This is a genomic window from Vreelandella sp. F11, assembly GCF_042466685.1.
Classification (GTDB): Bacteria; Pseudomonadota; Gammaproteobacteria; order Pseudomonadales; family Halomonadaceae; genus Vreelandella.
Window position 1 is genome coordinate 3,826,902 of sequence record NZ_CP170448.1, and the last position, 115,343, is coordinate 3,942,244.

Consider the following 115,343-nt stretch of genomic DNA (forward strand, 5'->3'; position numbering starts at 1 on the left):
CTTTGATGGTAAGCTGCTGCTCGCCCACACGGGCGAGAAACTCGGCAGCTTTTAAGCTGAGTTGCTGCGGCTCACCCTCAGCACCTTGCGTCGTGCGGGTGGTCAGCGCCATATTTTCAAGGGCGAAAAGCTTATCTGCTAAACCAAGACGCACGCGAGTTTCGAGATTAATCTCACTGGTCAGGTCTGGGGTGCGCTCCAAGACCTCGGCATCGAGCCGGTTATGCTTGGTCAGGGTGAACATGGCCTTCAGCGGAAAGGCGCGCAGTGGATTGACGTTGCTGCCTGAGATATTCAGTTGCTGCATACGCCACAGTGCTTGGGTTTGCGCATCGCGGAAGCGAATATCAGCATTTTTTACTTCAACGCTGGCAATACTTAACACTACCGCCAAGCTACCGGCGTCTGCATTAGGGCCAGCACTGGCGGGTGCCAGCACCGTTTCAGCCGCTCCCTCATTATGCTCGGAGAGACGCTCTAACAGGGGCTCCCAGTTACCTTCGCCTTGGGCATCACGCTCCAGGTTAAGGCGCATACCGTCTAGCGTAAGGCCGTCAACGGCAATTTCCCCGCGTAGCAACGGGCCAAATGCCACGCTCACCTCTGCGCGGTCAATCGCCGCAAAAGCAGCGCTCTCTTCAGCCTGTTCGGGTAACCAGGCGCGGGCCTTCTCTACGCTGACGCCGATACGCGGGTAGAATGACCAGGTAATCGGGCCTTCCAGCGCTAAATTGAGACCGGTTTGCTCCTCAACAACGGCGGTTAAACGGGGCTTGAAGTCTTCTGGATCCAGAAAAGTGGTCACATAGACCACGGCGGCGACCGCAACGATGGCAAGAATACCGACCGCTGCCAGCAAAATACGTAATAGCTGTTTCATTACCCTTTCCCTTGTGGGTCTAACTCAACAAAATCGCTGGTGGCGGGCATGCCCGCTGCCGGCGTTTCTGGATTAGCCATTGGCCGATAACCTAGCTTGGAGAGCAGCACGCGGTCGGCCAGTGGTAACGTGGACGTTTCAATGCGCAGAACGCGGCCTTCTTGCTTGGCTTGCTCGCCAAGTAGGGCCATCAGGCGCGAGCCGACACCCCGGCGGCGGGTGGTTTTGCGCACGCAGAGTTCAGACAGCCACCACGCTCGGTCTTGGCCCTCCTGAACAGCGACCGCCCCCAGCAGCCGATCATTAAAGAGTGCGCAGGCAAAAAAGTGCTGGCCTGCAAAATGTTGTTCAATAAATGGCTCAACCGTTGGGGTGGGCATACGCTCTTGGGGCGCATCCTGGTAGATGCGCACTAGATCAAGGCGCACCTGCTCATCGGCTTCCCAACGGGCCTGGTCGACATGATGCAGTGTCACCGGCATGGTGAAATCCTCTTCGCCAAAGCAGCCTGGCTGCTATTTCTGCCACAATTGATTGCGGCTACATTTCGCGCATTGTAGCGGATGAGGGCGCCGATTCACTATAATGGTCGCTTCGCCACCGGCTGATCAAACAGTGGTAAGTTGATGAGAGCCACCAGCCGTCCCTCAGAGTGCGCTTCAGCGCAGGAGATGCAACATGTCAGCGCGTATTGCCACGGTTAGCCGTGACACCAACGAAACGCAGATCAAGGTCAGCGTCAACCTCGACGGCGAAGGCCGTCTTAGCGGCCAAACCGGTGTTCCGTTTCTGGATCATATGCTTGATCAAGTTGCCCGCCACGGGATGATTGATCTTGATATCAATGCCACTGGCGACCTGCATATCGATGACCACCATACCGTAGAAGACCTGGGAATTACCCTAGGCCAAGCTTTTTTTAAAGCCATTGGCGATAAGCGCGGCATTTACCGCTATGGTCACGCCTATGTGCCCCTTGATGAAGCGCTCTCTCGCGTGGTGATCGATTTTTCCGGTCGGCCGGGCCTTTATATGAATGTCGAATTCACCCGCGACACCATTGGTAGCCTGGACACTCAGCTGTTCTGGGAGTTTTTCCAGGGCTTCGTCAATCACGCTCGGGTAACGCTGCATATCGACAACATTAAAGGCTTTAATGCTCACCACCAGGCGGAAACGATTTTTAAAGCCTTTGGCCGGGCGCTGCGTATGGCCGTAGCGGAAGACCCCCGCATGGAGGGCCAAATGCCCTCCACCAAGGGGAGTTTGTAATGCTGCTCTCCGCTAGCCCGAATGCGAGCACCGTACCAAGTGCTGTCTTAAGCAACATCTTAACAACTATTCCAAGGAGCGCTTCATGACCATTGCTGTGATCGACTACGGAATGGGCAATCTTCATTCTGTAGCCAAAGCGCTGGAGCATGTGACCCATGAGAATGTTGTCATTACCCGCGACCCGCGCCGCATCCTTGGCGCCACGCGTTTAGTGCTGCCGGGCCAGGGGGCCATTCGTGATTGCGTTGGCGAACTTGAACGCACCGAGTTACGCGGGTTGGTGGACGATATTTTAACCCGCCAGGCCAAACCGCTGCTGGGGATTTGCGTGGGCCAACAGATGTTGCTGGAGCGCAGCGAGGAGAACGGCGGTGTGGAGTGCCTGGGGTTCTTTAAAGGCAGCGTGGATCGTTTTCCCGGCGATATGCGCGACGCCCACGAGCAGCGCTTAAAAGTACCCCACATGGGCTGGAACGTGGTCGAACAGCACCATGAACACCCGCTCTGGGCAGGCATAGATAACCAAGAACACTTCTACTTTGTGCACAGCTACTATGTGAATGCCGCGGAAGATGCCCAGGTATTTGGCACGACTCAATACGGCAAGGTAAGCGCCCACGTGGCCATTGGCCGGGATTCGACCTTCGCGGTGCAGTTCCACCCGGAAAAAAGCTCCCGCGCAGGCCTTCGTCTGCTTGAAAATTTTGTCACCTGGACGCCCTGAGAGGATTTTTTATGTTGGTAATTCCCGCTATTGATCTCAAAGATGGCCAGTGTGTCCGGTTGAAGCAGGGCCGCATGGAAGACGCGACCTCCTACGGCGATGACCCAGTCGCTATGGCCGCACGCTGGGTAGAGGCAGGCGCCCGCCGCCTGCACCTGGTTGATTTAAACGGCGCCTTCGAGGGCAAGCCGATGAATGGCGACGCTGTTACGGCGATTGCTCGCGCCTACCCCAACCTGCCGATTCAAATCGGCGGCGGTATCCGCAGTGCGGAAACCATTGAGCACTATTTAAGTGCCGGTGTCTCTTACGTCATTATCGGTACCAAAGCAGTAAAAGAGCCTGAGTTTGTCGGCGAGATGTGCCGCGCCTTCCCTGGCCATGTGATCGTGGGACTCGATGCCAAAGATGGCTATGTTGCCACCGACGGTTGGGCCGAGGTCTCTACGGTCAAGGCCACTGAGCTTGCCAAGCGTTTCGCCAACGATGGCGTCTCCAGCATTGTCTACACCGACATAGCCCGCGACGGCATGATGCAGGGCGTCAACGTCGAAGCCACCGCACAACTGGCCCGTGAAGGCGGCTTACCGGTGATTGCCTCGGGTGGTGTGACCAATCTGGACGATATCAAAGCCCTTTGCGAGGTGGCTGATAGCGGCATCCTGGGCGCTATTACTGGCCGGGCGATTTATGAAGGCAGCCTGGATGTTGCCGAAGCTCAGCGATTGAGCGACCAACTCACGGGAGGCGGCTCATGAGCCTGACTAAACGCATTATCCCCTGCCTGGACGTAGACGCCGGACGCGTTGTTAAAGGCGTTAATTTTGTCGGCATTCGCGATGCCGGTGATCCGGTAGAGATTGCCCAGCGCTATAACCAGCAGGGCGCCGATGAAATCACCTTCCTCGATATTACCGCCAGCCATGAAGACCGCGACACCACGGTGGAGATGGTGGAGCGCATTGCCGGTGAGGTGTTTATCCCGCTGACCGTCGGCGGCGGCATTCGCAGCTGCGACGATATACGCACCATGTTGAATGCTGGAGCGGACAAGGTCTCCATCAATACCGCCGCGGTCACCAACCCTGAGTTTGTACGCGAAGCCGCCGAGCGCTTTGGCAGCCAGTGCATTGTGGTGGCGATTGATGCCAAGCGCGTATCGAAAGAGGGAGAAACACCCCGCTGGGAGATTTTCACCCACGGTGGACGCCGCCCAACGGGCCTGGATGCCGTTGAGTGGGCGCAGAAGATGGTTGAGTTCGGTGCCGGTGAACTGCTGCTCACCAGCATGGATCGCGACGGCACCAAGAGTGGTTTTGACCTGGGCGTGACCCACGCGATTTCCGAAGCGGTGAGCGTACCCGTGATTGCCTCGGGCGGTGTCGGCAATCTGGATCATTTCGTGGAGGGGGTGCTCAAAGGTGGCGCCGATGCAGTGCTGGCCGCGAGCATTTTCCACTTTGGGGAATACACCATCCCCGAAGCTAAGCGCTATATGGCCGAACGCGGTATCGAAATGCGTCTTTAAAATGCCCTTTATCAACCAGGAACTTCGAATGTTTCGCTCACATCCATGGATGGGATGGCTAGCAGGCTTGCTGTTTAGTATGCCTGCTACCGCATTCTCGCTACCTGATTGGTCACCGGAACTGGAGTGGGATCATACCCTGGTGCAAACCAGCCTTTATACCCGCCACTTCAGTCCCGACCCAGAACATACCAATCAGCAAGACCTGATCAGCATTGAACTGCATAATCCCAATAACTGGCTAGCGGGCGCGGCGTGGTTCAAAAACTCCTTTGATCAACCCACTTGGTACTTTTATGCAGGGCGGGAGTTTCCCCTTTGGCAAACCGATCAGGGGTTAAACGTGCGCGCCAAACTCACCGGTGGGCTCCTGCGTGGATATAAAGGCGAGTATCGCGACAAAATTCCGCTCAATCACTTGGAAGTTGCCCCGGCCGCACTCCCCAGTATTGGGGTGCAATGGGGCCGGTTTGAGTCTGATCTGATTGTGTTTGGCGCCGCCGGTATGATGGTAACGGCAGGGGTGCGCTTTTAGCCGCTACTCCTCGACCTCATCCAGCGATAACCCCAGGTTGCTGATACCGCCATTGCGGCCTAATTTTCGCACCTCTTTAAGCACTGCTTTATCCAGCGAGCCGCTAACGGCTTCCAACACGGCGTCCTGGAAGTCGTTCTCATCTGCCATCAGCGGATGATCGCGAATAATCAGTGCCAACGCTTGCGAGTCAACCTCACCTTCAGTGAGCTCTATAAAGGCGCGTACGCCCGCTCGGGAGGTGCGGCTAACATCTAGCACCGCCTCTGGAGAGTCGCCTTGCAAGGTGTCCAGCAGCGCCGAGACAGACACCACCGCATCCAGGGCGCGCCGGGCACCAAAGCTGTCATCCTCCTCAGGCGGTTCACACTCGGCTAACTTTTCCGCTTGGCGGGCAAAGTCGATACTGGCATTGGGCACACTCAGTCGCTCCCAGACCAAACTCAGCACAGTACCTAGTGTATGGCTATCACCCTGGCCGGTGGTTTGCTCATAGAGCACATAGTTAGGCAGCAAGCGCTCGCACAGTGCTGCCATAAAGGCTTGCTGGGCAGGTAGAGGGAGTTCTTGCAACCGTTGGTAAAAGCCCTGAGGTTTCGACACCATACTGATTTCCTGGATCGCTTGACGTGGGTTATTGGTGAAAAGTAGCGGGTACGTTATCGTCTCTCTACGCTTGGGGCGTTCCGCTCCCCCAGCGCCTTGATGATTGTCCGGCCGGCGAGGAGATTACCATGCATATTCATCTGCTACAGCACGGCCCTGACCATGGCCCCGCCCGTTTAACCGATTGGCTGACCAGCATGGGCCATAGTTACACCGTTTTTCATCTCTACGCAGGCGAGCTTAGCCCCCGCCCAAGCGAAGCCGATGCGTTGATTGTCCTTGATGGCCCAGAGGCGCTACTCGACCAACCACCGGCGTGGTTTAAAGCGGAAGATAAACTGATCAACCGCTACTTGGATGGCCAAAAACCGCTGTTGGGCATTGGCCTGGGCGCTCACTGGATAGCCCAGGCGCTGGGCTCAGTGGTGGCGCCTGGTACCTACCCGGAAACAGGCTGGCATACGGTCACGCTGGCGCCGGAAAGCTCGCTCGATTTACCCGAAACCTTCACCGCTTTTATGTGGCATCGCTACGTTTTCAGCCTACCCGACGACGCCTTACCCCTCGGCGGTAGCGAAGCCGCGCCGCTGCAAGGGTTTGCCTGGGACAGAGGGCGCGTTATCGGCCTGCTGTGTCATCTAGAAGCCACCGCGGCGAGTGTCAAACAGTTATTGGGGAGCGCTGAGTGGCCCACCGCAACGCCATCCACCGCCCGCTTTGTTCAGGATGCGGCGCAAATATTAGCAGACCCCAACCGCTTTATTCACCTTGCGCCGCAGCTCGACCGACTGATGACGCAGTGGCTTAAAGCGGCGTAAGCGCAGAAGGATGGAGCGCCGTCAGCGATTCCACTGCCTGGCGGCTTCCAGGCAACTATCCCAATCACCCACATGAACCTCTGGCGGTACGCTGCCACGCTGCTTCTCTAAGTGGTAACGGTAGAGCGGGTCGTAGTACTCGGTAAGCAGCGGCGCAAGCCAGGCTTCGTGGGCTTGGGGATTGCCTTGAGCATGCTCTTTGAAGGCTAGCACCTGCAGCCGCTGTAAGCGCTGCAGGCGAGCGTTGCCCAAGCGTTTGCCTAGCCGGATAAGTGCATTACTTAACTGCGCCTGCATTAATTGCCAGCCTTGATAGTCGCCATGACGAGCGGCATAGGCCTGTTCCAGATCGATAATATAGTCCTGCTGAATCTGCGCAAGACGCCAATCCAGCGGCATTTCGATACGCACCCGCGGCGCTTGCTGCAGTGCTCGCCAGAAAGTCAGCGGAATATTGGCGTTGCCAATCTGACGAGACTCATCTTCGATCACCAGCCCTTCCGTCAGCCCGATTAGCCGCTTGGCCAGCGCATGCTCAAAGTTGATTTGAGTAGCCGGCTCTTCGGGCCTGCGCCCAAAGGCCGAGCCTTTATGGTGCGCATAGGCCTCTAGATCGACGCCATTATCAAGCTGATTTATCAGCGCTGTCTTTGCACAACCGGTGAGCCCTGCAACCACTAGCATCGGCTGACGCGCTGCGGTATCAATGCGCTCACAGAGCACCTGACGCATGGCTTTCCAGCCGCCCTCCAGCCGTGGCCTTGAGATATCGGCTTCTTCCAGCCACTGTTGAGCAATTTGCGAGCGTAGCCCACCACGAAAGCAGTAGATCACTGCATCTGGATGGTCGGCTAAATACGCCTGCCACGCCGCAATTCGCGCCTGCTTGACCTCGCCACTGACCAAGCGCTCGCCCAGTTCAATCGCAGCGGCTTGGCCGTGCTTTTTATAGGCAATCCCCACCTGATGACGCTCATTATCGACCATCAAGGGCAGATTGACGGCCCCAGGCAGTGCGCCCTGGGCAAACTCGACCGGGGCGCGCACATCAATCAGTGGCCACGCTTGGCTGATGACGCTCAATACCGCCGGTGTCGTCGTCAGTGTCACCCAACCACCTCAATGGACGCACTGCCTTGGCGCGCTTTCATGACACCGAATGACTGTAACGACAGGCCGAATTCGCGGCCAATGCGCTCAACATCATCCTCCCAGGCGGGATCAACGCTTAGCAACAAGCCGCCAGAGGTTTGCGGGTCACACAGCCACTGCCAGTGGACATCATCCATAGCGGGCAGACTCTCCCCCAGCGCGTCACGATTGCGCAGCGTACCGCCAGGCACGGCGCCTTGGCGACGATAGGACTCAGCCTCGGCCAAACGAGGTAGCTTACGAAAATCAACCTGAGCCATGACATTGCTGGCTTGGCACATTTCAGTAAGGTGGCCCGCCAATCCAAAACCAGTGACATCGGTCATGGCGTTCACCCCTTTTACATCGGCAAGCTTTACGCCAATACTATTGGGCTTGAGCATGGTTTCCCGGGCAAGACCGTGGTGACCCATTTGCAGCACACCGCTTTTCTCGGCGGTGGTTAACATACCTACACCTAGCGGCTTGGTTAGATACAGCAGATCCCCCGGCTTGGCAGTGCTATTAAGCTTGAGCTTATCCAGGTCGACCAAGCCGTTAACAGCGAGCCCAAAAATCGGCTCGGGCGCATCAATGGAGTGACCACCCGCCAGGGCAACGCCTAATTCACGACACACTGCCTGGGCTCCAGCCATTACATCACCTGCCACTTCAGCGCTAAGCTTATCCAGCGGCCAGCCCAGAATGCCTAACGCCATTACTGGCGTCCCCCCCATGGCGTAAACGTCGCTGATGGCATTGGTCGCCGCGATGCGCCCAAAATCAAAGGGATCATCGACAATGGGCATAAAAAAATCAGTGGTGGCGATCATGCCGCGGCCATCGCCCAGGTCATACACCGCCGCATCCTCGCGCCCCTGGTTGCCGACGATAAGTTTCTTATGACCCGCAGCCGGCCCAGCCTTGGCGAGAATGCCATCCAGTACATCGGGAGCAATTTTGCAGCCACAGCCGGCGCCGTGGCTATATTGAGTCAAGCGAATCGAACTCATCGTGTCTCTCCTTGGCACTTTTTGGGGGATATCATTAGTTTAGCCCACTCTTCAGTCTACAGGGCGTCCAACGCATCGCTGAGTTTATCCACGGCAATCACCTCCATGCCCTTGGGCGCCTGCTTTGGTGCGTTAGCCCGCGGCACAATGGCGCGTAGGAAGCCGTGCTTGGCCGCTTCGGCAATGCGCTCTTGGCCACTCGGCACCGGGCGTATTTCGCCCGATAGCCCAACCTCGCCAAATACCACTAACTCTTTGGGCAGTGCACGGTTTTGCAAGCTAGACACCACGGCCAGCAGAACCGCCAGGTCGGCGCTGGTCTCGAGCACCTTGACACCGCCAACGACATTCAAGAATACATCCTGGTCGCCAGTAAACAATCCGCCATGGCGATTAAGCACCGCAAGCAGCATGGCTAAACGGTTTTGATCCACGCCAACCGCTACTCGGCGCGGATTGCCCAGCGCGGATTCATCCACCAGTGCCTGTACCTCGACCAGAATTGGTCGAGTGCCTTCCCACACCACCATGACTAAGCTACCCGGCGCTTGCTCCTCCTGACGAGAAAGAAAGATGGCGCTTGGGTTTTTAACCTCTTTTAAGCCCTGCTCGAGCATGGCGAAAACACCTAGCTCGTTCACAGCGCCAAAGCGGTTTTTCTGTCCCCGCAGCGTGCGAAAGCGCGAGTCGGCACCGCCCTCTAATAACAGCGAGGCATCGATCATATGCTCAAGGACTTTGGGGCCGGCCAGGGTTCCGTCCTTCGTGACGTGACCTACCAGCAACAACACCGTATTGGTCTTCTTAGCAAAACGCGTTAGCGCTGCAGCTGACTCACGCACCTGGGCAACGCCACCTGGGGCCGAGCTGATATCTTCCAGATGCATGGTCTGGATAGAGTCGATCACGAGAATCTCGGGGTTCTCTCGCTCCGCCACCGCCAAGATAGTCTCCACGCTGGTCTCGGCAAGCATTTTCAATCCACTGGTGGGCAGCTGTAGGCGATGGGCACGCATAGCGACTTGTGAAAGCGACTCTTCACCCGTGACGTAGAGGATACGCCGTTGCTGGGCCAGTTTGCAGGCCGTTTGCAGCAGCAGCGTCGACTTACCCGCCCCAGGATTGCCGCCCAGCAGTACCGCCGAGCCGGGTACCAAACCGCCGCCCAGTACACGATCAAACTCCGCGAACGTGGAGCTCATGCGGGGCACTTCGCTGAGATCCACATTGCCTAGGTCGACCACTTCCCGCGACAGATCCCCTGCATAGCCGGATCTGCCAGGGGTTGTACCACCGCCGGGGCGAGCGCTCGCTAAATGTACTTCACTGAGCGTATTCCACTCCTGGCAACTGCTGCACTGCCCCTGCCATTTACGATATTCGGCGCCGCACTCGGTGCATACAAAAGCGCTTTTGGCTTTGGCCACTGCCATTACACTCCTACGGTTGCTATCACTAAGTGGCAACGTACGCTTAGCTGCCGCTAGCATTCACTGTCATTAATTGCTTTTAATCGTCGCGTACGCTGTCTTCACTACTGTCAGCAAACACAAAAGGCGGCCATTGGCCGCCTTTTGTACTACTGGCTAACGCGTTATTGGCGCTTTAGCTGCAGCATTTCACCATTTTCAAAGCGGCGACGCTCTGGATCAATCAACTCCAACGTGCTCTCATCAATACGCATGAAGTAGTAGATTTGGCCATCACCATCCGGCGTCAGCTCGTAAACCGTAGCGTCTGGATCAGACGGCGTACCGGTCAGCACTTCCCAGTTACCCGCGTAGTTTTCATCCGGGGGTGTTTGAGGATGGTTACGATATGAAGCGTTCAGCGTAAAGGTGCGCTCTTCAGCCGCGCTCGTTTCTTCACCCACCATCGTGACGTCCAGATCAATACCATCACAGTTACGGCAAGGTAGTGAACCTTGATAATTTTGCTGTGCGGTAGCCGCCTCTTCTTGCTGCTGCTCCATGGGGCTGCTTGCACAGCCAGCCAGCAGTGCCAACATGGCCGAACCGGCCAGCAAACTCTTAAGTTGCATAGAGTGTCTCCTTAATCTCGTGTTGGACATCACATTTGTTTATGCGCAGTTGTGACAGCATAACCGTTACAAGGTGCGACGCACACCCCTAGCAATGCGAATGCTTGCGCTTCGTTAACCTTCAAGCGACCATGGTGTACCTTGTTAGGATAATCAGGTTACCCACATGAGCCAATACTGGAGTCCGGCCGTTCGCGAACTTACGCCTTACGTGCCCGGCGAGCAGCCCCGCGAGCAGCTTGTTAAGCTCAATACCAATGAAAACCCTTACCCGCCTGCGCCAGGCGTCGGTGAGGCGCTACGCGACTATGCTACAGACCATCTGCGCCTATACCCTGACCCTACCTCTAAAGCGTTGCGTGAGGCTCTTGCAGAGACGTTTCAGGTATCAAGCAGCCAAGTGTTTGTAGGTAATGGTTCAGACGAAGTTCTCGCGTTTGCCTTTCAAGCTTTCTTTTGCCATCAAGCGCCGCTTGATGTGCCTGAAATAACCTATAGTTTTTACCCTGTTTACGCCAATCTCTATGGCGTAGAGCTGCGCAAACATCCACTCAATAAGCAGTGGGAAGTAGATATTGATGCTCTTGCCAAGGGCGCTGAGCGTAGCGGCGTTATCTTTGCCAACCCCAATGCGCCAACCGGCCATGCACACTCGCTTGCCGCGATAGAGACGCTGCTTAAGCGGGTCACTGATCGTGTCGTACTGGTGGATGAGGCGTATGTCGATTTCGGCGCAGAGAGTGCTGTAACGCTGGTTGATCGCTATCCTAACCTGCTTGTCACCGGTACGTTTTCTAAATCACGCAGCTTGGCAGGCTTGCGCCTGGGCTATGCGGTGGGTTCAGAGGAGTTGATTGATGGCTTACTACGGGTAAAAGACTCCTTTAACTCTTATCCAGTGGATAGCCTGGCAAGCCTAGTAGGCATCGCCGCACTCAAAGATGTCGAGCATTTTGAAGCCTGTCGCGGGCGTGTTATTACCACTCGCGAACGCACTCGCCAGCGCCTTGAAGGGTTGGGATTTGAAGTATTGCCCTCTAAGGCTAACTTTGTGCTTGCCCAGCACCCTGACTACCAAGGCGCGCAGCTATTTGCTGGCCTACGCGAACGGGGCATTCTGGTTCGTCACTTTAACACCCCAGATCTCAACAACTTCCTACGCATCACCATTGGCACCGATGATGAGATGGATAGTCTGATTGAGGCGCTGGAGACGCTTCTCTAGTAAAGGGTGAGGTGTGAGGTGTGAGGTGTGAGGTGTGAGGTGTGAGGTGTGAGGTGTGAGGTGTGAGGTGTGAGGTGTGAGGTGTGAGGTGTGAGGTGTGAGGTGTGAGGTGTGAGGTGTGAGGTGTGAGGTGTGAGGTGTGAGGTGGAGCAGGATATTCGTTAGATACCCTTATACCAACATTTTCTACTCACTATCCCCCTTACTCCTCACTATTTACCCCTCACGACCATGCAAAAAAAATCCCCCAAGGCGCAAGCCCTGGGGGATTTTTCATAATAAGTGCCTGACGATGACCTACTCTCGCATGGGGAGACCCCACACTACCATCGGCGCTAAGCGGTTTCACTTCTGAGTTCGGCAAGGGATCAGGTGGTTCACGCGTGCTATGGTCGTCAGGCGTAACTGTTAATGTACATCATGCTGTTTGTGATCGTCTCATTGCCTGCCGCCTGCTCATGTGAGTCAGGCCACACGCTGCGTATCCGGCGTTCTGTTGATCTCTCAACCTCTACGTTATCATCACGACCAGACCCCTTGGGTGTTATAGGGTCAAGCCTCACGGGCCATTAGTACACGTTAGCTCAACGCCTTGCAGCGCTTCCACACCGTGCCTATCAACCAGCTGGTCTCGCTGGGCCCTTCAGGAGGCTCTAGGCCTCAGGGATGTCTCATCTTGAAGGGGGCTTCCCGCTTAGATGCTTTCAGCGGTTATCCCGTCCGACCATAGCTACCCGGCAATGCCACTGGCGTGACAACCGGAACACCAGAGGGTCGTCCACTCCGGTCCTCTCGTACTAGGAGCAGCCCTTCTCAAACATCCAACGCCCACGGCAGATAGGGACCGAACTGTCTCACGACGTTCTAAACCCAGCTCGCGTACCACTTTAAATGGCGAACAGCCATACCCTTGGGACCGACTTCAGCCCCAGGATGTGATGAGCCGACATCGAGGTGCCAAACACCGCCGTCGATGTGAACTCTTGGGCGGTATCAGCCTGTTATCCCCGGAGTACCTTTTATCCGTTGAGCGATGGCCCTTCCATACAGAACCACCGGATCACTAGAACCTGCTTTCGCACCTGCTCGACGTGTCTGTCTCGCAGTCAAGCACCCTTATGCTCTTGCACTCAATGCACGATGTCCGACCGTGCTGAGGGTACCTTCGTGCTCCTCCGTTACTCTTTAGGAGGAGACCGCCCCAGTCAAACTACCCACCACACACTGTCCTCGATCCGGATAACGGACCTGAGTGAGAACGCCAATGATGCCAGGCTGGTATTTCAAGGTTGGCTCCGCCCGAACTGGCGTCCGAGTTTCAAAGCCTCCCAGCTATCCTACACAGGCAACATCAGCGTCCAGTGTGAAGCTATAGTAAAGGTTCACGGGGTCTTTCCGTCTAGCCGCGGGTACACCGCATCTTCACGGCGATTTCAATTTCACTGAGTCTCGGGTGGAGACAGCGTGGCCATCATTACGCCATTCGTGCAGGTCGGAACTTACCCGACAAGGAATTTCGCTACCTTAGGACCGTTATAGTTACGGCCGCCGTTTACCGGGGCTTCAATCAAGAGCTTCGCCTTACGGCTAACACCATCATTTAACCTTCCGGCACCGGGCAGGCGTCACACCCTATACGTCCGCTTGCGCGTTAGCAGAGTGCTGTGTTTTTAATAAACAGTTGCAGCCACCTGGTATCTTCGACCGGTTCGGGCTAGGAGAGCAAGTCTCTTCACCCTACGCCGGCGTGCCTTCTCCCGAAGTTACGGCACCATTTTGCCTAGTTCCTTCACCCGAGTTCTCTCAAGCGCCTTGGGATTCTCACCCTGACCACCTGTGTCGGTTTGGGGTACGGTCGCACATGATCTGAAGCTTAGAGGCTTTTCCTGGAAGCGTGGCATCAGTGACTTCCTGACCGTGGTCAGTTCATCTCGTGTCTCGGCCTGAAAGGATCCCGGATTTACCTAAGATCCCAGCCTACTCACTTTCACCAGGACTACCAACGCCTGGCTCACCTAGCCTTCTTCGTCCCCCCATCGCAACCATGTCCGGTACGGGAATATTGACCCGTTTCCCATCGACTACGCCTTTCGGCCTCGCCTTAGGGGCCGACTCACTCTGCTCCGATTAGCGTCGAACAGAAACCCTTGGTCTTCCGGCGAGGGAGTTTTTCACTCCCTTTATCGTTACTCATGTCAGCATTCGCACTCGTGATACCTCCAGCAGACTTCTCAATCCACCTTCATCGGCTTACACGACGCTCCTCTACCGCTCACACCTAAGCGTGAACCCGTAGCTTCGGTACCTGGTTTAGCCCCGTTACATCTTCCGCGCAGGCCGACTCGACTAGTGAGCTATTACGCTTTCTTTAAAGGATGGCTGCTTCTAAGCCAACCTCCTAGCTGTCTGAGCCTTCCCACATCGTTTCCCACTTAACCAGGATTTCGGGACCTTAGCTGACGGTCTGGGTTGTTTCCCTTTTCACGACGGACGTTAGCACCCGCCGTGTGTCTCCCACGCGTTACTCACCGGTATTCGGAGTTTGCCTCGGGTTGGTAAGTCGGGATGACCCCCTAGCCGAAACAGTGCTCTACCCCCGGCGGTACTACGTGAGGCGCTACCTAAATAGCTTTCGAGGAGAACCAGCTATCTCCGAGCTTGATTAGCCTTTCACTCCGATCCACAAGTCATCCAAATCTTTTTCAACAGATCCTGGTTCGGGCCTCCAGTTGATGTTACTCAACCTTCACCCTGCTCATGGATAGATCGCTCGGTTTCGGGTCTATATCCAGCGACTGTGTCGCCCAGTTAAGACTCGGTTTCCCTACGGCTCCCCTATACGGTTAACCTCGCCACTGAATATAAGTCGCTGACCCATTATACAAAAGGTACGCAGTCACCCAACTAGTGGGCTCCTACTGCTTGTACGCACACGGTTTCAGGATCTATTTCACTCCCCTCTCCGGGGTTCTTTTCGCCTTTCCCTCACGGTACTGGTTCACTATCGGTCAGCCAGGAGTATTTAGCCTTGGAGGATGGTCCCCCCGTCTTCAGTCAAGGTTTCTCGTGCCCCGACCTACTCGATTTCACATGATCAGATTTTCGACTACGGGGCTATCACCCGCTACGGCCAGACTTCCCAATCTGTTCGCCTAATCAGTCTCATGCTTAAGGGCTGGTCCCCGTTCGCTCGCCGCTACTAGGGGAATCTCGGTTGATTTCTTTTCCTCAGGGTACTTAGATGTTTCAGTTCCCCTGGTTCGCCTCGTACCCCTATGTATTCAGGGCACGATACTCATCTTATGATGAGTGGGTTTCCCCATTCAGAGATGTCCGGGTCACAGGTTGTTGCCACCTCACCGAACCTTATCGCAGGCTACCACGTCTTTCATCGCCTCTGGCTGCCTAGGCATCCACCGTGTGCGCTTCATTGCTTGACCCTATAACCCGAAGGAGTCTGGATTTTCGCAATGATAACGTTTCATTTTGCCGGATACGCTTGAGACGTATCACAATTTAAGAAGCACTTCTTGCGAAGTGTTCTTGTCAGCATGATATACATTGTTAAAGAGCGACTGCTATAAGCAGTGATAAGCGTTTTTTTTCGTATTAAAAAGAAAAAGTCACTTATCACTGCTCATCAACAGCATTCTGATCAGGTAATTCATTGTGGACGCTTACTAACTGTGACGCATCGTTTAAGGAGGTGATCCAGCCGCAGGTTCCCCTACGGCTACCTTGTTACGACTTCACCCCAGTCATGAACCACACCGTGGTGATCGCCCTCTTGCGTTAGGCTAACCACTTCTGGTGCAGTCCACTCCCATGGTGTGACGGGCGGTGTGTACAAGGCCCGGGAACGTATTCACCGTGACATTCTGATTCACGATTACTAGCGATTCCGACTTCACGGAGTCGAGTTGCAGACTCCGATCCGGACTGAGACCGGCTTTAAGGGATTCGCTGACTCTCGCGAGCTCGCAGCCCTTTGTACCGGCCATTGTAGCACGTGTGTAGCCCTACCCGTAAGGGCCATGATGACTTGACGTCGTCCCCACCTTCCTCCGGTTTGTCACCGGCAGTCTCCTTAGAGTTCCCACCATTACGTGCTGGCAAATAAGGACAAGGGTTGCGCTCGTTACGGGACTTAACCCAACATTTCACAACACGAGCTGACGACAGCCATGCAGCACCTGTCTTACAGTTCCCGAAGGCACACCAGAATCTCTTCCGGCTTCTGTAGATGTCAAGGGTAGGTAAGGTTCTTCGCGTTGCATCGAATTAAACCACATGCTCCACCGCTTGTGCGGGCCCCCGTCAATTCATTTGAGTTTTAACCTTGCGGCCGTACTCCCCAGGCGGTCGACTTATCGCGTTAACTTCGCCACAAAGTGCTCTAGGCACCCAACGGCTGGTCGACATCGTTTACGGCGTGGACTACCAGGGTATCTAATCCTGTTTGCTACCCACGCTTTCGCACCTCAGTGTCAGTGTCAGTCCAGAAGGCCGCCTTCGCCACTGGTATTCCTCCCGATCTCTACGCATTTCACCGCTACACCGGGAATTCTACCTTCCTCTCCTGCACTCTAGCCTGACAGTTCCGGATGCCGTTCCCAGGTTGAGCCCGGGGCTTTCACAACCGGCTTATCAAGCCACCTACGCGCGCTTTACGCCCAGTAATTCCGATTAACGCTTGCACCCTCCGTATTACCGCGGCTGCTGGCACGGAGTTAGCCGGTGCTTCTTCTGCGAGTGATGTCTTTCCTACCGGGTATTAACCGATAGGCGTTCTTCCTCGCTGAAAGTGCTTTACAACCCGAGGGCCTTCTTCACACACGCGGCATGGCTGGATCAGGGTTGCCCCCATTGTCCAATATTCCCCACTGCTGCCTCCCGTAGGAGTTCGGGCCGTGTCTCAGTCCCGATGTGGCTGATCATCCTCTCAGACCAGCTACGGATCGTTGCCTTGGTGAGCCTTTACCTCACCAACTAGCTAATCCGACATAGGCTCATCCAATAGCGGGAGCCGGAGCCCCCTTTCTCCCGTAGGACGTATGCGGTATTAGCCTGGGTTTCCCCAGGTTATCCCCCACTACCGGGCAGATTCCTATGCATTACTCACCCGTCCGCCGCTCGTCAGCGGGTAGCAAGCTACCCCTGTTACCGCTCGACTTGCATGTGTTAGGCCTGCCGCCAGCGTTCAATCTGAGCCATGATCAAACTCTTCAGTTTAAAATCATTGTGATCCTTACTCGCTTACTTACGGACTAGCCGAAAGCAGCAAAAGCGAATCAAACTTGGCTCAAGGTTCAAACGAATTCACTGTGATACTCCTAAAAGTATCGTTGTGTTCGCCTGCCTTGATATTTGGTGATTTGTCACCAACATCAGCAAGCGCCCACATGAATTACCTGATCAAATTGTTAAAGAGCTGTTTCGCTGGAAGATTGCTGTGAAAGCAACCGGGCTGCCGTTGAACTGGCTTGCCTCAGCGAGGAAGGCGTATTCTACGCATTTCCTGGCGGTTGTCAAGGGCGTTGTTTTCGATGCAAACCTGACCACATCCAAAACCGCTAACTCGTTGACTAACCAAGGCTTTTACACCTTATACACCGCTGGTAACGCTTGGCGTCCCCGGCAGCGGATGCGTACTTTACGGATTCGCCGCCGGGTTGGCAAGGGCTGTTTTGAAATAACTTTCAAAAAAGTGAAGAAAAGTACTAACTGCTAGTTTTAGCCTTACGCATAACGGCTAATACAGGGCCTGATGCCACGTAGGTACCAAACAGCAATAACAGCATCACCGAAGGCTCGACCGAGATCAACACAAACGCCAGCACTATGGCTAGCAGCACAACAAAGGGTACCGGCTTTTTAAAATCGAGATCCTTGAAGCTGTAGTAACGGATATTACTCACCATCAACACCCCCGCCGCCGCTACAACTACTAGCATCAATAGCTTGAAACCAAAGGCATCCGCATCAAAGCTATGAAAGGTCCATACGCTAGCGGCCACTAGCGCGGCTGCGGAAGGGCTAGGCAAACCGATAAACCACTTTTTATCGACGCTACCAATTTGTACATTAAAGCGCGCAAGGCGCAGTGCCGCACAAGCAACGTAGAGAAAAGCCACCACCCACCCCGTCTTACCAATGTCCTGAAGAATCCAGGTAAAGGCAACTAAAGCGGGCGCCATACCAAAGGAGATCATGTCAGCCAAGCTGTCGTACTCAGCGCCAAATTCACTCTGCGTATTAGTCATACGGGCGACTCGACCATCCAGGCCATCCAGCACCATGGCTATAAAGATCGCAACGGCAGCCGAAGCGAACTCACCATTAATACCCGCCACCACTGCAAAGAAACCGGCGAAAAGTGCCGACGTGGTAAATAGGTTGGGCAGCAAATAGATACCTCGACGACGAATCTTTTTACCGTTCTCTACAGCCTCTTCTACCACTTCGGTTTCACGTAAGAAGGCAGCCGCCAGATCTTCATTGCCGCCTACTTCTGACTGATCAGCACTGTCTGGCTGTTCAGCTTTATCAGGCTGAGTCGAGCCTGACTGGGCGAGGTGTGACTGATCAGAGTTTGAGTGCTCTTGATCGCGAGCGTCCTGTGTCATAGGTTTCATCCATTAAAAGTGAAGTCACGGGAACAGTAGTCGCTTTCATTCTACACGGTGAGTGCCACTCAGCCAGCCAATTGCTGTATTGATGTTCCCTACACCTCAGTCAGTGAGTGACAATTAAGCCGCCATTAAAAAGCGCCACCCCTGGGAGGGGGTGGCGCTCTTATTTGGCATTAAAAGTGTGAAGCTTTTAATGCCTAAAGCGACAACACCTTATCGCCACGAGCAATACCCGAGACGCCAGTACGGGCAACCTCTAGAATACCTACCGGCGCCATGGCCTGAAGGAAGGCATCCAGCTTGCCCGCATCGCCGGTGATCTGCACGGTATACAGGCTTGGCGTTACGTCGACGATCTGCGCGCGGAAGATATCCACTGTGCGCTTCACCTCATCGCGGGCCGCACCTAGCGCTTTCACTTTCACCAGCATCAGTTCGCGCTCGATATGGTTGCCTTCGGTGAGATCCACCAGCTTGACCACATCAATCAGCTTATTGAGGTGCTTGGTGATCTGCTCGATGACCCGGTCATCGCCCACGGTGGTGACCGTTAAGCGCGATAGCGACGGGTCTTCTGTCGGCGCTACGTTAAGCGTTTCAATGTTGAAGTTGCGCTGGGAGAACAGCCCGACTACACGTGACAGCGCACCCGGTTCATTTTCTAACAGAATCGAGATGATATGACGCATCAGGTACGCTCCGTTTTAGACAGCAGCATGTCGCGCATAGCGCCTAACGGCACCTGCATCGGATAGACGTGCTCAAAAGGGTCGACCTTCACGTCAAGGAACACCAGCTCGTGCTTATCCGCAAAGGCACGCTCTAGCGCAGGCTCCAGTTCATCAATGGTATTGACGGTAATCGCAGTAAATCCATACGCCTCAATCAGCATATGAAAGTCCGGCAGCGACTCCATATAGGAGTGCGCGTGACGCGATTTATAGTTCAAGTCCTGCCACTGACGCACCATACCCAGCGACGCATTGTTAAGATTGACGATCTTAACGCCCACCCCGTACTGCTTACAGGTGGAGAGTTCCTGCATCATCATCTGGAAGCTGCCTTCACCGGTGACACACACCACGTCATCATCCGGGTAGTTCTGCTTGATACCCATGGCGGCGGGGAAGCCAAAGCCCATGGTGCCCAAACCACCTGAGGTAATCAGCCGGTTGGGTTTATCAAACTTGTAATACTGAGCGGCAAACATCTGATGCTGACCAACATCGGTGGTCACGTAGGCTTCGCCGCGGGTTACCCGACAAAGCGCTTCGATCACTTCCTGTGGCTTAAGCGCTTCGCCCGCCTTGGAAGGCTCGTATAGCTTGCCCTCTCGGTCGGCGCGCCAGCCATCAATCTTCTCCCACCACTCGGTGAGTGCTTCAGGATGAGCAATTTTGTGCCCCTGCACCAAGCTGATCATCTCGTTGATAACGCTGGAGGCCGGGCCTACGATCGGCACATCGGCACGCACCGTTTTAGAGATCGAGCTTGGATCGACGTCCACATGGATGATCTTGGCGGTGGGGCAGAATTTCGACGTACTGTTTGTCACGCGGTCGTCAAAACGCGCCCCAATGGCAATAATCAGGTCGGCGTGGTGCATGGCCATGTTCGACTCATAAGAGCCATGCATGCCCAGCCAGCCCAAGCACTGTCGGTCACTTTGCGGATACGCGCCAATGCCCATCAGCGTAGTGGTGATCGGGTAGCCCAGCTGTTTGACCAGATCGGTCAGGCCTTCGCTGGCTTTGCCCGTGACCACACCGCCACCGGTATAGAATACCGGGCGCTTGGCTTTGAGTATCATCTCAACGGCTTTTTTGATCTGCCCCGTGTGGCCACGCGTGACCGGGTTGTACGAGCGCATCTTGACCTTTTTCGGGTAGATGTACTCGTAACGCTCAGTGGGCGCCGTCATATCCTTAGGGATATCGACCACCACCGGGCCCGGACGGCCTGTGGCAGCTAAATAGAATGCCTTTTTGAGTACTTCCGGTATTTCTGATGGGTGACGAATCGAGAAGCTATGTTTCACGATTGGGCGCGTCACACCGACGATATCGGTTTCCTGGAAGGCATCTTCACCGATCAGATGACTAGCCACCTGGCCACACAGCACTACCATGGGGATAGAGTCCATGTAGGCGGTGGCAATACCAGTGACGGCGTTGGTGGCACCGGGGCCTGAGGTAACCAACACGCAGCCGGGCTTGCCTGATGCGCGAGCATAACCGTCGGCGGCGTGGGTAGCCGCTTGTTCATGACGCACTAGAATGTGCTTCACTTTGTCCTGGCGGAAGAGTGCATCGTAAATATGCAGCGCTGCACCGCCGGGGTAACCATAAATGTATTCGATGCCCTCATCTTGCAAGAAGCGGGCGATCATATCTGCGCCGGAAAGCAGTTCCACTGTATTTCTCCCCTGGAGGTCTCGAGTGCGATCCGTACCCACATGGGCACGGTGTCGAGTGCGGCGGTATGCCGCTGTCGGCCCTTGCCGACACCTGATGCCAAACCCTGGCAGGAGGCCCGGTTAGGGCCTGCACTCTTATCACAGCAGTTCGCTGTGTCGGGGCGTTGGCCAGGTTGGGCGGTTAGCCCAAGCCCGGAAGTCCTTCGGCGGGTAGAGGCTTTCGCCTACCCTTCGCGCGGGAATTAGGGGTTGCCCGTTGAGTCCGCGCCCGCAAATCAGGAACCGACAAGATTCCATTAGCGCCCTCAGCCTGTCAACCTCCGATCAAGCCAAACGCAACAAAGGTCGCAAGAAGCCATAAAAAAAGCCCCGGTAGCAAAGCTAGCGGGGCTTTTACCCTATTCAATTGCGCGCAAGTGGCGGCCGCAATTATGAGCTAAATACCAACTTGCCCTCTTCTGCAGTGATATGAATAGTATCACCAGGGGCAAATTTACCTCCCAACAGGTCTTGAGCCAGCGGGTTCTCAATACGGCTCTGAATCGCCCGCTTGAGTGGCCGCGCCCCGTATACGGGGTCGAAGCCCACCACCGCCAGTTGTGCCATGGCCTCTGGGCTAACCTCAAGCTTCAGGTCGTGTTCGGCAAGGCGCACTTTTAAGCGCTCAAGCTGAATACCCGCAATCGCCTGAATCTGCTCTTGGCCCAGGGCGTGGAACACCACCACTTCATCGATGCGGTTGATCAGCTCAGGCCGGAAGTGGTTACCCACCACCTCCATGACCATGCTTTTCATTGACTCATAGTCGCTGTCTTTATCAGCGCTAACGTCGCCACCCATGCGCTGGATAATGTCCGACCCCATGTTAGAGGTCATTACAATCACGGTATTGCGGAAGTCCACCGTGCGCCCCTGGCCGTCGGTTAGGCGGCCATCTTCCAATACCTGCAGCAGGATATTGAAGACATCCGGGTGGGCTTTCTCCACCTCATCCAGCAGCAGCACCGAGTAAGGCTTGCGGCGAACTGCTTCGGTTAAGTAGCCGCCCTCTTCGTAGCCTACGTAGCCTGGGGGCGCACCGATCAAGCGAGCCACGGAGTGCTTCTCCATAAACTCGGACATATCGATACGCACCATCGCCTCTTCGGTGTCGAAGAGGAAGTTGGCCAGCGACTTACACAGCTCGGTTTTACCCACCCCGGTGGGGCCGAGGAATAGGAATGAGCCGTTAGGGCGGTTGGGGTCGGCAAGACCGGCCCTGGAGCGGCGTACCGCATTAGCCACTGCCTCGACCGCCTCCTCCTGACCGATTACCCGCTGGTGCAGTGCCTCTTCCATACGCAGCAGTTTATCGCGCTCGCCTTCGAGCATTTTGGAAACCGGAATGCCCGTCCAGCGAGAGACCACCTCGGCGATCTCCTCTTCGGTGACGTTGGAGCGCAGCAACTGATGGCTTGAAGTATCCGCCTCACCTTCGCCGCTTTCGGCAATTTTCTTCTCCAGCTCGGGAATCTTGCCGTACTGAATTTCCGACATGCGGCCCAGGTCGCCCTGACGGCGGGCCTGCTCAAGGTCAATGCGCGCCTGCTCAAGCTCGGCCTTAAACTGCGCGGCCCCCTGGATACTGGCTTTCTCGGCTTTCCAGATCTCATCAAGATCAGCGTATTCGCGCTCTAGCTCGTGAATCTGGGTATTGAGCGCCTCCAAGCGTTTTTTGGTGGCCTCGTCGGTCTCTTTCTTAAGCGCCTCGCGCTCCATTTTGAGCTGAATCAGACGGCGATCAAGGCGATCCATCGCTTCCGGCTTGGAGTCCAGCTCCATACGAATCCTTGATGCTGCCTCATCGATTAAATCAATGGCCTTATCAGGCAACTGCCGATCAGTGATATAGCGGGTAGATAGCTTCGCCGCGGCAATGATGGCGGAGTCGGTAATATCCACCCCGTGGTGCACTTCATAGCGCTCTTTCAGGCCGCGCAGAATGGCCACGGTGTCCTCTTCGGAAGGCTCATCCACCAACACTTTCTGGAAGCGGCGCTCTAACGCAGCGTCTTTCTCGATATACTTGCGGTACTCATCCAGGGTGGTTGCCCCCACGCAGTGCAGCTCACCGCGCGCCAGGGCAGGCTTGAGCATATTGCCCGCGTCCATGGCGCCTTCGGCTTTACCAGCGCCGACCATGGTGTGCAGCTCATCGATAAACAGGATCACCCGACCCTCTTCCTGGGAGAGCTCCTTAAGCACGGCTTTCAAGCGCTCTTCAAACTCGCCACGAAATTTGGCACCTGCAAGCAGCGAGCCCATATCCAGCGAGAGCACACGCTTCTCTTTTAAGCCTTCCGGCACTTCGCCGTTAACGATGCGCTGGGCCAACCCTTCGACAATGGCGGTTTTACCCACCCCAGGCTCGCCGATTAACACCGGGTTGTTCTTGGTGCGCCGCTGTAGTACTTGGATCGTACGACGAATTTCGTCGTCGCGGCCAATCACCGGGTCGAGCTTGCCGTCCAACGCGCGCTGGGTAAGATCCATGGTGTATTTATTCAGCGCTTCACGCTGATCTTCGGCGTTAGCGTCGTCCACCGTGGCACCGCCGCGCAGGCTGTTAATGGCGGCTTCGAGGGATTTGCGATTAATGCCCGCGTCTTTAAGCAGCTTGGTGATCGCCGAATTCATTTCCAGCGCTGCCAATAGAACGAGTTCACTGGCAATAAACTGATCGCCGCGCTTTTGCGCTTCACGATCGGTTAAATTAAACAGCTTGATGAAATCCCGAGATGGCTGCACTTCGCCGTCGAACTGCCCCACCTTGGGTAGGTTATCTAACTGCTGCACCAACCCATCGCGCAGACGCGAAGGGTTGCCCTCGGCTTTTTCGATCAGGGCTTTGATGCCGGTGTCTTTGGTGTCAAGCAGCGCCAGCAGCAAGTGCGCTGGGTCTAGCTGATTATGGCCGCGACCCACGGCCAGCGACTGCGCCTCCGCAATCGCACTTTGAAGCTTGGCGGTAAATTTATCAAAACGCATGGAACTCCTCCTGGGGTAGCCGTGCGTTTGGACGCACCGCGTGACCCGATAACGTTTCATTAGACATGCTAAATCACTATTAGCTTGACAAGTTAAATGGCGTCAGTTCCATGCTTTTCAAGAGGTGGCGGTGCAAACCGCTGATTTATGGAAGCCTTAATTCACATTAATTGATCCAGATCACGCTGGCCATTCTTCCGGTTTTACCGCCATCACGGCGGAAGGAGTAGAAACGCGACTCGCAGGCGGTACAGAAGTGGCCGCCGCTTATGTGATTGACGCCCAGTGCCTCTAAGCGAAAGCGCGCCAGCCTATAGAGATCAGCCATGTAATGGCCGAGTCGATAGGGGCTATGGTCGAAAGCATCAGCGGTATCTGGATGAACGGCAACAAAGGCGCCGTAAACCTCCGGCCCAACCTCAAATTGCGCATTGGAAATAGCGGGGCCTAACCACACCAAGATGTCATCAGGATTCGTATTCATGGCGGCAATGGTTGCCTCAAGCACGCCGCCCGCGAGACCGCGCCAGCCGGCATGAGCCACCGCCACCTGGGTACCCGCGCGATTGCAGAACATCACCGGCAGACAGTCTGCCGTCAGCACTACACAGGCGTACTCATTGGAAGTAGCGATGGATGCATCTGCATCGGCAGCATCAGGCTGATACAACTGCTGCACGCGAGCGCCGTGGGTCTGGTTCAACCATAGCAGAGGGCGCTCATCGCCAAGCTCCTTTTGCAGCAAACGCCGACACAACGCCACATGATCAGCATTATCACCCACATGGGAAGCAGGGTTAAAAGCGGCGAAATCACCCTGGCTAGGCCCCGACTCCCGGGTTGTCACAAAGGCACGCACATTGGATGGCGCAGGCCAGTCGGGCACTAAAAGCGTTGGCCGTAAATTAATGGCATCGCTCATCGCATGGTCTCATTATCTTCCCGTAAGTAATCCAACAACATTAACAAATCATCAGGGAGGTCTGCTTGAAAAGTTAATGTTTCGCCACTCACCGGGTGCTTGAAAATCAACTTACGCGCATGCAGGGCCTGGCGGGGGAATTCGCGCAGGATCTCTTTCAGCGGCTCAGCGGCGCCCGGCGGCAGCTTGGCGCGCCCGCCGTACATGGGGTCACCAATTAATGGATAACGGGCATGGGCCATATGCACACGAATTTGGTGAGTGCGCCCGGTTTCCAACTTGCAACGCACATGGGTGTGGGCACGAAAGCGCTCAACCACGCGAAAATGAGTAATGGCAGGCTTACCCGAAGCGGTAACTGCCTGGCGTTTACGGTCTTTGGGGTGGCGGCCAATGGGCGCATCGATAGTGCTCCCCGACACCGGTTTACCAATCACCACAGCGTCGTACTGGCGTGACACGCTGCGCGCCTGCAGTTGTTCAACCAGGGCCGTTTGGGCGGGCAGCGTTTTCGCCACCATCATCAAGCCTGTGGTGTCTTTATCCAAGCGGTGAACAATGCCAGCCCGAGGCACTTCGGCAAGCGACGGCTGGTGATGCAGCAACGCATTTAACAGCGTGCCGTCCGGGTTACCGGCAGCGGGATGCACCACCATACCGGCCGCTTTGTTGATCACCATCACCGTGTCGTCTTCGTAAACGATATCCAGCGCGATGTCCTGGGCTTCAAAGCGGGTATCGTCCTCGATGGTCGCCTGAAGCGCCAACACTTCATGGCCATGCAGCTTGGCTTTAGGCTTGGCTTGAGCGCCATCCACCGTCAATTCACCCGCGTTAATCCACGCTTTTAAGCGCTCCCGGGAGTAATCACTGAACAACTCAGCCGCCGCTTGGTCTAACCGTGCACCGGCTAACGTCGCGGGCACGCGCTGCGTGTCTTCAACTATTCGAGACATGAAAATCCTCTTTAAGACGCAAAAAACCTTAGCGGCCACCTTTGACGACACCTAACGAAACGTCGCTAAGCCTGCGTTTTGAGCCGAGGTGTTTTATAGTGGGCGGACTGAGACCTATTCTACCATTTCTACTTATGGCCATCGCCGCTTTTTGGTGATCGAGGCTTGTTTGCAACGAGGATGATGATGCGCGTTTTTTCAGCTGCCAACCGCTTTGGTGCTCTAGCCCTAAGCCTTGCCCTTCTAGCGGGCTGTGCGAGCAATAACTCTAGCGAAGAAGAAGACGATGAATTTGCTGGGGTGCAGGAGCGTGAGCTCTATGAGCTGGCCCGCACAGCCCTAGACAGCAACCGTTACCCGATTGCGATAGAGCGTTTGGAAGCACTCGACACCCGCTATCCGTTTGGTGCCCATGCCGAGCAGGCTCAGCTTGAGCTGATCTATGCCTACTATGAAAACAGCGACTGGGAAGAGGCTCGAGCCGCTGCCAGCCGCTTTATTCGCCTACATCCTGACCACCCGCAAGTGGACTACGCCTACTATTTGCGCGGCCTCTCCGCTTGGCAAGCGGGCCGCTTTAGTCTAGAGCGGCTGCGCCTGATCGACATTTCCAAACGCGACTTAGGGGCTTCACGGGATGCTTACAACGACTTCCGCGAACTGATCCAGCGCTACCCCCAGAGCGAATACGCCGCTGACGCCCAGCAGCGAATCGTCTATCTGCGTGAGCTAATGGCTCGCCATGAGCTCCATGTCGCCGATTACTACCTACGCCGTGGCGCTTACTTAGCAGCCGTTGAACGCGGCCGCTGGGTGATCGAAAACTACCCCGAATCCAGCGCCACCCGGGATGCCTTGGCCACCATGGTGGAAGGTTATCAAGGCCTTGACATGGAGGATCGCGCCAATGAAGTCCTCGCCGTGCTGCGAGAAAACGCGCCTGATCACGAGCAGTTGCAGGGTAGTCGCTTCGTTCCTAAACATCTAGGCCAAAATGATTAAACCACTGCGAGCTATCATTCGCTGAAAGCTGTACAACATGTACCTAGAAAACCACGCCACGGCGTGGTTTTTTTATTCAACAATTAACAAACATTTGATTCTAATAGAGAAAACAAAACGTAACTAAAAATACTATACACGTAGTCAGTATTTCCTATACAAAAACTATACACAAATATATGATGAGCCCGTCTAGCATAATAAAGTGCCTTAACGGCACCTAAGGGAGCACTCAATGTCACTTCTTAACGCCCGTTCCAGCAACACCAAAATTAGTACGCGTTTAACGCTCGGTTTTGCTGCCCTGCTTGGGCTGCTGATTCTTTTAACAGCTATAGGTATTTACCAAGTCAATCAAATTGACCGCGACTTAACCACCATCAACGATGTAAACGGTACCAAGCTGGGGTTTGCAGTGGATATGCGTGGCAGCGTGCATGATCGCGCTATTGCCCTGCGCGATGTCGTGCTTACCCAGGACGATAGCAGAGTAGATGCGTTACTCATCGAAATGGAGAGCCTTAGCAGCGATTACGTCATAGCGTCGGAAGGCGAGCACCAAGTGACTAACGAGCACCCTAGCGGTCAAGAAGAGCAAACGATTCTTGCCAGCATCGACGCCCAGGGCGCTACGACCCTCGAACTGACACAGCAAGTCATTGCCGCCCGCCAAGCAGAAAGGTTTGCCGACGCAGAAGCCTTACTACTCGAGCAGGCAGGCCCTGCCTATGCCGAGTGGCTTAACCGCATTAATCAGTTTATCAACCTGCAGCAGCAGTTGAACGATATCACCACCGCCACAGCCCGTGACACCGCTTCCGGCTTCCAAATGCAAATGCTGGGGCTAACACTGTTTGCGTTGCTGGTAGGCGGTTTGATCGCGGTGTTTCTATCCCGCCAGCTGCTACGTGAATTGGGTGCCGAGCCCTACGAAGTCAAAGCCTTCGCAGAAGCCATTGGTCGCGGCGAGTTAACCAGCCAGGGTAAGCTCAAGAAGGGCGATACCCGCAGCATTATGGCGTCACAGGTAGCCATGGCGCAGCAGCTACAAACCATTGTGACTCAGGTGCGCGCCTCGGCAGAAGCGGTGGCCAGCAACAGCGAGCAAATTGCTGAAGGCAATAACGACCTCTCCTCGCGTACTGAGCAGCAGGCCAGCGCGCTAGCCGAAACCGCCTCGGCAATGGAGCAGCTTAACAGCACCGTCAAGCTCAACGCCGATAACTCCGAGCAGGCAAGCAAAGAGGCCTCCAGCGCCTCTAACACAGCCAAACAAGGCGGCGCAGCGGTCAATCAGGTGGTTGCCACCATGAACGATCTTAATAAGAGCTCTCAGGAAATTGCCGGCATTATCTCTACTATTGATGCAATTGCCTTTCAAACCAACATTCTGGCACTTAATGCCTCGGTCGAAGCTGCCCGGGCTGGGGAGCATGGCCGTGGCTTTGCGGTAGTCGCAGAAGAAGTGCGTAAACTTGCCCAGCGCAGTGCCGATGCCGCAAAAGAGATCAACGACCTTATTTCTAGCAACCTCGAACGGGTCACCCATGGCAACGAGCGCGCCGAAGAAGCCAGCAAATCGACCGAGCAGATCGTCGCGGCTATTGAGCGGGTAACCAGCATTATGCAGGAGATCAGCCACGCCAGCGCCGAGCAGAGCACCGGTGTGCAGGAAGTGGGTCGAGCAGTGACCGAGATGGATCAGGTCACCCAGCAGAACGCAGCCCTAGTCCATGAAAGCGCTACCGCAGCTAACAGTCTGCGTCAAAACGCTCACTCGCTGCTGCACTCCATGGAGGTCTTCAAATTACCCAACTCCTCCAAAAACGCCCAGCCGTCGCATGCCCCCTTGGCACCTGCACGCAGTCATTCTACGAACGCACACGCCCTCCCCGCCGTTAAACGTCAGCAGGAAGCTCCCGAGTGGGAAAGCTTCTAAATTAAAACGGCCAGGGTCTGACTGCCGTGGATGCACAATGAAAAAAACTCCCCTTTTCAGGGGAGTTTTTTTATCTGGCCGTCATAGCCGCGTTAAGAGAAATCTCGTTCACTCGCCGGGCTGCCAGCCATTGACGATGGGGTAGCGGCGGTCACGCCCAAAGCCTCGCGGAGTAACCCGTACGCCAATGGGCGCTTGGCGACGCTTATATTCACAGCGGTCAACTAGCTTCACTACTTTATAAACGTCTTCAGCGTCAAAGCCACCGGCAATGATCGCTTCAGCGCTCATGTCGCCCTCGATATAGCTTAATAGAATTGCATCGAGCACATCGTAATCAGGCAGCGAGTCGCTATCCTGCTGATCGGGCGCCAGCTCCGCGCTGGGTGGGCGCTCAATGACCCGCGCAGGGATAGCCGGGGATTGGGTATTGCGCCAGCGAGCCAAGCGGTAGACCCAGGTTTTATACACGTCTTTAATGGCATTAAACCCGCCCACCATATCGCCATACAGCGTGGCGTAGCCCACCGCCATTTCGCTCTTGTTACCGGTGGTGAGTACCATCAAGCCTTTTTTATTGGAGATCGCCATTAGCAGCACGCCGCGACAGCGCGACTGCAGATTCTCTTCGGTAGTATCGCGCTCAGTGCCCGCGAAGCTCTCCGCCAGTGTGCCCATAAAGGCTTCTACCATAGGCTCGATCGGCATAACTTCGTAATGCACACCGAGCATCTTGGCCTGCTCTGCAGCGTCCTGCTTGGAGATATCCGCGGTGTAGTGGTAAGGCATCATCACCGCCTGCACCCGTTGTGGGCCCAGTGCGTCAACCGCAATGGCCAGCGAAAGCGCGGAGTCGATACCGCCGGAAAGCCCCAACACCACGCCCTCAAAACCGCTCTTATTGACGTAATCGCGCAGCCCGGTGACTAATGCACAATACAGGCTCTCTTCCGGTTCTACTTCGGGGTCAATCTCGCCGGGCTGGGGCTCCCAAACCGTGGCGCTGGTTTGGAGTAGCTGAACCGGCATCAGACCCGCCTGCCAGTAGGGCGCCAGCACTTGCAGCTCTCCGCTGGCGTTAACGCAACAGGATCCGCCATCAAACACCAGCTCATCCTGACCACCGATGGTGTTCACATACACAATGGGAAGCTGCGTATCCTGAGCGTGCTCCTCCAACAGGCGCAGCCGTTCCGCGGGCTTGTCCTGATGATAGGGAGAGGCATGCAAGGAGACCAACACCTCAGCCCCCGCTTGCGCGGCGGCCTTAACCGGCGCGCCATCCCACAGGTCTTCGCAGATCACGATACCCAGCTTGGCGCCTTTATGCTCATAAACGAGTGTCTCAGTGCCGGGCGTAAAGTAGCGCTGCTCGTCAAACACTTGATAGTTAGGCAGCGCCTGCTTGGCGTACTCAGCTTCCCACTGGCCGTTGTAGAGCAGGCCCGCCAGGTTGTAGCAACGCCCTTCCCGCACGCCGGGATAGCCAATGATCACCAGCACATCGCTGGCGACCTTCGATGCCATTAGCGCACGGGCTTCGCGCAGGCGGGTTTCCATTGAGGGGCGCAACAGCAGATCTTCAGGCGGGTAGCCCGACAAAAAAAGCTCAGGAAAGACAACAATATCCGCCCCATGCTCAATCCTGGCTTCGCGAACGGCTTCAATCGCACGTGCGGCGTTGCCGGGAATATCCCCGACCAGAGGATCGAGTTGGGCCATTACCAGCGTTAAGTCTTGCATGGGCGTCAAAATCTCTTGAGAATCTTTAAAATCGGATTACACCGTCATAGTCGTATTGTCCCGCAAGGGCCGCCAACTGGCAAAGGCTGCGCGGCACTCAAACGCTTATATCCCTACTTCGGGAGACACAAAAGGATGAACCTCTTGATCATTCGGCTGATTATCTTCGCCGTTGTATTCTATGCCGGTTTAAAACTCTACGGCATCTACCGGCAACGTAAGCTTGAGCATGAAGCGCAGCATAGCAAAGTGAACCGTCACGAGGGTGGCAAAATGGTGCGCTGCCGCTGGTGTGAAGTACACGTTCCTGAAGACGAAGCACTGCGTGACCAGGAGCAGTGGTTCTGCTCCAGCGCCCATCGCGACCGCTTTTTGCAGGAGCAGCAGGACAAGGACGGCACACCTTAAGCGTGTACAGGTCTTAAGCCTGTATTAGCCGCTCTGGGGTAGTTGGTATGGCGCGGGGTCAATCAGTGGCTCACGCCCCAGTAGTTGATCCACCAGCAAATGGGTCGAGGCAGGCGCCAACACCAAGCCGTTGCGATAGTGCCCGGCATTGACGAAGACATTAGGCGACTCAGGCAGCGCGCCAATAAAGGGAATGCCCGCAGGGGATCCAGGTCGCAATCCGGCCCATTGGTGCGCTACCGGGCACGTTGCCAAAGCGGGCAGGATGGTTTCAGCGCTCTGTTTTAGCGACGCCAATGCCGCCTCATCGGTGCGCTTGTCAAAACCCACCTCTTCCAGCGTAGAACCCACCAATAGGAGGCCATCTGCACGCGGAATAATATAGCGCCCATCTTTTAACACCACGCGCTGCACCAACCCTTTGGGTGCTTGGTAAGCGATCATCTGCCCTTTTACGGGCCTTACCGGCAACTGCACATTCAACTGCGACACGAGCTGCGCCGCCCAGGCACCGCCGCAAACAATAATGCGTTCAGCCGTCAACGGCCCTTGAGAGGTCTCTACGCCTTTTACTTGGCCGCCCTGTTGAATAAAACCACTGACCTCGCACTGCTCTTTCAGCGTGACCTGGGGCATCGCGGCTAACCGCGCCTTAAGCGCCTTGGCTAAGCGCGGATTGCGCACGCTACCCAGTGTCGGCATCCACAGTGCGCTGTCGTCAGCCATTGCCACCCCAGGCTCTTTAGTGTGGACGAAATCAGCCCCTACCCGCTCTAAGGGCTTACCCAACTGGCGCGCCCATTGCAGCGCTTTGTCGCCATCGTCCACATTTAGGTAGAGCAGCCCCTTTTGGCGATATTCGGGGTCGATACCGGTCTCTTCCAGCAAGCGCAGAGCCAAAGAGGGGTAAACGCCTTCCGACCAGCGGGAGAGTTGCGAGACTGCGGTGTCGTAGCGCCAGGGATAGAGCGGCGAAACGATACCGCCCCCCGCCCAGGAGGCCTCTTTACCGCACTCACCACGATCGACCAGCGTGACCTGCTGACCGGCATCGGCCAGTTGCAGCGCGGTCATCATACCGATCACGCCGCCGCCAATAATTAAGAAATCTCTCACAACATTGTCCGTTTTGGCTTACATAAAAAAAGCGTAGCGTCGCCTAGGATGACCTATTAACGACACTGTGTTCGCAACTGGTAAAGGGGAGTGAGCATAGCGCGGGCGATAACAAGGTCAAGTGAGGAGAGGCGATGAGCAGTTTTCACGTCAAGACGCACACGACCCTTGCAGGCGGATTTACGCTGCTTGAGCTACTGGTCACCCTGCTACTGCTGGGTATTATGGCCGCCTGGGGAGTGCCCAGTTTTCAAGCATTGGCGGAGCGTACCGCACAGACCAGCGAGGTCAATCGATTCCAGAGCGCGTTTTCGTTAGCGCGTAATACGGCGATTAGTCAGCGCCGCCAATTGACGCTCTGCCCTGCCGCTGAGAACCGCAAGGCCTGTGCTAATGATTGGAGTGGCGAGCTAATGATCGTGGCAGGCGATAAAACCGACAATATCACCAAAGACGATATTTTACGCATCGTGCCCGCGCAACAAGGTATACAAGTGACTTACAACCGGGGCTGGTCGCGCATCCGTTACAGCTCGTTGGGCTATACCAGCGGTTATAACGGCAGTTTTGCTATTTGCTCCAGCAACGGCGCAGAGGGGTCTCAGGGGAAGAGACTTGTACTCAGCCAGTTGGGCCGTTTACGAATAGATGAAGCGCCTATCGATTGTTAGGCGCTTCAAAACAGTTCGCACTTATCCGGCAATACCGTCTAAATAGCGCTCAGCATCCAGCGCTGCCATGCAGCCGCTGCCCGCCGAGGTAATCGCCTGCCGATAGATGTGATCCATCACATCGCCGCAGGCAAAAACGCCGGGGACGCTGGTAGCGGTTGCATTGCCTTCAAGGCCGGAGTGCACTTTGATATAGCCGCCGTTCATGTCCAACTGGCCAGCAAAGATTCCTGTGTTGGGACTATGACCAATGGCAATAAATAGCCCAGGCGCATGGATCTCTTTGCTGGAACCATCTTGAGTGGATTTAACCCGCACGCCCGTAACACCAGAGTTATCGCCAAGCACTTCTTCGACTTCCTGGAACCACTCAAGGGCGATTTTGCCTGCCTCGACTTTCTCGAATAGCTTATCCTGGAGGATTTTTTCCGCCCGCAGCGTGTCACGGCGGTGTACCAGGGTCACTTTGGAAGCGATGTTAGAGAGATAGAGCGCCTCTTCCACGGCGGTATTACCGCCGCCCACTACAATGACTTCCTGATTGCGGTAGAAAAAACCATCGCAGGTAGCGCAGGCCGATACCCCTTGGCCCATAAACTGCTGCTCAGTAGGCAGCCCCAGGTAACGCGCACTGGCGCCGGTAGCCACAATCAGCGCATCGCAGGTATAAACGCCACTATCACCTTTTAACGTAAACGGTTTTTCGCCTAAGCTAACCTCATTGATGTGATCAAACAGCACCTCTGTATTGAAACGTTCGGCGTGCTGCTTCATACGCTCCATCAATTCCGGCCCTTGGACGCCTTCAGCGTCACCCGGCCAGTTATCCACATCGGTTGTGGTGGTCAGTTGGCCACCCGCCTGAATACCGGTAATCAGTAGCGGCTTCAGGTTGGCCCGAGCGGCATATACCGCCGCCGTATAGCCCGCGGGGCCGGAACCAAGAATAATCAAACGCTCATGACGAGTTTCCATGACACCACCTTGTAAATATCTGACTGATAGCTTTATCGATAGCTGTGATTTGGCAAAGAGTCTGCCTGAAATGGCGCCAAGTACAAGCGATTGCAAGGTTTCGTCTACGCTATTAGGCGAAGAAACCTTGAAAGGCTCTAATCAAACACCCATGTGTTATTACTAAATTAACGCCATACTGGGGGTAACTCAGACTAAAGGAAGATCGTGACCGTCACGCTGAGACCAGCGCTCAGCAACCAGAGGAGAGAGACATGAGCAAGACACCCGATACGCTAAGCACCTTAGAGGTTGGCAGTAAAACGTATCACTACTACAGCCTGCCCCAAGCGGCCGAGACCCTGGGCAGCATTGACCGGCTTCCCAAGACGCTCAAAATTCTACTCGAAAACCAGCTGCGTTTCGCCGATGACGAAAGCGTAGATCAAGAAGATATGCAGGCCCTGGTCGACTGGCAGACCGAAGGCAAATCCAGCCGTGAAATCGGCTACCGCCCGGCGCGGGTACTCATGCAGGACTTTACTGGTGTGCCCGGCGTGGTAGATTTAGCCTCCATGCGCGCCGCGGTAGAAAAACTGGGCGAAGACCCTGCGAAGATCAATCCGCTCTCCCCCGTCGACCTGGTCATTGACCACTCGGTAATGGTCGATAAGTTCGGCAACCCGGCAGCGTTCCAAGAGAACGTCGATATTGAAATGCAGCGTAACCGCGAGCGCTACGAGTTTCTGCGCTGGGGTCAGCAGGCGTTTGATAACTTTAGCGTGGTGCCCCCCGGCACCGGCATTTGCCACCAGGTCAACCTGGAGTACCTGGGCAGAACGGTATGGACCAAGGACGAAGACGGTAAGACCTTTGCCTACCCGGATACCCTCGTTGGCACTGACTCCCACACCACCATGATCAACGGTCTGGGCGTACTGGGTTGGGGCGTAGGCGGCATCGAAGCCGAAGCGGCCATGCTCGGGCAGCCGGTGTCGATGCTGATTCCTGAAGTGATTGGCTTCAAGCTAACCGGCAAGCTACGCGAAGGCATTACCGCCACTGACCTGGTACTCACCGTTACCGAGATGCTGCGTAAAAAAGGCGTAGTGGGTAAGTTTGTTGAGTTCTACGGCGACGGTTTAAAAGACCTACCCCTGGCGGATCGTGCCACGATCGCCAATATGGCCCCCGAGTACGGCGCCACTTGTGGCTTCTTCCCGGTGGATGAAGAAACCCTCAACTATATGCGCCTAACCGGGCGTGAAGATGAGCAAGTCGCGCTGGTGGAAGCCTATAGCAAAGCCCAAGGACTGTGGCGTGAACCCAATGATGAGCCGATCTTTACCGACGCTCTGGAACTGGACATGTCCGAAGTAGAGGCCAGCCTGGCCGGGCCTAAACGTCCGCAGGATCGCGTGGCGCTTAAAGACATGGCGGCGGCCTTTGACAAATTTATGCAGGAAGATGTCAACGCGGATGCCAGCGCCAAGGGGAAACTCTCCTCTGAAGGCGGCCAAACCGCCGTGGGCGTGGAGCGCAGCTTCGAGCATGACACCAGCCAAGCCGTTAAGCTGGATGACCAGGACTTCAGCCTTGACCCTGGCGCGGTGGTGATTGCGGCGATTACCTCGTGTACCAATACCTCCAATCCCAGCGTCATGATGGCCGCCGGGCTGCTGGCCCGCAAAGCGCGTGAAAAGGGTTTGACCACCAAGCCCTGGGTGAAAACCTCACTCGCACCGGGTTCTAAAGTAGTCACCGATTACCTGGAAGCCGCTAAATTAAACGATGACTTGGACGCACTGGGCTTCAACCTGGTCGGCTATGGCTGCACCACCTGTATCGGTAACTCCGGCCCACTGCCTGATGAGATCGAAAAAGCGATCAACAGCGGCGACCTTGCCGTGGCTTCAGTGCTCTCCGGTAACCGTAACTTTGAGGGCCGCGTCCATCCGCTGGTCAAAACCAACTGGCTCGCCTCGCCGCCCCTGGTAGTGGCTTACGCCCTGGCCGGTAATGTTCAGCTTGATCTGACCACGGAACCGCTGGGCAAAGATAGCAACGGCGAACCGGTCTACCTGAAAGATATCTGGCCCAGCCAGGCCGAGATTGCCAGCGCCGTCGAGCAGGTCAACACCGCGATGTTCCGTAAAGAGTACGGCGCAGTGTTTGAGGGTGATGATGTCTGGAAGGCCATCGACGTGTCAGAAAGCAAGGTCTATCAGTGGCCTGAATCCACCTACATTCAGCACCCGCCCTTCTTTGAAGGCATGGGCCGGGAGCCGGATGCCATCGAAGATGTGCACAGCGCCCGGGTACTCGCCATGCTGGGCGATTCGGTGACCACCGACCATATCTCTCCCGCCGGTGCTATCAAGCCTGACAGCCCTGCCGGGCGCTATCTGCAAGAGCACGGCGTCAAGCCGGTCGACTTCAACTCCTACGGCTCACGCCGGGGTAACCATGAAGTCATGATGCGCGGCACCTTCGCCAATGTACGGATCAAAAACGAGATGCTCGATGGTGTGGTCGGCGGTGAGACACGCCACGTACCCAGCGGCGAGCAGATGGCTATTTACGATGCGGCCATGAAGTACAAAGAGGAGGGTAAACCGCTGGTGGTGATCGCCGGTAAAGAGTACGGCACCGGCTCCTCACGGGACTGGGCGGCCAAAGGCACCCGTTTGCTAGGGGTTCGCGCAGTCATCGCCGAATCCTTTGAGCGCATTCACCGCTCTAACCTGATCGGTATGGGCGTTGTACCGCTTCAGTTTGCCGAAGGCGAAAGCCGTCAAACGTTGGGATTAACCGGCGACGAAGAGATTTCGATCTCCGGCTTAAGCGACCTGACGCCAGGTGGCACGGTCAATGTCGTGATCAAAAATGCCGACGGGGAACGTAGCGTTGATGCCAAGTGCCGAATTGATACGGTAAACGAGCTGGCTTACTACCGTCACGGTGGTATCCTTCACTACGTGCTGCGCAAGATGATCGGCGCAGCCTAAAGGGTAAAACCTACCAATGCTTGCATGCCCCCACCTCGGTGGGGGCTTTTTTTTTAGCCAATCGCTTAAAAAGCGCGGCGACGATACGTACGGTAATCCGGCGACCAGGACGCTTTTTCGATCAGCTCGCGCAGCGTTGTGCCACTGGTTTTTAACGCCACGCCATTTTGCTGTGCCTGGGCTGCCACTTCAAAGGCAATCGACTTGCTGATATCGCGAATACGCGACAGCGGCGGTAGCAAAGCACCCTTGCCCTCTTTAACCAGCGGCGCTTCACGGGCCAGCGCCCGCGAGGCACTCATCAGCATCTCGTCGGTGACGCGGCTGGCACTAGCGGCAATCACGCCCAAGCCAATGCCTGGGAAGATATAAGCATTGTTGCACTGAGCAATCGGGTAGGTGCGGCCGTTATAAACTACCGGCGCAAAGGGGCTACCTGTGGCGACCAGGGCTTGGCCATCGGTCCAGCGAATAACGTCCTCTGGCACCGCTTCTGCCTGTGAAGTAGGGTTAGAGAGCGGCATGATGACCGGGTGCTCACAGCCTGCGTGCATGGTGCGCACCACCTGTTCGGTAAAGATACCGCGCTGGCCGCAAACGCCGATCAATACCGTCGGTTTGATTTGCGCGATCGTCTCTTCCAGGCCCTGGCCACTCCACCCGGCGACCAGCGAAGGGTCGTGGGCTAAGCGACGCTGGAAGTCGCGCTGCCACGCTTGATCGCTGGTCATCAACCCCTCGCGATCAACAATGTAAATACGCGCCCGAGCTTCGCTTTCGGTCAAGCCCTCTGCTTCCATGGCAACAACCACCTGCTCGGCAATTCCACACCCCGCCGAGCCGCCACCTACAAACACCACCCGCTGCTGGGCAATGGTCTCTTCCCGGGCCTGGCAAGCGGCCATCAAGGTACCGACCACCACAGAGGCGGTGCCCTGCACATCATCATTGAAGCAGCAAAGTTCATTGCGATAGCGCTCTAATAGCGGCACCGCGTTGGCCTGGGCAAAGTCCTCAAATTGCAGCAGCACGTTAGGCCAGCGGCGCTTCACAGCAGCGATAAATTCCGCCATGAACGCATCGTACTCTTCCTGCCCTACTCGCTCGTGGCGCCACCCCATGTACATGGGGTCATCCAGCAATGCTTTGTTGTTAGTGCCTACATCAATCATGATCGGCAGCGTGTAGGCGGGGCTAATACCGCCACAAGCGGTATATAGCGCCAATTTACCAATCGGGATGCCCATACCCCCGATCCCCTGATCACCCAGACCAAGAATACGCTCACCGTCCGTCACCACGATCACTTTGACGTTATCTTTGGTGGCACTGCGCAGGATGTCATCCATATGCTCGCGGTCAGGGTAGCTAATAAACAGGCCGCGGTGATTACGGTAAATGTTGGAGAATTCCTGACACGCCTGCCCCACCGTAGGGGTATAAATAATCGGCAGCATCTCTTCAAGGTGCTGGGAGACCAAGCGGAAATAGAGCGTTTCGTTGTCATCTTGAATGGCGCGAAGATGGATGTGCTTCTCAAGACTGCTATGGCACTGCTGGTACTGGCGATAGGCACGCTCCAACTGATCCTCTATGGTTTCCACCTTTTGCGGTAGCAAACCAATCAGGTTGAACGCCAAGCGTTCCTCCTGAGTAAACGCGCTGCCTTTGTTCAATAGCGGCATTTCGAGCAAAGAAGGACCGGCGTAAGGAAGGTATAGGGGGCGTCTACTCTGAGTAGTCATAAGCACTCTCTTTTTTATGTCAATCACTGCTGCAATGCAGCAACATCGGGCGTTCGCGGCGTTTGAGCGTAATGTAACATGCTCCTGCGACAAAGGTGGAAGAGAGCGACCATGTTGATAAAAAAACACCCCGATTTAGGACGACTAAACCGAGGCGTAATGACGCTATTCGCTATTCCGCAAACAACGCTATTAATGATGTCTTAACTCGTTTTAGCGGTGGGTTTGCGCCCCTCTACGCCAGCGAAGAAGAACGGCCGCAGCTTAACGCCAACCATGTTGCCCGCAAATGCCGCTACCAGCCATACCCAGCCGTGCAGGCTGCCAGAGGCAATACCGCTGAAGTAAGCGCCAATGTTGCAGCCATACGCCAAGCGCGCCCCATAGCCCAGTAGAAGGCCGCCAATGACCGCGGCTAAGATAGATTTCAACGGGATTTTGAAGTTAGGCGCAAAGCGCCCCGCCAAGCTGGCGGCAGCCAGCGCGCCCAGCATAATGCCCACGTTCATGACCGTCGTGATATCGCTCCATACGCTAGCTTCAAGGGCCGCGGCATTGCCCGGCGCCTGCCAATAGCGCCACTGGCTGACATCGCCGCCCACTAGCTCAAAGCCTTTAGCCCCCCACAGCGCAAACGCGGAGGTAATTCCCCACGGGCGGCCTGCCAGCGCCAAGGTGGCGAAGTTGAGCAGCGCCAGCGCTACCGCGCCCGCCACTAACGGCCAAGGCCCCGTCAGCCAACGCTCATAACCCTGTTTATCGACCATGGGCGCCTGCTCTAACTGACCGTGACGACGTTTCTCCATCACCCAGGTAAACGCCGCAATAGCAGCAAACAGCACCAGGCTAATGGCGATCCCCCCACTAACCCCGGCGACGTTAACCAGCGATACCGGATGAAAGGCAGGCAAGCTCTGCCACCAGGCAAAATGCGCGGAGCCAATCACCGAGCCGACGATAAAGAACACCAGCGTAATCAACATACGCGCGTTACCGCCGCCCGCGGTAAACAGCGTGCCCGAAGCACAGCCGCCGCCCAACTGCATGCCCACCCCAAACAGGAATGCCCCCACCAGCACGGAGAGACCAATCGGCGCCACAAAGCCTGACACCTCGTTACCAAACAGTGTGCCCGCCCCCAGGGCAGGGAAAAACAGCACCACGGCGATGGCCAGCATCACCATCTGCGCACGCAGGCCACGCCCCCGCCGCTCAGTAATAAACACCCGCCACGCTGAGGTAAAACCAAACGCCGCGTGATACAGCACCATGCCAAACAGCCCACCGACAATCATCAGCAGACCAATATTGGCGTCAAACACTACACCTATTAATAACGCGCCCAGCACAATCGCCGCTGTGGCGATCAGCGGCACGCGATAGCTCTGCGGCGCAGCAACCGTCGTTGTAGACATATATTCACCTTTAGCAACACCAAAAGCGCCTGTTAACAAACAGGCGCTTTTGGAAGACATGGACAATAGTTATAAGCCTAACGATAGCTGTAGAGTGCGGGAAATTCTTTATTTAAAGGTTCTTATATCCTTATGGAATATCAACTAAACCTCTCAGACACCTACTCTTGGAGTGAATCTGCTGCTTAGCCGTTGGTGCATGCGTCCACATACTTACAGAGCATTTGGACGATATAGCCCGCTTGGATTGAATAAAGCACATATCCTCACCTTTCCAGGGTTATGGCAACCGTCAATGCAAAGCGGGAGGCACGACAGCTCATGAGCGGGCTTGGTATTGGTGGCTGCATGCATGAGGCTACGTATGGATTGTCTTTGTATCTGCCTCGCCCTGGTTAAGTATTTTTTGTAGCTTGGCCCGCCCCAGATAATTGATCATCGGTAATGCCAGCAGGCTCGAAGGGGCAGTGGGTAAGGCACCAATAGCGAGGAGTAGCATAGAGGGGATGAACCACTTCTTCTGGTCAGACTTATAGGCATAAGATATCAACGCTAGTCCAGAGAGAACGAAGATCACGCAGGCCAGGATATAGGGGTAGAGAAACTCGGCATTATTGTGAGTGGTATATAGCAACCCACCGCCGGCGACCAAAACAACATAAAGAAGCACACAGGCGACGCCGATATCCGGACTGACCTCCTGCTGGTGAATGTCCCGCTCCTTCAGAAAGTCAAACAGAGGGGCTTGGAGTGCCCCCGCATGCTTCGTGTGGACAATTCCTTCCTTCGCGCTCATCCCAAACAACTGCTTGTTGCGGGCATTGCGAATTTCTCCAATGCCGGCTTTGCTGGGGTCATCGGTCTGTCGCCCACTCTTTGTTCTGAGTATTAGCTTTACAGAGTCATCATGGCACGCTAATCGTTCATACAGTGATTGAATAAACTCAAGGTCAAAAGACTTTTTAAAACTTAATGGAAACACGCAAACGCCCCTTAAAATGGTGCCAAGCACTCAACTGTCGGTTGAATAGATAGGTTTCAGTTATGTGGCTGATTTCAGGCTTACCGTCAGATCCGGCTGATTATCAAACAGCATTTTCAGTAAAGAAAAAGCCAAAAGTCCGACGGGCACATAAAGCATAAAGCCGAGCCCGCCGAAGCAGAAAAACACGACAAGTCCTATAATAATGCAGGGTACCATAAAAAAACATAACTTTGCCTAACCGCTCTTTTTATAGTGTTGGTTAGTCGCCCCATACCTTCTACTCCGATCAATAGATCGCTCTCACAAAGCGGGCAAATGGCCATATCAGTTTTCAAAAGTTCAGTAGTCCACTGTGACTCATCGCAGAAACATACGGTACATGCGGGGCACTCGAAAGCCAAGTCTTTAAACACAGGCTTCTCTTCTTTACTACTCAATTTTTATTTAACACTACTTTATATATAGCATTTAGGTATTGGTTATCTCGATGTTTTCCATACTGGAAAAGCATCCTATATAACTTGGCATTCCCAGAGTATCCCATCATCAGCGCTGCCGAGATTAGGACTGGCCTCCTACTGTTTCATACGGTCGAGTCGGTTTGCTTCACCGAGATTATTGCAGCATCCTGGTTAGTCGCTTCTACGCTTTTGATGTACTGAAATCCACGCTTGCGAAGATAGCTTCTACGCCAGTCATTCCCCTTCGCTCCAGCGAACAGGAACACGACCAGTTGCATTGCCCACATGAAGTACACACCTCCCATATTCGCGTAGTAATAGAAGAACTCTTCCATACTGACGAATACCACCAATAGACCGAGCAGAACAAACCCTATTCCCCACATCTTTTTCACCATGGCCCAGATCCAACAGAAGAAGAAAGCTGGCCAGTTGATTCCCTGTTTGACTGCCCTTGCACCATGGGCAGAGTGCTCATAAACATCGAATTTTTTCACTAATATATCCTCGCTATCGCATTGAATTTTCTGTTTATACATGAGGACAGAGCCCAACAGACCTCAGCCTTTCATACACTGCCGACGGTAGGCTTCGGCAAACACTTTCTCAATGGGCAAATCAAGGTCTTGTTGGAGAATGTGACTAAGCTCTTCAGAGAGCGTTATAAGCTCTTTACCGGCTTGGCCCACTGCTCTTTGGGCAGCGGTTTCGACCACTCCACCATTTCAGCAGGCAGTAACTTTTTGCCGTAGAGCCTTAGTAGCCATGTCCAAACTCGGCCAGATAACCCGGCAGCGTCCAGAAAGTGAGCAGGTGGTAGAGATACCAACCCAGTGTATACCACCAACCGCCGATGAAGGCGGCGGTTGGCAATGCCGATGGTATATGCCCCTCCCAAGGCGAGTCGCCTTCTTCTTGAATCGCAAGGGGCTGTGAACGTGGCTATAAAAACTTCTCAGAGGCATGCGCGGTGTCAGCGTAGGCAATGGGTGTCAAATCAGTCATTAGTACATCGTTATAATGTGAAGGCAGAGCGGTTAAATAACATCACTCCACCGCCCTACCATTGATGAGTAAAAGAAGCTCAACCGTAATAAAACGCCGAGAGCCGATCCTGCAGCTCCACTATCTTCTGATTGAACGTTTCATCATCCATATCCCGCCAAAAGCGGGGTGGGCGTCCTGTTTCTTTGTCCCACTCCAGGGTGGTCGGGTCTAGCGGACGAAACTGCTCCCACTGGGGGGAGTCTGGCAAGGGCTGAGAAGTATCCATAAAGCGTTGCAGCATGTCCCAGGCAGCCAATTGATCCAGGCGACTGGTTACCCCGAACATACCCACTAGCGCGACATGGGCCTCAACGCTGTAGTGCACCAGGCTTAGGTTGTATTGAGCAATGCCCTGGGAAGTCGGCGAGCTTTGTATATAACAATCAAACTCATGGAAAGGTAATTCATGGGCAACCTTCCAGGCGGTGCTTTTCTTGGCTGAATTGGCATATACTTTCACCATGCCTGTGCGCCGATTTAACTCCCACATAGGGCCTGGCTGGTAGCCAGAAGTATAGTTGGGGAAAAAACGATAAAGTAGGTTTGCCCCTCCCCACATTGATAAACAAAAAGCCAGTATATACATATATACTGGGATCAAATCAGATAGCATTTCATTATAATTAAAATCACTTTGAGGCGATTTTGAAGCAAAGTATATTGCAATTAGACTAACAACAGCTCCAAACAGCACCAAAAAAAAACCAACCATACCTAAACCACGAATAACTCCAATAAAAAAATTAATCTTCGTTTGACTCGTATATCGCAAACACTCTTCATCCCACCGTAGCGGATGTTCGGGGCGATCACTTGGTCGAGGCGAGTGATTGGGCATCTGCTCGAGCTCGCGCAATCGTTTAGGTGGCGTATCCACCAGCTCTCGAGCTGGAAATAAGGCTTCCGTTGGGTGGCGATAGGTCAGCCGCTGTCCCGAAGCTGCGGATAAGCGAAAGCGCTTGCCGTGGTGACAAGTCTCTGAACGCGGCCATAAAAATTTCTCAGAGGTATGTGCGGTGTCAGCGTAGGTGATGGGTGTCAAATCAGTCATTGAGCATCGTTATGATATAAAGGCAAATCAGCATGTAGACAGAGCGGTTATATAACATCAGTTCACCGCCCTGCCACAAATGTATAAAAGAAGCTTAACCGTAATAAAACGCCGAGAGGCGATCTTGCAGCTCCACTATCTTCTGATTGAACGTTTCATCATCCATATCCCGCCAAAAACGGGGGGGGCGTCCTGTCTCTTTGTCCACTTCGACTGTTGTAGGATCCAGAGAGCGATACATTTCAAAAACGGGTATGTCAGGTAAAGGCTGTGATGTATCCATATAGTGCTGAACCATATCCCAGGCAGCCAATTGTTCCATGCGGTTGGTAACCCCAAACATGCCCACTAGCGCAACATGGGCCTCAACGCTGTAGTGCACAAGGCTTAGGTTGTATTGAGCAATGCCCTGGGACGTCGGCGAGCTTTGTATATAACAATCAAACTCATGGAAGGGTAATTCATAGGCTACCTTCCAGGCGGTGCTTTTCTTAGCAGGATTTGCAAAGACTGTGACCATCCCCGTACGTCGATTTAACTCCCACATTGGGCCCGGTTGGTAACCTGCAGAAAAATTAGGAAACATTCGATAAATAAGATTCCCCCCTCCCCACATCAATAAACATACGGGTAGTGCTATAGAAAAAATCTTTATAGACATGAAGAAAAATTCTTTGAAGTCTCTTCCTTGTTCAGCATATGAGACAAAAAAAACTAGAATATTCCCTACAATAGCTACAAATAGAAAAAGAAAAAAACCTACCATTCCAAGGCCACGAACAACCCCGACAATAAAATTTAACTTAGTCTGGCTTGAGTAACGCAAGCACTCTTCATCCATCCTTATCGGATATTGCTGATAGCCTTTTGGGCGAGGTGAGAAATCCGACTGACTTTCAATATTTCGTAACTGTGCAGGAGTAATTAACTCAAGCCCTTTCGCAACAGGAGGTATACTGATAGTAGGATTTCTTGGCGCAAGCCGCTGCCGCGAAGCCGCGGATAAGCGAAAGCGCTTGCCGTGGTGGCAAGGCTCTGAACGCGGCCATAAAAACTTCTCAGAAGTATGCGCGGTGTCAGCATAGGTAATGGGTGTCAAATCAGTCATTCGCACTCTCGTTATCCTGATGGGTCGTTTCATCGGCCCAATAGGGTTGTTCTGTACGGGTAAAGTCTGGGATTAATGGATTCCCGCTGGCCGTTTGGGTCGGTTTGGGCGCGGGTAACATTCGCGGTAACTCGACGCTATTTTGACGTTCGCTTTGGCGCTGCCACTGTACGCGCACTTTTAACTTATGCTGGGTACGGCGCTCTGGGCTCCGCCATGACCCCGGCTGGGTAGTGGTTGCCGGTGTATAGAGATAGTATTCACGGCCATCCGTCGTGCTGCGCTCAAATAACGGCTGCACCACATCGCCCAGTTCTGTACCGTCCTTCATCCACTGAGAGTACCCATCCTTACGGAATTCATGCTTGTATTCGGTGATTTGCTCAAAGCGGAAGAGGGCAATCTGCTCCCAACCGGGCGCCAAACCGGGCAAGTTACTGTTGACGACCACCCGCATGTTGGCGATAGGGCCAGAAAAACGACGGGCGGCCTGCTCGGCAATCAAGTTTTCAGCGTGAGTAGGGGAAGGTGACTGGCTAAGGATGCCAATGGCTGGCCGCTGCTCGCCATCGGCTATTGCCCCGAGAAGCTCTATACACACCTTGGTATAGAGCTTGCCAAGCGCTCCAAGTTGGCATCAATGTGAGCCACCTTAAGTAAACCGATTACAGAGCATTCAATATATTTGTATTACCCAAAATAAAATTCAGAAAGCCGATCCTGCAGCTCCACTATTTTCTGATTGAACGTTTCATTATCCATATCCCGCCAATAACGGGGTGGCCGCCCTGTTTCTTTGTCCCATTCAAGGGTGGTCGGGTCGAGCGGACGGAACTGTTCCCACTGAGGGGAATCTGGCAAGGGCTGAGAAGTATCCATAAAGCGCTGTACCATATCCCAGGAAGCCAATTGATCCAGGCGACTGGTGACCCCGAACATCCCCACCAGCGCGACATGGGCCTCAACACTGTAGTGCACCAGGCTCAAGTTATATTGCGCAATACCTTGCGACGAGGGAGAGCTTTGCAGGTAACAATCAAACTCATGAAAAGGAAGTTCATGCGCCACCTTCCAGGCAGTACTTTTCTTGGCTGAGTTGGTAAATACTTTAACCATGCCTGTGCGGCGATTAAGTTCCCACATGGGGCTAGGCTGATAGCCTGAAGTAAAGCTAGGAAACAAGCGATAAATAATACTCCCCCCCCAGAGAAATAAAAAAATCCTATGATTGCTCCATTAGTTAAAAAATCCAGAATCAACTCTTCTTTTAAATTTATACCTTGAGAAGGAAAAAAAAGAGTTAGAGACAGTGAAGCGCATAAAACAAATAAACCTAAAAAAAAACCAACCATTCCTAAAGCACGTAAAGCACCAATTATAAAATTTATTTTTGTTTGACTCGTATAACGAAGGCATTCCTCATCCCAGCGCAGCGGATGCCCTGGCCGGTCAACTGGCCGGGGCGAGTGTTTAGGCATCTGCTCCAACTCACGCAATCGTTTAGGCGGCATATCCACCAGCTCTCGAGCTGGAAATAAGACTTCCGTTGGGTGACGATAGGTCAGCCGCTGTCCCGAAGCTGCGGATAAGCGAAAGCGCTTGCCGTGGTGGCAAGGCTCTGGGCGCGGCCATAAAAATTTCTCAGAGGTATGTGCGGTGTCAGCGTAGGTAATGGGTGTCAAATCAGTCATTAATACATCGTTATCATGTGAAGGCAGATCACCATGTAAGCAGAGCAGCTTAATAATACTCATCCGCCGCTCTACCATTGATGAATAGAAGCTTAACCGAAATAAAACGCCGAGAGGCGATTCTGCAGCTCCACTATTTTCTGATTGAACGTTTCATCATCCATATCCCGCCAATAACGGGGTGGTCGCCCTGTTTGTTTGTCCCACTTCAGGGTGGTCGGGTCTAGCAGACGAAACTGTTCCCACTGGGGGGAGTCTGGCAAGGGCTGAGAAGTATCCATAAAGCGTTGCAGCATGTCCCAGGCAGCCAATTGATCCAGGCGGCTGGTGACCCCAAACATGCCCACTAGCGCCACATGGGCCTCCACGCTGTAGTGCACAAGGCTTAGGTTGTATTGTGCAATGCCCTGGGAAGTCGGGGAGCTTTGTATATAACAATCGAACTCATGGAAGGGCAAGACATGGGCCACCTTCCAAGCGGTGCTTTTCTTCGCAGAATTGGCAAAGACTGTGACCATACCCGTACGTCGATTTAGCTCCCACATAGGGCCAGGCTGGTAGCCAGAAGTGTAGTTTGGAAACAATCGATACAGTAATTGTGCACCTGCCCATCCTGCCAAGAAGAAAGAAAAAACACTTAGAAAGAAAAACAAATCAAAATTTGTTATAACGTTAAGGATAATATTCCCAGGTTCATATTGCGCAGACAAATATGATGTGTAAATAGAGACAAGAAAAAAAATAGGCATAAAAAGAAGTAGGCCAAACAGACTAAATAGGCGGATTACCCCAATAATAAAATTGACCTTAGTCTGGCTCGTGTAGCGCAAACACTCTTCGTCCCACCGTAGCGGATGTTCAGCGCGATCACTTGGCCGAGGCGAGTGATTTGGCATCTGTTCGAGCTCGCGCAATCGTTTAGGTGGCGTATCCACCAGCTCTCGAGCTGGAAATAAGGCTTCGGTTGGGTGGCGATAGATCAGCCGCTGCCCCGAAGCCGCGGATAAGCGAAAGCGCTTGCCGTGGTGGCAAGGCTCAGAGCGCGGCCATAAAAATTTCTCAGAGGTATGTGCGGTGTCAGCGTAGGTAATGGGTGTCAAATCAGTCATTGAGCATCGTTATGATATAAAGGCAAATCAGCATGTAGACAGAGCGGTTATATAACATCAGTTCACCGCCCTGCCACAAATGTATAAAAGAAGCTTAACCGTAATAAAACGCTGAGAGGCGATCTTGCAGTTCCACTATCTTCTGATTGAACGTTTCATCATCCATATCCCGCCAAAAGCGGGGTGGGCGTCCTGTTTCTTTGTCCCACTCCAGGGTGGTCGGGTCTAGCGGACGAAACTGCTCCCACTGGGGGGAGTCTGGCAAGGGCTGAGAAGTATCCATAAAGCGCTGTAGCATGTCCCAGGCAGCCAATTGATCCAGGCGACTGGTGACCCCGAACATACCCACTAGCGCCACATGGGCCTCAACGCTGTAGTGCACAAGGCTTAGGTTGTATTGTGCAATGCCCTGGGAAGTCGGGGAGCTTTGTATATAACAATCGAACTCATGGAAAGGAAGTTCATGCGCCACCTTCCAGGCGGTGCTTTTCTTGGCAGAATTAGCAAAGACTGTGACCATGCCCGTACGTCGATTTAACTCCCACATAGGGCCTGGTTGATAGCCAGCCGTATATTTAGGAAATAAGCGATAGATTAGGTTAGCCCCACCCCAAGTAAACAAAGAAAAAATAACAAAGAATATAGGAACTCTCCAACTGCTAAACTTCCAAAATTCTGCCTCAAAACTCCCCCTCTCAAAAAAACCATAAAAAACCACAAAAATTGATATAGGAATAAGAGCAAAAAAACTTACCATCCCTAAGCCGCGAACAACTCCGATAAAGAAATCTATTTTAGTTTGACTTGTATAACGCAAACACTCTTCATCCCAGCGTAGCGGATGCTCCGGCCGATCAGTTGGCCGAGGGGAGTGATTAGTCATCGTCTCTAGCTCGCGTAACCGCTCAGGACGCGTATTAACAAGCTCTCGAGCAGGAAACAGCGGCTCTGAAGGATGCCGGTAGGTCAGCAGCTGTCCTGAGGCCGCGGATAAGCGAAAGCGCTTGCCGTGGTGACAAGGCTCTGAACGCGGCCATAAAAATTTCTCAGAGGTATGTGCGGTGTCAGCGTAGGTAATGGGTGTCAAATCAGTCATTGAGCATCGTTATGATGTAAAGGCAGATCAGCATCTAGACAGAGCGGTTAAATAACATCAGGCCGCCGCTCTGCCATTGATGAGTAAAAGAAGCTTAACCGTAATAAAATTCCGAGAGATGATCCTGCAGCTCCACTATTTTCTGGTTGAACGTTTCATCATCCATATCCCGCCAATAACGGGGTGGCCGCCCTGTTTCTTTGTCCCATTCAAGAGTGGCTGGGTCGAGCGGACGAAACTGCTCCCACTGGGGGGAGTCTGGTAAGGGCTGAGAAGTATCCATAAAACGCTGAAGCATGTCCCAGGCAGACAATTGATCCAGGCGGCTGGTGACTCCAAACATACCCACCAGTGCGACATGGGCCTCAACACTGTAGTGCACCAGGCTCAAGTTATATTGCGCAATACCTTGCGACGAGGGAGAGCTTTGCAGGTAACAATCAAACTCATGAAAAGGAAGTTCATGCGCCACCTTCCAGGCAGTACTTTTCTTGGCTGAGTTGGTAAATACTTTAACCATGCCTGTGCGGCGATTAAGTTCCCACATGGGGCTAGGCTGATAGCCTGAAGTAAAGCTAGGAAACAAGCGATAAATAATACTCCCCCCCCAGAGAAATAAAAAAATCCTATGATTGCTCCATTAGTTAAAAAATCCAGAATCAACTCTTCTTTTAAATTTATACCTTGAGAAGGAAAAAAAAGAGTTAGAGACAGTGAAGCGCATAAAACAAATAAACCTAAAAAAAAACCAACCATTCCTAAAGCACGTAAAGCACCAATTATAAAATTTATTTTTGTTTGACTCGTATAACGAAGGCATTCCTCATCCCAGCGTAGCGGATGCTCTGGCCGGTCAACTGGTCGGGGCGAGTGATTAGGCATTTGCTCTAGCTCGCGCAACCGTTTAGGCCGAGTATTAACAAGCTCGCTAGCCGGAAACAACGGCTCAGACGGATGGCGATACGGCAGCTGTTGACCTGAAGCCGCTGATAAGCGAAAGCGTTTGCCGTGGTGGCAAGGCTCTGAACGCGGCCATAAAAACTTCTCAGAAGTATGCGCGGTGTCAGCGTAAGTAATGGGTGTCAAATCAGTCATTGAGCATCGTTATGATGTAAAGGCAGATCAGCATCTAGACAGAGCGGTTAAATAACATCAGGCCACCGCTCTGTCATTGATGAGCAAAAGAAACTTAACCGTAATAAAACGCCGATAGACGATCCTGCAATTCCGTTATTTTCTGGTTGAAGGTTGTATCATCCATATCCCGCCAAAAACGTGGGGGGCGTCCTGTCTCTTTGTCCACTTCGACTGTTGTAGGATCCAGAGAGCGATACATTTCAAAAACGGGTATGTCAGGTAAAGGCTGTGATGTATCCATATAGTGCTGAACCATGTCCCAGGCAGCCAATTGATCCAGGCGGCTGGTAACCCCAAACATGCCCACTAGCGCAACATGGGCCTCAACGCTGTAGTGCACTAGGCTTAGGTTGTATTGAGCAATGCCCTGGGAAGTCGGCGAGCTTTGCAGGTAACAATCAAATTCATGGAAGGGTAATTCATAGGCTACCTTCCAAGCGGTGCTTTTCTTAGCAGAATTAGCAAAGACTGTGACCATGCCCGTTCGCCGATTTAACTCCCACATAGGGCCAGGCTGGAAACCAGCGGCAAAGTTAGGAAACGAGCGGTAGATTAGTCTTACGCCTCCCCACATTAACAAACAAACCCCCAGTATATATATATATACTGGGATCAAATCAGATAGCATTTCATTATAATTAAAATTGCTTTGAGGTGATTGTGATGCAAAAAATATTGCTACCACACTAACAAAAGCAGCAAATAATGCCAAAAAGAAACCAACCATTCCTAATGCACGAACAACTCCAAAAATAAAACCTAACTTAGTTTGACTTGAATAACGCAAGCACTCTTCATCCATCCTTATCGGATATTGTTGATAGCCTTTAGGGCGGGGTGAAAAATCTGGCTGACTTTCAATAGCTCGTAACTGTGCTGGGGGGATTAATTTTAGCCCTTTAGCAACCGGAGGTATACTGATGGTAGGATTTCTTGGCGCAAGCCGCTGCCCAGAAGCCGCGGTTAAGCGAAAGCGCTTGCCGTGGTGGCAAGGCTCTGGGCGCGGCCATAAAAATTTCTCTGAGGTATGCGCGGTTTCAGCGTAGGTAATGGGTGTCAAATCAGTCATTCGCACTCTCGTTATCCTGATGGGTCGTTTCATCGGCCCAATAGGGTTGCTCTGTACGGGTAAAGTCTGGGATTAATGGATTCCCGCTGGCCGTTTGGGTCGGCTTAGGCGCTGGTAACATTCGCGGTAGCTCGACGCTATTTTGATTTTCGTTTTGGCGCTGCCACTGCACACGTACTTTTAGTTTATGTTGGGTACGCTGCTCACGACTCCGCCATGACCCCGGCTGGGTAGTAGTCGCAGGGGTATAAAGATAGTATTCACGGCCATCCGTTGTGCTACGTTCAAATAACGGCTGTACTACATCGCCCAGTTCTTTACCGTCCTCTATCCACTGAGAGTACCCATCCTTACGGAATTCATGTTTGTATTCGGTGGTTTGCTCAAACCTGAAGTGGGCGATCTGCTCCCAACCAGGCGCCAAACCAGGCAGGTTACTGTTGACCACCACCCGCGTGTTGGCGATGGGGCCAGAAAAACGGCTGGCGGCCTGCTCGGCAATCAGGTTTTCAGCGTGGGTAGGGGAAGGCGGCTGACTGAGGATGCCAATGGCAGGCCGCTGCTCGCCATCGGCAGCAACCATTTCGGCGGTCATTGCACCAATAGGCTCTACGCGGATACGAATATTGGCAAACAGGCTCACCAACCGCTCAAACGCATCTGCCGGGTCATTGCGCCAATCGTAGCGGCTATTGGTGCCAAAGGGCCCCAGCCGCAGCCACTCCTCAATATCGTTATCCGTTAACTTGATTGCAATTAAAGTTGCGGCCAGAGAGAGACCTAGCGCAACCCAGCCCACCGGCCCTAGCCCCAACCATAACGGGCTGGTTTTAAATAGCGCGCTGCCGGCGACCACTAAGCTACTTATAGACGCTATGCTTAGTGCGATACCCGCGCCTATGTTGCCATGCTGGAATCGATTCCAGGCATCCCAAGCCAGCAGTGCTGAACTAGCGGCACCAGCAAGTACACCTGCAAAATTGACAATGGCTATAGTGCCTTTTAGCTGTGTGCCTAGAGTCGCTAATACACTAGACTGAGAACGTATAAGCGCCTCTCCTAAGTTAATGTGGCGGCTAATGGCGCGCGAACGGATCCTATGCAGCTTTTGGTGCCTTTCACCATAGAACTCCAAAGCTTTTAAAGAGGCTATTGTAATATCGATAGCGGCACTTCCAAATCCCATTGAACTTCTAAGGTTAGAAGAGCTAATAAGAGACTTATACTCCTGCCTTAAATTAAAAAGTTCAAACGCCGAAATTAAATAGGGCAATCGCAAACTTTCAGTTGCTTTGGAGAAGCTCAGTTGATGCCGTGCTCGTCGCGATAACTGTACTGCTTTCGAATCTGCTTCTGCCACCAGCACGGTGAGGTGTTGCTGCCCGGCAGCTTCTGCCGCGGAGGCCAAACGCCGCGCCTGGCTTGGGGTCAGTGTTTTACCCGACGCATCACGCACCGCGCTTTCAAAACTTTGCCGTGCCTGTGCTTGCGCCCCCTGCTGGGTAGCAGCACGTTCCTGGGCCGTTAAGCCGTTATGTAGCTGGCCCGCATTGTCTTTCACCCCGAGAATCACAATATCTTCACGTATAACGCCGCGGGTAGCTGTCAATTGGCCATACAGCTCTGGAAAACCGACGCGCGCTAATCGTGCAACAGGCAGCATCATGGCCTGTTGAGCACTTTGATCAAACAGCACTTCCACTTGCTCAGCCAACCGCCCGAACAGTAAATCGACTACTCCGCCCCAGCGTTTTAGCTCAGAGCTTAACAAGGTTTCTCCGCCATCACTGGCTAACGCTGCCAGCCATGCAGTTTCCAATAGCTGTACATCATCATCTTCTGTGGGCGGGTCAAGCAGGTGCTGTTCTGATATCGCCTTCAGCCTGATTAGGCCGTCGCCTCGGTTTTCATCCTCTTCCGGCTCTTCTGGTAACGATAGCGGCGCGTTTAAGGGGGTGCTTTCATCGCTAGGGAACAGCATGGCATGCAGCGCGTAATTGCTATTGTCACTTAGAATATTGACCAATAGCTGCTGCGCACGTGATAGTGCGGTGGGCGTTGAGTCATTCAGCGAATCAGCCCGCTCTGCGCTTTCACGCAAGCCTTCCAGCAAGTCAAGGGTAAGCGAATATGCCCCAATGTAATCGTGCCCCTCAAGGCTTAAAAGATCGGCAAGTACCGCTGTGCCTGGGCGGCTGAGTAGAAGAGAAGAAAGCCGTTGCTGGTAAGCATCAAACTGGTAGCGTGCCAGCGCTCTGTGGGAGCCACGTAAAATGCGATGAAGCTCCCCCGTATCACTTAAGTCGGCTTTATCAGCAAATCGGTTGAGGGGGTTGGTTTCTCCTGAACTGTTCTGCTGTTTCAGAATCGTTTGATTGACCAACGCAGCACATTCATAAAGCTCATCTTCTGCCGCTAGTGATGGAATTTGCTGTAGATACCCTAAGCTGGATTGGGTTCCGCGCATGGCATGGCGCAATTCAAACAGCGTGTCTTGAATCACTAATCCAGGAATATTGCGCTCTGCTATATCACTTAAGCAGCTGGAGGTACTCCCCAGCGACTCCTGCCAGATACTGTCAGCTTCTTCATCCTCGCCTTCTTGTTGCAAACGCGCGCTAAGAGCTGCCAACCGTGCGGACGACTGCAGATAGAGCGGAGATGAAGACTGGCCTTGATCACGCGCCATTTCAGCATCAGCCGATGCGCGTGCCTGTTCTCCCCCCGCGTCAAATACCTCCAGCTCTTGAGTCGCTTGATCGCGTAACTGTTGCAGCAAACTGCCTTCAAGGTCACTGGTCAGCTGGCTCGGAAAAGCAATATTTTCTTCTAAGAAAGGTAAACGCAAACGCTGTTCGCTGTCTCCTTCAAGCAGGTAGAGCATACCTAAAGAGGGAAAATTGTTGCTACTCGATAAATTAATTGATTGGCACCGCGTTAAAAGCGCCTGTTGATCTGTTTCTAAGTAATTTAAACGGGCGGCAGACAACTGCACTTCAGAAAAGGCAACGCGCAGTTGACCATCAATGGCCCGCTCTTCCTGGCGGTACGGAAGCCAGACTTCCTCTAGCGGAACACCAACAGCAGGCCGACGATCCTGTTGATATTGTCCCTGCTCATTGCGATGCTCCGCCACATGGATATCACGAAATTCTAATTTGCTCTCCTCATCATTGGCGCTTACCTCCAGCTCACGCCATAACGTCTCTTCAAAGTAAATATAGAGATAGCCAGAGCGTAGAGGTAAAGCATGCCGCGTATCGCCAGTCACCTCTTGAAACAATGCCATAGGCATTACTGGTTGGATGATATTGTCTTGATAACGGGGCTTGCGCTCATTTTTATAAAGCCACTTCAACAGGGGCAGCTTGATTGGCTCGCCTGCTTCAGTGGCAATATGGAGCTGTGCATCCACACGCTGTAGACCTTGCCAACACCATTTGTGCAGGACACTTGTTGGATCGGAAAGCTCTTCTGTTTCTGCCTCGCCAAAATCGTCTAGGGGTTCGCCGCTATGCTGATTGACGATAACGATCTCATGCCCTTCCGGATGATCTTTACCCATTACCTGAATAAATAGCTTTTCACCCTCACAGGCCGGGTTACCCAATACACCACTCATACGGTGAAACTCCTGGTCTTTGACTGGGAATTATTCTCTGCACGCCGCTCGATTTCCTGCAGCCGATTAACCGCTGGCAACTTACTTACGCCTGCTAGCCATTCGCCGGGCGTTAAAGTTAGGAAAATCTCTAGCACTTTTTGCAAATGTTCGGGGGGAGGCTCAAGCCGCATAGCTGCCAACACTCGTTGGGCAAAGTAGGTAATATTTTCTTCTGAAGACTCCCTGGCTCTCTTTTGCTTAGTCCATTTACGCCAGACGGCCTGAACTAATACAAAGTTTTCCATCGCTTTTTCCTGCGATGGTGAAAGCTTGTAAGGTTCCTCATCTTTGCACTGCTCTTCTGTTCGCTGCTGGTGTGGCTGCCCCACACAGCTGTACCAGCGTTTTCCATGCTCTGCTATCTGAACCCAGGTGCCACCGAACCAAACAACCCTTTCCAGCGGGCCGAGCCATCTATCAATCGCCGAATCCACGCTAAAAAACACGCCCGCAATACAAGGATCATAAAAGCGAAATAACGCTTTTCGATGTCCATAGAAGTGAATTTCGAGACGCTGACGAAGATGTTTAAGTACGGCTTGCTCAGTTTCCTCGCTCATTATCAAAACGCCTTGGCTAACAGCGGCATCCTGCTGTTGCGAATAGGCATGCCAAAGCGCACTTCCTCGCTCAATACGAACAACCAGAGGGCTGTATTCCTCTAGGGATGCGTATTTAGTTTCGTGGAATAAATACGCCAGTTGAGGCGATGGCTCTAACTGGTAGATGCGCTCTAACGTTTCTGGATAACGATCTACCACCAGCCAGCAAGGCAATGCGTGGGTAGGTTCAACGTCCTCTATACGTGAAGCAGGCAGCAGCTCACTCATGCTGCTGTTCCTCCTTCGTCACATGGGCAATCTTTACCTAGCGGGCACGGCCCACCATTCGACGGTTTCTGGCAAAGCTCTACTAATGGTTGATGCTCGACCATTGCCTGCTCTAAGCGATGCCCCACAATAGGCCCCATAGTGGCATCTTCATGCACCTCCGCCGTCGCACGCCCTGCTAGTAAAGGGCTTTCCACCGCCTGCCCGCTCCCCGAACCGGGACTCCCCCCAGAGTTAATCTTGACCTGCGGGCCGACGATGGTGACGCCGCTGGGGTCTATTTTCAGGAAGCTGCCGCCTGCTTTTAGGGTGATTTCCGCACCTGCTTCGATCACCACCTTCATGCCCGCTTTGTGATGAATTTCTTGCCCTGCTTCCAGTAACTGCGCCTGGCCGACTTTCTCATGGCGGGTGCCATCGATCATCAGGTGGTCGTCGCCATCTACTTGGGTGTGGCGGTTGTTATGTACGGTGTGGTGATCGTCGTTGTCGATCTCGCTGATGCGGTCGTTGTGCACCTTGAGGTGGCTGTCGTTGCGGATCTCTTCGGTGCGGTCGTTAAGCGTTAATAGCTCCAGGTCTTTCTGGGCGTGGAGCCAGATCTGCTCTTCGCCTGCTTCGTCTTCAAAGCGCAGCTCGTTAAAGCCTTCGGCCTTGTGGCTTTGGGTACGGATGACGGTGCGGGTTTTGTGTTCCGGCAGCGGGTAAGGCGCCGTATTCACCGCGTGGTAGGTGCGCCCGGTGACCAGCGGCTGATCGGGGTCGCCCTCTAAAAACGAGATAATCACTTCATGACCAATACGCGGAATGGCGATACTGCCGTAGCCGCCACCTGCCCAGCCCTGGGCAACCCGCACCCAGCAGCTGGCGGTGTCGTTGGGTTCTGCGTAGCGATCCCAGGGGAACTGTACCTTGACCCGGCCGTGTTCGTCGCAGTGGATCTCTTCGCCTTCGGGGCCGACAACAAAAGCGACCTGGGGACCATCGACCCGGGGTTTGGGATTGGCGGTGGCGCGCCAGGGCGTATCGCCGGGGATAAGAGTGACCTGGTTGTAATAACGCGTCATGCCGCTCGCATCACTGTGCGTCATTCCATCCTCTTCCAGCGCCTGGGGTTGCTCGCCGAAGTGATGCACTTCAATGGCTTGCCAGTCGCGATTCAGGCTATCGCTGTCATGATCCATCAACGTAAAGCGCAGGCCGGGGGCCAGTTCGGGGAGGTCGCTTTCGGCGCTGGCGGTCATCGCTTCGCGGCGTAGCTGCTCCAGGCGAATACGGGTAAACGGTTGGCCGGAGGCGTCCTGCTTATAGCGGCCAGGGTAGTCGTAGTGTTCGTAGTCCGCGTTTTGACCATGGGCTTCTACGTCGCGCCCCAGGTGGTCATGCAACTGCGCATAAGCGGGGTTTTTAAAGCTGTACTCTTTCAGCGTGGCGGACGCGGTCGCCACACGGGCGGTATGGCTGAGTTTGCGCACATGGCGGCTGGGGGCGGTGCCGCCTGCACGGCTGTGGTAAGTGCGTTCGCCGAGGTTGGTCAGTACCTGCGGGTCGTCGGCGAAGATCAGCCGATGGCTACCCTCTGCAAATTCATGGAAGTAAAACAGGCCCTCTTCGGCGGCCAGGCGCTCGATAAAGGTGAGGTCGGTTTCACGGTACTGGACGCAGTACTCACGCTCGGCTAGGTCGCGGTTTACCGAAAATCCCACATCGGTAATCCCCCGCTCATCGCACAGGGTATTAATGATGGTGAGCGGATCGACCTTTTGGAAAATACGCGAGTTCTGACGCAGTGAAAGCCGCCAGAGCGCTGGGCGCAGCACCAGCGAGTAGAAGGTACGGCGATGGCCGCGGTCACCCTGGCCAAACTCGCTGACGATACCGTGCACTCGGCGCAGCGGTTCGCCATCCTGCCAGATAGTCAGTTCCGCCTCACGATCCAGCAGCTCCGCGGCGTCCAGGCTGCCATCACGGCTGGCTAGATTGAGCACCAGCTCAAAGGGTTGGGAGAGCACTTCGCGATGAGTGAAGTCGATCACCGCGATATCCTCAACGCCGGGGAGTGTTAACGTGAATTGTAGCCCCGTGGTCATATCAACTTCCCTCCCCTGAACCAGAGCCAATCACTACACCGCCGCAATCCACCGAGTGGCCCGTGAGGGCAGCCGGTTTGCCGTCGATTAAAATCGTGCTTGAACCCTGCGCGATGGCACGTGGGTGAGGCGGATGTTTGGGTTTATCATGCGGCGCCAGGGGGTCTCCCACGCGGGCAACCGGCTTGCCGTCCATCATCACCGTGCCACTGCCTGCCGTGACCGGTGTCGCTGGAAAGCCATCGTGGTCGGTGCCCATATCACCCACTAATACAAACTTCTGGCCCATTGTTCATACTCCTTTATTGCGGTTCCGCTTACTCATCCCACCTATTCATCCCACTTGGCGGGCGCTTCATAGCTGGCAACATCAAAAGCGTCTACGAATTGTCGGCTAAAACCTGCCGCTTCAAGACTATCAATTGCCGAGTGGCAGGCGAGTGGCAGGCGTGTTTGCAGCGGCACACCATTCAGGCTACGACGCACCGCCATCAGCAGCCGTGTGCCGTGACCACTGCCTTTCCACTCCTGACCGATGTAGAAAAAGCGCAGTTGCCAAGCCGCTTCATCATCTGGCCGACAGGCGAGTACCATGCCGAGCGGCGGCCCTTCCCCATGGCGTAGGGCCAACAAACGCCCCTGCCAGTGGGCTACCTGCCCCTCTTCCCGCTGCAGCCACAGGCCGCGATGAACGGTGAATTCCAGCGCCCGGCGCAGGGTTTCCAGCACGCTGCTGTCACGGAGTACCCAAGGAGAGTGCCCCTTAGCGTCGGCGCGGTAGACGGCCTCGATAAAATTATCGATATCCTCTTCGCGTGCGTCTTCTAATGGACGGGAACGCTTTGCTGCGTGTCGCCTCTGACGCGCAGCAGGCTGGGACGAGTCCGAACTAAATAGACGCTTAAGTTTGGTCAGCATTGCCACCTCGTTCTGCGTAGAGTGCTGACGGCAGTTGGAACCCCGATGCCAGTGGGCGCGTAAAGGGGTTCGGCGCGCCGCTGGCAAACAGGCGATAGCGCATCGTGCCGCCGTCTACATTGAAGCGCAGCTCCAGCTCTCGTTCACTAATACTGGTGATATCGGCTTGTTCCAATAACCGGAACCACGCCCAGGGGCCATCTTGGCTTACGCTGCGTGGAGAGCGGTTAATCTCACTGGGTACCATGGTGACGCGGCTTTCCGTTCCGCCGCGCAGCGTATTCGGCCAAATCATCGAAACACGCTGACTGGCACTGTGGGCGTATTCGATCAGTTGGCCATCCACACTAATGACACTGCGCCGCTTATCGGGGCTTAGGCTAACCGGCTCAAGGGCAAACTCCACATCCAACGCGCCGTCGCGGCTAAAGTAGGCGAGGCGGATCTGTTCGGCCTGCTGTATCGCCATGTACAGGCTATCGCGCAGCAGTGAGTTACCCTCGGCATCCACTAAGTACTCCGGGGCGCCTTCAATAAAGGGTTTTAAGCTCTCCTCATAAAAGGTGTCCAACGTGCCTTCTGGGGCAAAGAAGTCTTCAAAGTCGCTTAACGCCACTTCACGGCTGGCATTGGGAGCGAGCGGATAACGTCCCGCCAAACGCTCCTGATAAGGCCCTACAACGTCGTCTAACCAGCGGTGCTCCAAGTGGCGCGTTGCGCTCGCCATCATCAGTTGCCAGCTCTGATCGGCCAAGTCGTGCAACATGCTGCCTACCGGCTCGGGGGTGTTGTCAGCAATGCGCTGTAGGTTATAGATCGGGTCATCACCGCGTAGCGAGAGCCGGTCTCGCACATTGATGAAAGCAGCACGGCCGGCATCACTCGACTCCTCAATCTCAAGCAAGTAGTCACGCAACGCCGTCACCGCGGTCTTGATCTCCGCCAGTGATGAGGGGTTGTCGTTACGCTCCTGCCTAAGCTGATTAATCGGCGTAAAGGGCTGCTCAATGGCTAGCGCAAGCTGGTAACGCTGGGACTGTTGCAGCGCTTTGCGTGCCTGCTCATCATCAACAGGTAGTTCAGGATAAAGACTGGTATTGCGCTCAACGGCTGCCAATAGCCGATCAAGCGGGCGCTGCGCCCCCACCAGGGCGTCGGCCACCACGATGGCTTGATGGATATCCGGCAGAGGGACGAGTTGGGTATCGCGCAGGGCGTCACGCCAGCTGACATGGTAGTCACTGACATAGTGTTCGCGCAGCGCCGTTTGCAACTGCTCCTTATCAGCCTCACTAAAGTTGATATTATCGCGCTGCCCCAGTACCCACACATCAATCAATGCCAGCTCTGTGGCCCGCTCCAGCTCTTGTAAAAAGTAGTTCTCAAAGCCATCTCGGGTAACCAGGTGGGGCAGACGAACATGCTCAGGGTCATCGTTTCGCGCCATAAACACGGTATCAAACAAGGTGCCCACGCTACGGCGTAAATCCAACGGTTCACCCTGGCGGTCACCGGCGGCTTTTAAGGCAGCGTATACACGCTCATCAATGGGTTGGCGTGAAAGCTCTTCCTGAGCTGCGTTCAAGCTGCCGCGCAGTGGCGCCATCGCCTGAGCGGGTCGCTGTTGCCCTTCTGCAATATGCCCCTCTATATCACTATGCGCCAAGGCATAGTCCAGATGGGTTAAGAGGCGCTCCTGAACCTCGCCCTGCTGAGGGAAGTAGCCTTGCCAGCGCTGGGCCATAAAGCGCTCTACTCGCTCTGGTTGACGACCGCTGGCGTCCGACATCATGCGCAGCACACGCAGCAGCGCCAGTTTCTCGTTGCTACCCTCTTCGGCGCGATTCATATCGTCCATTATGCCGATCATCAAAGCGGGCAGGAATTGATGCTCAAGCATGGCGAGGTAAGCGCGCTCAATCTGAGCACCAATGATATGGCCCTGGTACAACCCCATATCTGCAAGGTAAGGCGTGTGCGAGCGGTATTCGGAGAACGTTTCCAGCGCATAACGCAGCCTATCTAACGGCTCTAAAAACTCATAGCCACTGGGGTCATCACTTTGAAACGCCTCGGGCTGGGTGGCTAAAAACGTTTCTGCACGCTCTTCGACGGCGGCCAGGGACACGCTGTTCTTTTGATAGAAGTGTGCCCAGCCCCCCACCAAGCCTATGCCCATAATCAAGCACGCGGCTAAGCTGATATTGCGGGCACGGCGACGACGCTGGGTAACTCTGGCGTTATCACCCGCCAGCCCTGCTTCGGGGTAAATGACTTTTTCAAATAATTCTTCGGTGAAGTAGAGCGCGCTGCGAGTAGCCCGATGAGCAGGCTGAACGCTGTCATCCATGCCATAACGTCGGGCAGCGGCATCGACAAAGGGATCTTCGGGAACGCCCTGCTGATACACAGACGTAAAGTAAGTACCGCGAACCATCGCAGCGGTCGAGAAGCGGTCACTCGATAAGGCCTCGGTCAAGAAGCCGAACAGCACATCGCGTAGCCCCGCCAATTGACGCACGAAGCGGAACACAGACTCACGCTCTTCACGGTCACGGCATTCCGACAGCATCGTCGGCATCAGCTGATTCAAACGCGCCAGCATGGCGTCATAGTCAGCTTCAAACTCCGATTCCCACTTACCTGGTGTCTCCATCGAGGCCGGGCTAAAAGTAAACCCAAGCGGCGCACGGCGGGCCTCGCGGGAGTAGTGACGAAAGAAGTCATCAAAGCCGTGCAGCAAATCCATTTTGCTAAACGTCACGTAAACCGGCAGCCGGGTACCGTGGCGCTCCATCAGCTCTCGCAAGCGGCTACGTAGCAGCGCAGCATAGCCCTTACGTACCGCCACTTGGGCATGGCTTAAACGGGCGAGATCCAGCACCAGCACCACACCATCCAGCGGGCGCTGGGCGCGATTGCGCTCTAACCAATCAACAAAGTGATCCCACAATCTGCTCTGCAACGCTTGAGGCTCGCCTCCCTCCATAGCGCCTTGTGTCAACAGCTCTCCATCGGGGTCGATCAACACCGCTTTATCGCCAATCCACCAGTCAAAACCTAGCTGTCCTTGCTTGCTGCTTTGGCCGGATGCCTTCATCACATGGGTAAGCGCGAAGTTTTGGCCCGAGCGATTAATCAAGCTGGTTTTGCCCGCGTTCTCTACCCCCATGACCAAGTACCAGGGCAGGCGGTAGCGGCTACTATTACCGCCGCCCAGGCTCTCGGTAATTTCACTCAATACACTGTTAAGCGAGGCTTCCTGACGCTCGACTTGCGACATAATAGGGTCTTGCTGGCGTGCGTCCTCTTGCTGCCGCTCTTCATCCAGCGCTCGAAGGCGCCGTGCCAAGCGTACCCCCCATACCACGGCGATCACGGTGACCACCACCAGCGTGGCTAGCAGGCGATTGGTTAACGGCGCGAGCGGCATGACACCTCGCACCTCCCAGCCGGGCCCCAGCCACCAAATCGCGATCAGTAGCACGATGAGCAGTACTGCCCATAGCAGCGTTGAAAGCCGCAATAGCCCTTTGGCCTTATTACCATGCGCCTGGGCACGATTTTGAACTGATTGTGCCCGCGACATGCCTGGCACCCAGCGGCTTAGCTTTGATTTTAATGTTGACCACATTAGCCTTTGTCCCTCGTCCCTTTAATGATGAACATTATGAGTGCGTCTCTTTAACCGCTGCTTTAAGGCGTGATACCAGCGCCGGCTCCCACTGCTCTAATGCCAGCTCGGTCACGCTCTGATGCAGGGTGTGGTAGTGCTGCTGCGCGAGGCTTTCTAGCCCGGTTTCGTGCAATAGGTCGGCACTGGCTAATCGCCAATAAGTGCTTTCGCGGGGTGAACGGGAGGTGCTTAATCCTTGATCAAGCACTTTTAACGCAGCGCCAATATCACCGTTCTCTAACGCGTCGCGAGCCTCCTCGAGTCCCATCTGCCACGCATCGCTGCCATTACTCGCGGCACCACTGCCCCCTGAAGCGCTGCTATATAGCCAACGTTGGGTTTCATCGTCGACAAACCTTGTGCCGTTGTTGAATGTCAGGGCTTCGATACCAGGAAGCCGTTCGACAAAACGTTGCGCTTCATCGCGAATCGCCTCCGCACAGCGTGGATGGCCAAGCTGTTTGGCAAGGCCCGCGCTTAGTCGGTGTCCTTCCAGCCAGTAAGGGCTTACCGCTAAGCTATTTTCTATCCGCTGCCAGAGCTCGCCGTCGCCACCTCGCGCAAGTGCTTCGCGGTAGTCGGCAATACGGTCTGCCGACACCGGGGCTAATTCTGTTTTACCCTCCCCTTTAGCCGCTGGTAGCGCCTGTATCGCGCTCCAGACAGCGTAGCGACGAAGCCGATAAGCAAGCGGCTCACCCGGTGACTGCTCGCTCAAAAAATCGGCCATTTTGAGTAGTGCTTGCCGGTTAGAGCGTTCATTGCCCGCCTCTAGACGCAGCTCTGGCGCTTTTGCGGGCGCTTGGTTTGAAGTGTATGCAGAGGCCTCTTGAGGAGCTTCATGGCTACCGGCGGCTTGGGGTCGCTCTTGCTGTTGAGCAGCGTTACTACCACTCACTGAAGAGGACGACTGGGTCGGGCGCTTAGCCTCTAATTGACGGCTTAGTTCACTCAACGCGTCTGCGGGTAATGAGTCCTGCTCTACTCGCGCCTGTAGCTCGGTGAGTGCGGTTTGGCAGGCCTCGTACTCATCTTCAGCGTTATGAAAATCAAGCCCGGCGGCGAGCTTCACACTACGCTGGGTAAATTGCTGAAATAGCCGCGGGCGCAGTTTGGCCCCACGCGGGCCATTAAAGGGGTAGGCATGCTCCCACCAGGGCTGCTCCAGCGCGCGCCTTAGTAAGCGCAGTGAAAGCGCAAAGCGCACACCGTTACCATCGTGCTGCAAGCAGTGCAGTAAATGACCTAACACTTTCAAGTCTTTGCCACGCTGACTAAACATTTGAATAGCCAGGGTTTCAGCCGTTTCCCAGGCGACGCTAGCGTGCTGCAACGAACCGACCTTCATCATTTCAGCATCAAGTGCCAGGTAGTCGTTCGACTCTTCAAGCGGTTCACCCACCGGCTGGCCTTTTTCGTTACCAGCCAGTGGTGCCAATAATGGGTCAAGGTGAGCTTCAGCTGTAATGCGCATAGTGTTTTCCCTTACCAACGACATACTTCGCGTAGCGGCTGAATGAGCTGGCGGAGATCGGTAATATCAAAACGCAGCCCATCTAGACTCGGCACATCGCTACTAAGAGAGACGTCATTGGCCCCCAGCAGTTGGCGAAGCGTTTCAATGGCGGGCAACCCCCGGCCGCCATTGATGACATGACCGCCGTCACGAACCCGCCACTGCTGATTGACGTTGGCGCTATTGGTGCGAAGCTGTAAATCAACACGGGCATTGTCGATAGGCTCGGGCAAATGCAGTTGAAAACGGGTGATCTGCTTTTCACACGCCATCACCATAATGGGGCGTGGCGGTGTGGTTCCCAGAGCAGGGACGCTCATCAACACATCATCCCCTTCGTGTTGAACGATGACGCCTAAATCATCGCCATCGCGCCCCCTCTCCTGGCGTTCAATGGCGTACCATAAATCGGACAGCTCTCGCTCATCAGCCGACGAGGTCGCTGTTTTAAATATGTCGTCATAACAGCTCAAACGCTCTAATCGAGAGGGCTCATCAGCACATGCCAAAGCGTTCTCAAGCATTGCTTGGTGCTCGTCTGCTAAAGCATCCGAACTCCCCAGAACAGCGATGATAAGCAGTCCCCAGCATGACCACTGGCGAATTTGTAACGTCACTCTCATTTGGTATCCAGTTCTAGCAGCTGACATTTATGGGCCAGTGTTCGCTTCGGTAAGCCAAGGCTTGCAGCGGCTTGGGCGCGATTGCCACCAAAATGCATTAACCGTTGGCGGATGATGGCGGTTTCAACATCGCGAAGCGCTTGGCGCAGGTCATCGATATCATTGGGTAAAGGGAGCAAGGTGCTACTTACCGGCGAATTGGGTGCCATTTGAGCGTCGCTCTCTTGCTCCCCTGGTATTAGATAAGCATCAATATCCCCACCCTGGGGCGTCATGGCACAGGCATAGTCGATCAGGTTTTTTAACTCACGAACATTACCGGGGTAGTTACGCTGCTGGAGTAAGCGCAGTGCTGCCGGCGTAATGCCCATATCGTCACGCGCTTCACGTGCGCAAAAATCGGCAATGAACGCTTGCGCCAACTGGGCAATGTCGTCGCGTCGCTCTGCAAGCGGTGGCAGGGTGAGCGGAAATTGGCCCAGTCGGTAGTAGAGATCAGCACGAAAGTTCTGCGCACGAATATGCTCGCGTAGCGGCTGATGGGTGGCGGCCACTAATCGTAAATCCGCACAGCGCTCTTCACTAGCGCCTAGCGGACGGTAACGACCACTCTCCAACACTCTGAGCAGCTTGGCTTGCAGCGCTAGCGGCATGTCACCAATTTCATCCAGAAACAGCGTACCGCCGTCAGCTTGACTAATAAGTCCTTCCTGGGGCTGGTCTGCGCCTGAGAATGCCCCTTTGGCATGGCCAAACAGCTCGGACTCAAGTAACGCTTCAGGGATAGCGGCGCAGTTAATCGCCATGAAAGGGCCTTTCGCACGCCCCGAGAGCAGATGGAGCGCACGCGCCACCCGATCCTTCCCGGTTCCCGTTTCCCCTTGTAATAACACCGCCAAGTTGGTTTCCGCCGCTCGCACTACTTGACGCCGCAGTCCTTGCATGGCCTTCGAGTTTCCCAGCAGTTCCTGCGCTAATTGGTCGGCCAACGCTTGCCGACGGGCACCATCGTTAAGCTTGACTAGCGAGTCTCGCAGCGCCCGCGACCGATGCCGTTCGCCCTGCTCCCGCGACAAACGCGCCCATAACCGGCATAGCAATTCCTCAAACGCCGCCATACCGGGATTATCGTTCAGGGTGCTAATGCAGCTTCCTTCACCCACCATCAACAGCACACCCAGCCACTCTTTCTCACCATCCTGGGCACGCAGCGGTCTTATTTGAAGGCGCTTCTTTGTCGCCAATTGAGCAATCTGGTCTTGAAACCCAGCATGATCCAAGCGCGTACGGGCATCACCCACGCTTAATGTGAGCGCTTTACCACTGCGGATGACATGGGCATAAGGATGACTAAAATCGCTACAATCAAACTGTGCCGCATTGCCATCGCGGCCCAACCAACGACCACTTCCATCAACATACAGACACTCAGAGCAATCAAGACCTAATCCATCGCATAACACCTGGGCTGCCCGTTTACGCAGCGTTTCCGTGCTTTCGCTCTCCACCAGGGTTAACGCAATAGGCATCGCGGCAAGCGGGGAGAGTGAACACGCAGTGTTTGCAGCGAAAGTGTCTAGGGCTTGAAGTGTCATGTCGTCACGCAACCTCCGCGGTGAATGAGCCCTGTTCAGCATCCACACCTAACACGACTCGACTCACCTGCTCACGACGTGCCATGCGCTCAAGCAGCGCACGGGAGAGCGGCGGCAGCAGTTCACCATCAATCACCGACTCCAGCATACGGGCGCCGTTTTCACTCCGCGTCGCCCGTTTGCAAATCGCCTCGGCCAGGCTGTCATCAAGCACTACCTCGGCCTGACGATGGCGCTCGCGGATGCGTGTTGCTAGAGCTTCCAACTTGGCCTTGACGATGTCGCGCAGGGTATCGCCGTCCAGCGGCAGGTAAGGCACCACTTCCATACGCGCCAATAGCGCCGGCTTGAAGAATTCAGCCAGCACCGGATAGAGCGCCGCATCGAGCGCCGCTGGGTCATCTCCATAGCTGACGATAGCTTCGTAACCCAAGTTAGAGGTCAGGAAGAACAGTACGTTTTTGCAATCGATAACGCGCCCTTCTCCATCGGCCAATTCGCCTTTATCAAATGCTTGATAGAAGAGGTTCAGCACATCGGGATGGGCTTTTTCGACTTCGTCCAGCAGCACCACCGAATAGGGGCGTTGCCGGATCGCTTCGGTGAGTAGCCCGCCTTCACCAAACCCGACGTACCCCGGTGGTGAACCAATCAGGCGTGAAACCGTATGCTTCTCTTGGTATTCCGACATATTGATCGTGGTGAGGAATTGACGGCCGCCATACAGCTGGTCGGCAATTTGCACCACGGTTTCGGTTTTACCTACGCCGCTGGGGCCTACCAGCAGAAATGCACCCAATGGCCGCCCAGGGCGACGGAGATCCGCACGCGCGGTTAGCAAGTGGCGATGGATGCGCTCAATGGCGCTGCCCTGCCCCTGGATTAGCGCATCCAGATGCGTGGGCAGTTCGGTGAGTCGCGTTAGCTCGTCGCTGGTCATGCGCTCAACCGGCACGCCAGTCCAGTCACCAATCACCTGGGCGATTTGGGCTTCTTCCACGCTGGGATTGACCAGGGCAAATGCCTCTTGCAGTTGAGCCAGCTGCTGCTCCCGTTCGGCGAGCGCTTGATGAACCCCCTCGGGAAGCTGATCCACGGCATCGGCATCCGTTGCTTCCAGCAGTTGGCGATGTAGCGCCACAATGGCATCAACGCATTCCCGCTGCGCTTGCCAGGCGGCTTCCAGGCTTGCCAACTCCTCTTCCAGCTTGGCTAAGCGTTCGGTTAAGTCTTGGTGGAGCTCGCTATCGGGCTCGCGCCCCAATAGTCGTTCACGTTCAACCTGGTCGCGCTCGCGCAGTGCGGCGATATGTTCACTCTGAAGATGACTGAGCTTACGCGGGGGCGTATCTAGAGCTTGCGCCAGCCGGGTACAGGCGGTGTCCAGCACATCAATGGCTTTATCGGGCAACTGCCGACCGGCCAAATAGCGGGCAGAAAGCGCGGCAGCTGCACGCAGGCCGCTATCGCCAATCAGCACACCGTGGGCGCGTTCATACACATCGCGTAGGCCGCGTAGAATCACCAGAGCCTGCTCAACGCTTGGCTCGGAAAGCGCAATCGGCTGGAAGCGCCGCGACAGCGCCGGGTCTTTTTCGAAGTACTTTTTGTACTCCCGCCAGGTGGTGGCGGCGATGGTACGCAGCTCACCCCGTGCCAAGGCGGGCTTGAGCAAGTTGGCCGCGTCACCGCCGCCTTCCTGGTTGCCCGCACCGATCAGCGTGTGCGCTTCATCGATGAACAGCAGCGTAGGGCGCGGGGCGTTTTTGACTTCGTCGATCACGGCTTTCAGGCGTTTTTCAAATTCGCCTTTCACCGCAGCACCGGCTTGCAGAGCGCCCAAATCAAGGGTAAGCAGCTCAACATCTGCCAGCGCCGTGGGCACTTGGCCGGCCACAATACGGGCGGCTAAGCCTTCTACTACGGCACTTTTACCCACCCCCGCATCGCCAATCACGATGGGGTTGTTTTTGCGCCGACGCCCCAGGATATCGAGCATTTGATCGATCTCCGGGTCGCGTCCCAGGACAGGGTCTAGCTCACCATTGCGGGCTTGCTCCGTCAACGAGCTGGCAAAACGTGCCAGCGCACTGTCATCGCCAGCAGGATGGGTAGCCTGGCGCTGGCTAGCGCCCGCACTCTCCCTGGGTGCTTCTGCTGAATCTGCTGTTAAGCGCTCTAAGTGACGGCGTAAATTTTCGCGATTGATATCTTCCAGTAACGCCACGCTCTTCGGCCCCAAGTAGCGAGGGGCATTGTGCAGTAGCGCTGTGAAAAGCACGCCGCTGCGCAGCGCTTGATGACCATACTCGGTGGTTGCCAGCAACCAGGCATCCTGGAGCAGCTCGACTAATAGCGGTGAAAAGCTGGGTGTCGATACCTCAAGATCACGCGGTGGGCGACTCTCTTCAGCTATTTTTGCGCGCAGTTCCTCGGCATCAATATCAAGCGTTTCCAGCAGCAGGCGCACATCACACAGCGGCTGGTCGACCAGCGCCAGCATTAGGTGCCCGGTGGTCACCTCGGGTGCTTGCTGTTCGGCGCACAGTACGGCAGCCTGCTCCAGACCTTGGCGAGCAATTTCATTTAGTCGACTAATAAGCGCCGGTAGCTCTACCCTGAGCATGGGATCTCCTAACGGTAAATTTGGTTAAGAAGCGAGGTAATCTGTTCGGCTTGCTGATCAAGCGACCAGGAAAAGCCCAGATACACAGCCACCATGGCGATCCCAAATAGGGTAAATATTCCCCATATAGGAAATCCGCTACGCATGCCTTGGCGGCCTTTTACGACATTACGCAGCGGTTGGGTGAGCGCGTCCTCAGGTGGCTGATCAAGCGTGGCTAATTGGTCCCCCAACGCCCTGACAATTTGCTCGTACTCATCGCGCCCGTGGGACATCACACGGTAACGGCCCTCAAAACCAAGGCACAGACAGAGATAAATAAATGCCAACATGTCACGGTAGCGCTGGGGCTCTTGCTGTAGACGCGAGAGAATGGAGAACACTTTTTCGCCGCCCCAGGTTTCATTATGAAAACGTGTTAGCAGCGAGTGCTCGGCCCACTTACTCTGTCGACCCCACGGCATCCCCATGACGGCTTCATCAATAAAGGAGCAAAGGACGTATCGGTAAGCGAGAAGAGTGGCCCGGTCATAGCCCTGCTCAGTTAGCTCAATTTCGATAGCAGCGATCTCGTCGACTACCTGCCGATAAAGGCGCTCAACATCGCCTGCGCTATCAAGCTGACGCACACGCACCACCATGCCAAGCAGGCTGCTAGCAGCATCCACCAGTGGGTTAAGATTGTGGCCACGCAGACGAAACCAGTAGTCTTCATCGGCATCCAATTGCTCGGCATGGCTATGGATGAGATGTTCCAGGCCATGCTCATTAATCAGATCTTCATGACGGACTTTGTCGCTTGCGCCACGTGGTCGTACAGAGCGTTGATCTTCGTTTGCAAGATGCTGCATGGCTTAACTCCTAATGGCCCAGAACTGCATTTCCAGCCCTGGAAATTCACCGGCGACATGGAAGGCAAACCCGCTGGCCCCGTTGAGCATTCCCCACGCTTCGCTCTGGCGATCCAACTGGAAGTAGCTGTAGCCGGCGTGGTAAGGCAGCTCGCGAGGTGCGACCGGTAAAGGTTCAAGCGGCACACCGGGGAGCTGTAGGCTGATGAGATCGCGGATACGCTCGACGCTTGCCACTTTGGTTTGTTGCAAAAAGAGTTTGCGCAAGCGCTCGTTAGGCATGTCGGCCCTAACGGCCAGGATGAACTCCGCAGACTCAATCAGGCTAACGTCAGAAAGCGGTGCCACCAGCAGACCAAATCGGCGCGCCTGTAGTTGAATGGCGACAGCGCGTGGTTCAAGTACGGTAGAAAGTGCCTGACGCAACATCTTCATCAGCGGTCGGAAAGCACGCTCGGGGTGGTCATGATCGTAAGCGGGGCATTCGGGCGGCAGCCGCGACTCATCGGTAAAGGTCACCAGTTCACAGGCTACTTCATGCATGGTGTCGTAAAGCCGCTCGGGGTGGAGCTGCCCCAGCCGTGCCAGATGCTGAAAACGGGGCTGGGCACGATTAAGGAGCTGCAGCAACATAAAATCAGAGACGTCGGCCACACCGGCTTGATGCGGCGTAGAGAGGCGCTGAGCGATATTGCGCGCCCGCTCTCGCATTAAACCGGCCATCTCGCCCACAAACCGCTGCAACCCAGGAGCCGCTTGAACGTTAAGCAGCGTGGGCAAGAATTGCTCATCAAGCACTAAGCTGCCATCTGGGCGACGCTCAATAATACGTGCCACAGAAAGGCAGGCGTAACCGCTGCGGTCATCGCTCTCTAACAGTAAGCGTGGAGAAACCCGCGCCACCTCAAGCTCCGCCGTAGCGCCATCGCGGGAGTGAAGGTCACGTACGCTACGTGAGGAGAGGCGATACCTTGCAGGTAGTTCGTCGCCCGGCCAGCGCACCTCGCCCACCCCGTCTGTGGCCAACGGCAGGCCCAGGTAGACCACCTGATTGGTAATGCTGGCGTCGCTAATTTCTAGCGGGCTAGGTTCGATATCATCGGCCGGTAGTTCAAAGGCGACGCCATCCGGCATAACACCGCTGGCACGGCTAATGGCAATACGCCCAAAGCTTAGAAACTCACTATTCAACTCCAGTGTATGGAAGCCATATAAATAGTGGCTAATCCCTTTGAGTCGTGCATCTATCAGTCCTTCAACACTACGCTGCTGCTGCTGGAAGTGCTGAGGCTTAATAAATAGCCCTTCGCTCCACACCACACGATTTCGGCTAGCCATTACTCCTCCTTCCTTAGTTCTACTTCACTATCCCGGAGGTGAACCAGTAAGTGGTAGTGCTCGCCACGACTCTTCACCTTAACGACTTTCTTCCACTCGGCCTCGTTGGGCGTTGCGTAGAAAGCAATCAGCCCGATGTATCGCGTCTCTTCGTCAATGTCGAAAGGCTCATAAAACTTCCACTGCCCAGGCAGCAGGGTAAAGTCATCGTGGGTGAGGTAATTGGTACCCAGCGCTTCCTCTAAATCACTGCTCAGTTGACCTAGATCAGCGGCCATCAACATGGAGTCATCTTTTAACTGCAGTACCTGAAAACGCAGCGGCGTACCTTCACCATCCACATTGGTATTGACGTTTGGCTCAGCAATCATGCTTAAGTCAACTGTGGTGGGCTGATCTTCGGGGTAGCCGACAGGAATAGAGGGGTCGCGCATTACCTGCCATGCTTTGCCCGTGGCTTCACGGGTCGAGGCACAGCCTGCTAGCAGCAGAATGATGCAAAGCAGCCAGGCAAGCCGGGCCATGCTGTGCACGTTCATGCCTCCTCCCGCTGCTGGCGACGTACCGATTGGTCATAGGCTTGTTCAAAGACTTCCCAAAACAGTTTTTGAAAGCCTTGTTGACGACCCGAGTTAAGCTCTCGGTAGTAGTAGTGGTACATTTCCCAAGCCCAGCCACCTTCGTCTTCAATACGATTACCCGCACCACGGTATGCATGGAAACGCTTGAGCAGTGCATCAGGGGAGAACGCATCCAGTATGGCGCCCAATGCATGACCAATGGCTTCCTCCACGGCGGCTTGATGCTGTCCCTGGTGGCGCAAGCACTCTGCTACCGCCTCAGGTGCTGATAAATGTACCGGGCTACGCTGGGCAGAAAAGAGGGTCTCAGCGGTCTCGTTATAAGATTGACCAAGGCGCAGAGGATTATCTTCAATCGGCTGTAAACGGCGGTCTCTAAGTGGGTACTTACTATCGTTCTGCGCCTGCTGAAGTAAGCGCAAGCCATCTATAGTCGCGCGTAGGGTGTGCCCCGCCTCTTCTAGAAATGCTTGCTGCTCCTCGCTATCGCGGAAGGGTAAATCAAGGCCTAACCCTCTTAACAGAGGGTCTGCACCCACATGACCAAGCGATTGCGTAGTTGGCTTTTGCCAGCGATCTTCCAGTTGCTCCCCAACAGAGCGCTCCAAATCGTTTATCTGCCGCTCATCCATACCGTTGCTCCTCTGCGTTGTTGTGCCTTTCGGTGTTCTGATATCGGGGAGGGTTAAGGCTTCCTCATGGCGCTCTTGTTGCTGCCACTGCCCCCGATTATTTGCATATGCTGGCTCTTGGAATTTATGTCCTTGACCAGCATTCCCTTGATACGCTTGCTGGCGATATGAGAGCGACATGGCCTCAAGCGGTTCCATGGTGTCCGACGACTTCTCTTCGTGGTCTAACGCCACCATCGGGTCATGCGCGGTCGAGCCTGGCACTGCTCCTCCTAAGGCTTCCATTGGGTCGCCTTTTTCTGCTTCATGATTGAAGGTATGCCCACCCCCTGCTGACCAAACAGCGCCTTGGGTCGTGACCTCGTCATGCTCTTCGTCAATTAGCGTGGCCAGCGAGTGCACACCTGGCTGCCATGCGTGACGATCACCGAGATGTACCTTCAAGCGATACTCGCCAATCATCAGCTCATCACCATCGCGTAGCGCAACCTTTCGATGCCGCCCAATTGGAAGCGTCGTCCGGTTAATAAAGGTGTGTCCACTTAGATCTACCAGGCAGAACTTGCCATCGATTTTGGTGATTTCGGCATGGCTGGGCCTAATTCGTCCGCTATGATCTTGCAGTAACCAGTTGTCTTGTCGGCCACTTCCCAGCGTGCCCCCTTCGTTATGGAAGACAAAGCTGCTGGTCGAGCGCCCTTCGAGCTGCTCACTGTTGATGACAACCAAGGTGATGGCGTCTAGTTGATTGGAATGCATGGATTAACTCGTCATCTGAATGCGTACACGACGGCGCGTGGTGTTGCCGTCGCTCTCTGGATCAACAAAGGTGGTCCAGCCAAGCTGGCATGACCCGGCATCCCCCAAACGCATGGGCTTTACCTCGCTATCCAGCAATTCAAGTTCGAGGTCATAGGCCAAAGGCTCTCGTAGTACAAAACTCACCAGCGTTTTAAGGGGACTATGCTCTTCACCATCAGGTAGAAAATCTCTAAATCGCGCTAGGCTTAAACCGCGCAGGCACAACGCAAATTTGCCATTCACATCCGCAACACGCTCGCCTGCGACCATGTCGCCGCCAAGTGTCATCCCCGAGACCCCCATACAACTGCGCTGATCCAGAGGAATCTCCACCCAGCGCTGCACCCACTCTTCAATCTGTACCTGGGCTAAGTCGAAACAGTGTCCAACAATGCCGCTAACCACATCAGGCGAGCGCGACCGTCCAGCCAAGAGGCCCGCATAAGCGAGCATTTTGCTCCAGTTGATCGGTGTTTCACCGCGCAGATCGCTGTCTGCGAGCCCAACCAAAGCAAATATCGCAGCAGAAAAACCATCTTTCGCATCGTTTTGATAGCGAACGTAGTGGCGATATTTTCGCCAGCTACGATGCACGAGCGTTAAGAGTCGATGGTTAAAGAAGTCGAGGAAATCACCCGCGGCCCCTTCTTGATGAGCGGCGTTATGCGCCAAGGTTTCCAGGTAATAACCGGGTAATGGCGATTGCGCGCCCTGTAATCCCAGGAAACTGACTTCCATCTCGTACTGGCCGACTTGGGTTTCACTCAGGGCAAGCACATCGCTACCCGGAAAGCCCAACGACGCAGAAGCGGTATAGCGCACGCGCTGAAATGAGGGCACGCTACCGCCATGCCGCTGCTCTAAATCATCGCCATGATGACGGTGCAGAAGCTCTACTAGTTGATAAAATTCGTAACGCCGCGCCCCCCGAATGACCGGTGCCAGCGCTACATCAGGGGCTGCTGCCCCACCTGTAAGGTCCATTGATAGCGCTCTTGGTTATGGCGGTTAATGACATGCAATTCGTGAAAAGAGTTAATGCTTGCGTACAGCGAGAAGAAGCGCGCCAGCACACTGCCAAACAGGTAGAGGCTGCCCTCATCACCAAAAGCTTCTTGATCCAATGTCATTACCGAGCGCAGCCCACGCACGGGCAAGCCTTTGCGCAGGCGATCAACAGACTGAGTATCAATTTCAAGAATGCCGGCTAGCCTTTTTTGCGCAACCCGTTCTGCTTGCCTGTCCACTAATGCTCGGAAATCATAGGCGCGCAGTACCGAGCACAGTGCATCACGCTCGAGCAAGGAGAGGTAGTTAAGCGACAAATTTGAGATTAATATCCATAGCAGCCCATCATCGAGTGCAGGGCGGAGCACCGGGGTCGGCCGTGTAATATTGCGGAAGGTAGCGTAAGCAGGGCTTTCCTCCGTTGCCACGCACAAATCGCCTATCGTTAGCTGCTCTGGTAACTCACGATTACTGCAGGTCAGTTGCAGAGAAACCGTTTCGCGACGACCAAGACAGGCGCGCTCATCCCCCCGAACAAAGGCGATGTCGTGATCAAAACCATCGCTGCGCAGGCTGTCACGCACTCGAACACGGTAGTAGAGGGACTCCCTGCCCCGGTCACGCTCAATTTGATGCTGAAAACTCTCAAAAGGAACATAGCGGCGTGGCTTTTCTTGCCACTCAGTACGCCCACCTTCCAGCGTTCCCAACACCTCATCAACGCTAAAAATTTCAAAGTGCGAAGGGGCGCGGCTATTGGGCCGTATTCGGTACTCGCTGCGCTCACCACTCAAATCAATAGGTTCAGCATCATGCTCGAAAAGGTTGATCGCCGGCGTACAGTAAAGCGCCAGATGCTCATCCTTCACCCGTGCATCGGTTGGCAAGGTACGTGAAAATACAAAGCGCAGCGTGACGTTGCTCGCTGTGTCAGCAGGCAAATAGTGGCCGAGCCCTAAAATATCAAAAAAATGGAAAGCCTCTGGAAAACAGAGGTACTCCTGCAAAATGCGATACCCCTGATGCACATTCTGCGGGTAAGGAAGGAGCGCTTGATCACGCTCATACCCAACAGCCTTTAGCGCATCAGCAGGTAGGCGCTGGCTCTGACCATCAATTTCCAACTCCAGCCGGGAAAGATAGTGGCTCATCCATAAATAGAGTGTACGTGCGGTGTAACCGTCACCGCCCAGATGCAAGCGCAGCGAGTCGATACCCATGGCATTCAGCGGTTGGTCGCTACGCACTTCCATCGCCAGCTCTACGATTGAGGACTCCCGCGTATGGCGCGCGTCCACCCCTATCGGCGCCAATGGATAGAGTGATACATCGTGGCAAGTTCTGAACAGGCACGGCGTGCCCTCTATCGGCTCACTGGCAAGTTCCGTTCCACGCTCAACCCGTTGCTGCTGACTAAGGGAGTACCAGCTAGGCGTAAATTGAACCACCGTCATGCTGGGTACAGGCCGCAAATAATTCGGCCACAGCATGCTGATTAGCGAGTGCGTAAGCTCGGGAAACTCATCCTCGACTTTTTCACGCATACGCCCGGTGAGAAAGGCAAACCCTTCCAATAACCGCTCTACGTCAGGATCCGTGCTGCGCTCGGACAAGAAGCGGCTTAAGCCGGGGTTTGCATCGGCAAACTCCCGCCCTTGGCGCTTTAAAAAATTGAGCTCGTCACGATAGTGGCGATTCAGCATTCGTGCCTCTCAGGCATATCAGTTGAGACACTGATAACGCTTGTTGTTAAGCAACAAATCGATAGTCGCTTGGGTGTTTTCTCTGCCTAAAGCGACGGTGGCATGCACCTGAAAGCGCAGTTGCAACGGGTCACCATGATTAGGCAATGACTCAACGTCCACCCGTTTGACCCGCGGCTCATAGCGCTCAATACACTGACAAATCGCGCGTTGAATATTGCGCTCCAGATCCAGAACACCAATCGTGGCATCGTTGAAGTCGAGCAAGCCGAGCTCAGGCGCACAGGCGCTGTTACCAGGATGGCTGTTCAGCAAGTCAACTAAGTGGCGTTTGATCGACTCAACAACGTCCACCAACTCGTTGGCTTCTTTTCGCAACACGGGTTGGTGGGGAGCGGCAAGCCTTTCAAACAAGCGACCTCCTAGCGGCGCCCCCCCCAATAACCCTCCGCTCTCCGTTGCCATCACTGCTTTCCCTTATTCTTTGTCGAGGCGGCCAACAAGCGAGAGTTCGAAGTTGGCGCCCATGTATTTAAAGTGCGGACGAACCGCCATGGACACCTGATACCAGCCTGGATCACCTTCGACATCAGACACCTGAATAGAAGCTGCGCGTAGCGGGCGGCGGCTTCTGACATCTGCGGGGGGATTTTCTTGATCGGCGACGTACTGACGAATCCAAGCATTAAGTTCACGCTCAAGATCCTGACGCTCTTTCCACGAACCTATTTGTTCGCGCTGAAGCACTTTGACGTAGTGCGCCAAGCGATTAATGATGAACATGTAAGGAAGCTGAGTACCCAGCTTGAAGTTGGTTTCAGCCGCTTTCCCTTCTGCAGTATTTGGAAAAACCTTGGGCTTTTGAACAGAGTTGGCGGAGAAGAAGGCCGCATTATCACTGCCCTTACGCATGGTCAATGAGATGAACCCTTCCTCAGCCATCTCAAATTCACGCCGGTCAGTAATTAATACCTCGGTAGGAATTTTTGCCTGCAGTTGGCCAAATGCTTCGTAGGTATGCACCGGCAAGTTTTCGACTGCACCACCACTCTGTGGGCCAATAATATTGGGGCACCAACGGTACTTGGCAAAGCTGTCCGTAAGACGCTCCGCCAGCAAATAAGAGGTATTACCCCATAAATAATGCTCGTGGTTTTCACTAACGTCTTCGCGGTAGTTAAAGCTTTTGATCGGGTTTTCTATTGGATCATAAGGCGTCCGCAGCAAGAAGCGCGGGGCCGTTAGCCCAAGATATCGCGCGTCTTCAGACTCACGAAGGCTGCGCCAACGAGCATATTTAGGCCCTTCAAAAATAGCCTTGAAATCTTTGATATTCGGCAACTCTTCAAAACTTTCAATACCGAAGAAAGAGGGAGCAACTGAAGACATAAAGGGTGCATGCGCCATAGCACCAACCGCTGCCGTATGCTGAAGCAGCTTCATATCAGGTGTGGAGGGCGAGAAATCGTAGTGGCCAATAATGCCCGCTACCGGCTCTCCGCCAAACTGACCATAGCCTGCGTTGTAGACATGATGGTAAAGCCCGCTCTGGCTAATTTCAGGTGCAAACTCAAAATCTTCCAGCAACTCTTCCTTGGTGGCGTGCAGCACATCAAGCTTAATGTTTTCACGGAAATCAGTCCGATCAACCAGCAGCTTCAAACCACGCCAAGCCGACTCCAACTGCTGAAAATTCGGCTCATGCAAGACCTCATCTACTTGATGGCTAATCTTCCTATCCAGCTCAACAATCATATTATCCACAAGTGACTTGTTGACCTTTGGAGCCGCCTCGCCATCATTGAGTAGCTCTGCTATAAAAGCCGCCACGCCCTGTTTGGCAACATCGTAACCTTCATCGGCTGGCGCCATACGTGTTTGCGCCATCACTTGATCAAGCAACGAAACATCCTTTTCAGTCTCTGTCGCTGTGCTCGATTGCTTTGCTGTCTTACTCATTGCTGTGCCTCGAATTCGCTGATTTGCAATAAAAAAACGCTGCTAACACTGAAGAATTACTGCTCTTTATCTGCATCCAACAATGCCAGCTCATTCAGCAACTGCTGGCGAGCTTCGTCATTTTCTAACAGCTTCTGCAGCCGATCACGGAAAGCGGGCACGTTACCCAGCGGTCCCTTCAAAGCTACCAGTGCTTCGCGCAACTCAACCAACTTGCGTAGCTCGGGCACCTGCTTGGCAACCGCATCAGGAGAGAAATCCTCCAGCGATTTAAAATCAAGATTGACAGCGATGTCTGAGGGCTCATCGCTCTCATCAAGACGATTAGGCACAGCAGTTTGTAGGCTCAACCCCGCCTCGCGCATTACCGACTGAAAGTTGTTCTTATCAACAGAAACGGACTGTCGCTCTTCAATGGGGGTCTCTTCCTCACCGCCTTTAAAGTCGCCTACCACCAACAATTTCAGTGGCAGTTCAGTATCAGCCTGCTGATCGCCAGTCGCTGGCACATACTTGATATTGATGCGCTCCTTGGGAGCAACAGTTCCTTGCTTAGCCATGATAGTTAGCCTTGGAGAGAGAAGTGTATCAATGTAACCGTGAATAGTTCTCAATCCCGGGAAGGTACCGAATTACATAGTGCGACGCCAACTCCAACTTACTTGAACAAAAGACGCCTATTGGTCATCACCCCAAAAGCACGAATTCAACTTAATATCATTTGGCGGCCATTTTGCAGAATTTACTCGGAGATAACGTCATTGCTAATTTAAATTAAATAACTAATTAAAATTTGTAAGATATTTCTTACAAATTCTATCGGCAATCTCTTACATTTTTTGACAGAAATAACGTACAAATGATTTTGACAAAGCTAATCATCGTTAAAAAAACAAAGCGCTCAAATGTATTTTTAAAGGTAAAAAAATAACAACTAGTACATTAACCTTACAAAATAAAACCAAAAACCAGATTTCGTTACCCCCCTCAGACTTATCAAATTTAACATCAAAAAAATCAAGCAACCCATTGCCAAGCAAGCAATGAGTTGCCTAGGCGAGGCCATAAATTGCCTAATAAAAATTAATAATTCAGCGCTATAAAAACTAAGCCTTTGAAAAAAAAGACAAAAAATATAATGGCATAGCCATTGCTTTACTTAGGGAGTCACGTGACAACTCTTAATATTTCAGTCAAGGAGCAGCCCATGCCAACACCATGTTATATCAGCATCGAAGGCCAAACTCAGGGCAACATCACTTCAGGCGCTTTTACCCCTGACTCCGTAGGCAACATCTACGTTGAAGGTCATGAAGACCAAATGCTGGTGCAGGAATTCAAGCATGTCGTTACCGTCCCCACTGACCCGCAGTCTGGTCAGCCGTCCGGTCAACGTGCTCACAAGCCCTTCATCTTCACCGTTGCTCTGAACAAAGCAGTACCGCTGATGTACAACGCACTTGCATCGGGTGAAATGCTGCCCAATGTTGAGCTGAAGTGGTACCGCACGTCTGTAGAAGGTAAGCAGGAGCACTTCTTCACCACCACGCTGACCGATGCCACCATCGTTGACATCAATCTGCGTATGCCCCACGCCCAAGACATCCAAAAATCTGAATTCACCCAGTTGATGGATGTGTCACTGGCTTACCGTAAGATTGATTGGGAACACACTGTTGCCGGCACCTCTGGTTCCGACGACTGGCGCGCCCCGATCGAAGGCTAAGCGATTGCTATTAGCCTAGGCCAAGCCTGAACAGGAAGGCCTAAAACAAACGAAGCCCCTTCCAACCGGAAGGGGCTTCGTCGTTTCTGCTTCTTGTGGCAGATGTTTCGCTACTGGTCGTGCAACGTGGCTCAGGGATTAAACAAACCGACCTAAACCAACGGCTGTCCGTAAACGATCCATTGTTACAGCGGCTTCTTCACGGGCTCGCTCGGCGCCTTTTTGTAGCACCGCCTCAATATGGGCGGGGTCTTCCATTAGGGCATTATAGCGTTCACGCGGCTCGCTCAAGTGGGCGTTCAAGTACTCAAACACCAGATCCTTAGCCGCGCCCCAACCAATACCGTTCTCGTACTGCTCACGCAGGCTGGCGGTCTCTTCCGCTGTCGCAAAGGCTGAATAGATCTGGTACAGCGTGCAGGTGTCAGGATCCTTGGGCTCACCGGGTTCCAGCGAGTTGGTCTTAATCTTACGTACCAGCTTCTGTAGCTTCTTCTCAGTCACAAACAGCGGAATGGTATTGTCGTAGCTTTTGGACATCTTGCGCCCATCCAAGCCATTGAGCAGCTGTATTTTGTCATCTACCACGGCCTCAGGAAGCGTGAAGTGCTGGCCTTTGTACAAATGATTAAAACGTCCGGCGATATCGCGGGCCATCTCGATATGCTGAATCTGGTCACGCCCGACCGGCACTTTATTGGCGTTAAACATTAAAATATCCGCCGCCATCAGCACGGGGTAGCCAAATAGCCCCATGGTGATGCCTTTATCAGGATCCTGGTTTTCCGCCTCTTCGTTTTCAGCCACCGCTGCTTTGTAGGCATGAGCACGATTCATCAACCCCTTGGCGCACACACAAGAAAGCATCCAGGTGAGCTCAGGGATTTCTGAAATATCCGACTGACGATAGAAAATCGCATTATCGGTATCCAGCCCCATCGCCAACCAAGTCGCGGCAATTTCCAGGCGAGACTGCTGCACCCGCTTGGGGTCTGGGCACTTGATGAGCGCGTGATAGTCAGCCATAAAATAGAACGACTGAACATCAGGATTCTGGCTTGCCTCGATGGCGGGCTTGATAGCGCCTATATAGTTGCCCAAATGGGGCGTGCCGGTGGTGGTAATACCAGTAAGGACGCGGGTTTTCGAAGGCTGACTCATGGTTTTCAGGCTCTTAAGCAAATACCGCTATGATAACGTGCTGCATGCCATGTGGCGAATGGCATCCCAGGCATTTACGCGATGCCCCTCACAACTGCTTAGTCTTCTGCCCCACTGGTTTGGCTGGCTCGTTGATACACGGCAACCGATGTGCTCTCAATGCTGCTATTCGTACTCATATCACGCGTTGTAATAGTCACTTCATCACCGATCACATCAAACGTGACGCTCAACTGATCAAAGGATTCGAATCCCTCGACGCGAGTTACATCATTTAAAAAATCACTTTCAGTATAAGTAGCGTTAAAGATGCCTTCTAATAACTGGCGCCGAGAAGCCATGCTTCTAAACACCGACAACATGCTTTCTGCGCTCATTTGAGCCTGTACAGAGGCGCGATAATTACCTGCTAAACGCTCATCAATCAACGCGCTCCGCATCCCTGACATGCCTAGCATCAACGCACCGGCGAGCAGAGCCATAACAATCACTAACGCCACACCTTGCTGCTGTTTCATGAAGCAGGCTCTCGTAATGAGATTACTTTATTCCGCTCACTGATAGTCAAGGTGATTTCATCGCACGTCATATTTACGCTCTCTCGGCAATCGCCAATGAGCAGCGTGATTAAATGAGATACGCCATCGCCATTGGATTCAGCAAGCGTCGGGCAACCGGCCTCATCATCAACTTGAGCAAGATCTAAGACAGGCTGGTTTTGAACCTCATCTTGCAACACACAATAATAGTTCGTCCCGCTGTCAGAGCGACGTCCATCGGACACAATAGCGTAGTCACCAATATTCCCTAGGCGTCCTGCAGCAGTCAGGGTACTCACCGCAAAAATCAATGTCTCTTGTTTGCGACTGACCTTGTCAACGATCTTAAACGTTTGAAAAGAGGTTAAAAAAAGCTGTCCAGCCGCTAAGATAATCACTGTACCTATCGCTATCGCTACCATCAGCTCAACGAGGGTAAAACCCTTTTGCATATCTGGCATCATTAGCCTCCCTCTAGCTCTGGCAGGCGAACCCTATAGGTGAATACATCTGATTCGGTCTCGCCGGCTCGGCTACCCAGGTCTATCTCAATGGTAAATTCACAACCGTTTGATACGATTTTGCTCTCTTGCGCATTCACACTCCGCAAAGGATTCGAATCACTATTGGCAAACCACTGGGTCTTCCAAGCAGTCTCAATAGCAATATCTGCGCAGCTATCCACGCCATCTTTTGCCAGCTCCGCCCAAAGCCGCTCTTGCGCATCTACGGCCGCAACACTTGCTACTGAACGCTGGTAGCCAGTATTCGCACTTTGCAGCGCTTTAAGCTGCATGGCGGCAATGCCGATCAGGCCGATGGAAAGCACCAGCAATGCGATCAAAGCCTCTATTAAGCTAAAGCCTCGCTGCTTTGCCTGTTTACCAGCAAGCATCGGGCAACCCTTCGCCACTTGAATTTAGCGTAATATCATCTTCGCAGCCGTCATTCTGAAGGGTACTGGCGGTCAATAAATAGCCGCTACCGCTAACTTTTACCGCAATCGCATAGTTGTTTTCGGGAGAGGCGTTGCTGATAGGACAATCGCTATAGCTGTAAGAGCGCGTATAACAGCGCTCAAGCTCGGAAGCGGCCTGCATAAGACCCGCATGGGCGTCGGTTCGCACTGATTTCTGCGCATAGCGGGTATAGTTGGGGTAAGCAAAGGCGGCGACGATGCCGATGATCACCAGCACAATCATTAATTCAATGAGGGTAAAGCCACGCTGCCCCTTCAGCAAAGAACGGCCAGAGAAAGAGTGAGAAACATAAGACACGCTGCTTCGCTCCCGTACTAGTTGGCTCATACTGTTTAAGTATGTCGCAAACTAATACGTATTGCATTACAGCGCCCATGATCAACTGCTGGCGATTACCTTTTCACGCAGCTCTTTCGGCATAGAGAAGGTAATGGTCTCTTCACGGCCCTGTAGCTCTTCGGGTAAGTCAGCGCCCATGGTTTGCAGTTTGGCAATCACGCCTTTCACCAACACTTCTGGGGCGCTGGCACCTGCAGTTACCCCCACGCGGGCCACATTTTCAAGCCACTGCGGGTCGATCTGGTCAGCATTATCGATCAAGTGCGCAGGCGTGCCCATTCTTTCCGAAAGCTCTCGCAACCGGTTGGAGTTAGAGCTATTGGGGCTGCCCACCACCAGCAGTAGATCGCTTTGGGCGGCTAGCTCGCGTACCGCATCCTGGCGGTTCTGCGTGGCGTAGCAAATGTCGTCATTGCGCGGCCCCTGGATGTCAGAAAACTTCTCACGCAGCGCATCGATCACCTTGGCGGTGTCATCCATCGACAGCGTGGTTTGGGTTACAAAGGCCAGCTTGGTGGGATCACTCACCTCCAGCTTGGCGACGTCTTTCTCGTCCTCGACCAGATAGATACGCCCGCCGTGAGAGGTGTCGTAACGCCCCATGGTACCTTCCACTTCCGGGTGGCCTTCATGGCCAATGAGAATGCACTCCTGACCACGCTTGGCGTAGCGCAATACTTCCAGGTGCACTTTAGTGACGAGCGGGCAGGTAGCATCGAATACCTTCAACCCACGCCGCTCAGCATCAGCTTGTACCGCACGGGAAACACCGTGGGCGGAGAAGATAACGATGACATCGTCCGGCACTTCATCCAGCTCTTCAACAAACACTGCCCCACGGGCGCGCAACGTTTCGACCACAAAGCGGTTATGCACGACCTCATGGCGCACGTAAATCGGCGGGCCAAACACATCCAGCGCGCGATTAACGATATCGATCGCGCGATCCACACCGGCACAAAAGCCACGCGGATTGGCTAACTTGATCTGAATGGGCTGGGGTTGAGTCGGTTGCGTCGGTTGCATAGTAGCGCCTTGATGCGTAAGCAGCATCGCTTAGTGAATTAATGCGTTGTCACCGGCTTGACGTCGAGCACTTCGACTTCAAACGTCAGGGTACGCCCTGCCAGCGGGTGATTGAAGTCCACTTCAATGCGATCACCGTCAATGGTTTTGACCACACCTGGCAATTCCGTTCCCGCTTTGTCAGCAAATGACATCACCATACCAACTTCTGGCGCTTCATCGCCAAAATCAGCACGTTTCAGGGTCTGAATATTTTGCGGGTTATGCTGTCCGAACGCATGCTCTGGGGTTATCTGAAAAGCCCCCTCCTGCCCCGCGGCCAACCCTTTAATAGGATGCTCAAAACCGGGTGGCAAATTGCCGTCGCCAAACTCAAACGTGGCGGGCGCTTTGTCTTTGGTGGAGTCCACCAAAGTGCCATCCTCCAGCTTTAAGGTGAAGTGCAGCGTCACTTCCATGCCTTCATCGATTAGGTAGTCGCTCATCGCAGTTCTCAATAGTCAGTTGCTCTCAACGTTCGATTAATGGGCAGCGTTAGCTGCTTTTTTGCGCCGCCGCTCACCCATAATGGATTCCCAGATTAACGCGACCGCGCCCAGAGTAATTGCAATATCTGCCACGTTAAACGCGGGGTAGTACCAACCGGCAACGTGAAACGATAAAAAGTCGACCACATAGCCATGCACCAAGCGGTCGTAGAGATTTCCCAACGCACCACCAATAATCAGCGGCAGCGCTATCGCCAACAGCTTTTCATCGTGTTTGATGCGCGAAAGCCACAACGTCAACGCAACACTGGCTCCCACAGCAATCAACGCAAAGAACCAGCGCTGCCAGCCGGGATGAGTGGCTAAAAAGCTGAACGCCGCGCCAGTGTTGTGCAGCAGCGTCAGGTTAAAGAACGGCAACACTTCGACCGGCTGAGCGTAGCCCAACTGACTACTGGCCACATATTTAGTGGCCAAATCTAACACGATCACCGCCACGGCTAGCCATAGCCAGCGTAGCGGCCGCTGCATCGTCGGCCGCACACTTGCGTCAGGCGTGTTTGTATCGTTAGGCGCGTTTTTATCATTAGGCATAGTAGCGAATCTCACCGCTGCCTTCGGGGAGGTTACTGATACAGCGTCCACATAGATCCGGATGATCAGCATGAGTGCCTACGTCAGGGCGATGGTGCCAGCAACGCTCACACTTGGTGTTGGCGCTGTCTTTGACAGCAACTTTTAGGCCTTCTAGCTCAGTCGCTTCTGCATCACTCGCAGCAGCCAGGGGCTTAAGCGTCACTTCACTGGTTAGCATCACAAAACGCAGCTCATCGCCCAGTTTAGCCAGCGTCGCTTGCAGCTCGTCGCTAACATACAGCGTGACCTCGGCTGCCAAGCTGCCTTTAATGACTTTGGCATTACGGGCGTCTTCCAAGCACTTGTTGACCGAGTGCTTGACCTCCAGCACCTGCTCCCAGAAGGCACGACCCAGCTCAGCGTTGTCGTCCAGACTGCCAAGGCCAGTGTAGTAGGTCTCCAGCAACACGCTGTCGCCACGCTTACCGGGGATATTCTCGTGAATCTCCTCAGCGGTAAAGGAGAGGATAGGCGCAATCCAGCGGCTCAGCGCTTCCACCACATGGTAGAGCGCGGTTTGCGCACTGCGCCGCGCCAGGGAGTCGGTTTGCGTGGTGTATTGGCGGTCTTTAATCACATCTAAATAGAAGCCACCCAGCTCCCGGGCGCAGAAGCCGTGCACCTGTTGATAGACATCCAGGAAGCGGTACTCCTCGTAGGCTTTTTCGATCCGCGCTTGTAGTTGGTGAGCACGATCCACCACCCACTGATCCAGCGCCAGCATATCGCCAAACGCTACCTGGTTCTGCTCTGGGTCGAAGCCGTTAAGGTTCGAAAGCAGGAAGCGCGCGGTGTTACGAATCCGCCGATAGACGTCGGAGGTGCGCTTCAAAATTTCGTCGGAGACGGCCATTTCGCCTGAGTAGTCGGTGGAGGCCACCCAGAGACGCAAAATATCGCCACCCAGCTTATCCATCACTTCCTGGGGCGCGACGACGTTCCCCAACGATTTGGACTGCTTGCGGCCCTGGGAGTCGACGGTAAAGCCGTGGGTAAGCAGTTGACGATACGGCGGATGACCGTCAATGGCCGACCCCGTCAGCAGCGAGGAGTGGAACCAGCCGCGGTGTTGGTCAGAGCCTTCCAGGTACAGATCCGCCCGCGGGCCGCTTTCGTGTCCATGAGGGTGTGATCCGCGCAGCACATGGCGATGGGTAGTGCCGGAGTCGAACCAAACATCAAGAGTGTCGGTAACTTTATCGTAATCCGCTGCTTCCGCGCCCAACAGCTCTGCCGGGTCGAGTTTGAACCAAGCGTCGATGCCCTCTTGCTCAACCCGCTTGGCCGCCTCTTCCATTAGCCCAACGGTACGCGGATGCAGCTCGCCGGTTTGCTTATGTAAGAAGAACGGAATCGGCACGCCCCAGTTACGCTGGCGGGAGATACACCAGTCTGGGCGGTTGGCGATCATGCTATGTAGGCGCGCCTGGCCCCAGGCAGGCGTAAACGCCGTGGCCTCGATGCCTTCAAGGGCACGTTCACGCAGCGTTTTGCCATCTTTGCCTTTGATATCCATGCCCACAAACCACTGCGCTGTGGCACGGTAGATCACCGGCGTTTTGTGGCGCCAGCAGTGCATGTAGCTATGTTTGATCGGGATATGCGCCATCAGCGCACCTACTTCGCGCAGTTTTTCGACAATATGGGGATTGGCTTTCCAAATCATCTGACCGCCAAAGAACGGCAGATCGTCAACGTAAACACCATTCCCTTGCACCGGGTTGAGCATGTCGTCGAACTCCATGCCATGCTCGCGGCAGGTGATAAAGTCATCCATGCCATAAGAGGGTGCGGAGTGAACGATACCGGTGCTACCCACTTCTGACTCGACGTACTCTGCCAGATAAACCGGCGAGAGCCGATCATAGAACGGGTGGCGGAAATTGATCAGGTCGAGTTGTTTGCCCTGGGTCGTGGCAATAACATCGCCTTGAAGGCCAAAGCGCTCTAAACAGCTCTCCACCAGCTCTTCTGCCAGCAGTAGTAAACGCTCACCGGTATCAACCAGGGCATAGGTAAACTCTGGATGAACGTTAAGCGCCTGGTTGGCGGGAATAGTCCACGGCGTGGTCGTCCAGATAACCACGGCCGCAGGCTTGGCCAGTTCGCTTAAACCAAACGCAGCGGCAAGCTTCTCAGTATCTTCTACCGGGAAAGCGACATCGATGGCATCGGACTTCTTATCGGCATACTCTACTTCGGCTTCTGCCAGGGCCGAACCACAGTCAAAGCACCAGTTAACGGGCTTCAACCCTTTGAAAACGTAGCCCGCGTCGACCATCTCAGCCAAGGCACGAATCTCGCTCGCTTCGTTGGCGAAATCCATGGTGCGATATGGGTGATCCCAATCGCCAATAATGCCCAAACGAACAAAATCGGCCAGCTGTGTTTCAACCTGGGCACCAGCGTATTCACGGCAAAGCTCACGGGCGTGTTCCGGCGCCAAGTGCTTGCCGTGAGTGGTTTCTACTTTGTGCTCAATAGGCAAGCCGTGGCAGTCCCAACCCGGTACGTAGGGCGCATCGAAACCAGCTAAGTTTTTTGACTTAACGATAATATCTTTAAGAATTTTATTAACGGCGTGACCAATATGGATGCTGCCATTGGCGTAGGGAGGGCCATCGTGCAGCACAAACAGCGGCGCCCCCGCGCGCGCTTCGCGCAGGCGCTGGTAAATGTTCATATCCTGCCACTGGGAAACCCGCCCCGGCTCCTGCTTCGGCAGCATACCGCGCATGGGGAAATCAGTTTCAGGCAAATTCAGCGTGTGCTTGTAATCCATGGTCTGTCAGCCGTTGTCAGTATCGGCGGCGTCATGCGCCGAAGAAGAATCAGAAGAAATCGTATCACGCCCGAGCGGGGCCGAGGCCAGCGGAAGAGAGTAGTCTTGCTTACCCTCCATCGCCGCAAAATAGTGGCGAGCGCGGGCCTGGTCTCGTTCAATTTGCGCTTTCAGCGCTTCAAGACCGTCAAACTTCACTTCGCCCCGTAGACGTGCGCAGGGGAATACCGTCATGCGTTGGCCATAGAGGTCAGCGTTGAAATCCAGCAGGTGCACCTCAAGCGTTGGCCTTGCCGATCCGACAGTGGGACGGAAGCCCACATTTGCCACCGCCGGGTAACGCTGGCCATCTTCTAGCTCAGCCATTACCGCGAAGACCCCCCGCAGCGTTAATGGCTGAGGCATCAGCGGCAAGTTGGCAGTCGGTACGCCAATGGTGCGCCCCAGTTGCTGGTCACGCACCACGCGGCCATCTAACGAATAGGCGCGGCCCAACAATCGCGCAGCGGCCGAAAAGTTACCGCTGGCAAGCAACGTACGCACCCGCGTGCTGGAAACCCGCTCATCATCCACGGTAAAGGTGCGGGTGTGCTCAACGCCGAAGCCCTGCTCTCCCCCGACCTCCGCCAGCAGCGCAAAGTCACCACGGCGATCACAGCCAAAGCGGAAATCATCGCCCACTACCAAGTGCTTAACGCCTAACCCCTCAATCAACACCTGATCAATAAACTCGCGACCAGTGAGGCTGCGTAGCGCATCGTTAAACGGCAAAACCAGCACTTGCTCAGCGCCAAAATCGCGCAGTAACCGCACCTTCTCGCGCAGCCGGGTTAAGCGTGGCGGCGCTTGCTCACCGGCAAAGAACTCCCGCGGCTGGGGCTCGAAAACGACCACCGTCAGCGGCACACTCCAGCGCGCTGCATGCTCACGGCACTGCTGCAGAATGGCTTGATGACCGCGATGCACACCATCGAAATTACCGATGGTGGCAACGCAGCCTCGATGAGCCGCTTTCAAATTGTGCAGACCTCGAATGACGCGCATGGCACCTCAGCCGTTGGAGGGTATAAAGCCTCTGATTATAACGAACACGCCCGGCGGGGTGCAGTTACGATTGCATTTTAAAATGACGAAGGCGCAAACCCAGTGCCGCCAGCCAAGCAAAATAGAGCGAGCCACCCAACATCACCAACCCTGAAACCCAGCCTATCCGCTGCCAAAGCCCAAAGGTCAGCCACGCCTGCCAGTCAGGCGCGACAAAGTAGAGTGCCGCACACATTAGTCCGCTACCGCCTATTAGCTGCACCGCATAGCGCTTCCAGCCTGGCTGAAAGACCAATACTTGTTGCTTATAGAGCAGATAGCCCAGCAAGCCCGCGTTTAAAAACGCAGAAAGCGCGGTGGCTAACGCCAACCCGGCATGGACCAGTGGCCAAATCAGCAGTAGGTTAAACACCATATTAGCGACCATGGCGATAATGCCTACCTTTACAGGCGTCTTGGTGTCTTGGCGAGCAAAAAAGCCCGGCGCCAATACTTTGATCAACATGAAGGCTACCAAACCGAAGGCATAAGCACGCAGGCTCATGGCCGCCATCTGGATGTCGTTATCGGTCATCGCTCCGTAATGGAACAGCGTAATCAATAGCGGCTCAGCCAACACTGCCAGCGCTAGCGCTGCGGGTAAGCCTAACAGCAATACAATGCGGATAGCCCAATCGAGCATCGCCGCAAAGTGCTCTTTGGATTGGTCGGCATGGCGTTTAGAGAGCGCGGGCAGAATCACCGTCCCAATGGCCACCCCGAACACCCCCAAGGGTAGCTCGACCAAACGATCCGAGTAGTAGAGCCACGACACACTGCCCGCCGCCAGCAGTGATGCCAAAACGGTATCCAGCAGTAGGTTAATTTGTGATACCGATACCCCAAACAGCGCAGGCCCCATAAGCTTTAGTATGCGCCGCACACCCTCATGGGCAAAATTAGGCCAGGGTGTGGGCATCAAGCCTAGGCGCAGTAAAAACGGCACCTGAAAAACCAACTGGGCGGCCCCGGCGATCAGAACACCCCAAGCCAGCGCCATGGCGGGCTCTTCCATTAGTGGCATTAAAAATAGCGCCGCACCAATCAGCGAAAGATTCAGCAGCACCGGGGTAAACGCGGGTACCGCAAAGCGGTTCCAGGTATTCAGTACGCTGCCAGAAAAGGCGGTGAGCGAGATCAGCAACAAATAGGGAAACGTTAAGCGCAGCATGTCGGCGGTCAGCGCCAACTTCTCCGGGTCACTGCCAAAACCGGGAGCAAACACCCAAATTAGCCACGGCGCACACAGCATGGCCACGGCAGTCATCAACGCCAGTACCGCTGTTAAGCTACCGGCAGTGGCATTCAGCAGTGCGCGTATCTCCTCCCGGCTGCGCTGGGTAGAGTACTCTGAAAGTACCGGCACAAAGGCTTGATTGAAGGCCCCCTCGGCAAACAGACGGCGCAGAAAATTGGGGATTTTAAACGCCACAAAGAACGCATCGGCGCCATCCCCTGCCCCGAGCAAAGTCGCAACGACAACATCGCGCGCCAGCCCCATCACCCTCGACAGCATGGTCATGGCACTCACCACAAGGCCCGAACGCATTAGCCCACGCCGGGCGATTGCGGTATCAGGAGAGATATTGGGTGCTTTCTTCGCCGTCATAAGCTATCCAGAAAAGGCCATCCAAAGAGAACATCCAGACACAAAAAAACCGGCCGCAGCCGGTTTTTTTATGGCGCCTGCCGGCTTACGCCGCCAGTGCCTTAATACGCTTGTTCAAACGGCTCTTCAGGCGAGCTGCTTTCTTCTTAGACAGCACGTCTTTGTCTGCAATACGGTCAACGACCGGCTGCATCGCCTTGAACTCTTCCATTGCCTTGGCGTGGTCGCCGGTGCTGATCGCTTTCACTACACGCTTGATGTAGGTGCGAACCATGCTGCGCTGGCTGGATTTCAGGACACGACGGTTCTCGGCCTGGCGGGCGCGCTTGCGAGCTTGCTTGCTGTTCGCCACAGGGTATCTCCTTGGAGAATAAAGGTCGCCGATAAGACGGCAACGAAATTAAATATGTATTCGTCGGCTGCGCTGTCACAGCACGACGTTTCCGCAACAACCAATTGATTTGGCAGGCGTAACATCCTACCAAAATGTGCAGCAGGCAGTCTAAATAAGCTGCCCGCCCACGGGACTTGTCTGAGAGGATGGCATAGTCTATCACGCACTAAGCGTGCTTGCTAGCAGTTGTCAATGAGTACAAGACGCTTAATGGCTCTCGGGCTGGCTTAGGGCACCGCATGCCCTGTGGGCGCTAAAATTTTGCGTAAGAAATGACGCGTACGCTCGTCTTTTGGTGCAGTGAACAGCTCCTCGGGCGGGGCCTGCTCGACGATACCGCCTTCATCCATAAACACCACTCGGTCTGCCACATCCCGGGCGAACTGCATTTCGTGGGTGACGACGATCATCGTTTGGCGTTCTACTGCTAACTGCTTCATCAGGCTCAGCACCTCCTCGACCCACTGAGGATCAAGGGATGACGTCGGTTCATCAAACAGAATCACATCGGCATTGGCCGCCATTGCTCGACCGATACCCACCCGCTGCTGCTGACCGCCAGAGAGTGAAGCGGGGTAAGCATCCGCTTTATCCGCCAAGCCGATGCGTTCGAGAATCTCTCTAGCGCGGGCGTGGGCCTTGGCTTTGGGCATTTTGTCCACCACGATCATACCCTCGCTGATATTCTCCAGCGCGGTTTTGTTAGCGAACAAGCCGTAGTTCTGAAACACAAACGCAGTACGCCGGCGCAGCGCGAGAATATCCGCACGGCTGGCATTCTGGGTATCGACACTCAGATCCCCTACCTGCAAACGGCCAGCATCAGGACGCTCAAGGAAGTTAATACAGCGCAGCAGCGTCGATTTACCTGTACCGGAAGGGCCGATGATGACAATGATCTCACCTTGAGAAAGGCTCAAATCGATATCTTTGAATACCGTATGGTCACTGAAACGCTTGGTAATGCCCTGCAGCGAAATCATCGTTGGTAGGCCTTATTCAGGTAAATTTCTAACCGACGCTGCCCCCAAGAGAGCACTTCCACAATCGCCCAATAAATCAGCGCCACCAGCAGGAATGCTTCTAAATAGAGGAAGCTGCCCGCAGCCTCTTTTTGGGTAGCGCCCATCAACTCGGTCACCCCAAGCGTAAAGGCCAGCGAGGTCGCCTTGATCATGTCGATGAAATAGTTCATCAGTGTCGGCGTTGCCACGCGGGTCGCCTGGGGCAGAATGATACGGCGCATCAGTTGCGACTGTGTCATGCCGATGGAGAGTGCGGCTTCCGTCTGGCTACGGTCAATGCCCACAATAGCAGCGCGGATAGACTCGGCCATGTAGGCTGAAAAGTGTAACGTTAGCCCTAACACCGCAGCAGTCACACCGTTAATGGAAATGAGCGCATTAATCAATTGGGGCAAGCCGTAATAAAACAAAAACAGCTGTACCAACAGCGGCGTACCGCGAAAAAAAGAGATAAACAGCAGCGCCACGCCATTCAACACAGGCACTTGCGAGACCCGCACCACGGCCAACAGGCAGGCGATAATCAGCGCAAAGAACATGGCAATTGTCGCCATCTGAATTGTGAGCGGCAGATAGCGCAGCAAAACTGGCAACAGCCCCCACATATACTCAAGGTTAAGCATGGTCATTCAACATGGTCATAAAGCATAGCCAAATTGCAGATAAGCAAACGGCCATGGCAATGCCACGGCCGCCTGAAGCGTATAGACCCAGCGGTTACGGCTGAGTGATATCGGTATCAAACCACTTTTCAGATATCTTTTGCAGTTCACCGCTTTCACGCAGCTCATTAAGGGCTGCATCAACGCGGTCACGCTGCTCACGGCCCGCCTCGTCATCACGAAACGGCAGCGCATTCTCAATGGTTGAGAACGGCTGGCCAGCCAGCTCCAATGGTAAGCCTTTCTCTTTAATCACCTGCGTAGCGCTGACGCGATCCATTACAAATGCCTCAACACGGCCTAGCGCCACATCTTGCTCAATGTTGGACTCGTAGGTGCGAATGTCGATTTCATCTGCGTTCGGTTGTTCACGCAGTAGCTGCTCGTAGTTGGAGCCCAGGTTTACCGCAACGCTTTTGCCGGATAAATCCTCCACACCCTGAACAGAATCATTACCCGCCCGCACCACGACCTGAGCACCGTCGTACACGTAAGGCGAAGTGAACACATACTTCGCTTCACGCTCCGGGGTGATCGTAATCTGGTTAGCAATGGTATCGATACGCCCAGACTCCAGCATCCCCGCCAAGCCTGAGAAGCTCGCGGTGACAAACTCAATGTCATCGCCAGTGATCTCACCCACGGCGCTCATAACATCTACTTCAAAGCCTTTTAGCTCGTCTTGCTCAACGAAAGTAAAGGGAAAGTAACCACCGGACATACCGACTCGGAGCGTGTCGGCTTGCGCGGAGATGGCAAACAGCCCACTGGCAACGCTCAATGAAAGGGCGGCCAGGGTTAGGTTAAGCTTACGGGGTAGTGGCATAAGTCTGTTTCCTCGTTGGTCGGTAGTGCGACGATACGAATAACCACACGAATAGTCATGAGGCATTGATGGCAGCTATTTTACCCCTACGAAAAAAGCATACAAAAGAATATTAAAATTAATTTTTATTCTTTTATTGAATATGTAGCTACAGAGGGGTGTCGGGCTACTTCTGCCGGATGGCTAGGAACGTTTTAGGGGTAGCCATTTGGCGCTCGGCATCTAGCACGCTTCCGCCTAACGCAGCCAACTCCTGTGTAAACGTCACGAGCTTCTCCAACTGCACCTTATCAAACCCGCGCCTGCGCTTGGGCTTTTTGAGGATCACGCTCACGCCCCCAATTAAGTGCTCATCTTGCAGGAAAGCCTCTGGGGAGGGCATTACGCCAGGCGGGTAGGCATTGGCAATCCGCAATGGGTTTTGCGGTGTAACACCTGGCACGCTGTAAACCTGGAATGCGGCATCGTAGTGCGCTTCCCACTTTTGTAGGCTAGAGAGCAGCTTTTTGTTGAGTGCACTATCCGGCTGGTCAAACATCACAAACAGCACATGAGTGCTCTCCTCTACCGGCACAGGTGCCACCTCCTCTACGCTATCTTCGCTCTCGGGTAACGTAGAGGAGGTATTCATCTGTTTAGCAACAGCAGGGGGCTCAGCGGGGATTTCACTGCTCTCATCGGCTGGCACTGCCTGCCCAAGCCTTAGCCACTCTCCGCCACGCCACATTCCCCCTTCAAGTACACCTCTGCCCCCTAATAGAAAATACATGTAAATGACCAAGCTGTTGAAACTCAACCAGCCTGCAGCAATCGCTAAGGTTACCGCTAGTTTTTGCGGATCCATGGGGTGTCTTCCCGCCCAATGATGAACGTAAAATTTGGGCACCCGCAAGGGAGCGAGTGCCGAAGATAACTATTCATTATCGAGCAAACGCTGGGAAGATCAATTTTAGTGAGCTAAGTCATTAGTGGTAGAGGGATAGCAAAAGCAACCTCCCCAGGTAAAGGTATGCAAATCATCACTATGGCAAGCTGTAAACCTTTGAACAGGAACTTTCGAACTCTCTGGTGTACGTACTCACAGTCAGTGATCGCCCTCTGAGGATCTCAATTAAATTAGATCAAAGGAGAATTTAGCAAAGAAAAGAAGCACTTGATGACGAAGAGCAGACCACTCCAGCGGAAAGAACACAATGCATAACCGCCAGAGAACAGCTTACGTCACAAGCTAAGCCTTTCACGTAACGGTGCTACGCGCCTGAGTGGCATTCAACGACAGGTGGTCGCCCTCGCCCTGTATGCTAATGCTCGGCATAGGCCTTAATATAAGGCCTTTTCGCCTATTTGCCATCAAAGCACTTATGGCAACATAACCTTTAACATCACCATTTTTCACATTCCTATTTCACACGAACAGTATGATCAGAGCAGACATCCTTTGATAAGGCATGACATCAAGCATGCTCAGAAACTGCGCTAGGCAAATGCCATGGGTTAAGAAGCCTAGGAAATTGCCGATATACCCATACAGCACCATTGAACAGTATCGGCGCATGATAGACATTAACCAAGCATACCAGGCACGAAGCGGTATTCATGTAGAATTGTTGTGCCTTAATTTTTCCTGACTGGATATAGCAACAACGACATGGTCTTTTGTCCAATCTATTGAAACGATAGGAAGGCGGTAAGCATATAAGACAACCTGATTTTGAAGAGATATCCATTAATCAAGCTCGACAGATCTAAAAGCATAAGCCAAATTTGAAAAATTATTACAAAAATCGGTCATGATAACGACTTACAACATTTACTGGAAGATGTATGAGCGACAAACCAATTTATGTAACAGAACCATATCTTCCACCGTTAGAGGAATTTATTCCCTATTTAGAAGAGATTTGGGACAGTAAACGCCTTACCAATAACGGGCCGATGCACCAACAGCTGGAAGACGCATTGTGTGAATATTTGGGCGTGCCTGAGATCGCGCTTTTCAATAATGGAACGATAGCGCTTCTCACTGCATTACAGGCATTGAGGATTACAGGTGAAGTTATTACAACTCCCTTCTCATTTGTCGCAACAGCACATGCTTTAACGTGGAACGGCATTACACCTGTTTTTGTTGATATTAATCCTAATACTTTCAATATTGATCCTAGCAAAATTGAAGCTGCGATTACTCCTCGTACAACGGCGATTATGCCCGTCCATTGCTACGGCAATCCTTGTGATGTAAAGGCTATACAGGAAATTGCCGACAAATATAACTTAAAAGTTATTTATGACGCGGCCCATGCTTTTGGCGTTCAAGATGCCGGTGGCAGCATACTAAGGCATGGTGATTTAAGTGCAGTCAGCTTCCACGCAACTAAAGTTTTCAACACCTTTGAAGGCGGTGCCATTATCTGTCCTGACAAAAAAACGAAGCAACATATCAACAATCTAAAAAACTTTGGCATAGTTGACGAAGTAACGATTGTTGCGGCTGGCATCAATGGAAAAATGAGCGAGGTCAATGCCGCATTTGGACTACTCCAACTCAAACATATCGATAATGCACTCGACAAACGGAAATCAGTGGATAATTTTTACAGAGACGCGCTTAGCAAAGAGCCAGACATTAGCTTATTGCAACCATCAAATTTAGAGAAGCATAATTTCTCTTACTTTCCTATACTAATTGAGAACAACTACCCTCTAAGCAGGGATCAGCTTTATTTTTTACTAAAAGAAAATAACATACATGCACGGAGGTACTTCTACCCTTTAATTAGCGACACGACTCAATACAATAGCACATCTAAAAGAAATCATCTAAAAATTTCCAAGTCAATCTCTAGTAAGGTCATATGTTTACCTATCTTTCCAGAAATAGAGAAAAAATCTCTATCAAAAATAGTTTCCATAATTCAAAACCCACTAGCTAAATGACATTCAAATGAAAAAAATTACTATTGGAATTTGCTCCATAGGAAGTGGTGTGGGGCAGTCTGTAGTCGACTCTTGCAAATTCTTCAGGGAAAAAGTTAGTCTAATAGGCCTAGGCAACAATCCGTTAGCTTATGGGGCATTTGATTGCGACAAATATGCAATAATCCCTAGTTACTATGACGATCAATACATAATCGAAATTGAAAAAATCATTAAAAAACATGAAATACAAATCCTTATACCCGGGCATGATGACGAAGCACTGCTTCTTGCTAAGAATCATGAAAAACTAACAAATATAGGTGTCAAAGTACTCTCTTCCCCTTATGAGCTAGTATTAATTTGCCGCCATAAATCTACTTACGCCGAAAACTTTCATGAAGCTGCCAACTACTTCGTTAAAACATACAAAGCTATAGATATTAAAGATGAGTTTTTCCCACTGATAGCCAAGCCTGAGCAAGGATTTGCATCTAAAGGCATTGAGATTATTACAACTCGCGATGATCTTGAAAAGATAGAATTTGAGCCTGGTTATATTTACCAAGAAATCGCAGTGCCGCGAGGGCAGGATCCAAGCTATAACGCTTTCATCAAACAGCTTAGAAAAGGAAATAACTTACAGGTATCCGAAATATCATTACAGTTGCTTTTCGACAGAAACTCTGATCTTGTTGAGCACTGTGCCACATATAACACACTTAAAGGTGGCGTACCTATTGAGATACAACCCTATACTACAACAGAACTGTCTGGTTTCATCAAAGCAATAACCTCTTCTCTCAAAAGGCTAAAAGCATTTGGCCCTATCAATATTCAAGGAAGAATAACTGACCACGGATTTAAAGCTTTTGAAATCAACCCTAGATTTACCGGCATTACGGGCTTAAGAGCTAAGCTTGGCTTCAATGAGGTCGAATTTTGCATATTCACATTAATTTACAGCATAAAAATAAAAAAACTAAAGCTTTCTAATAAATATCTAGGAATCAGGCAGGTTGCTAGCAAAAAAGTACTACAGTCTAGAGTAATATCTATAAAAAAAGAAGATTCTGTTCAAAAAAATATTCTTCTGACTGGATCAACTGGGATGATTGGAAGTTACCTACTTAAACAACTATCAGACCAAGGACACAGCGTTTCAAGACTTTACACACAAGAAAAGGAACTCATAGATAACAAAAAGGGTTATTCAATAACCGATTTAAAATCAGGAAAAATCAATCTTTCAAATTTTGACACTATTGTTCATTTAGGCTTTGCTAGGCCCAACAGCACTGACAGCGAAATACACTCTTCCATCGTTAATAGCTTTGAACTAGCCACACAAGCTGCTCAAAGTGCAGTAGATCAGTTTATTTTTATATCGTCACAGAGCGTATATGGATTTACATCAAATGGAAAATTTACTGAAGATTGTAAAACCAACCCTCAGAATAACTACGCACGCGCTAAGGTAACCGTCGAAGATCACATAAAAAGCATCACTAAGCTATCGAACGAAACAAGATTCACCGTACTAAGGCTTGCTTCGGTTATTGCTCCTTTTGACAGCAACCTGAGCCATGAAGCATACTCTTCAATGATAGTAAGCCTATTGAAAAATAAAACTATTACTCTTAGCACACCCAATCGCTTAATCAGTAAAATTGATTTTCATGATGCTGTAGACGCTATAGATCATTTCACCAACTACTCTTCAAGCAGTGTTTACGAAGTAGTAAATATAGCTCCTAATAAAAATTTTAGCTTATTAGAAACAATGAAAACCGTAGCACAGGAACTAGGTAAAACGGAAGACATGATCCTTACAGAATCAATAGAAAATGAAGAACCTAACAACTTGGTAATTTCCGCAGAAAAAGCTGAACAGCAATATGATTGGAAGTCAAAAACAAGTCTAAATAAAACCGCAAAATACTTCAAAAAACATCTTGGATACTAAAAAATGAATTATGTCTACTGCAGTGATTTAAAAAACTATCAGGTTCTAGGTACGTTTTTAGAACTTCTTTACCACCTAAAAGTAACAAAGAATGAAAACCCAACTCCCATAGTACTAGTGGGAGCTCGTGATGCTAAAAAAATCCCAGCCCTGAAAAGCTTTCTTTCAGAAGAACTCGACATAAAAAGTGGTATATACAGAATCAACCAAGAGATTAACCTCAATAGTAAAATAGAAGAAAAATCAGAAGCGATTATTAATAAAATTAACAACATAGAGGAACTTCAAAAAATTGAATACAACGACATCAACATTGGCATTGGAATTGCCTCAAGCTTAATATCAAAATATAGATGCACGGAGCCTGATTTAAAACAAATAAGTAACGAATTAAACTCTTACGCTCAACAAAGCATTCTCTTTCTTGAAAGTTTTCAATTGATTGCTTTAAAAGAAATACAAGTTAACGATACTATATACATATACAATGGAAGACATTATAACACATACCCTCAATCACTCTTTTGTGAGAAAATTGGCTGTAACTTACTCTATTATGAAAGAATGAACAGCTGGAAAAACTTAAGGATACAAAAGCCTAGAATTCACGACTTTCTTGCCACTACACACATTGTCAAAAGCTTATGGGAAGATACGAATGATGCTGAAAAGGAAAACATAGGGCAATCTTTCTTTTACGAAAACAAAAAAAATCAATTTACTCAAAATTTTTCAGAAAAGTTGGACATAAAAAAGCCCATTATCTCCTTTTTTTCTTCGAGTGAAGATGAATTTGCTTCATTGGATCCGAGAATCAATTTGTCTGATATTTTTGAGAACCAACGCAAAGCAATTGAATGGTTAATAACATGGGTAGCAACCCAAAAAAAATACACTTTAGTTATTAGACTTCACCCGAACCAAGGAAATATATGTATAAAAGACTATAATTATTGGCATAACCTTTCTGGTAAAAATGTCGTATTAATCCCAAGCTATTCTAAAATAGATTCATATGATTTAATTAATCAGTCATCGAAGGTGGTTAGCTTTTTATCCACGGTAGGAATTGAGGCAACACGCTCTAGCATACCGAGCATTACTTTAGGAAACCCTATCTATAAAGGACTTGATGCTGTTTATGAGCCAACAAATATTGAGCAGCTAAAACACCTTCTAGAAAACGAAATAAAAACAAAAGACAAAGAAAACACAACACCTTATGGATACTATAACTTAAAACATGGCCCAAGCTTAGACTTTCTTCACCATACAGGGTTGGCTTCTTTTGAAAACTATCCGGATATTCTTAACAGTAAATGCTCTTAGATTAAGTATCTAAATATCAAGTAGCTGTCTTGCCTAATTGACATGACAGCTACTTCAAAGATAATGCCTTATTTTATAATACGAATTAATGTAAATGCCTCTGCTGCTCCAACACCTACCGAAGCTCCACGGCACTCGCTGTGCCTTTTGGAATTCAGGATTGATCTAGCGTGTGGCTCATTTCGCATTTCCAGTTTATAGGCTTCGAGTGCTTTAAGCTTCGTATCAAGATATTCTGAAATATCGACAAAAACATTAGGAATAAAAGGAGCAATACCCGGAGTGTACCATTCAGTAGAAGACAGTACTTCAAAGGCATAAATTTCTTTGACGGAAGCATCTGGTAAGGGTCTACAGGCAGTGAGCACAGCCTGATGAGTAACTCGATGGTCTACATTCAAGTCACCGTTGTGGTGAGTGTAAACTACATGCGGTTCTACTTCGGCAAAAATCGTTTCTAGCTTCTGGACGATATCAAGCAACGGGACACTGTCCAGCCTATTATCGGGAAAACCAAGCATAAAGCTTTTCTTAATACCAAGTATATGAAGAGCTTTGGAGGCTGCCGTATTACGCGCATCCAGATCTTCTTCGGATGCTTCAGTCCGAGAAGTTACACCATCTGCCAAGAACGCAGCGTAGACTATATCGCCTTGTGCAACGTGCTTAGCAATAGTACCGCCACAACCCAGCGCTTCATCGTCGGTGTGGGCAGCTACGACAAGGATGGTTTTATTCATCGAATAATTCCCAGCTTGTAGGCGTTCCACGGTTAACATCTATTTTTAGTGTTTTGCCAACCAATGTATTGAAGTGCTTTGGCTCTAAGCCAATACCGGGGCGAATACGGCGAATGTCCTTATCCTCGACCACTTCGCCAGCTTTCATGTCCCGCATAAAGTAAATCGAACGGCGGAAAATTTTATTCGCTTGTTCCGCCTCTTGGCGATTATAACTAGGCTTACCGACAGCCGCCCAAGCGTCACGAGTATCGGTGCACAATCTTTCGAGCTCTTGTGGTTCAATAGAAAAGCCGCTATCTGGCCCGCCATCATTTCGGTTCAAAATAAAATGCTTTTCTATCAGGCAGGCACCAAGTGATACGGCAGCAACCGAGGCCGTAGTGCCCAACGTATGGTCCGACAAACCTGGTACGGCATTAAATCGACGCCCTAATTCTACCAGTTGGGCGACATTTGCCTGTTCCATAGGGGCCGGATAGCTGCTAATACAATGCAGTAAAACCAGTTCCTTGCAGCCTGCGTTACGAGCGGCTGTAACCGCCTCTCCGATTTCATTTTCTGTAGCCATTCCAGTCGACATAATCATCGGCTTTCCGGTTTTTGCAACATACTCCACTAGCGGGAGATCCGTAAGCTCAAATGAGGCAATTTTATATGCTGGAGCGTTCAGCTCTTCCAACAGATCTACAGCGCTCTCGTCGAATGGTGTCGAGAAAACAGTGATTCCAAGTTCATGAGCATAATCGAACATGGCTTTATGCCATTCGAAAGGGGTTTGTGCCCACCTGTAAAGGTCGTAAAGCTTATAGCCATCCCATGGCCCGCCTTTAATCAGGAACTCTGGGCGGTCGCTGTCGATAGTCATCGTATCCGCTGTATAAGTTTGTAACTTTATCGCTGAAGCACCCCGTCGTTTTGCTTCCTTGATTGTTTCAAAGGCTCTATCCAAGGAACCATTATGGTTGGCCGAGAGTTCGGCAATAATGTAAGGCGGGTGTTCCGGACCAATTGTTACACCATCAATACTTATGTTCATGTTGTCCCCTGCTTTGATTTTTTTGCGAATCCTTACGGTAGCTGTAAGCTCGCCTTCACAAGTATTAGCACCGGAGAACTCAAGTATAAACTCACCATGTTCCAAATAGGCCTTCGGATAAGTTGGAGCATCTAACATGCGGATATGATTATAAAGATTTTTGACGGAGCCAAATACAGGCAGCAAGCTCTGCTCAGGTGTCCGGCGTTTGAATATTACCGATTCGCCTTTCTGGGGCTCTGGCTGTGGCTCATTCTTTATCATCCATCGGATCAAATCGAAACTCAGCTCACCAGCCCGTAGATAAATTTCATGGGCCGTTCCCTCAAGTGAGAAACGGCGCTTGGCGTACACCGGCCCCGCATCCATTTCTTGAACCATACGCAGTGCTGTAAGCGTAGTTTCTGTATGGCCCCGAACTATTAAATTCTGAAGAGGGCTTCCCCCTCGACCATATGGCACATCAGTCATATGGAAACACACGCATTCGTTGCTTTTCCAAATTTTTTCTGGGACTAACCAATTCCAGTGGAGAAAGAAAATATATCTTGGTTTTTCTTGTTGCAGCGCTCCCAATAACTCTTCAGGAGATGACACCCATACCCAATCAACTGATATATCTTTTTCTAAAGATACAAAACAGTGTCTATGCCATTCTTTACAACTAGCGATAATGTAAAATTTTTTCACCATACAATTGCCTGCCAACATGGACTAATGCTATAAAATCTCAGATTTTATATACCTACTTAATCATTAAGAAAAATCATCTAGAGCTGCTTATCCACTACGCACAGTTAATACTAAACTCTCACTTATAAAAAGAATTAATTTTCGATTCCATAATATCGCGGCTGAGTTCCCACTCGTCGCATAGGATGCCGAGCCTATAAACGTTAAGATATTTCTCATCACATCTGAACTGCTGTTTAAATATACCCTCTTGTTTAAAACCAAATTTACCATGAAGCTTAATAACAGGCGAGTTATACTCCAGAACCTCACAATAAAGCTTATGGAGTCCTAGCTTTTTAAAAGCGTAGTCAAGTGCTAAAAACTCCATTTTTGTCCCTGTCCCTCGTGGTGCATTGGGAGCAGCATAAAACCCCCAAGCCGCATTATTACTTGAGCGGTCTATTTTGTTAAAGTAAACAACCCCGGCAGGTAGAGAATTAAGTTCATACATGAGATATAGATTCTCACAACTATTGTTTACTCTTTGCCACCAGGCTAAGTGTTCCTCTTGAGTAATCTCGTGTTGAGTATACATATTGGCACGTACGTTCGGTATATTTCGCCAGGAGCGCATCAGCTCAAGATCATTTTCAACAATAACTCTAAGTTTACCAAACTCACTCATTCGACCCCCTCGACAATAGCTTTTCCATAACTCTAGCCACGCCAACACCATCTGTTACACAAGATGCATTCAATGCTAGGCTGCGCATATAATGGATATCATTCAAAAGATTACCTATGTTCAGCGTCAAATAGTTAGGCAAATCACAACACTCAAGCACTATGGCAGCTTTCATTTGGCCCAGTTGCTTTGCTACCTCCTTTTGGTTGTCGGCAATCACCAAAATTATGGAAGGCAAGCCCAGGCAACTTCGTTCCCATGATGTACTACCAGCCCCACCAATTGAAAAATCAGCGGCACACATCCGTTCTGCCATATCACTAACGCTAACACTTACCGTTGCCTGAAAATGAAGCTTAGAAGCCTGTTTTTTTACAGCTTCAAGATGGGGAGCAGCCCCCCCCATCACGATATCCAGCTCGGTCTTTGGTGAGAGGGTGCTGTTTGAAAGCGCTTCGAGCACTTGACCGGTGACGTTGGCCTGGTCTACACCACCCAACGAAATTAAAATACGTTTGATTTCCGGTGAGTGCCTACGCTCAAGACTGGCTGGCCTTAGCTCTGCAAACTCGGGACGAAGTAGCGCAAACGGTGGCCCGATCAGTTTCATGCAGGTCGAAGGGATCAGCGCTTCGTAATCTATCGGTTCGTGGCCCAGGTTTTGATCCAGTAAAACAGCACACTCATGTTCCCGATCTGCCAAGTCATCAATAACCATAATCTGCCCAACGACTTCAGCTAATTGACGCTCCCAATTAGCATCGAGTGCATAATGGTCAACAATCAACCAATCGGCGTTGTAGCTGGAAAGCACTTCATGGGTTTGGTTTGCGTCGGTCTGCCATGGAACGCTCAGCCAATTGGCATGAGCAGGCACTATTACATTTTTTGACAACGTTTCTAATCGCTCTGGTGACTGCAGCAAGTGAAGCTCAAACCCCTTTTGCGTGATCAGGTCAGCCAGATGACCTTCATGGTTTCTACAAATAAACAGGCACTGATGGCCCTGTCGACGCAGCTCTTCAGCCAGGGTCAGGCAGCGCATAACATGGCCAGTGCCGATCTGGACAGAGGCATCGGCGCGGAATGCAAATTTCATTGAGCCTCTGTTTCTGCCTGCATTGCTTTAAAAAGCCACTCAGCACGAGCCCAGTCTTCAGATGTATCGATATCCTGTACGCGATGGCGAGGTAGCTGTAACGGCACCGAATCTGCGCTAAAGATAGATTTTTCTTCCAACCACGCTTCAGCTTTGCCCCAGTAAAATTGTCCCGCATCGTGCCAGGCGTCTTCCAAGTCTTGAGATCGCGTCTGAAAGTGCTCTGGGTAAAACATAGCAACTCGGCCTTCTTCTGTAATACGAATAGCCCGCTGAACCGGAAAAGCATAGCTGGTTACCGAAAAAACAAAGCTAGCATCGCTTTTTTGAATTAATTCCCACCCACGCAGGAGGTCTTCTGAGGTGACGAAAGGTGCCGTTGCGTAGACGCAACAGGCATAAGCTACCGTTACTTCATGCTCACTGAGCCATTGAACTGCATGGCGAATCACCGGAAGCGTACCAGTATAGTCATCGGCCAGCTCATTTGGACGCAGAAATGGAACTTCTGCTCCCCAATGTTCGGCTGCTTCGGCGATTTCACGGTCGTCTGTGGACACAATGATTTTGTCGAAACAGCCACTGGCTTTTGCAGCTTCAATCGACCAAGCAATCATCGGTTTGCCACAGAATTCTTTAACGTTTTTGCGTGGAATACGTTTACTGCCGCCACGGGCGGGGATGATCGCAACTTGGCTCATGAATCCCTTCCAATTTCCAAAGCTGTTTTCAGTGCCTGCACTACGTCGTCCTGCTCCTGATCCTCCAGTCCCTGGAACATTGGTAGGCTGATGGCTTCACGGTAGTATTGCATTGCTTGCTGGTACGCGTCCGGTTCAAAACCCATCTCCTTGTAATAAGGCTGGGTATGCACAGGGATATAGTGGAGGTTCACACCGATGCCTTGCTCTCTCAGAGACTCAAACACCTGACGGTGTGTTTTTTTAATTGCGTCCAGCTGTAGGCGAATCACATATAGGTGGAGGCCCGAGTAACTGTCTGGGTGCTGCCACGGTGTTATTACCGGCAGATTTCGCAAGAGCTCATCGTATCGCTTGGCCAGCTCATGGCGACGGGCAACAAACGCATCCAGCCGGTTCATCTGGGTGATGCCCAACGCAGCCTGCAGCTCGGTCATGCGATAATTGTAGCCTAGCTCCACCTGCTGGTAATACCAGGGGCCATCCGGCTCATGTGTCATGAGGTTCTGGTCGCGGGTAACGCCATGGCTGCGCAATAAGTTCATACGGCTGGCCAGCTCGTCATCATTAGTCAGCGCCATTCCACCTTCAGCAGTGGTGACAATTTTGACCGGGTGAAAGCTGAAGATGGTAATGTCACTGTAGCACCCACTACCTATAAATTCGCTTTTATACTTCCCACCAATGGCATGAGAAGCGTCTTCAATGATGCTGAAACCAAAGCGTTGGCTCAGATTGTAGATCGCTTCCATATCACAAGGCTGGCCGCAAAGATGGACTGCCACAAGTATTTTCGGCAAGCGGTTTTCCTGCTTGGCCTTTTCTAGTTTTTCTTCAAGGACTTGAGAGCAAAGATTGTAGGTTTTCGGGTTAATATCCACAAAATCAACCCGGGCACCACAGTAAAGGCCACAATTGGCTGAGGCGACAAAAGTGATCGGCGTAGTCCAGAGCCAATCACCTTCTCCCAACCCTAGCGAAAGACACGCAATATGCAACGCCGACGTGGCACTGTTCACTGCTAACGCATGTTTGGCCCCTACGTGCTGTGAAACTATTTGCTCAAATCGTGGTACCTGCGGCCCCTGAGTGAGGAAGTCGGACTGCAATACAGCAACCACCGAATCGATATCATCTTGAGTAATCTCCTGACGACCATAGGGAATCATTAGATGGCTCCAATTTTCTCGCGATTCTGAAGGATCCAGGCTCGCAACTCAGAATCTGTCATCCATTCGCTGTTATTATTACTTGAGTAAACGAAGCCGTCCGGCACACGCTTGCCGTCTTTAATTCGGTTGGCATCCTTATCCCAACTGTTGATCTGCGGAAGAATCTTAAAGTGCTCAGGATATTCGTAAGTATAGTAGGCATCTTCGGCGCTGATCATTTGTTCGTGTAGCTTTTCACCAGGGCGAATGCCCACCACTTCCAGCTTGGCCTCTGGAGCAATCACTCGCGCCAAGTCGGTGACTTTCATCGAAGGAATTTTCTTGACGTAGATCTCGCCTCCTTCCATATCCTCAAAGGCGTGCCATACCAGCTCGACGCCTTCCTCCAAGGAGATCATGAAGCGTGTCATACGTTCGTCGGTAATTGGTAACACTCCTTTGTCCATAATCGACATAAAGAACGGAATTACCGAGCCACGCGACCCCATCACATTGCCATAGCGAACCACAGAAAAACGCGTGGAGTTATGACCGGCATAGTGGTTGCCTGCAACGAAAAGCTTATCAGACGTCAATTTAGTAGCACCATACAGATTAATTGGGCTGCTCGCTTTATCGGTTGAAAGCGCTACCAATTTTTTCACGCCCTTATCGATGCAAGCGTCTACCAGATTCATAGCACCGATAACATTGGTCTTAATACATTCAAACGGGTTGTATTCAGCGGTGGGGACGATCTTGGTCGCGGCTGCATGCACGACATAGTCAACATCATCCAATGCGCGATAAAGACGGTCACGGTCACGCACATCACCTATAAAAAAGCGTACACGTGGATCGCCCTCAAATTTTTTCGCCATTTCCCACTGTTTCATCTCGTCACGGGAGAAAATAATTACTCGACGGGGATCGAAGCGTGCAAGTAGCATGGGTACAAAAGTATGGCCAAATGAACCGGTTCCACCGGTAATCAACACTGATTTATCATTAAACATATTTAACTTTCTCAAATACGTAGAAAACTATGGAACCACTATCCAATAGATCCGTTTTCTTTGCGTTGCGTGCAAATACTTTTTTTATTCTATCACGCACGATTTCATGCTCAGCATCACTAGTAGCTATTGCAACGGAAGCGGATATCCTCATTACTTCACGCGCAAGTTTTTCAGGGTTTCCTAAAAAACCTGAAAAATCACTAATTACAACCATTTTATAATGTCTATCGCGAGCATTTAAACGTATGCCATCTACATCTAGAACAAAGGTGTTTTTATCGCCATTTGCACTCTTAACCGCATTATTACTACCTTTAAAAATCAAATCATTGAGCGAAGAAAACTCTAGAATATCGCAAGGTTTCTCCACCCCTAACCTATCAGGCATACTCGACAATTCATTATATCCAGACTTATTTTTTATATAGCTAATGTCAGCCGTAGCTTTTGCTTTACGATAATAAAAATCAGCCACCTTACTTCTACCTTCTCGCTCATGAAACACGCCGATCCAATTAAGCGAATTACTTAACATAAGCGACTTATCAAGCGAGCTTTTGCTCGACCATGCTGAATTATTATGAAGACGATAAGCTGTTGGCTTAATATTATCCAAGTACTTCCCTTTGCCAGCTAAGCCTAGCCGTGTAATTGTTAAATTATCTCCATTACCTATTCTAGGATTCTCAGGAATAGGTGCTGAAAAATATATTTCCTTCCTCACAAATCTTGTCATAGTTAGCAAGAAACAATTATTTAATAAAAGATCTTCCTGAGAAAAGTCTCTCTTTTCATTTTCCGGTAGCTTAGACCAGCTAACTACCTCACCATCTTTCAAAACAAATGCGTTATGATAACAGACGGAGTACTCTGGGTTTTTCTCCATGAAATCATGCTGCAACTGCAACTGATTTTCATCAACCCAGTAGTCATCCCCCTCACAGTGGGCCATATACTTTCCACGAACCATTTCTTTCAAATCGCTTGCTATTGTTTTATTTTGGGATTTCAAGTTAAATTCATTAAGAATGGGATATATTAATTCTGGGTATTCTTCTGCATATTTTTTGATAATACTTTGCGTACCATCAGTCGATGCGTCATCGATCACGATAACTTCAAACGGAAAATTGGTTTTTTGTGATACAAAACCCTTTAAGGTATCTTCAATATAAGGAGCATGATTATAGGTAGGACACAAAACAGTCACTACTGGTTCGCCTTTGACATGCTCACTTTGTGGGATCAATGGTCCTGCCGGTGGTGGCACCTGTGTTTTTGTTACTGGCGCTTTAGGCAAAAGCTCTTGCGCTTCAAGAAACTCCAGCGCCTTCTCCTGGCTAACATTCGCCAGAAGCTCAAACGCCACATCGTGCGCAGCAAACACGGCACTCAGAATAAATGCCAGTTTGGTTTTATTCTCATCACTCAGAGTCGCCATACGCTCGAGGGAGGGTAGGAATAGCACATCGGCGCTTTCCTGCTCACTAGCACAAGGTGCACGGGCGTTCAACTCTTCTGGCAAATGGCTGTAGTGGCGAATATTGTGGAAGCGATAAAAGCGAAAACCATTTCGGCTGGCCCAGTGCTGCAGTTCAGCAAAGCTAGGCTGTTTCTCATGAGTGAGCTGGAAAGGCACTCGCACCTGAATCAGCATTGTGCTCGCCAGTGCCTTTTTACCACTCTCCAGCACGGCCATAGCATCGCTTAACTCATCAAGAATTAGCCAATCAAGATTGCCTAAGCCCTCAATGCTATCTATGGCTATCGAGCTAATCGGCAATTCAGCTAACGGCTTGGCGCCCAACTGATGGCGTTTGGGTAGCTTGTCAGCCGGTAGCGGAGAAAGCGTACTGGTCATTTCCGGGGATACACAGGCATGAAGTATAGCTGTGCTTCCATCACCGAGCAGGGCATGCTGGAATAACTGAATATATTCGTTGCCTTCATACTGCTTGGCGTTTTTTAATTCGCTAGCGGGGTCAAACGCAACTATACCAAAAGCTTTAGTAGCCGCCATCTGTTCGGCAAGGCCACTTTTAATTAAGCTGCCCCGATTGTCGAGCACCATCACTTTGCCTTTGAACTGCCAAGTAAAGTCATTAATCAAATATAGACGTGGCGCTTGAGATTCTTCACCCGGTTTGGCGTTCGTTACAGTGCCAACTAACTGTTGAATAGATTTATCGACTTTGAACGTTGGCTTGGTTGCTCGACCAGCTAGGCGCTGACGGTGGCGTTTCTTCTGAGTTATAGTGAAATCTTTATTCCCAGCGCGCAAGTTCACCAACGGTGTAAGCGCGGTAACTAGACGCTCTGTAGCGCGATCTAAGTGGTGCTTTTCTTTGCCTACTTGCCAAGCGCGATTTACATAGTCCTGATAAAGGTCTTCGTCATCAAAAAAACTGATGACCGCATTAATAAGCGGTTGAAGCTCTTCTTCGCTGAGGAGGTGTTGATAGGGCTCTTTATAGCACTCATCCGGGAAATCAAAAGCGATGCCTGCATTGCCAACCATTTCGGGCATGCCACCGCGGTTGGTAATTAGAGCAGGGATGCCGTTTAGCATGGCCTCGGCCAGCATACGCCCGGAGCTTTCCCACCAAAGGCTAGGCGCTACCACCACACGAGCACGGCTGTAAGGGCCTCGCATATTACTGGTATTAGGGGTCACTACAACATTACTTAATGAGTTACGATGCTCGCCCATTCGCTTAGTGGTTTCCCGTAGCACGGCGGGCCAGTCTGCACGGGCTTCTACCACTTCAAGCTCAATATCAGGCCTTTCGCGCTCCAGCTTTTCCGCTAACTGTACAAATACGCTAGCCCCCTTTTGCCAGCTGGGGTTAACAAACAGCAATCGATTTCGCTCATGATGATCGGCGACAAAGTTTTCAGGGGCGATGAACTTGCCCACAGGCTTGGCGACATAGCCTACCGTTTGACGGTACATATCTGCCGTGGCCTGACTATCGGTAAGAATCAAATCGATGTCACGGCACCAATTTGATGCTTTATAGTTGCCATTGGCGAGATAGAAAGCGACTGGGATCCCCCGGTCACGCGCTTCAGCGGCAATTAACATATCCAGCGTTTGGCCACCGTAATACCAGACAATGTCTGGCTTAAATGCATCCAGCATATAGAGGTACTGGCTGTACCAGAGCCCTTCTTCATGCGCTGTAAAATGGTTGCGGTTGTGACTATAGCTAACCACCAATTGATGGTTCAGCGGGCCATCTTCGGCTTCAATCAATTGATGGAGGTTCGCATTAAGGTTTGGATATTGCTCCTTGAGCCGCCCCATTCCTTTAGGGTTATCAAAAACAGTTGCCCCCAACACCTGAATCTCATAGCCGCGGGCCGAAAGCTGTAACAGCATTTGGCGCACGGTCATACTGGCACCGCTGGAGGTATCCAATAAACAAGAAGGATTAGCCCAAAGCAGGCGAGGTTTGCGTTTTTGAGTAGCAGGGGTAGAGGAGGTCTTGACCATGAAGCGGCTCACAGAGAAAAATGGCAATTTACTTAGTTTACCGTGCTCGTCCAGTCACCAAAGGCACGAATGCGCCTCTATTTGCGTATGTGTTCACACGATCAGTGCCGCGCAGAGGTTAGAGTAAGCCATAAATTGAGATTTTACTTATAAGGAACTCTCGACTACTAAATCCAAAGCGGGCGCCAGAATCAGAGCATCGCCGAAATTATCAGACTCCCACGCAAGAAAACGGGGCCCGATTGGGCCCCGTCGTTACTTTCTGTTGTGCATTGCTAGCTAAACGATTAGCCCAGCAGAGAAAGTACAGACTGCGGCGTCTGGTTCGCCTGTGCCAGCATGGAAGTACCGGCTTGCTGAAGAATGTTAGCACGTGTCATGTTAGACACTTCAACAGCGTAATCAGCGTCTTCGATACGTGAGCGGGCTTCCGAGAGATTGGTAGACGTCGTCGCCAGGTTATCGATTACAGAGTCGAAACGGTTAAGGGTAGCACCCAAGGTAGCGCGGTTGGTATCCAGAGTCTCGGTAGCAGTATCAACAGCATCAACTAGAGATTGGAAATCGGTATGCGCTGCGCTGCCGCCACTGGATAGAGTGAACTCCATTCCATTAGCACCAGCCGCAATCACACCACCGCTGGCGTCGTCTAATTCAAGCCCAGTCACACTTGCATCAAGCGTAGTGACGGTAATAACGTCTTCAGCTTCGGTATTAGAGCCAACCTGGATGCTCAGCGAACCACCACCGCTGACGTTCAGGAGGTTAGTGCCGTTAAAGTTATTGCTGCCAGCTACGCGATCGATTTCAGCCAGACGCTCGTTGATCTCGGTAACGATCGCATCACGATCTTCTGCGGCGTTGGTGTCGTTGGCGCCCTGTACCGCTAGCTCACGGATACGCTGAAGGTTGTCGTTGATTTGGTCAAGACCGCCTTCCATAGTCTGAACCAGGGAGATACCGTCGCTAGCATTACGGCTAGCTTGATCCATACCGCGGATCTGAGCCGTCATTTTGTTGGCGATGGCTTGACCAGCAGCATCGTCAGAAGCGCTGTTAATACGCAGGCCAGAAGATAGACGCTCTTGCGCCTTGGCCAGCATTGACTGTGAATTGGACAGGTTGTTCTGGCCGATCAGGGCAGTAATGTTAGTGTTGATTACAGACATGTTAGTGCTCCTCGAAATTTAACTGGCCTTATGGCCTGCTTAGCGGCGCTTGCGTCGCCGTTATTATAAGTAACGGCAGCCCCGCCCACTTCTTTAGGAAAAAACCGCTCTTTTTATGTAAATTACTGTAACTTCCTTAATTACTTTTCTGCACACTCTTGAATGTAATGAAACCGCTCCCAACATTTTGCTTCATATACATGTACAACCTTCCCAAATAAAAACGGGGCCTATTGGCCCCGTCGTTACTTTCTGTTGTGCACATCACTAGCTAAACGATTAGCCCAGCAGAGACAATACAGACTGCGGCGTCTGGTTCGCCTGTGCCAGCATGGAAGTACCGGCCTGCTGAAGAATGTTAGCACGTGTCATGTTAGACACTTCAACTGCGTAATCAGCGTCTTCGATACGTGAGCGGGCTTCAGAAAGATTGGTAGACGTCGTCGCCAGGTTATCAATTACTGAGTCAAAGCGGTTGAGCGTAGCACCCAAGGTAGCACGGTTGGTATCCAGGGTTTCAGTAGCTGTATCAACGGCATCAACTAACGCCTGAAAATCAGTATGGGCCTGAGTAGCAGCACCACCACCACTGGTACCTGTGAGCTCAAAAGTTGATGGGGTAGTACCAGCCGCTGCGGTTATAACACCACCGCTAGCACCATCTAACGCCAAACCTTCAACCGTTGCATCAAGGGTGGTAACAGTAATAACGTCTTCAGCTTCAGTATTTGAACCAACCTGAATACTAAGAGAACCACCACCACTAACGTTCAGCAGGTTAGTGCCGTTAAAGTTGTTGCTGCCAGCTACGCGATCGATTTCAGCAAGACGCTCGTTGATCTCGGTAACAATCGCATCGCGATCTTCTGCGGCGTTGGTGTCGTTGGCACCCTGTACCGCTAGCTCACGGATACGCTGCAGGTTGTCGTTGATTTGGTCAAGACCGCCTTCCATGGTCTGAACCAGAGAGATGCCGTCGCTAGCATTACGGCTAGCTTGATCCATACCGCGAATCTGAGCAGTCATTTTGTTGGCGATGGCTTGACCAGCAGCATCGTCAGAAGCACTGTTAATGCGCAGACCAGAAGACAAGCGCTCTTGCGCTTTGGCCAGCATTGACTGTGAGTTGGACAGGTTATTCTGGCCGATCAGGGCAGTAATGTTAGTGTTGATTACAGACATGTTAGTGTTCCTCGAAATTTAACTGGCCTTTTGGCCTGCTTAGCGGCGCTTGCGTCGCCGTTATTATAAATAACGGCAGCCCCGCCCATTTCTTTAGAAAAGATTACTCTTTTTTCTGTAAATTACTGTAGCTTTTTCAACTATTGCCCCAACTGCCTTACCGACTACGTTCTTAATTACTTTTCTGCATGTTACCCAGCATACTGAACTGCTGAGAGAGGTAGCTACTCATGGAGTTCATCTGAGCTATCAAGCCATCCAATTGCCCAAACTGCTTACGGTAACGCTCGGTGCTTCGCTCGATACTTGCCTCCATACGCAGCTTGCGTACATCCAGACTATCAACCCGCTGTTCAGCGCTAGTCACCGAGCTCTGAATAATGCCATCTTCAGCAGTGATGGCTACAAGCGTTGCATTTAGCCGCCCTGCAAAGCCGCCCTCTTTGGTGTCACCTGCAAAAAAGGTAGCTAGGCCCTCAGGGTTGTTGGCGACTGCATCGTCCAACTTATCTTCATCGACCTTAAGTCGACCCTTCTCATCAATGGCAATACCCAGTTGAGAAAGGCGTGTAATATCGCCTGTGCCGAGGTTGTCTGTAATATCCCGACGTAGGCGGTCTTCAATGGTTCGAACGGTGCGGTCACCCACCAGCTCGCCTGATGTTTCGCCTTCGCCGTTATAGGCAGTCATTCGACCAACGGTGGACTTCATTTCGTTGTAGTTTTTAACGAAGTCATTAATTGCTTCTTTCAGCGAAGCCTCATCACGCTCAATTACAAGCGTAACGGGATCACCAGATGCCGCCGTGAGGTCAAGCGTTACGCCTTGAATTGCCTCTTCAACGCGGTTGGTTTTACTGGTGATAGCAATACCATTAACGTTCAGCTCAGCGTCCTGGCCTGAACGCTGGGTAGCTGCATCCATGGTCAGCGATGCCAAGCCTGAGAAGCCCTCCAGTGACGCATCTTGGCCTGTCTCTTTTGAACTCAGCGCTAAACGGTATCCAGTGCCGTCATTAACGATAGAAGCAGTGACGCCAGACTCTTTGTCCGCGTTAATTTGGTCACGAACATCCGCCAACGTACTGCCTGCTGCGATATCAACGGTGGCACTGGTTTGCGTTGTGCCAGCACCGAAGTTAAGCGTCAGCGTCGTATCGGTTGCGGTTAGCTCTTGATCTAGCGCCACACTGTTGGAAGCAGCGCTGCCTGAGCGGGCCAGTTGGGTAACGGTTACTTCATAGCGTCCTGCATTAGCGGTTTCACCTGCGGTAGCCAACACGCCATCGCCCGTCACGGTACTTTTTTGCTGCTTAAACGTAGAAGCATCATTAAGCTTAGCGATGGAGGTTTGCACGCGATCCATTGCTGATTCAAGGCGCCCATAAGCTGAAATTTTGGTTTTCTGAGCACTTTGCTGCTGTAAAATGGGGACAAGCTTTTGCTTTTCGGCCGCTTTAAGCTGTTCAACCAAACCATTCAAATCCAGCCCAGAGCCCACACCAAGTGCAGTTATCGAAGCCATGACTCAGTTCCTTATAAGTAGTAGATAAAGGTATCTAGATAGTTTATCGGCTGCGGAGGAACAAACTTTAGAGGTAGCGCCTTTTTTAATCTGTTTTTAAGGCATTGCAAAAAAAATGCCCAGCACGTTGTGCTGAGCATTTTTGTAAGCCATTATTTTAGCAAGCTTATCTGCTTAATTTTGGTTTTGCTGCCCCAGTACTGCAAACTGCTGGGTCAAATAGGCGCTAGTTTGATTCATTTGCGCGACCATACCGTCCATTGCTTGAAACTGCGTGCGATAACGCTCAACGGTTTGTTCGATACGGTTTTCAGTGCTCGCAAAACGGTCTTCTAATGAACTAACACGGCTTTCAGATGAGCTAACGGCGCTTTCAAGCCGACCACCTGTACCCACAAGGCCCTCAAGCGCTGAAGCTATTTGGCCTGCCATACCACCCTCCTCGCTATTGCCAGCAAAGAAACTGGCTAACTGGTCTGGCTGAGTAGCAACAATGTTATTTAACTTATCTTCATCAATCTCCAGCTTGCCATCCACTTGAAGTGAAATACCAATATCGGATAACACGTTAAAGCCATCTCCGCCTACAACCGCACTGATTGTTTGGCGAATCTCTCTTTCAACCGCGCGAGTGGTTGCATCGGCATTCAATCCTGCCGCCTGACCCGTCTCTGGGTCAAAGGCTGTCAAAGTCGTGATGGTCTCTTTGAGCGTGTTGAAATCATCAACAAAAGCGGTGACCTGTTCGCGAATAGCTTCGTCATCCTGCTCCACGGTTACAGTGCTCGTCGTGCCAGCCTCAGCAAGATTCAAGGTAACGCCCTGAATTGCACCTTCCACTTGATTGGTGGGGCTAACGATATCGATTCCATTGACGTTAAACGCCGCATCCTGGCCTGCTTGAACCACTTGTGCATCGGAGGTTGCGACACCAGCGGCTAGAATGTCAGAAAAATTAGTGCTTTCAATGCTCGCGTCTGCGCCGGTATCAGTGGCATTAACGGAAAGCCTATAACCTTCGCCATCATTGATAATTGAGGCGTTTAAGCGGCCATCGCTCTGCTCATTAATGGCGTCACGCATATCTTCAAGAGAGCTGCCGTCGGGGATAGTAATCGTGGTCAGGTTGCCATCAGCGATAGTAAAATCTAAAGACTGTTCGCCCGTCACTATACTTTCCACTGCTGTTTCGAGGCGCTCCGTCACCAAGCTACTGGCGGTAGCTAACTGATTGACCTCGACTTCGTACTGGCCTGGCTGAGCCTCATTACTGCTAACAGCACCAACGGCGCTGCCCTCGACATTGGTTGTCAAGCTTTCGAATGACGAACCATCGTTGAGGGCCTCAGCAGAGCTTTGAAACTGCTCAAGCGCACTTTTAAGCTGACCATAGGCGGATATCTGCGTTTGCTCAGACTTAATCTGCTGCGCAATGGGCTCAAGCTTCGCTTGTTCTGCCGTTTTTAATTGCTCCAGCAAGCCGTTAAGATCCAAGCCAGAACCGATGCCTAGTGATGTAATAGCAGCCATAAACCAAAGCCTTTTTTGAATACATGTAGCTACGCTTGCTGCCTTCAGTAACCGCCTTTGCTGCGCAGCCCTGCGTAACACTGTTTTTAATACAACTACCTCAAAACCTCGGCGAGGTGAAGAATAACTTAAATATTCTCCTCTTTTTTTCGTATTAAGACGTAATTCCAAGTAACTTTTAGTAATACAAACAAAAATTAATCAGTAAAATCGCGATGATAGGTACATCTCTTAATCGCTCTTTCGCCCCACCCCTATGTACCGCAAACCCGCTTCTTCAACCGCACTTGGCGTGTACAAATTACGCCCATCGATGACGACTTTTTCAGCCAGTTGATCGGCTAACCACGTGAAATCGACACTGCGAAACTCTTTCCATTCGGTGCAGATCACTAGGGCATCTGCGCCTTTGACTGCCTGGATCCGGTCGCCTGCCAGCATTAGGTCATCCCGTTCGCCATAAATGCGCCGACACTCCGCTATTGCCTCAGGGTCAAACGCCTGCACCTTGGCACCTGCTTGCCAGAGCGCTTCCATTAACGTGCGGCTAGGGGCTTCACGCATATCATCCGTGTTGGGTTTAAAGGCCAAGCCCCACACAGCGATGGTCTTACCACTTAGATTGCCTAAGTAATCTTGCAATTTTGTGAACAACGTTTGCTTTTGGCGTAAATTCACTGACTCGACGGCGCTGAGCAGTTCCGGCGTATAGCCTAGCTGACGCGCAGCACGCTCTAGCGCCTGGACATCTTTGGGAAAACAGGAACCGCCGTAACCACAGCCTGGGTAGATAAAGTGGTAACCAATACGGGGGTCGCTGCCAATACCACGCCGTACGTCCTCCACATCCACTTCAAGCCGTTCCGCAAGGTTGGCGATCTCGTTCATAAAGCTGATTTTGGTGGCGAGCATGGCGTTGGCGGCGTATTTGGTGAGTTCGGCGGCCCGCA

The 115,343-nt window shown here is 52.5% G+C and carries 95 protein-coding genes and 3 rRNA genes (2 of these 98 cut by a window edge); 16 read left to right on the plus strand and 82 right to left on the minus strand.

From position 1 onward, the window contains the following. On the minus strand, positions 1 to 880 hold the 5' end (the start) of the coding sequence (locus ACFIOZ_RS17570; RefSeq protein WP_386080029.1) for an AsmA family protein. The gene continues 1,460 nt to the left of window position 1, outside the view; only the first 880 of its 2,340 coding nucleotides appear in the window; it begins with the start codon at positions 878 to 880; its stop codon lies off the left edge, out of view. Further along, a complete protein-coding gene (locus ACFIOZ_RS17575) occupies positions 880 to 1,362 on the minus strand; it encodes a GNAT family N-acetyltransferase (RefSeq protein ID WP_088699291.1) in 483 nt (160 codons plus the stop codon). Before ACFIOZ_RS17575 ends, ACFIOZ_RS17570 begins: the two co-directional genes overlap by 1 nt. Before the next feature lie 196 nt (positions 1,363 to 1,558). Here ACFIOZ_RS17575 and hisB point away from each other — a divergent pair, with 196 nt between their 5' ends. The 5 genes from hisB to ACFIOZ_RS17600 all read left to right on the plus strand — a co-directional run bounded on the left by hisB (position 1,559) and on the right by ACFIOZ_RS17600 (position 4,942). Continuing rightward, the gene (gene hisB / locus ACFIOZ_RS17580) at positions 1,559 to 2,152 is read left to right on the plus strand and encodes an imidazoleglycerol-phosphate dehydratase HisB (RefSeq protein ID WP_386080031.1); all 594 of its coding nucleotides are present in this window, start codon (positions 1,559 to 1,561) and stop codon (positions 2,150 to 2,152) included. Between the two features lie 85 nt (positions 2,153 to 2,237). Further along, the gene (gene hisH / locus ACFIOZ_RS17585) at positions 2,238 to 2,879 is read left to right on the plus strand and encodes an imidazole glycerol phosphate synthase subunit HisH (RefSeq protein ID WP_386080033.1); all 642 of its coding nucleotides are present in this window, start codon (positions 2,238 to 2,240) and stop codon (positions 2,877 to 2,879) included. Positions 2,880 to 2,890: 11 nt separating this feature from the next. After that, entirely contained in the window at positions 2,891 to 3,637 is a 747-nt protein-coding gene (gene hisA, locus ACFIOZ_RS17590) for a 1-(5-phosphoribosyl)-5-[(5-phosphoribosylamino)methylideneamino]imidazole-4-carboxamide isomerase (RefSeq protein ID WP_386080034.1), read from the plus strand. Further along, positions 3,634 to 4,407: an imidazole glycerol phosphate synthase subunit HisF gene (hisF, locus tag ACFIOZ_RS17595; protein WP_386080036.1), complete on the plus strand. Its 774-nt coding sequence runs from the start codon at positions 3,634 to 3,636 to the stop codon at positions 4,405 to 4,407. The genes hisA and hisF overlap by 4 nt, the downstream gene beginning before the upstream one ends. Positions 4,408 to 4,435: 28 nt before the next feature. Then, entirely contained in the window at positions 4,436 to 4,942 is a 507-nt protein-coding gene (locus ACFIOZ_RS17600) for a hypothetical protein (protein ID WP_386080038.1), read from the plus strand. 3 nt (positions 4,943 to 4,945) lie between these two features. Here the strand turns inward: ACFIOZ_RS17600 and ACFIOZ_RS17605 are convergent, their stop codons facing one another. Then, positions 4,946 to 5,548 carry a YjaG family protein gene (locus ACFIOZ_RS17605; protein ID WP_386080040.1) on the minus strand — a complete coding sequence of 201 codons (603 nt, stop codon included), beginning with the start codon at positions 5,546 to 5,548 and terminating at the stop codon, positions 4,946 to 4,948. A 128-nt stretch (positions 5,549 to 5,676) separates the two neighbouring features. On the opposite strand from ACFIOZ_RS17605, the gene ACFIOZ_RS17610 reads away from it, so the two are divergent. After that, positions 5,677 to 6,366 carry a type 1 glutamine amidotransferase gene (locus ACFIOZ_RS17610; protein WP_386080042.1) on the plus strand — a complete coding sequence of 230 codons (690 nt, stop codon included), beginning with the start codon at positions 5,677 to 5,679 and terminating at the stop codon, positions 6,364 to 6,366. Between the two features lie 21 nt (positions 6,367 to 6,387). On the opposite strand, the gene mnmH is transcribed toward ACFIOZ_RS17610, so the two are convergent. The 4 genes from mnmH to ACFIOZ_RS17630 all read right to left on the minus strand — a co-directional run bounded on the left by mnmH (position 6,388) and on the right by ACFIOZ_RS17630 (position 10,551). Beyond that, positions 6,388 to 7,476 (minus strand): tRNA 2-selenouridine(34) synthase MnmH, encoded by a 1,089-nt coding sequence (gene mnmH / locus ACFIOZ_RS17615; protein ID WP_386080043.1) that lies wholly within the window; start codon positions 7,474 to 7,476, stop codon positions 6,388 to 6,390. Further along, positions 7,473 to 8,510 (minus strand): selenide, water dikinase SelD, encoded by a 1,038-nt coding sequence (gene selD / locus ACFIOZ_RS17620; protein WP_386080045.1) that lies wholly within the window; start codon positions 8,508 to 8,510, stop codon positions 7,473 to 7,475. The genes mnmH and selD overlap by 4 nt, the downstream gene beginning before the upstream one ends. A 56-nt stretch (positions 8,511 to 8,566) precedes the next feature. Then, positions 8,567 to 9,937, minus strand: coding sequence for a DNA repair protein RadA (gene radA / locus ACFIOZ_RS17625; RefSeq protein ID WP_386084133.1), 1,371 nt, complete (start codon positions 9,935 to 9,937; stop codon positions 8,567 to 8,569). Between the two features lie 167 nt (positions 9,938 to 10,104). Beyond that, positions 10,105 to 10,551 carry a copper resistance protein NlpE N-terminal domain-containing protein gene (locus ACFIOZ_RS17630; RefSeq protein ID WP_386080047.1) on the minus strand — a complete coding sequence of 149 codons (447 nt, stop codon included), beginning with the start codon at positions 10,549 to 10,551 and terminating at the stop codon, positions 10,105 to 10,107. 166 nt (positions 10,552 to 10,717) lie between these two features. Between ACFIOZ_RS17630 and hisC the strand changes: the two genes are divergently transcribed. Beyond that, a complete protein-coding gene (hisC, locus tag ACFIOZ_RS17635) occupies positions 10,718 to 11,776 on the plus strand; it encodes a histidinol-phosphate transaminase (protein ID WP_386080048.1) in 1,059 nt (352 codons plus the stop codon). A 284-nt stretch (positions 11,777 to 12,060) separates the two neighbouring features. Here hisC and rrf read toward each other — a convergent pair. From rrf to rluD, 9 genes are all read right to left on the minus strand, one after another. Continuing rightward, positions 12,061 to 12,176, minus strand: a 5S ribosomal RNA gene (gene rrf, locus ACFIOZ_RS17640). 148 nt (positions 12,177 to 12,324) lie between these two features. After that, a 23S ribosomal RNA gene (locus ACFIOZ_RS17645) occupies positions 12,325 to 15,216 on the minus strand. 259 nt (positions 15,217 to 15,475) lie between these two features. Further along, a 16S ribosomal RNA gene (locus ACFIOZ_RS17650) occupies positions 15,476 to 17,008 on the minus strand. Together the 16S, 23S and 5S rRNA genes form the textbook arrangement of a ribosomal RNA operon. Before the next feature lie 488 nt (positions 17,009 to 17,496). Then, on the minus strand, positions 17,497 to 18,411 hold the full coding sequence (gene pssA, locus ACFIOZ_RS17655) for a CDP-diacylglycerol--serine O-phosphatidyltransferase (RefSeq protein ID WP_386080050.1): 915 nt from the start codon (positions 18,409 to 18,411) through the stop codon (positions 17,497 to 17,499). A 194-nt stretch (positions 18,412 to 18,605) separates the two neighbouring features. Beyond that, positions 18,606 to 19,097 carry an acetolactate synthase small subunit gene (gene ilvN, locus ACFIOZ_RS17660; protein ID WP_007113940.1) on the minus strand — a complete coding sequence of 164 codons (492 nt, stop codon included), beginning with the start codon at positions 19,095 to 19,097 and terminating at the stop codon, positions 18,606 to 18,608. Further along, positions 19,097 to 20,821 (minus strand): acetolactate synthase 3 large subunit, encoded by a 1,725-nt coding sequence (locus ACFIOZ_RS17665; protein WP_386080052.1) that lies wholly within the window; start codon positions 20,819 to 20,821, stop codon positions 19,097 to 19,099. The genes ilvN and ACFIOZ_RS17665 overlap by 1 nt, the downstream gene beginning before the upstream one ends. A gap of 432 nt (positions 20,822 to 21,253) precedes the next feature. After that, on the minus strand, positions 21,254 to 23,851 hold the full coding sequence (gene clpB, locus ACFIOZ_RS17670) for an ATP-dependent chaperone ClpB (RefSeq protein ID WP_386080053.1): 2,598 nt from the start codon (positions 23,849 to 23,851) through the stop codon (positions 21,254 to 21,256). A 166-nt stretch (positions 23,852 to 24,017) separates the two neighbouring features. After that, positions 24,018 to 24,773, minus strand: a complete 756-nt coding sequence (pgeF, locus tag ACFIOZ_RS17675; RefSeq protein WP_386080055.1) for a peptidoglycan editing factor PgeF — start codon at positions 24,771 to 24,773, stop codon at positions 24,018 to 24,020. Next, positions 24,770 to 25,729 (minus strand): 23S rRNA pseudouridine(1911/1915/1917) synthase RluD, encoded by a 960-nt coding sequence (rluD, locus tag ACFIOZ_RS17680; protein ID WP_133733178.1) that lies wholly within the window; start codon positions 25,727 to 25,729, stop codon positions 24,770 to 24,772. The genes pgeF and rluD overlap by 4 nt, the downstream gene beginning before the upstream one ends. A gap of 186 nt (positions 25,730 to 25,915) precedes the next feature. Here rluD and ACFIOZ_RS17685 point away from each other — a divergent pair, with 186 nt between their 5' ends. Together ACFIOZ_RS17685 and ACFIOZ_RS17690 are read left to right on the plus strand one after the other, a co-directional pair. After that, positions 25,916 to 26,731, plus strand: a complete 816-nt coding sequence (locus tag ACFIOZ_RS17685; RefSeq protein WP_088702237.1) for an outer membrane protein assembly factor BamD — start codon at positions 25,916 to 25,918, stop codon at positions 26,729 to 26,731. 235 nt (positions 26,732 to 26,966) lie between these two features. Continuing rightward, positions 26,967 to 28,670 carry a methyl-accepting chemotaxis protein gene (locus ACFIOZ_RS17690; protein ID WP_386080057.1) on the plus strand — a complete coding sequence of 568 codons (1,704 nt, stop codon included), beginning with the start codon at positions 26,967 to 26,969 and terminating at the stop codon, positions 28,668 to 28,670. Positions 28,671 to 28,778: 108 nt separating this feature from the next. Here ACFIOZ_RS17690 and ACFIOZ_RS17695 read toward each other — a convergent pair whose 3' ends face one another. Continuing rightward, positions 28,779 to 30,413 (minus strand): NAD+ synthase, encoded by a 1,635-nt coding sequence (locus tag ACFIOZ_RS17695; RefSeq protein ID WP_386080059.1) that lies wholly within the window; start codon positions 30,411 to 30,413, stop codon positions 28,779 to 28,781. A gap of 135 nt (positions 30,414 to 30,548) precedes the next feature. On the opposite strand from ACFIOZ_RS17695, the gene ACFIOZ_RS17700 reads away from it, so the two are divergent. Beyond that, on the plus strand, positions 30,549 to 30,821 hold the full coding sequence (locus ACFIOZ_RS17700) for a PP0621 family protein (protein ID WP_386080060.1): 273 nt from the start codon (positions 30,549 to 30,551) through the stop codon (positions 30,819 to 30,821). Between the two features lie 24 nt (positions 30,822 to 30,845). Here the strand turns inward: ACFIOZ_RS17700 and thiO are convergent, their stop codons facing one another. Next, positions 30,846 to 31,937 (minus strand): glycine oxidase ThiO, encoded by a 1,092-nt coding sequence (gene thiO / locus ACFIOZ_RS17705; RefSeq protein WP_386080062.1) that lies wholly within the window; start codon positions 31,935 to 31,937, stop codon positions 30,846 to 30,848. A 134-nt stretch (positions 31,938 to 32,071) separates the two neighbouring features. Here thiO and ACFIOZ_RS17710 point away from each other — a divergent pair, with 134 nt between their 5' ends. Next, on the plus strand, positions 32,072 to 32,608 hold the full coding sequence (locus ACFIOZ_RS17710; protein ID WP_386080064.1) for a GspH/FimT family pseudopilin: 537 nt from the start codon (positions 32,072 to 32,074) through the stop codon (positions 32,606 to 32,608). 21 nt (positions 32,609 to 32,629) lie between these two features. On the opposite strand, the gene trxB is transcribed toward ACFIOZ_RS17710, so the two are convergent. After that, positions 32,630 to 33,583, minus strand: a complete 954-nt coding sequence (gene trxB, locus ACFIOZ_RS17715) for a thioredoxin-disulfide reductase (RefSeq protein WP_386080065.1) — start codon at positions 33,581 to 33,583, stop codon at positions 32,630 to 32,632. A gap of 254 nt (positions 33,584 to 33,837) precedes the next feature. On the opposite strand from trxB, the gene acnA reads away from it, so the two are divergent. Beyond that, positions 33,838 to 36,570, plus strand: coding sequence for an aconitate hydratase AcnA (acnA, locus tag ACFIOZ_RS17720; RefSeq protein WP_386080067.1), 2,733 nt, complete (start codon positions 33,838 to 33,840; stop codon positions 36,568 to 36,570). A gap of 65 nt (positions 36,571 to 36,635) precedes the next feature. Here the strand turns inward: acnA and ACFIOZ_RS17725 are convergent, their stop codons facing one another. The 34 genes from ACFIOZ_RS17725 to tssB all read right to left on the minus strand — a co-directional run bounded on the left by ACFIOZ_RS17725 (position 36,636) and on the right by tssB (position 77,455). After that, positions 36,636 to 38,315, minus strand: coding sequence for an NAD-dependent malic enzyme (locus ACFIOZ_RS17725; protein ID WP_386080069.1), 1,680 nt, complete (start codon positions 38,313 to 38,315; stop codon positions 36,636 to 36,638). A 203-nt stretch (positions 38,316 to 38,518) separates the two neighbouring features. Beyond that, positions 38,519 to 39,730 carry a YeeE/YedE family protein gene (locus ACFIOZ_RS17730; RefSeq protein WP_386080071.1) on the minus strand — a complete coding sequence of 404 codons (1,212 nt, stop codon included), beginning with the start codon at positions 39,728 to 39,730 and terminating at the stop codon, positions 38,519 to 38,521. Positions 39,731 to 40,088: 358 nt separating this feature from the next. Continuing rightward, positions 40,089 to 40,712 carry a hypothetical protein gene (locus ACFIOZ_RS17735; RefSeq protein WP_386080073.1) on the minus strand — a complete coding sequence of 208 codons (624 nt, stop codon included), beginning with the start codon at positions 40,710 to 40,712 and terminating at the stop codon, positions 40,089 to 40,091. Between the two features lie 586 nt (positions 40,713 to 41,298). Continuing rightward, positions 41,299 to 41,673, minus strand: coding sequence for a DUF2628 domain-containing protein (locus ACFIOZ_RS17740; RefSeq protein ID WP_386080075.1), 375 nt, complete (start codon positions 41,671 to 41,673; stop codon positions 41,299 to 41,301). A 164-nt stretch (positions 41,674 to 41,837) separates the two neighbouring features. Next, positions 41,838 to 42,074 (minus strand): hypothetical protein, encoded by a 237-nt coding sequence (locus tag ACFIOZ_RS17745; RefSeq protein WP_386080076.1) that lies wholly within the window; start codon positions 42,072 to 42,074, stop codon positions 41,838 to 41,840. Between the two features lie 186 nt (positions 42,075 to 42,260). Beyond that, on the minus strand, positions 42,261 to 43,274 hold the full coding sequence (locus ACFIOZ_RS17750) for a hypothetical protein (RefSeq protein ID WP_386080078.1): 1,014 nt from the start codon (positions 43,272 to 43,274) through the stop codon (positions 42,261 to 42,263). A gap of 94 nt (positions 43,275 to 43,368) precedes the next feature. After that, positions 43,369 to 44,382, minus strand: coding sequence for a hypothetical protein (locus ACFIOZ_RS17755; protein ID WP_386080080.1), 1,014 nt, complete (start codon positions 44,380 to 44,382; stop codon positions 43,369 to 43,371). Then, complete coding sequence (locus ACFIOZ_RS17760; RefSeq protein WP_386080082.1) at positions 44,375 to 44,983, minus strand: hypothetical protein; 609 nt, start codon at positions 44,981 to 44,983, stop codon at positions 44,375 to 44,377. Before ACFIOZ_RS17760 ends, ACFIOZ_RS17755 begins: the two co-directional genes overlap by 8 nt. Positions 44,984 to 45,072: 89 nt before the next feature. Further along, positions 45,073 to 45,369, minus strand: a complete 297-nt coding sequence (locus tag ACFIOZ_RS17765; RefSeq protein WP_386080084.1) for a hypothetical protein — start codon at positions 45,367 to 45,369, stop codon at positions 45,073 to 45,075. After that, positions 45,366 to 46,136 (minus strand): hypothetical protein, encoded by a 771-nt coding sequence (locus tag ACFIOZ_RS17770; RefSeq protein ID WP_386080086.1) that lies wholly within the window; start codon positions 46,134 to 46,136, stop codon positions 45,366 to 45,368. The genes ACFIOZ_RS17765 and ACFIOZ_RS17770 overlap by 4 nt, the downstream gene beginning before the upstream one ends. 29 nt (positions 46,137 to 46,165) lie before the next feature. After that, complete coding sequence (locus ACFIOZ_RS17775; protein WP_386080087.1) at positions 46,166 to 47,182, minus strand: hypothetical protein; 1,017 nt, start codon at positions 47,180 to 47,182, stop codon at positions 46,166 to 46,168. A 94-nt stretch (positions 47,183 to 47,276) separates the two neighbouring features. Further along, the gene (locus ACFIOZ_RS17780; protein WP_386080089.1) at positions 47,277 to 47,702 is read right to left on the minus strand and encodes a hypothetical protein; all 426 of its coding nucleotides are present in this window, start codon (positions 47,700 to 47,702) and stop codon (positions 47,277 to 47,279) included. 670 nt (positions 47,703 to 48,372) lie between these two features. Next, complete coding sequence (locus ACFIOZ_RS17785) at positions 48,373 to 48,669, minus strand: hypothetical protein (RefSeq protein WP_386080091.1); 297 nt, start codon at positions 48,667 to 48,669, stop codon at positions 48,373 to 48,375. After that, positions 48,666 to 49,373, minus strand: coding sequence for a hypothetical protein (locus tag ACFIOZ_RS17790; protein ID WP_386080092.1), 708 nt, complete (start codon positions 49,371 to 49,373; stop codon positions 48,666 to 48,668). The genes ACFIOZ_RS17785 and ACFIOZ_RS17790 overlap by 4 nt, the downstream gene beginning before the upstream one ends. 94 nt (positions 49,374 to 49,467) lie before the next feature. Next, positions 49,468 to 50,484 carry a hypothetical protein gene (locus ACFIOZ_RS17795; protein WP_386080094.1) on the minus strand — a complete coding sequence of 339 codons (1,017 nt, stop codon included), beginning with the start codon at positions 50,482 to 50,484 and terminating at the stop codon, positions 49,468 to 49,470. Next, positions 50,477 to 54,106 (minus strand): toxin VasX, encoded by a 3,630-nt coding sequence (locus ACFIOZ_RS17800; protein ID WP_386080096.1) that lies wholly within the window; start codon positions 54,104 to 54,106, stop codon positions 50,477 to 50,479. Before ACFIOZ_RS17800 ends, ACFIOZ_RS17795 begins: the two co-directional genes overlap by 8 nt. Continuing rightward, positions 54,103 to 54,978, minus strand: a complete 876-nt coding sequence (locus tag ACFIOZ_RS17805) for a DUF4123 domain-containing protein (protein WP_386080098.1) — start codon at positions 54,976 to 54,978, stop codon at positions 54,103 to 54,105. Before ACFIOZ_RS17805 ends, ACFIOZ_RS17800 begins: the two co-directional genes overlap by 4 nt. After that, the gene (locus tag ACFIOZ_RS17810; protein ID WP_386080099.1) at positions 54,975 to 57,068 is read right to left on the minus strand and encodes a type VI secretion system Vgr family protein; all 2,094 of its coding nucleotides are present in this window, start codon (positions 57,066 to 57,068) and stop codon (positions 54,975 to 54,977) included. Before ACFIOZ_RS17810 ends, ACFIOZ_RS17805 begins: the two co-directional genes overlap by 4 nt. Position 57,069: 1 nt before the next feature. Next, positions 57,070 to 57,357 carry a type VI secretion system PAAR protein gene (locus ACFIOZ_RS17815; RefSeq protein ID WP_386080101.1) on the minus strand — a complete coding sequence of 96 codons (288 nt, stop codon included), beginning with the start codon at positions 57,355 to 57,357 and terminating at the stop codon, positions 57,070 to 57,072. 41 nt (positions 57,358 to 57,398) lie between these two features. Continuing rightward, a complete protein-coding gene (locus ACFIOZ_RS17820) occupies positions 57,399 to 57,986 on the minus strand; it encodes a GNAT family N-acetyltransferase (RefSeq protein ID WP_386080103.1) in 588 nt (195 codons plus the stop codon). Beyond that, entirely contained in the window at positions 57,970 to 61,575 is a 3,606-nt protein-coding gene (gene tssM, locus ACFIOZ_RS17825; protein WP_386080104.1) for a type VI secretion system membrane subunit TssM, read from the minus strand. Before tssM ends, ACFIOZ_RS17820 begins: the two co-directional genes overlap by 17 nt. Before the next feature lie 79 nt (positions 61,576 to 61,654). Further along, on the minus strand, positions 61,655 to 63,136 hold the full coding sequence (gene tssA / locus ACFIOZ_RS17830) for a type VI secretion system protein TssA (RefSeq protein ID WP_386080105.1): 1,482 nt from the start codon (positions 63,134 to 63,136) through the stop codon (positions 61,655 to 61,657). Between the two features lie 11 nt (positions 63,137 to 63,147). After that, on the minus strand, positions 63,148 to 63,801 hold the full coding sequence (vasI, locus tag ACFIOZ_RS17835; RefSeq protein WP_386080107.1) for a type VI secretion system-associated protein VasI: 654 nt from the start codon (positions 63,799 to 63,801) through the stop codon (positions 63,148 to 63,150). Next, positions 63,798 to 65,396: a sigma-54 interaction domain-containing protein gene (locus tag ACFIOZ_RS17840; protein ID WP_386080109.1), complete on the minus strand. Its 1,599-nt coding sequence runs from the start codon at positions 65,394 to 65,396 to the stop codon at positions 63,798 to 63,800. Before ACFIOZ_RS17840 ends, vasI begins: the two co-directional genes overlap by 4 nt. Before the next feature lie 4 nt (positions 65,397 to 65,400). Further along, positions 65,401 to 68,022 carry a type VI secretion system ATPase TssH gene (gene tssH / locus ACFIOZ_RS17845; RefSeq protein WP_386080110.1) on the minus strand — a complete coding sequence of 874 codons (2,622 nt, stop codon included), beginning with the start codon at positions 68,020 to 68,022 and terminating at the stop codon, positions 65,401 to 65,403. 8 nt (positions 68,023 to 68,030) lie between these two features. Then, complete coding sequence (gene icmH, locus ACFIOZ_RS17850) at positions 68,031 to 68,873, minus strand: type IVB secretion system protein IcmH/DotU (RefSeq protein ID WP_386080112.1); 843 nt, start codon at positions 68,871 to 68,873, stop codon at positions 68,031 to 68,033. A gap of 3 nt (positions 68,874 to 68,876) precedes the next feature. Then, positions 68,877 to 70,211, minus strand: a complete 1,335-nt coding sequence (gene tssK / locus ACFIOZ_RS17855; RefSeq protein ID WP_386080113.1) for a type VI secretion system baseplate subunit TssK — start codon at positions 70,209 to 70,211, stop codon at positions 68,877 to 68,879. Beyond that, a complete protein-coding gene (gene tssJ / locus ACFIOZ_RS17860) occupies positions 70,211 to 70,750 on the minus strand; it encodes a type VI secretion system lipoprotein TssJ (protein ID WP_386080114.1) in 540 nt (179 codons plus the stop codon). The genes tssK and tssJ overlap by 1 nt, the downstream gene beginning before the upstream one ends. Next, positions 70,747 to 72,183 carry a type VI secretion system-associated FHA domain protein TagH gene (gene tagH, locus ACFIOZ_RS17865; protein WP_386080115.1) on the minus strand — a complete coding sequence of 479 codons (1,437 nt, stop codon included), beginning with the start codon at positions 72,181 to 72,183 and terminating at the stop codon, positions 70,747 to 70,749. Before tagH ends, tssJ begins: the two co-directional genes overlap by 4 nt. 3 nt (positions 72,184 to 72,186) lie before the next feature. Next, the gene (tssG, locus tag ACFIOZ_RS17870) at positions 72,187 to 73,209 is read right to left on the minus strand and encodes a type VI secretion system baseplate subunit TssG (RefSeq protein ID WP_386080116.1); all 1,023 of its coding nucleotides are present in this window, start codon (positions 73,207 to 73,209) and stop codon (positions 72,187 to 72,189) included. Beyond that, positions 73,173 to 74,936: a type VI secretion system baseplate subunit TssF gene (gene tssF, locus ACFIOZ_RS17875; protein WP_386080118.1), complete on the minus strand. Its 1,764-nt coding sequence runs from the start codon at positions 74,934 to 74,936 to the stop codon at positions 73,173 to 73,175. Before tssF ends, tssG begins: the two co-directional genes overlap by 37 nt. An 18-nt stretch (positions 74,937 to 74,954) precedes the next feature. Next, entirely contained in the window at positions 74,955 to 75,401 is a 447-nt protein-coding gene (tssE, locus tag ACFIOZ_RS17880) for a type VI secretion system baseplate subunit TssE (protein WP_386080119.1), read from the minus strand. A gap of 12 nt (positions 75,402 to 75,413) precedes the next feature. Continuing rightward, on the minus strand, positions 75,414 to 76,895 hold the full coding sequence (gene tssC / locus ACFIOZ_RS17885; protein ID WP_386080121.1) for a type VI secretion system contractile sheath large subunit: 1,482 nt from the start codon (positions 76,893 to 76,895) through the stop codon (positions 75,414 to 75,416). 56 nt (positions 76,896 to 76,951) lie between these two features. Beyond that, entirely contained in the window at positions 76,952 to 77,455 is a 504-nt protein-coding gene (gene tssB, locus ACFIOZ_RS17890) for a type VI secretion system contractile sheath small subunit (protein ID WP_386080122.1), read from the minus strand. A gap of 647 nt (positions 77,456 to 78,102) precedes the next feature. On the opposite strand from tssB, the gene ACFIOZ_RS17895 reads away from it, so the two are divergent. Beyond that, positions 78,103 to 78,621 (plus strand): Hcp family type VI secretion system effector, encoded by a 519-nt coding sequence (locus tag ACFIOZ_RS17895; protein ID WP_035580474.1) that lies wholly within the window; start codon positions 78,103 to 78,105, stop codon positions 78,619 to 78,621. 138 nt (positions 78,622 to 78,759) lie between these two features. Here the strand turns inward: ACFIOZ_RS17895 and ACFIOZ_RS17900 are convergent, their stop codons facing one another. The 16 genes from ACFIOZ_RS17900 to ACFIOZ_RS17975 form a co-directional block, all read right to left on the minus strand. Beyond that, entirely contained in the window at positions 78,760 to 79,782 is a 1,023-nt protein-coding gene (locus ACFIOZ_RS17900) for a tryptophan--tRNA ligase (RefSeq protein ID WP_386080124.1), read from the minus strand. Between the two features lie 98 nt (positions 79,783 to 79,880). Further along, the gene (locus tag ACFIOZ_RS17905) at positions 79,881 to 80,300 is read right to left on the minus strand and encodes a pilus assembly PilX family protein (RefSeq protein ID WP_386080126.1); all 420 of its coding nucleotides are present in this window, start codon (positions 80,298 to 80,300) and stop codon (positions 79,881 to 79,883) included. Next, positions 80,297 to 80,782 carry a PilW family protein gene (locus tag ACFIOZ_RS17910; RefSeq protein ID WP_386080128.1) on the minus strand — a complete coding sequence of 162 codons (486 nt, stop codon included), beginning with the start codon at positions 80,780 to 80,782 and terminating at the stop codon, positions 80,297 to 80,299. Before ACFIOZ_RS17910 ends, ACFIOZ_RS17905 begins: the two co-directional genes overlap by 4 nt. Positions 80,783 to 80,784: 2 nt before the next feature. Then, positions 80,785 to 81,216, minus strand: a complete 432-nt coding sequence (gene pilV / locus ACFIOZ_RS17915) for a type IV pilus modification protein PilV (protein WP_386080129.1) — start codon at positions 81,214 to 81,216, stop codon at positions 80,785 to 80,787. Then, positions 81,203 to 81,598 carry a type IV pilin protein gene (locus ACFIOZ_RS17920; protein ID WP_386080131.1) on the minus strand — a complete coding sequence of 132 codons (396 nt, stop codon included), beginning with the start codon at positions 81,596 to 81,598 and terminating at the stop codon, positions 81,203 to 81,205. The genes pilV and ACFIOZ_RS17920 overlap by 14 nt, the downstream gene beginning before the upstream one ends. A gap of 81 nt (positions 81,599 to 81,679) precedes the next feature. After that, complete coding sequence (ispH, locus tag ACFIOZ_RS17925) at positions 81,680 to 82,693, minus strand: 4-hydroxy-3-methylbut-2-enyl diphosphate reductase (RefSeq protein ID WP_386080132.1); 1,014 nt, start codon at positions 82,691 to 82,693, stop codon at positions 81,680 to 81,682. Between the two features lie 11 nt (positions 82,694 to 82,704). Further along, positions 82,705 to 83,151, minus strand: coding sequence for an FKBP-type peptidyl-prolyl cis-trans isomerase (fkpB, locus tag ACFIOZ_RS17930; RefSeq protein ID WP_386080134.1), 447 nt, complete (start codon positions 83,149 to 83,151; stop codon positions 82,705 to 82,707). A 36-nt stretch (positions 83,152 to 83,187) separates the two neighbouring features. Continuing rightward, positions 83,188 to 83,685, minus strand: a complete 498-nt coding sequence (gene lspA / locus ACFIOZ_RS17935) for a signal peptidase II (protein ID WP_386084135.1) — start codon at positions 83,683 to 83,685, stop codon at positions 83,188 to 83,190. A 55-nt stretch (positions 83,686 to 83,740) separates the two neighbouring features. After that, the gene (gene ileS, locus ACFIOZ_RS17940; RefSeq protein ID WP_386080135.1) at positions 83,741 to 86,572 is read right to left on the minus strand and encodes an isoleucine--tRNA ligase; all 2,832 of its coding nucleotides are present in this window, start codon (positions 86,570 to 86,572) and stop codon (positions 83,741 to 83,743) included. 6 nt (positions 86,573 to 86,578) lie between these two features. Then, a complete protein-coding gene (ribF, locus tag ACFIOZ_RS17945) occupies positions 86,579 to 87,616 on the minus strand; it encodes a bifunctional riboflavin kinase/FAD synthetase (RefSeq protein ID WP_386080137.1) in 1,038 nt (345 codons plus the stop codon). A gap of 64 nt (positions 87,617 to 87,680) precedes the next feature. Further along, positions 87,681 to 89,264, minus strand: a complete 1,584-nt coding sequence (gene murJ, locus ACFIOZ_RS17950; protein WP_386080138.1) for a murein biosynthesis integral membrane protein MurJ — start codon at positions 89,262 to 89,264, stop codon at positions 87,681 to 87,683. Between the two features lie 85 nt (positions 89,265 to 89,349). Next, the gene (gene rpsT / locus ACFIOZ_RS17955; RefSeq protein WP_008959243.1) at positions 89,350 to 89,616 is read right to left on the minus strand and encodes a 30S ribosomal protein S20; all 267 of its coding nucleotides are present in this window, start codon (positions 89,614 to 89,616) and stop codon (positions 89,350 to 89,352) included. 269 nt (positions 89,617 to 89,885) lie between these two features. Then, complete coding sequence (locus tag ACFIOZ_RS17960) at positions 89,886 to 90,641, minus strand: amino acid ABC transporter ATP-binding protein (RefSeq protein WP_386080140.1); 756 nt, start codon at positions 90,639 to 90,641, stop codon at positions 89,886 to 89,888. Further along, complete coding sequence (locus tag ACFIOZ_RS17965; protein ID WP_386084137.1) at positions 90,638 to 91,306, minus strand: amino acid ABC transporter permease; 669 nt, start codon at positions 91,304 to 91,306, stop codon at positions 90,638 to 90,640. Before ACFIOZ_RS17965 ends, ACFIOZ_RS17960 begins: the two co-directional genes overlap by 4 nt. 94 nt (positions 91,307 to 91,400) lie before the next feature. After that, the gene (locus ACFIOZ_RS17970) at positions 91,401 to 92,171 is read right to left on the minus strand and encodes an amino acid ABC transporter substrate-binding protein (RefSeq protein ID WP_386080142.1); all 771 of its coding nucleotides are present in this window, start codon (positions 92,169 to 92,171) and stop codon (positions 91,401 to 91,403) included. A 166-nt stretch (positions 92,172 to 92,337) separates the two neighbouring features. Further along, a complete protein-coding gene (locus tag ACFIOZ_RS17975) occupies positions 92,338 to 93,015 on the minus strand; it encodes a hypothetical protein (RefSeq protein ID WP_386080144.1) in 678 nt (225 codons plus the stop codon). A 980-nt stretch (positions 93,016 to 93,995) separates the two neighbouring features. Between ACFIOZ_RS17975 and ACFIOZ_RS17980 the strand changes: the two genes are divergently transcribed. From ACFIOZ_RS17980 to ACFIOZ_RS17990, 3 genes are read left to right on the plus strand one after another with little or no spacing between them, the layout of a single operon-like run. Continuing rightward, on the plus strand, positions 93,996 to 95,108 hold the full coding sequence (locus tag ACFIOZ_RS17980) for a DegT/DnrJ/EryC1/StrS family aminotransferase (protein WP_386080145.1): 1,113 nt from the start codon (positions 93,996 to 93,998) through the stop codon (positions 95,106 to 95,108). 7 nt (positions 95,109 to 95,115) lie between these two features. Then, positions 95,116 to 97,053, plus strand: coding sequence for an NAD-dependent epimerase/dehydratase family protein (locus tag ACFIOZ_RS17985; protein ID WP_386080147.1), 1,938 nt, complete (start codon positions 95,116 to 95,118; stop codon positions 97,051 to 97,053). A gap of 3 nt (positions 97,054 to 97,056) precedes the next feature. Next, positions 97,057 to 98,382, plus strand: a complete 1,326-nt coding sequence (locus ACFIOZ_RS17990) for a hypothetical protein (RefSeq protein WP_386080148.1) — start codon at positions 97,057 to 97,059, stop codon at positions 98,380 to 98,382. Between the two features lie 68 nt (positions 98,383 to 98,450). Here ACFIOZ_RS17990 and ACFIOZ_RS17995 read toward each other — a convergent pair whose 3' ends face one another. The 13 genes from ACFIOZ_RS17995 to ACFIOZ_RS18055 all read right to left on the minus strand — a co-directional run. Next, positions 98,451 to 99,122, minus strand: a complete 672-nt coding sequence (locus ACFIOZ_RS17995) for a PIG-L deacetylase family protein (protein ID WP_386080149.1) — start codon at positions 99,120 to 99,122, stop codon at positions 98,451 to 98,453. Continuing rightward, positions 99,115 to 100,854 carry a pseudaminic acid synthase gene (gene pseI, locus ACFIOZ_RS18000; RefSeq protein WP_386080150.1) on the minus strand — a complete coding sequence of 580 codons (1,740 nt, stop codon included), beginning with the start codon at positions 100,852 to 100,854 and terminating at the stop codon, positions 99,115 to 99,117. The genes ACFIOZ_RS17995 and pseI overlap by 8 nt, the downstream gene beginning before the upstream one ends. A gap of 118 nt (positions 100,855 to 100,972) precedes the next feature. Then, the gene (pseH, locus tag ACFIOZ_RS18005; protein WP_386080151.1) at positions 100,973 to 101,521 is read right to left on the minus strand and encodes a UDP-4-amino-4,6-dideoxy-N-acetyl-beta-L-altrosamine N-acetyltransferase; all 549 of its coding nucleotides are present in this window, start codon (positions 101,519 to 101,521) and stop codon (positions 100,973 to 100,975) included. After that, the gene (gene pseG, locus ACFIOZ_RS18010) at positions 101,514 to 102,620 is read right to left on the minus strand and encodes a UDP-2,4-diacetamido-2,4,6-trideoxy-beta-L-altropyranose hydrolase (protein ID WP_386080152.1); all 1,107 of its coding nucleotides are present in this window, start codon (positions 102,618 to 102,620) and stop codon (positions 101,514 to 101,516) included. The genes pseH and pseG overlap by 8 nt, the downstream gene beginning before the upstream one ends. Then, positions 102,617 to 103,321, minus strand: coding sequence for a pseudaminic acid cytidylyltransferase (gene pseF / locus ACFIOZ_RS18015; RefSeq protein WP_386080154.1), 705 nt, complete (start codon positions 103,319 to 103,321; stop codon positions 102,617 to 102,619). Before pseF ends, pseG begins: the two co-directional genes overlap by 4 nt. Next, on the minus strand, positions 103,318 to 104,490 hold the full coding sequence (gene pseC, locus ACFIOZ_RS18020; RefSeq protein WP_386080156.1) for a UDP-4-amino-4,6-dideoxy-N-acetyl-beta-L-altrosamine transaminase: 1,173 nt from the start codon (positions 104,488 to 104,490) through the stop codon (positions 103,318 to 103,320). The genes pseF and pseC overlap by 4 nt, the downstream gene beginning before the upstream one ends. After that, positions 104,490 to 105,488, minus strand: coding sequence for a UDP-N-acetylglucosamine 4,6-dehydratase (inverting) (gene pseB, locus ACFIOZ_RS18025; RefSeq protein WP_386080158.1), 999 nt, complete (start codon positions 105,486 to 105,488; stop codon positions 104,490 to 104,492). The genes pseC and pseB overlap by 1 nt, the downstream gene beginning before the upstream one ends. Then, complete coding sequence (locus ACFIOZ_RS18030; RefSeq protein WP_386080159.1) at positions 105,481 to 108,987, minus strand: glycosyltransferase; 3,507 nt, start codon at positions 108,985 to 108,987, stop codon at positions 105,481 to 105,483. Before ACFIOZ_RS18030 ends, pseB begins: the two co-directional genes overlap by 8 nt. A gap of 287 nt (positions 108,988 to 109,274) precedes the next feature. Next, the gene (locus tag ACFIOZ_RS18035; RefSeq protein WP_386080160.1) at positions 109,275 to 110,156 is read right to left on the minus strand and encodes a flagellin; all 882 of its coding nucleotides are present in this window, start codon (positions 110,154 to 110,156) and stop codon (positions 109,275 to 109,277) included. A 279-nt stretch (positions 110,157 to 110,435) separates the two neighbouring features. After that, positions 110,436 to 111,338, minus strand: coding sequence for a flagellin (locus ACFIOZ_RS18040; RefSeq protein ID WP_386080162.1), 903 nt, complete (start codon positions 111,336 to 111,338; stop codon positions 110,436 to 110,438). 172 nt (positions 111,339 to 111,510) lie between these two features. After that, the gene (fliD, locus tag ACFIOZ_RS18045; protein ID WP_386080164.1) at positions 111,511 to 112,863 is read right to left on the minus strand and encodes a flagellar filament capping protein FliD; all 1,353 of its coding nucleotides are present in this window, start codon (positions 112,861 to 112,863) and stop codon (positions 111,511 to 111,513) included. 174 nt (positions 112,864 to 113,037) lie between these two features. Then, entirely contained in the window at positions 113,038 to 114,564 is a 1,527-nt protein-coding gene (gene fliD, locus ACFIOZ_RS18050) for a flagellar filament capping protein FliD (protein WP_386080166.1), read from the minus strand. A 60-nt stretch (positions 114,565 to 114,624) separates the two neighbouring features. After that, a protein-coding gene (locus tag ACFIOZ_RS18055) for a UDP-glucose dehydrogenase family protein (RefSeq protein WP_386080167.1) crosses the window boundary here: on the minus strand, positions 114,625 to 115,343 show its 3' portion. It continues 607 nt past the right edge of the window; 719 of the gene's 1,326 nt are visible here — the last part of the coding sequence; the start codon falls outside the window, past its right edge — the gene reads right to left on this strand; it ends in the stop codon at positions 114,625 to 114,627.

Bases quoted from the DNA above. Each gene is read 5' to 3' on its own strand.
- ACFIOZ_RS17575 (WP_088699291.1), bottom strand. From the start codon at position 1,362: ATGCCGGTGACACTGCATCATGTCGACCAGGCCCGTTGGGAAGCCGAT.
- hisB (WP_386080031.1), top strand. From the start codon at position 1,559: ATGTCAGCGCGTATTGCCACGGTTAGCCGTGACACCAACGAAACGCAG.
- hisH (WP_386080033.1), top strand. From the start codon at position 2,238: ATGACCATTGCTGTGATCGACTACGGAATGGGCAATCTTCATTCTGTA.
- hisA (WP_386080034.1), top strand. From the start codon at position 2,891: ATGTTGGTAATTCCCGCTATTGATCTCAAAGATGGCCAGTGTGTCCGG.
- hisF (WP_386080036.1), top strand. From the start codon at position 3,634: ATGAGCCTGACTAAACGCATTATCCCCTGCCTGGACGTAGACGCCGGA.
- ACFIOZ_RS17600 (WP_386080038.1), top strand. From the start codon at position 4,436: ATGTTTCGCTCACATCCATGGATGGGATGGCTAGCAGGCTTGCTGTTT.
- ACFIOZ_RS17605 (WP_386080040.1), bottom strand. From the start codon at position 5,548: ATGGTGTCGAAACCTCAGGGCTTTTACCAACGGTTGCAAGAACTCCCT.
- ACFIOZ_RS17610 (WP_386080042.1), top strand. From the start codon at position 5,677: ATGCATATTCATCTGCTACAGCACGGCCCTGACCATGGCCCCGCCCGT.
- selD (WP_386080045.1), bottom strand. From the start codon at position 8,510: ATGAGTTCGATTCGCTTGACTCAATATAGCCACGGCGCCGGCTGTGGC.
- ACFIOZ_RS17630 (WP_386080047.1), bottom strand. From the start codon at position 10,551: ATGCAACTTAAGAGTTTGCTGGCCGGTTCGGCCATGTTGGCACTGCTG.
- hisC (WP_386080048.1), top strand. From the start codon at position 10,718: ATGAGCCAATACTGGAGTCCGGCCGTTCGCGAACTTACGCCTTACGTG.
- pssA (WP_386080050.1), bottom strand. From the start codon at position 18,411: ATGAAACCTATGACACAGGACGCTCGCGATCAAGAGCACTCAAACTCT.
- ilvN (WP_007113940.1), bottom strand. From the start codon at position 19,097: ATGCGTCATATCATCTCGATTCTGTTAGAAAATGAACCGGGTGCGCTG.
- clpB (WP_386080053.1), bottom strand. From the start codon at position 23,851: ATGCGTTTTGATAAATTTACCGCCAAGCTTCAAAGTGCGATTGCGGAG.
- pgeF (WP_386080055.1), bottom strand. From the start codon at position 24,773: ATGAGCGATGCCATTAATTTACGGCCAACGCTTTTAGTGCCCGACTGG.
- rluD (WP_133733178.1), bottom strand. From the start codon at position 25,729: ATGTCTCGAATAGTTGAAGACACGCAGCGCGTGCCCGCGACGTTAGCC.
- ACFIOZ_RS17685 (WP_088702237.1), top strand. From the start codon at position 25,916: ATGCGCGTTTTTTCAGCTGCCAACCGCTTTGGTGCTCTAGCCCTAAGC.
- ACFIOZ_RS17690 (WP_386080057.1), top strand. From the start codon at position 26,967: ATGTCACTTCTTAACGCCCGTTCCAGCAACACCAAAATTAGTACGCGT.
- ACFIOZ_RS17695 (WP_386080059.1), bottom strand. From the start codon at position 30,413: ATGCAAGACTTAACGCTGGTAATGGCCCAACTCGATCCTCTGGTCGGG.
- ACFIOZ_RS17700 (WP_386080060.1), top strand. From the start codon at position 30,549: ATGAACCTCTTGATCATTCGGCTGATTATCTTCGCCGTTGTATTCTAT.
- ACFIOZ_RS17710 (WP_386080064.1), top strand. From the start codon at position 32,072: ATGAGCAGTTTTCACGTCAAGACGCACACGACCCTTGCAGGCGGATTT.
- trxB (WP_386080065.1), bottom strand. From the start codon at position 33,583: ATGGAAACTCGTCATGAGCGTTTGATTATTCTTGGTTCCGGCCCCGCG.
- acnA (WP_386080067.1), top strand. From the start codon at position 33,838: ATGAGCAAGACACCCGATACGCTAAGCACCTTAGAGGTTGGCAGTAAA.
- ACFIOZ_RS17725 (WP_386080069.1), bottom strand. From the start codon at position 38,315: ATGACTACTCAGAGTAGACGCCCCCTATACCTTCCTTACGCCGGTCCT.
- ACFIOZ_RS17730 (WP_386080071.1), bottom strand. From the start codon at position 39,730: ATGTCTACAACGACGGTTGCTGCGCCGCAGAGCTATCGCGTGCCGCTG.
- ACFIOZ_RS17750 (WP_386080078.1), bottom strand. From the start codon at position 43,274: ATGACTGATTTGACACCCATCACCTACGCTGACACCGCACATACCTCT.
- ACFIOZ_RS17755 (WP_386080080.1), bottom strand. From the start codon at position 44,382: ATGACTGATTTGACACCCATTACCTATGCTGACACCGCGCATACTTCT.
- ACFIOZ_RS17770 (WP_386080086.1), bottom strand. From the start codon at position 46,136: ATGAGTATTATTAAGCTGCTCTGCTTACATGGTGATCTGCCTTCACAT.
- ACFIOZ_RS17775 (WP_386080087.1), bottom strand. From the start codon at position 47,182: ATGACTGATTTGACACCCATTACCTACGCTGACACCGCACATACCTCT.
- ACFIOZ_RS17780 (WP_386080089.1), bottom strand. From the start codon at position 47,702: ATGGTCACAGTCTTTGCTAATTCTGCCAAGAAAAGCACCGCCTGGAAG.
- ACFIOZ_RS17790 (WP_386080092.1), bottom strand. From the start codon at position 49,373: ATGACTGATTTGACACCCATTACTTACGCTGACACCGCGCATACTTCT.
- ACFIOZ_RS17795 (WP_386080094.1), bottom strand. From the start codon at position 50,484: ATGACTGATTTGACACCCATTACCTACGCTGAAACCGCGCATACCTCA.
- ACFIOZ_RS17800 (WP_386080096.1), bottom strand. From the start codon at position 54,106: ATGAGTGGTGTATTGGGTAACCCGGCCTGTGAGGGTGAAAAGCTATTT.
- ACFIOZ_RS17805 (WP_386080098.1), bottom strand. From the start codon at position 54,978: ATGAGTGAGCTGCTGCCTGCTTCACGTATAGAGGACGTTGAACCTACC.
- ACFIOZ_RS17810 (WP_386080099.1), bottom strand. From the start codon at position 57,068: ATGACCACGGGGCTACAATTCACGTTAACACTCCCCGGCGTTGAGGAT.
- ACFIOZ_RS17815 (WP_386080101.1), bottom strand. From the start codon at position 57,357: ATGGGCCAGAAGTTTGTATTAGTGGGTGATATGGGCACCGACCACGAT.
- ACFIOZ_RS17820 (WP_386080103.1), bottom strand. From the start codon at position 57,986: ATGCTGACCAAACTTAAGCGTCTATTTAGTTCGGACTCGTCCCAGCCT.
- tssM (WP_386080104.1), bottom strand. From the start codon at position 61,575: ATGTCGCGGGCACAATCAGTTCAAAATCGTGCCCAGGCGCATGGTAAT.
- tssA (WP_386080105.1), bottom strand. From the start codon at position 63,136: ATGCGCATTACAGCTGAAGCTCACCTTGACCCATTATTGGCACCACTG.
- vasI (WP_386080107.1), bottom strand. From the start codon at position 63,801: ATGAGAGTGACGTTACAAATTCGCCAGTGGTCATGCTGGGGACTGCTT.
- ACFIOZ_RS17840 (WP_386080109.1), bottom strand. From the start codon at position 65,396: ATGACACTTCAAGCCCTAGACACTTTCGCTGCAAACACTGCGTGTTCA.
- tssH (WP_386080110.1), bottom strand. From the start codon at position 68,022: ATGCTCAGGGTAGAGCTACCGGCGCTTATTAGTCGACTAAATGAAATT.
- icmH (WP_386080112.1), bottom strand. From the start codon at position 68,873: ATGCAGCATCTTGCAAACGAAGATCAACGCTCTGTACGACCACGTGGC.
- tssK (WP_386080113.1), bottom strand. From the start codon at position 70,211: ATGGCTAGCCGAAATCGTGTGGTGTGGAGCGAAGGGCTATTTATTAAG.
- tssJ (WP_386080114.1), bottom strand. From the start codon at position 70,750: ATGAACGTGCACAGCATGGCCCGGCTTGCCTGGCTGCTTTGCATCATT.
- tagH (WP_386080115.1), bottom strand. From the start codon at position 72,183: ATGCATTCCAATCAACTAGACGCCATCACCTTGGTTGTCATCAACAGT.
- tssG (WP_386080116.1), bottom strand. From the start codon at position 73,209: ATGGACCTTACAGGTGGGGCAGCAGCCCCTGATGTAGCGCTGGCACCG.
- tssF (WP_386080118.1), bottom strand. From the start codon at position 74,936: ATGCTGAATCGCCACTATCGTGACGAGCTCAATTTTTTAAAGCGCCAA.
- tssE (WP_386080119.1), bottom strand. From the start codon at position 75,401: ATGGCAACGGAGAGCGGAGGGTTATTGGGGGGGGCGCCGCTAGGAGGT.
- tssC (WP_386080121.1), bottom strand. From the start codon at position 76,895: ATGAGTAAGACAGCAAAGCAATCGAGCACAGCGACAGAGACTGAAAAG.
- tssB (WP_386080122.1), bottom strand. From the start codon at position 77,455: ATGGCTAAGCAAGGAACTGTTGCTCCCAAGGAGCGCATCAATATCAAG.
- ACFIOZ_RS17895 (WP_035580474.1), top strand. From the start codon at position 78,103: ATGCCAACACCATGTTATATCAGCATCGAAGGCCAAACTCAGGGCAAC.
- ACFIOZ_RS17900 (WP_386080124.1), bottom strand. From the start codon at position 79,782: ATGAGTCAGCCTTCGAAAACCCGCGTCCTTACTGGTATTACCACCACC.
- ACFIOZ_RS17905 (WP_386080126.1), bottom strand. From the start codon at position 80,300: ATGAAACAGCAGCAAGGTGTGGCGTTAGTGATTGTTATGGCTCTGCTC.
- ACFIOZ_RS17910 (WP_386080128.1), bottom strand. From the start codon at position 80,782: ATGCCAGATATGCAAAAGGGTTTTACCCTCGTTGAGCTGATGGTAGCG.
- pilV (WP_386080129.1), bottom strand. From the start codon at position 81,216: ATGCTTGCTGGTAAACAGGCAAAGCAGCGAGGCTTTAGCTTAATAGAG.
- ispH (WP_386080132.1), bottom strand. From the start codon at position 82,693: ATGCTGCTTACGCATCAAGGCGCTACTATGCAACCGACGCAACCGACT.
- fkpB (WP_386080134.1), bottom strand. From the start codon at position 83,151: ATGAGCGACTACCTAATCGATGAAGGCATGGAAGTGACGCTGCACTTC.
- lspA (WP_386084135.1), bottom strand. From the start codon at position 83,685: ATGCAGCGGCCGCTACGCTGGCTATGGCTAGCCGTGGCGGTGATCGTG.
- ileS (WP_386080135.1), bottom strand. From the start codon at position 86,572: ATGGATTACAAGCACACGCTGAATTTGCCTGAAACTGATTTCCCCATG.
- ribF (WP_386080137.1), bottom strand. From the start codon at position 87,616: ATGCGCGTCATTCGAGGTCTGCACAATTTGAAAGCGGCTCATCGAGGC.
- murJ (WP_386080138.1), bottom strand. From the start codon at position 89,264: ATGACGGCGAAGAAAGCACCCAATATCTCTCCTGATACCGCAATCGCC.
- ACFIOZ_RS17960 (WP_386080140.1), bottom strand. From the start codon at position 90,641: ATGATTTCGCTGCAGGGCATTACCAAGCGTTTCAGTGACCATACGGTA.
- ACFIOZ_RS17965 (WP_386084137.1), bottom strand. From the start codon at position 91,306: ATGCTTAACCTTGAGTATATGTGGGGGCTGTTGCCAGTTTTGCTGCGC.
- ACFIOZ_RS17970 (WP_386080142.1), bottom strand. From the start codon at position 92,171: ATGCCACTACCCCGTAAGCTTAACCTAACCCTGGCCGCCCTTTCATTG.
- ACFIOZ_RS17975 (WP_386080144.1), bottom strand. From the start codon at position 93,015: ATGGATCCGCAAAAACTAGCGGTAACCTTAGCGATTGCTGCAGGCTGG.
- ACFIOZ_RS17980 (WP_386080145.1), top strand. From the start codon at position 93,996: ATGAGCGACAAACCAATTTATGTAACAGAACCATATCTTCCACCGTTA.
- ACFIOZ_RS17985 (WP_386080147.1), top strand. From the start codon at position 95,116: ATGAAAAAAATTACTATTGGAATTTGCTCCATAGGAAGTGGTGTGGGG.
- ACFIOZ_RS17990 (WP_386080148.1), top strand. From the start codon at position 97,057: ATGAATTATGTCTACTGCAGTGATTTAAAAAACTATCAGGTTCTAGGT.
- ACFIOZ_RS17995 (WP_386080149.1), bottom strand. From the start codon at position 99,122: ATGAATAAAACCATCCTTGTCGTAGCTGCCCACACCGACGATGAAGCG.
- pseI (WP_386080150.1), bottom strand. From the start codon at position 100,854: ATGGTGAAAAAATTTTACATTATCGCTAGTTGTAAAGAATGGCATAGA.
- pseH (WP_386080151.1), bottom strand. From the start codon at position 101,521: ATGAGTGAGTTTGGTAAACTTAGAGTTATTGTTGAAAATGATCTTGAG.
- pseG (WP_386080152.1), bottom strand. From the start codon at position 102,620: ATGAAATTTGCATTCCGCGCCGATGCCTCTGTCCAGATCGGCACTGGC.
- pseF (WP_386080154.1), bottom strand. From the start codon at position 103,321: ATGAGCCAAGTTGCGATCATCCCCGCCCGTGGCGGCAGTAAACGTATT.
- pseC (WP_386080156.1), bottom strand. From the start codon at position 104,490: ATGATTCCCTATGGTCGTCAGGAGATTACTCAAGATGATATCGATTCG.
- pseB (WP_386080158.1), bottom strand. From the start codon at position 105,488: ATGTTTAATGATAAATCAGTGTTGATTACCGGTGGAACCGGTTCATTT.
- ACFIOZ_RS18030 (WP_386080159.1), bottom strand. From the start codon at position 108,987: ATGGTCAAGACCTCCTCTACCCCTGCTACTCAAAAACGCAAACCTCGC.
- ACFIOZ_RS18035 (WP_386080160.1), bottom strand. From the start codon at position 110,156: ATGTCTGTAATCAACACTAACATTACTGCCCTGATCGGCCAGAACAAC.
- ACFIOZ_RS18040 (WP_386080162.1), bottom strand. From the start codon at position 111,338: ATGTCTGTAATCAACACTAACATTACTGCCCTGATCGGCCAGAATAAC.
- fliD (WP_386080164.1), bottom strand. From the start codon at position 112,863: ATGGCTTCGATAACTGCACTTGGTGTGGGCTCTGGGCTGGATTTGAAT.